117 protein-coding genes and 2 pseudogenes (1 of these 119 cut by a window edge) are annotated in these 111,649 nt (G+C 57.6%); 65 read left to right on the top strand and 54 right to left on the bottom strand.

All coding sequences use genetic code 11. From position 1 onward, the window contains the following. A protein-coding gene (locus BLR72_RS12310) for a LysM peptidoglycan-binding domain-containing protein (RefSeq protein ID WP_091948927.1) crosses the window boundary here: on the bottom strand, positions 1–14 show its 5' portion. 1,228 nt of this gene lie to the left of the window's left edge; the window shows 14 of its 1,242 coding nt (coding positions 1–14); the start codon lies at positions 12–14; its stop codon lies beyond the left edge, outside the window. A 177-nt stretch (positions 15–191) separates the two neighbouring features. Here BLR72_RS12310 and BLR72_RS12305 point away from each other — a divergent pair, with 177 nt between their 5' ends. Together BLR72_RS12305 and BLR72_RS12300 are read left to right on the top strand one after the other, a co-directional pair. Next, positions 192–797 (top strand): LOG family protein, encoded by a 606-nt coding sequence (locus BLR72_RS12305; protein ID WP_027229817.1) that lies wholly within the window; start codon positions 192–194, stop codon positions 795–797. Between the two features lie 21 nt (positions 798–818). Then, complete coding sequence (locus BLR72_RS12300) at positions 819–1,820, top strand: CorA family divalent cation transporter (protein ID WP_091948924.1); 1,002 nt, start codon at positions 819–821, stop codon at positions 1,818–1,820. Here the strand turns inward: BLR72_RS12300 and rarD are convergent. The 6 genes from rarD to BLR72_RS22275 all read right to left on the bottom strand — a co-directional run bounded on the left by rarD (position 1,817) and on the right by BLR72_RS22275 (position 7,488). After that, positions 1,817–2,704, bottom strand: a complete 888-nt coding sequence (rarD, locus tag BLR72_RS12295; protein ID WP_091921340.1) for an EamA family transporter RarD — start codon at positions 2,702–2,704, stop codon at positions 1,817–1,819. The two genes, BLR72_RS12300 and rarD, sit on opposite strands and share 4 nt — an antisense overlap. 185 nt (positions 2,705–2,889) lie before the next feature. Continuing rightward, positions 2,890–4,536: a citramalate synthase gene (cimA, locus tag BLR72_RS12290; protein ID WP_175492348.1), complete on the bottom strand. Its 1,647-nt coding sequence runs from the start codon at positions 4,534–4,536 to the stop codon at positions 2,890–2,892. Then, positions 4,500–5,003: a GFA family protein gene (locus BLR72_RS12285; RefSeq protein WP_091948919.1), complete on the bottom strand. Its 504-nt coding sequence runs from the start codon at positions 5,001–5,003 to the stop codon at positions 4,500–4,502. The genes cimA and BLR72_RS12285 overlap by 37 nt, the downstream gene beginning before the upstream one ends. Continuing rightward, complete coding sequence (locus tag BLR72_RS12280) at positions 4,993–5,376, bottom strand: endonuclease domain-containing protein (protein ID WP_027229822.1); 384 nt, start codon at positions 5,374–5,376, stop codon at positions 4,993–4,995. The genes BLR72_RS12285 and BLR72_RS12280 overlap by 11 nt, the downstream gene beginning before the upstream one ends. 292 nt (positions 5,377–5,668) lie before the next feature. Next, complete coding sequence (gene cysS / locus BLR72_RS12270; protein WP_091948917.1) at positions 5,669–7,117, bottom strand: cysteine--tRNA ligase; 1,449 nt, start codon at positions 7,115–7,117, stop codon at positions 5,669–5,671. A 71-nt stretch (positions 7,118–7,188) separates the two neighbouring features. After that, positions 7,189–7,488: a hypothetical protein gene (locus BLR72_RS22275; RefSeq protein WP_139202528.1), complete on the bottom strand. Its 300-nt coding sequence runs from the start codon at positions 7,486–7,488 to the stop codon at positions 7,189–7,191. Here BLR72_RS22275 and BLR72_RS22460 point away from each other — a divergent pair. Further along, positions 7,487–7,654, top strand: a complete 168-nt coding sequence (locus BLR72_RS22460) for a hypothetical protein (RefSeq protein ID WP_155810791.1) — start codon at positions 7,487–7,489, stop codon at positions 7,652–7,654. The genes BLR72_RS22275 and BLR72_RS22460 overlap by 2 nt on opposite strands. Here the strand turns inward: BLR72_RS22460 and BLR72_RS12265 are convergent. Further along, positions 7,631–8,245: a LysE/ArgO family amino acid transporter gene (locus BLR72_RS12265; RefSeq protein ID WP_091919092.1), complete on the bottom strand. Its 615-nt coding sequence runs from the start codon at positions 8,243–8,245 to the stop codon at positions 7,631–7,633. The genes BLR72_RS22460 and BLR72_RS12265 overlap by 24 nt on opposite strands. Before the next feature lie 32 nt (positions 8,246–8,277). Further along, positions 8,278–9,045 carry an SOS response-associated peptidase gene (locus BLR72_RS12260; RefSeq protein ID WP_091948914.1) on the bottom strand — a complete coding sequence of 256 codons (768 nt, stop codon included), beginning with the start codon at positions 9,043–9,045 and terminating at the stop codon, positions 8,278–8,280. Positions 9,046–9,143: 98 nt separating this feature from the next. Here BLR72_RS12260 and BLR72_RS12255 point away from each other — a divergent pair, with 98 nt between their 5' ends. The 7 genes from BLR72_RS12255 (at position 9,144) to BLR72_RS12225 (ending at position 13,964) form a co-directional block, all read left to right on the top strand. Next, positions 9,144–9,575 (top strand): NUDIX domain-containing protein, encoded by a 432-nt coding sequence (locus BLR72_RS12255; RefSeq protein ID WP_091948912.1) that lies wholly within the window; start codon positions 9,144–9,146, stop codon positions 9,573–9,575. Between the two features lie 98 nt (positions 9,576–9,673). Continuing rightward, positions 9,674–10,024, top strand: coding sequence for a TIGR02301 family protein (locus BLR72_RS12250; protein ID WP_228019501.1), 351 nt, complete (start codon positions 9,674–9,676; stop codon positions 10,022–10,024). A 102-nt stretch (positions 10,025–10,126) separates the two neighbouring features. After that, positions 10,127–10,384, top strand: coding sequence for a hypothetical protein (locus tag BLR72_RS12245; protein ID WP_027229828.1), 258 nt, complete (start codon positions 10,127–10,129; stop codon positions 10,382–10,384). Positions 10,385–10,401: 17 nt separating this feature from the next. Then, complete coding sequence (locus BLR72_RS12240; RefSeq protein ID WP_091948909.1) at positions 10,402–11,196, top strand: hypothetical protein; 795 nt, start codon at positions 10,402–10,404, stop codon at positions 11,194–11,196. Between the two features lie 60 nt (positions 11,197–11,256). After that, positions 11,257–12,312 (top strand): D-alanine--D-alanine ligase family protein, encoded by a 1,056-nt coding sequence (locus BLR72_RS12235; protein WP_091948907.1) that lies wholly within the window; start codon positions 11,257–11,259, stop codon positions 12,310–12,312. 316 nt (positions 12,313–12,628) lie between these two features. Then, positions 12,629–13,087 (top strand): carboxymuconolactone decarboxylase family protein, encoded by a 459-nt coding sequence (locus BLR72_RS12230; protein ID WP_091948905.1) that lies wholly within the window; start codon positions 12,629–12,631, stop codon positions 13,085–13,087. A 58-nt stretch (positions 13,088–13,145) separates the two neighbouring features. Next, positions 13,146–13,964, top strand: a complete 819-nt coding sequence (locus BLR72_RS12225; RefSeq protein WP_244506701.1) for a sigma-70 family RNA polymerase sigma factor — start codon at positions 13,146–13,148, stop codon at positions 13,962–13,964. Positions 13,965–14,128: 164 nt separating this feature from the next. On the opposite strand, the gene BLR72_RS12220 is transcribed toward BLR72_RS12225, so the two are convergent. After that, complete coding sequence (locus tag BLR72_RS12220; RefSeq protein ID WP_091948902.1) at positions 14,129–15,460, bottom strand: dihydroorotase; 1,332 nt, start codon at positions 15,458–15,460, stop codon at positions 14,129–14,131. A 76-nt stretch (positions 15,461–15,536) separates the two neighbouring features. Between BLR72_RS12220 and BLR72_RS12215 the strand changes: the two genes are divergently transcribed. The 7 genes and pseudogenes from BLR72_RS12215 (at position 15,537) to BLR72_RS12185 (ending at position 19,687) form a co-directional block, all read left to right on the top strand. Next, positions 15,537–16,388, top strand: a complete 852-nt coding sequence (locus tag BLR72_RS12215) for a CAF17-like 4Fe-4S cluster assembly/insertion protein YgfZ (protein ID WP_091948899.1) — start codon at positions 15,537–15,539, stop codon at positions 16,386–16,388. A gap of 13 nt (positions 16,389–16,401) precedes the next feature. Next, complete coding sequence (locus BLR72_RS12210) at positions 16,402–17,034, top strand: YfbR-like 5'-deoxynucleotidase (RefSeq protein ID WP_091948897.1); 633 nt, start codon at positions 16,402–16,404, stop codon at positions 17,032–17,034. 4 nt (positions 17,035–17,038) lie between these two features. Then, on the top strand, positions 17,039–17,560 hold the full coding sequence (locus BLR72_RS12205) for a tyrosine phosphatase family protein (protein ID WP_027229836.1): 522 nt from the start codon (positions 17,039–17,041) through the stop codon (positions 17,558–17,560). Continuing rightward, on the top strand, positions 17,557–18,516 hold the full coding sequence (locus BLR72_RS12200; RefSeq protein WP_091919103.1) for an NUDIX hydrolase: 960 nt from the start codon (positions 17,557–17,559) through the stop codon (positions 18,514–18,516). Before BLR72_RS12205 ends, BLR72_RS12200 begins: the two co-directional genes overlap by 4 nt. A 10-nt stretch (positions 18,517–18,526) precedes the next feature. Further along, on the top strand, positions 18,527–19,039 hold the full coding sequence (locus BLR72_RS12195) for a cupin domain-containing protein (protein ID WP_091948893.1): 513 nt from the start codon (positions 18,527–18,529) through the stop codon (positions 19,037–19,039). A gap of 63 nt (positions 19,040–19,102) precedes the next feature. Beyond that, positions 19,103–19,376 (top strand): annotated as a pseudogene (locus BLR72_RS12190) (type II toxin-antitoxin system RelE/ParE family toxin). A gap of 8 nt (positions 19,377–19,384) precedes the next feature. Then, positions 19,385–19,687, top strand: coding sequence for a HigA family addiction module antitoxin (locus BLR72_RS12185; protein ID WP_091948890.1), 303 nt, complete (start codon positions 19,385–19,387; stop codon positions 19,685–19,687). Here BLR72_RS12185 and panB read toward each other — a convergent pair whose 3' ends face one another. From panB to BLR72_RS12155, 6 genes are all read right to left on the bottom strand, one after another. Next, on the bottom strand, positions 19,688–20,503 hold the full coding sequence (gene panB / locus BLR72_RS12180; protein ID WP_091948887.1) for a 3-methyl-2-oxobutanoate hydroxymethyltransferase: 816 nt from the start codon (positions 20,501–20,503) through the stop codon (positions 19,688–19,690). A 20-nt stretch (positions 20,504–20,523) separates the two neighbouring features. Continuing rightward, a complete protein-coding gene (gene panC / locus BLR72_RS12175) occupies positions 20,524–21,369 on the bottom strand; it encodes a pantoate--beta-alanine ligase (RefSeq protein WP_091948885.1) in 846 nt (281 codons plus the stop codon). After that, a complete protein-coding gene (gene nadC, locus BLR72_RS12170; RefSeq protein ID WP_091948882.1) occupies positions 21,366–22,244 on the bottom strand; it encodes a carboxylating nicotinate-nucleotide diphosphorylase in 879 nt (292 codons plus the stop codon). Before nadC ends, panC begins: the two co-directional genes overlap by 4 nt. Then, a complete protein-coding gene (locus BLR72_RS12165) occupies positions 22,244–23,803 on the bottom strand; it encodes an L-aspartate oxidase (protein WP_091948879.1) in 1,560 nt (519 codons plus the stop codon). Before BLR72_RS12165 ends, nadC begins: the two co-directional genes overlap by 1 nt. A 15-nt stretch (positions 23,804–23,818) precedes the next feature. Beyond that, positions 23,819–24,892: a quinolinate synthase NadA gene (gene nadA / locus BLR72_RS12160; protein ID WP_091948877.1), complete on the bottom strand. Its 1,074-nt coding sequence runs from the start codon at positions 24,890–24,892 to the stop codon at positions 23,819–23,821. A gap of 162 nt (positions 24,893–25,054) precedes the next feature. Continuing rightward, complete coding sequence (locus tag BLR72_RS12155) at positions 25,055–25,267, bottom strand: hypothetical protein (protein ID WP_091948875.1); 213 nt, start codon at positions 25,265–25,267, stop codon at positions 25,055–25,057. Positions 25,268–25,409: 142 nt separating this feature from the next. On the opposite strand from BLR72_RS12155, the gene BLR72_RS12150 reads away from it, so the two are divergent. The 3 genes from BLR72_RS12150 (at position 25,410) to BLR72_RS12140 (ending at position 27,337) form a co-directional block, all read left to right on the top strand. Next, on the top strand, positions 25,410–26,648 hold the full coding sequence (locus BLR72_RS12150; RefSeq protein WP_091949570.1) for an MFS transporter: 1,239 nt from the start codon (positions 25,410–25,412) through the stop codon (positions 26,646–26,648). A 90-nt stretch (positions 26,649–26,738) separates the two neighbouring features. After that, the gene (locus BLR72_RS12145; RefSeq protein WP_091948872.1) at positions 26,739–26,921 is read left to right on the top strand and encodes a type II toxin-antitoxin system HicA family toxin; all 183 of its coding nucleotides are present in this window, start codon (positions 26,739–26,741) and stop codon (positions 26,919–26,921) included. A 23-nt stretch (positions 26,922–26,944) separates the two neighbouring features. Continuing rightward, positions 26,945–27,337: a type II toxin-antitoxin system HicB family antitoxin gene (locus BLR72_RS12140; RefSeq protein WP_091948869.1), complete on the top strand. Its 393-nt coding sequence runs from the start codon at positions 26,945–26,947 to the stop codon at positions 27,335–27,337. A 34-nt stretch (positions 27,338–27,371) separates the two neighbouring features. Here BLR72_RS12140 and BLR72_RS12135 read toward each other — a convergent pair whose 3' ends face one another. The 13 genes from BLR72_RS12135 to rpoZ all read right to left on the bottom strand — a co-directional run bounded on the left by BLR72_RS12135 (position 27,372) and on the right by rpoZ (position 38,030). Beyond that, a complete protein-coding gene (locus tag BLR72_RS12135; RefSeq protein WP_027229850.1) occupies positions 27,372–27,659 on the bottom strand; it encodes a PTS sugar transporter subunit IIB in 288 nt (95 codons plus the stop codon). 30 nt (positions 27,660–27,689) lie between these two features. Beyond that, positions 27,690–28,151 carry a PTS sugar transporter subunit IIA gene (locus BLR72_RS12130; protein ID WP_091948866.1) on the bottom strand — a complete coding sequence of 154 codons (462 nt, stop codon included), beginning with the start codon at positions 28,149–28,151 and terminating at the stop codon, positions 27,690–27,692. Between the two features lie 17 nt (positions 28,152–28,168). Continuing rightward, positions 28,169–29,572, bottom strand: a complete 1,404-nt coding sequence (locus tag BLR72_RS12125; protein ID WP_027229852.1) for a PTS galactitol transporter subunit IIC — start codon at positions 29,570–29,572, stop codon at positions 28,169–28,171. 233 nt (positions 29,573–29,805) lie between these two features. Beyond that, a complete protein-coding gene (locus tag BLR72_RS12120; protein ID WP_091919117.1) occupies positions 29,806–30,324 on the bottom strand; it encodes a PaaI family thioesterase in 519 nt (172 codons plus the stop codon). Continuing rightward, entirely contained in the window at positions 30,321–31,097 is a 777-nt protein-coding gene (recO, locus tag BLR72_RS12115; RefSeq protein WP_091948863.1) for a DNA repair protein RecO, read from the bottom strand. Before recO ends, BLR72_RS12120 begins: the two co-directional genes overlap by 4 nt. Before the next feature lie 18 nt (positions 31,098–31,115). Next, on the bottom strand, positions 31,116–32,036 hold the full coding sequence (gene era, locus BLR72_RS12110; RefSeq protein ID WP_091948861.1) for a GTPase Era: 921 nt from the start codon (positions 32,034–32,036) through the stop codon (positions 31,116–31,118). Further along, on the bottom strand, positions 32,033–32,746 hold the full coding sequence (rnc, locus tag BLR72_RS12105; protein ID WP_027229856.1) for a ribonuclease III: 714 nt from the start codon (positions 32,744–32,746) through the stop codon (positions 32,033–32,035). The genes era and rnc overlap by 4 nt, the downstream gene beginning before the upstream one ends. A 7-nt stretch (positions 32,747–32,753) precedes the next feature. Beyond that, a complete protein-coding gene (lepB, locus tag BLR72_RS12100) occupies positions 32,754–33,527 on the bottom strand; it encodes a signal peptidase I (protein WP_027229857.1) in 774 nt (257 codons plus the stop codon). A gap of 87 nt (positions 33,528–33,614) precedes the next feature. Then, positions 33,615–34,019 carry a holo-ACP synthase gene (acpS, locus tag BLR72_RS12095; RefSeq protein WP_091948858.1) on the bottom strand — a complete coding sequence of 135 codons (405 nt, stop codon included), beginning with the start codon at positions 34,017–34,019 and terminating at the stop codon, positions 33,615–33,617. Next, positions 34,016–34,579 carry a DUF2062 domain-containing protein gene (locus tag BLR72_RS12090; protein WP_027229859.1) on the bottom strand — a complete coding sequence of 188 codons (564 nt, stop codon included), beginning with the start codon at positions 34,577–34,579 and terminating at the stop codon, positions 34,016–34,018. The genes acpS and BLR72_RS12090 overlap by 4 nt, the downstream gene beginning before the upstream one ends. Before the next feature lie 71 nt (positions 34,580–34,650). Next, positions 34,651–35,229 (bottom strand): orotate phosphoribosyltransferase, encoded by a 579-nt coding sequence (pyrE, locus tag BLR72_RS12085; protein ID WP_091919124.1) that lies wholly within the window; start codon positions 35,227–35,229, stop codon positions 34,651–34,653. A gap of 21 nt (positions 35,230–35,250) precedes the next feature. Beyond that, positions 35,251–37,467, bottom strand: coding sequence for a RelA/SpoT family protein (locus tag BLR72_RS12080; protein ID WP_091948855.1), 2,217 nt, complete (start codon positions 37,465–37,467; stop codon positions 35,251–35,253). Between the two features lie 158 nt (positions 37,468–37,625). After that, positions 37,626–38,030 carry a DNA-directed RNA polymerase subunit omega gene (rpoZ, locus tag BLR72_RS12075; protein WP_027229862.1) on the bottom strand — a complete coding sequence of 135 codons (405 nt, stop codon included), beginning with the start codon at positions 38,028–38,030 and terminating at the stop codon, positions 37,626–37,628. 299 nt (positions 38,031–38,329) lie between these two features. Here rpoZ and BLR72_RS12070 point away from each other — a divergent pair, with 299 nt between their 5' ends. Together BLR72_RS12070 and BLR72_RS12065 are read left to right on the top strand one after the other, a co-directional pair. Continuing rightward, positions 38,330–38,902 (top strand): LabA-like NYN domain-containing protein, encoded by a 573-nt coding sequence (locus BLR72_RS12070; RefSeq protein WP_027229863.1) that lies wholly within the window; start codon positions 38,330–38,332, stop codon positions 38,900–38,902. Further along, positions 38,902–39,567 carry a uracil-DNA glycosylase gene (locus BLR72_RS12065; RefSeq protein WP_091949568.1) on the top strand — a complete coding sequence of 222 codons (666 nt, stop codon included), beginning with the start codon at positions 38,902–38,904 and terminating at the stop codon, positions 39,565–39,567. The genes BLR72_RS12070 and BLR72_RS12065 overlap by 1 nt, the downstream gene beginning before the upstream one ends. A gap of 13 nt (positions 39,568–39,580) precedes the next feature. On the opposite strand, the gene BLR72_RS12060 is transcribed toward BLR72_RS12065, so the two are convergent. Both BLR72_RS12060 and BLR72_RS12055 read right to left on the bottom strand, forming a co-directional pair. Next, positions 39,581–39,907 carry a DUF1330 domain-containing protein gene (locus BLR72_RS12060; RefSeq protein ID WP_027229865.1) on the bottom strand — a complete coding sequence of 109 codons (327 nt, stop codon included), beginning with the start codon at positions 39,905–39,907 and terminating at the stop codon, positions 39,581–39,583. A 57-nt stretch (positions 39,908–39,964) separates the two neighbouring features. Next, positions 39,965–40,732: an SDR family NAD(P)-dependent oxidoreductase gene (locus BLR72_RS12055; protein WP_091948852.1), complete on the bottom strand. Its 768-nt coding sequence runs from the start codon at positions 40,730–40,732 to the stop codon at positions 39,965–39,967. Between the two features lie 183 nt (positions 40,733–40,915). On the opposite strand from BLR72_RS12055, the gene purL reads away from it, so the two are divergent. After that, positions 40,916–43,147, top strand: a complete 2,232-nt coding sequence (gene purL, locus BLR72_RS12050) for a phosphoribosylformylglycinamidine synthase subunit PurL (protein ID WP_091948849.1) — start codon at positions 40,916–40,918, stop codon at positions 43,145–43,147. Positions 43,148–43,159: 12 nt separating this feature from the next. Next, the gene (locus BLR72_RS12045) at positions 43,160–43,393 is read left to right on the top strand and encodes a BolA/IbaG family iron-sulfur metabolism protein (protein ID WP_027229868.1); all 234 of its coding nucleotides are present in this window, start codon (positions 43,160–43,162) and stop codon (positions 43,391–43,393) included. Here BLR72_RS12045 and BLR72_RS12040 read toward each other — a convergent pair. Next, on the bottom strand, positions 43,390–44,100 hold the full coding sequence (locus tag BLR72_RS12040) for a phosphodiester glycosidase family protein (protein ID WP_175492347.1): 711 nt from the start codon (positions 44,098–44,100) through the stop codon (positions 43,390–43,392). The genes BLR72_RS12045 and BLR72_RS12040 overlap by 4 nt on opposite strands. Before the next feature lie 218 nt (positions 44,101–44,318). Here BLR72_RS12040 and grxD point away from each other — a divergent pair, with 218 nt between their 5' ends. Next, complete coding sequence (grxD, locus tag BLR72_RS12035) at positions 44,319–44,651, top strand: Grx4 family monothiol glutaredoxin (protein ID WP_027229870.1); 333 nt, start codon at positions 44,319–44,321, stop codon at positions 44,649–44,651. Positions 44,652–44,797: 146 nt separating this feature from the next. Continuing rightward, positions 44,798–46,003 (top strand): multidrug effflux MFS transporter, encoded by a 1,206-nt coding sequence (locus tag BLR72_RS12030; RefSeq protein ID WP_091919137.1) that lies wholly within the window; start codon positions 44,798–44,800, stop codon positions 46,001–46,003. A gap of 332 nt (positions 46,004–46,335) precedes the next feature. On the opposite strand, the gene smpB is transcribed toward BLR72_RS12030, so the two are convergent. Together smpB and dapA are read right to left on the bottom strand one after the other, a co-directional pair. After that, complete coding sequence (smpB, locus tag BLR72_RS12025) at positions 46,336–46,824, bottom strand: SsrA-binding protein SmpB (protein ID WP_027229872.1); 489 nt, start codon at positions 46,822–46,824, stop codon at positions 46,336–46,338. Between the two features lie 31 nt (positions 46,825–46,855). Further along, positions 46,856–47,737, bottom strand: coding sequence for a 4-hydroxy-tetrahydrodipicolinate synthase (dapA, locus tag BLR72_RS12020; RefSeq protein WP_091948843.1), 882 nt, complete (start codon positions 47,735–47,737; stop codon positions 46,856–46,858). Positions 47,738–48,016: 279 nt separating this feature from the next. Here dapA and BLR72_RS12015 point away from each other — a divergent pair, with 279 nt between their 5' ends. Continuing rightward, positions 48,017–50,125, top strand: a complete 2,109-nt coding sequence (locus BLR72_RS12015; protein WP_091948841.1) for a lytic transglycosylase domain-containing protein — start codon at positions 48,017–48,019, stop codon at positions 50,123–50,125. Further along, complete coding sequence (locus BLR72_RS12010) at positions 50,122–51,027, top strand: alpha/beta fold hydrolase (protein WP_244506688.1); 906 nt, start codon at positions 50,122–50,124, stop codon at positions 51,025–51,027. Before BLR72_RS12015 ends, BLR72_RS12010 begins: the two co-directional genes overlap by 4 nt. Before the next feature lie 5 nt (positions 51,028–51,032). Here BLR72_RS12010 and BLR72_RS12005 read toward each other — a convergent pair whose 3' ends face one another. From BLR72_RS12005 to BLR72_RS11995, 3 genes are all read right to left on the bottom strand, one after another. Then, a complete protein-coding gene (locus BLR72_RS12005; RefSeq protein WP_091948835.1) occupies positions 51,033–51,680 on the bottom strand; it encodes a hypothetical protein in 648 nt (215 codons plus the stop codon). 120 nt (positions 51,681–51,800) lie between these two features. Continuing rightward, entirely contained in the window at positions 51,801–52,466 is a 666-nt protein-coding gene (locus tag BLR72_RS12000; RefSeq protein ID WP_091948833.1) for a BON domain-containing protein, read from the bottom strand. 147 nt (positions 52,467–52,613) lie between these two features. Beyond that, the gene (locus BLR72_RS11995) at positions 52,614–53,732 is read right to left on the bottom strand and encodes a porin (protein WP_027229877.1); all 1,119 of its coding nucleotides are present in this window, start codon (positions 53,730–53,732) and stop codon (positions 52,614–52,616) included. On the opposite strand from BLR72_RS11995, the gene BLR72_RS11990 reads away from it, so the two are divergent. The 4 genes from BLR72_RS11990 (at position 53,725) to BLR72_RS11975 (ending at position 56,882) form a co-directional block, all read left to right on the top strand. Continuing rightward, positions 53,725–54,141: a hypothetical protein gene (locus tag BLR72_RS11990; protein ID WP_091919148.1), complete on the top strand. Its 417-nt coding sequence runs from the start codon at positions 53,725–53,727 to the stop codon at positions 54,139–54,141. The genes BLR72_RS11995 and BLR72_RS11990 overlap by 8 nt on opposite strands. Next, a complete protein-coding gene (locus BLR72_RS11985; protein ID WP_091948830.1) occupies positions 54,138–54,467 on the top strand; it encodes a DMT family transporter in 330 nt (109 codons plus the stop codon). The genes BLR72_RS11990 and BLR72_RS11985 overlap by 4 nt, the downstream gene beginning before the upstream one ends. Positions 54,468–54,514: 47 nt before the next feature. Continuing rightward, entirely contained in the window at positions 54,515–55,621 is a 1,107-nt protein-coding gene (locus BLR72_RS11980) for a porin (protein WP_091948827.1), read from the top strand. A gap of 337 nt (positions 55,622–55,958) precedes the next feature. Next, positions 55,959–56,882: a tyrosine-type recombinase/integrase gene (locus BLR72_RS11975; RefSeq protein WP_091949565.1), complete on the top strand. Its 924-nt coding sequence runs from the start codon at positions 55,959–55,961 to the stop codon at positions 56,880–56,882. Positions 56,883–57,120: 238 nt separating this feature from the next. On the opposite strand, the gene BLR72_RS11970 is transcribed toward BLR72_RS11975, so the two are convergent. After that, the gene (locus BLR72_RS11970; protein ID WP_091948824.1) at positions 57,121–58,299 is read right to left on the bottom strand and encodes a GAF domain-containing sensor histidine kinase; all 1,179 of its coding nucleotides are present in this window, start codon (positions 58,297–58,299) and stop codon (positions 57,121–57,123) included. Positions 58,300–58,519: 220 nt separating this feature from the next. On the opposite strand from BLR72_RS11970, the gene BLR72_RS22825 reads away from it, so the two are divergent. Further along, on the top strand, positions 58,520–58,642 hold the full coding sequence (locus tag BLR72_RS22825; RefSeq protein WP_280140128.1) for a hypothetical protein: 123 nt from the start codon (positions 58,520–58,522) through the stop codon (positions 58,640–58,642). Between the two features lie 660 nt (positions 58,643–59,302). After that, complete coding sequence (locus BLR72_RS11960) at positions 59,303–60,022, top strand: class I SAM-dependent methyltransferase (protein WP_091948819.1); 720 nt, start codon at positions 59,303–59,305, stop codon at positions 60,020–60,022. 153 nt (positions 60,023–60,175) lie between these two features. Here BLR72_RS11960 and BLR72_RS11955 read toward each other — a convergent pair whose 3' ends face one another. Further along, the gene (locus BLR72_RS11955; protein ID WP_091949562.1) at positions 60,176–61,711 is read right to left on the bottom strand and encodes a hypothetical protein; all 1,536 of its coding nucleotides are present in this window, start codon (positions 61,709–61,711) and stop codon (positions 60,176–60,178) included. 762 nt (positions 61,712–62,473) lie between these two features. On the opposite strand from BLR72_RS11955, the gene BLR72_RS11950 reads away from it, so the two are divergent. The 3 genes from BLR72_RS11950 to BLR72_RS11940 all read left to right on the top strand — a co-directional run bounded on the left by BLR72_RS11950 (position 62,474) and on the right by BLR72_RS11940 (position 66,906). Continuing rightward, a complete protein-coding gene (locus BLR72_RS11950; protein ID WP_091948817.1) occupies positions 62,474–63,703 on the top strand; it encodes a tyrosine-type recombinase/integrase in 1,230 nt (409 codons plus the stop codon). Between the two features lie 203 nt (positions 63,704–63,906). After that, a complete protein-coding gene (locus tag BLR72_RS11945; RefSeq protein WP_091948814.1) occupies positions 63,907–64,143 on the top strand; it encodes a helix-turn-helix domain-containing protein in 237 nt (78 codons plus the stop codon). A gap of 99 nt (positions 64,144–64,242) precedes the next feature. Continuing rightward, positions 64,243–66,906, top strand: coding sequence for a toprim domain-containing protein (locus BLR72_RS11940; protein ID WP_091948812.1), 2,664 nt, complete (start codon positions 64,243–64,245; stop codon positions 66,904–66,906). A 674-nt stretch (positions 66,907–67,580) separates the two neighbouring features. Here the strand turns inward: BLR72_RS11940 and BLR72_RS11935 are convergent. After that, entirely contained in the window at positions 67,581–68,231 is a 651-nt protein-coding gene (locus BLR72_RS11935; protein ID WP_091948810.1) for a BON domain-containing protein, read from the bottom strand. Positions 68,232–68,327: 96 nt separating this feature from the next. After that, the gene (locus BLR72_RS11930) at positions 68,328–69,164 is read right to left on the bottom strand and encodes a universal stress protein (protein ID WP_091948806.1); all 837 of its coding nucleotides are present in this window, start codon (positions 69,162–69,164) and stop codon (positions 68,328–68,330) included. Positions 69,165–69,367: 203 nt separating this feature from the next. On the opposite strand from BLR72_RS11930, the gene BLR72_RS11925 reads away from it, so the two are divergent. Beyond that, positions 69,368–70,933, top strand: a complete 1,566-nt coding sequence (locus BLR72_RS11925; RefSeq protein ID WP_091948803.1) for a bifunctional aminoglycoside phosphotransferase/ATP-binding protein — start codon at positions 69,368–69,370, stop codon at positions 70,931–70,933. A gap of 3 nt (positions 70,934–70,936) precedes the next feature. Continuing rightward, positions 70,937–71,344: a c-type cytochrome gene (locus tag BLR72_RS11920; protein ID WP_348271824.1), complete on the top strand. Its 408-nt coding sequence runs from the start codon at positions 70,937–70,939 to the stop codon at positions 71,342–71,344. Positions 71,345–71,385: 41 nt separating this feature from the next. Here the strand turns inward: BLR72_RS11920 and BLR72_RS22890 are convergent, their stop codons facing one another. From BLR72_RS22890 to BLR72_RS11900, 5 genes are all read right to left on the bottom strand, one after another. Beyond that, positions 71,386–71,982 (bottom strand): DUF4010 domain-containing protein, encoded by a 597-nt coding sequence (locus tag BLR72_RS22890; protein WP_348271823.1) that lies wholly within the window; start codon positions 71,980–71,982, stop codon positions 71,386–71,388. A gap of 43 nt (positions 71,983–72,025) precedes the next feature. Beyond that, entirely contained in the window at positions 72,026–72,628 is a 603-nt protein-coding gene (locus tag BLR72_RS22885; RefSeq protein ID WP_348271822.1) for an MgtC/SapB family protein, read from the bottom strand. 248 nt (positions 72,629–72,876) lie between these two features. Further along, positions 72,877–74,058, bottom strand: coding sequence for an acetate/propionate family kinase (locus BLR72_RS11910; RefSeq protein WP_091948801.1), 1,182 nt, complete (start codon positions 74,056–74,058; stop codon positions 72,877–72,879). After that, positions 74,055–76,472 (bottom strand): phosphoketolase family protein, encoded by a 2,418-nt coding sequence (locus tag BLR72_RS11905; protein WP_091948799.1) that lies wholly within the window; start codon positions 76,470–76,472, stop codon positions 74,055–74,057. Before BLR72_RS11905 ends, BLR72_RS11910 begins: the two co-directional genes overlap by 4 nt. A gap of 83 nt (positions 76,473–76,555) precedes the next feature. Further along, the gene (locus BLR72_RS11900) at positions 76,556–76,972 is read right to left on the bottom strand and encodes a phasin family protein (RefSeq protein WP_091948796.1); all 417 of its coding nucleotides are present in this window, start codon (positions 76,970–76,972) and stop codon (positions 76,556–76,558) included. 251 nt (positions 76,973–77,223) lie between these two features. Here BLR72_RS11900 and BLR72_RS11895 point away from each other — a divergent pair, with 251 nt between their 5' ends. The 3 genes from BLR72_RS11895 (at position 77,224) to BLR72_RS11885 (ending at position 78,418) form a co-directional block, all read left to right on the top strand. Next, positions 77,224–77,472: a hypothetical protein gene (locus BLR72_RS11895; RefSeq protein WP_091948793.1), complete on the top strand. Its 249-nt coding sequence runs from the start codon at positions 77,224–77,226 to the stop codon at positions 77,470–77,472. Between the two features lie 92 nt (positions 77,473–77,564). Further along, on the top strand, positions 77,565–77,975 hold the full coding sequence (locus BLR72_RS11890; RefSeq protein WP_091948790.1) for a YeeE/YedE family protein: 411 nt from the start codon (positions 77,565–77,567) through the stop codon (positions 77,973–77,975). Then, entirely contained in the window at positions 77,972–78,418 is a 447-nt protein-coding gene (locus BLR72_RS11885) for a YeeE/YedE family protein (RefSeq protein WP_091948787.1), read from the top strand. Before BLR72_RS11890 ends, BLR72_RS11885 begins: the two co-directional genes overlap by 4 nt. A gap of 56 nt (positions 78,419–78,474) precedes the next feature. Here BLR72_RS11885 and BLR72_RS11880 read toward each other — a convergent pair whose 3' ends face one another. Together BLR72_RS11880 and BLR72_RS11875 are read right to left on the bottom strand one after the other, a co-directional pair. Beyond that, positions 78,475–78,924 carry a pyridoxamine 5'-phosphate oxidase family protein gene (locus BLR72_RS11880; RefSeq protein WP_091948784.1) on the bottom strand — a complete coding sequence of 150 codons (450 nt, stop codon included), beginning with the start codon at positions 78,922–78,924 and terminating at the stop codon, positions 78,475–78,477. Between the two features lie 41 nt (positions 78,925–78,965). After that, a complete protein-coding gene (locus tag BLR72_RS11875) occupies positions 78,966–79,802 on the bottom strand; it encodes a universal stress protein (RefSeq protein WP_091948781.1) in 837 nt (278 codons plus the stop codon). Between the two features lie 195 nt (positions 79,803–79,997). Between BLR72_RS11875 and BLR72_RS11870 the strand changes: the two genes are divergently transcribed. Next, positions 79,998–80,555: a flavodoxin domain-containing protein gene (locus BLR72_RS11870; RefSeq protein WP_175492345.1), complete on the top strand. Its 558-nt coding sequence runs from the start codon at positions 79,998–80,000 to the stop codon at positions 80,553–80,555. A 256-nt stretch (positions 80,556–80,811) separates the two neighbouring features. On the opposite strand, the gene BLR72_RS11860 is transcribed toward BLR72_RS11870, so the two are convergent. Further along, on the bottom strand, positions 80,812–83,328 hold the full coding sequence (locus tag BLR72_RS11860) for a cation-translocating P-type ATPase (protein WP_091948773.1): 2,517 nt from the start codon (positions 83,326–83,328) through the stop codon (positions 80,812–80,814). A gap of 71 nt (positions 83,329–83,399) precedes the next feature. Beyond that, positions 83,400–84,320, bottom strand: a complete 921-nt coding sequence (locus tag BLR72_RS11855; RefSeq protein WP_244506687.1) for a universal stress protein — start codon at positions 84,318–84,320, stop codon at positions 83,400–83,402. A gap of 41 nt (positions 84,321–84,361) precedes the next feature. Between BLR72_RS11855 and BLR72_RS11850 the strand changes: the two genes are divergently transcribed. Both BLR72_RS11850 and BLR72_RS11845 read left to right on the top strand, forming a co-directional pair. Then, complete coding sequence (locus tag BLR72_RS11850) at positions 84,362–84,748, top strand: hypothetical protein (protein ID WP_091948767.1); 387 nt, start codon at positions 84,362–84,364, stop codon at positions 84,746–84,748. A 47-nt stretch (positions 84,749–84,795) separates the two neighbouring features. Next, positions 84,796–85,614, top strand: a complete 819-nt coding sequence (locus tag BLR72_RS11845) for a universal stress protein (protein ID WP_091948764.1) — start codon at positions 84,796–84,798, stop codon at positions 85,612–85,614. Positions 85,615–85,629: 15 nt separating this feature from the next. Here BLR72_RS11845 and BLR72_RS11840 read toward each other — a convergent pair whose 3' ends face one another. After that, on the bottom strand, positions 85,630–88,317 hold the full coding sequence (locus tag BLR72_RS11840) for a bifunctional acetate--CoA ligase family protein/GNAT family N-acetyltransferase (RefSeq protein ID WP_091948761.1): 2,688 nt from the start codon (positions 88,315–88,317) through the stop codon (positions 85,630–85,632). 191 nt (positions 88,318–88,508) lie between these two features. Here BLR72_RS11840 and mgtA point away from each other — a divergent pair, with 191 nt between their 5' ends. The 14 genes from mgtA to BLR72_RS11765 all read left to right on the top strand — a co-directional run bounded on the left by mgtA (position 88,509) and on the right by BLR72_RS11765 (position 103,306). Continuing rightward, a complete protein-coding gene (gene mgtA, locus BLR72_RS11835; protein WP_091948759.1) occupies positions 88,509–91,118 on the top strand; it encodes a magnesium-translocating P-type ATPase in 2,610 nt (869 codons plus the stop codon). A 217-nt stretch (positions 91,119–91,335) separates the two neighbouring features. Then, entirely contained in the window at positions 91,336–92,991 is a 1,656-nt protein-coding gene (ccoN, locus tag BLR72_RS11830) for a cytochrome-c oxidase, cbb3-type subunit I (protein WP_210183735.1), read from the top strand. 3 nt (positions 92,992–92,994) lie between these two features. Then, positions 92,995–93,726, top strand: a complete 732-nt coding sequence (ccoO, locus tag BLR72_RS11825; protein WP_091948753.1) for a cytochrome-c oxidase, cbb3-type subunit II — start codon at positions 92,995–92,997, stop codon at positions 93,724–93,726. Between the two features lies 1 nt (position 93,727). After that, positions 93,728–93,901, top strand: a complete 174-nt coding sequence (locus tag BLR72_RS11820) for a cbb3-type cytochrome c oxidase subunit 3 (protein WP_091948750.1) — start codon at positions 93,728–93,730, stop codon at positions 93,899–93,901. Further along, entirely contained in the window at positions 93,892–94,797 is a 906-nt protein-coding gene (ccoP, locus tag BLR72_RS11815; RefSeq protein ID WP_091948747.1) for a cytochrome-c oxidase, cbb3-type subunit III, read from the top strand. Before BLR72_RS11820 ends, ccoP begins: the two co-directional genes overlap by 10 nt. Continuing rightward, positions 94,794–94,982, top strand: coding sequence for a hypothetical protein (locus BLR72_RS11810; protein WP_091948745.1), 189 nt, complete (start codon positions 94,794–94,796; stop codon positions 94,980–94,982). Before ccoP ends, BLR72_RS11810 begins: the two co-directional genes overlap by 4 nt. Before the next feature lie 41 nt (positions 94,983–95,023). Further along, a complete protein-coding gene (locus tag BLR72_RS11805; protein ID WP_091948742.1) occupies positions 95,024–95,812 on the top strand; it encodes a DUF2189 domain-containing protein in 789 nt (262 codons plus the stop codon). Between the two features lie 4 nt (positions 95,813–95,816). After that, the gene (locus BLR72_RS11800; RefSeq protein ID WP_091948739.1) at positions 95,817–98,084 is read left to right on the top strand and encodes a cation-translocating P-type ATPase; all 2,268 of its coding nucleotides are present in this window, start codon (positions 95,817–95,819) and stop codon (positions 98,082–98,084) included. Next, positions 98,081–98,233, top strand: coding sequence for a cbb3-type cytochrome oxidase assembly protein CcoS (ccoS, locus tag BLR72_RS11795; RefSeq protein WP_091948736.1), 153 nt, complete (start codon positions 98,081–98,083; stop codon positions 98,231–98,233). The genes BLR72_RS11800 and ccoS overlap by 4 nt, the downstream gene beginning before the upstream one ends. 959 nt (positions 98,234–99,192) lie before the next feature. Further along, positions 99,193–100,710, top strand: a complete 1,518-nt coding sequence (locus tag BLR72_RS11785) for a PAS domain-containing sensor histidine kinase (protein ID WP_091948730.1) — start codon at positions 99,193–99,195, stop codon at positions 100,708–100,710. Continuing rightward, entirely contained in the window at positions 100,706–101,320 is a 615-nt protein-coding gene (gene fixJ, locus BLR72_RS11780; RefSeq protein WP_091949557.1) for a response regulator FixJ, read from the top strand. The genes BLR72_RS11785 and fixJ overlap by 5 nt, the downstream gene beginning before the upstream one ends. A gap of 120 nt (positions 101,321–101,440) precedes the next feature. Beyond that, complete coding sequence (locus tag BLR72_RS11775; protein ID WP_091948727.1) at positions 101,441–101,806, top strand: hypothetical protein; 366 nt, start codon at positions 101,441–101,443, stop codon at positions 101,804–101,806. An 81-nt stretch (positions 101,807–101,887) separates the two neighbouring features. Continuing rightward, entirely contained in the window at positions 101,888–102,538 is a 651-nt protein-coding gene (locus tag BLR72_RS11770; protein ID WP_091948724.1) for a helix-turn-helix domain-containing protein, read from the top strand. Positions 102,539–102,835: 297 nt separating this feature from the next. Continuing rightward, positions 102,836–103,306: a DUF1275 family protein gene (locus BLR72_RS11765; protein WP_091948721.1), complete on the top strand. Its 471-nt coding sequence runs from the start codon at positions 102,836–102,838 to the stop codon at positions 103,304–103,306. On the opposite strand, the gene BLR72_RS11760 is transcribed toward BLR72_RS11765, so the two are convergent. Then, positions 103,303–103,953 (bottom strand): BON domain-containing protein, encoded by a 651-nt coding sequence (locus BLR72_RS11760; protein WP_091948718.1) that lies wholly within the window; start codon positions 103,951–103,953, stop codon positions 103,303–103,305. The two genes, BLR72_RS11765 and BLR72_RS11760, sit on opposite strands and share 4 nt — an antisense overlap. A gap of 245 nt (positions 103,954–104,198) precedes the next feature. On the opposite strand from BLR72_RS11760, the gene BLR72_RS11755 reads away from it, so the two are divergent. Genes BLR72_RS11755 through BLR72_RS11740 form a run of 4 tightly spaced genes read left to right on the top strand, consistent with a single transcriptional unit; the run spans position 104,199 to position 107,083 of the window. Continuing rightward, positions 104,199–104,471, top strand: coding sequence for a PepSY domain-containing protein (locus tag BLR72_RS11755; protein ID WP_091948715.1), 273 nt, complete (start codon positions 104,199–104,201; stop codon positions 104,469–104,471). Positions 104,472–104,474: 3 nt separating this feature from the next. Beyond that, on the top strand, positions 104,475–105,038 hold the full coding sequence (locus tag BLR72_RS11750; protein ID WP_091948711.1) for a cytochrome b/b6 domain-containing protein: 564 nt from the start codon (positions 104,475–104,477) through the stop codon (positions 105,036–105,038). Positions 105,039–105,044: 6 nt separating this feature from the next. Then, on the top strand, positions 105,045–105,722 hold the full coding sequence (locus tag BLR72_RS11745) for a response regulator transcription factor (RefSeq protein ID WP_091948709.1): 678 nt from the start codon (positions 105,045–105,047) through the stop codon (positions 105,720–105,722). Positions 105,723–105,751: 29 nt separating this feature from the next. Further along, positions 105,752–107,083 carry a sensor histidine kinase gene (locus BLR72_RS11740; protein WP_244506685.1) on the top strand — a complete coding sequence of 444 codons (1,332 nt, stop codon included), beginning with the start codon at positions 105,752–105,754 and terminating at the stop codon, positions 107,081–107,083. 26 nt (positions 107,084–107,109) lie between these two features. Here the strand turns inward: BLR72_RS11740 and BLR72_RS11735 are convergent. Further along, positions 107,110–107,570, bottom strand: a pseudogene (locus BLR72_RS11735) (transposase); the annotation flags it as partial. Between the two features lie 98 nt (positions 107,571–107,668). On the opposite strand from BLR72_RS11735, the gene BLR72_RS11730 reads away from it, so the two are divergent. Next, positions 107,669–109,177 (top strand): acid phosphatase, encoded by a 1,509-nt coding sequence (locus BLR72_RS11730; protein WP_091948703.1) that lies wholly within the window; start codon positions 107,669–107,671, stop codon positions 109,175–109,177. Between the two features lie 24 nt (positions 109,178–109,201). Continuing rightward, positions 109,202–109,651, top strand: coding sequence for a hypothetical protein (locus BLR72_RS11725; protein ID WP_139202525.1), 450 nt, complete (start codon positions 109,202–109,204; stop codon positions 109,649–109,651). A 51-nt stretch (positions 109,652–109,702) separates the two neighbouring features. Here the strand turns inward: BLR72_RS11725 and BLR72_RS11720 are convergent, their stop codons facing one another. Continuing rightward, positions 109,703–111,313, bottom strand: coding sequence for an arylsulfatase (locus tag BLR72_RS11720; protein ID WP_091948697.1), 1,611 nt, complete (start codon positions 111,311–111,313; stop codon positions 109,703–109,705). Positions 111,314–111,649 lie beyond the last annotated feature (336 nt).

Here is a 111,649-nt window from a genome sequence, read left to right as displayed (position 1 = left end):
TTATTCTCGAACATCGTTCCCCATTCCTATTGTTCTCTTTTTGGTCTAGCGCCTTTTCGCCGTTGCTACAAGAAAACCCTTTAGATTCAGGACTAGTCTTTAGACTTATCAAGAACAAATCTGGGGTAGCAAACTTTTGTCGCATTACTACCGCCTTGACGTTTGGCGGTGCAGGAGGCACCACTCGTCGCATGAGCAAGATTCGATCCATATGTGTCTATTGCGGGTCCTCGCCGGGCCGCGATCCGATCTACAAGCAAAGCGGCCGGCTGCTCGGCAAGTCGATTGCCGCACACGGGCTTGAACTCGTCTATGGCGGCGGCACGAAAGGCATCATGGGCGCGGTTGCGGACGGCGTCATGTCCGCGGGCGGTCGGGTAACCGGCATCATCCCGAAGTTCCTGATGAACAAGGAAGCCACCGAACACGCGCTTGGCCAGCTTTCCGAGCTGATTGTCACGGAAGACATGCACGAGCGCAAACACAAGATGTTCGAGCGCTCCGACGCCTTCGTTACGCTGCCCGGGGGCATCGGCACGGTCGAGGAGATCGTCGAGATAATGACCTGGGCCCAACTCGGGCGGCATCGCAAGCCGATGGTCTTTGCCAATGTCAACGGCTTCTGGAATCCGATGCTTGCGCTCATCGACCACATGAAGGCCGAAGGGTTCGTGCATACGTCACATTTGGTCAATCCGCTTGTGGTAGAAAACCCGGATGAGATCGTGCCGGCGATCCTCAACGCCGCTGCGCGAGGCGACCGGGAAGGCGATGGGTCGATCATCGAACGGATGTAGCTACGGAAAAGGGATCGATAGGTGGACACGAAGGCCTTGGATCCCAACAGCAAACAACTTGCCAGCGATGACTTTGTCATAAGCCACGCATTCGGTGCGGATGGCGCGCTTATCCTGCATCCTGGCGCCTCCAATCCTGCCGTATGGACCTGGAAAAGCTATGCGCTGGCCGATGCAAGAGCACGACGCAGCCTCGAAACCGACGCCACCCTGCCCGAAGCGGTACGCGAGGTTCTGCTTGCCTCCGGCGACCAATGCCAGATCAATTTCGACGATGGCTGGCTATACGGCGAATTGCCCGATCTCCAGCATGAGCACTATGGCGATCCGCGCGAACTCGGCTATTTCCGCTTCGCCTTCAATGATGGGGTCTTCATCAGCGCGCGGCGCCATCCGCTGCAGTCGGTCGACGACATACGCCAGGCGATAGGTCGGGGCAAAATCCGGCTTCCCTCGCCGCTCACCCTGTTCAATGCTGTTTTCCGGCGTTTCCTTGAACTGCTCAAGGCGGAAATTGCCAAGCTTTCGGAAACGCTCGATTCGATCGAGGATCACATTGTCGGCGAGAACTGGCAGGGCGAACGGGAGCGCCTGGTGCCGGTGCGGCGGCAGATCGTGGTCTTCCACCGCTACCTGACAGCGGCGATCAGCCTGTTTCGACATATAGACCATGCCGACCGCAGGGCCCTGCCTGAGGAGTTGGACGATCTCATCGAGGCCCTGTCGCGGCGAGCCGAAACCCTGCATGCGGAGGGCGACCAGTTGCAGCAGCGCGCGCGGTTGCTGCAGGACGAACTGATGGCCAAGCTCACCGACCAGTCGAACCAGTTCCTGTACGTTTTGTCGGTGATGACCGCTGTTCTTTTGCCGAGCACGGTCATCAGCGGGCTTTTCGGGATGAATACCGGTGGGCTACCGCTTGCAGAAAGCGCGCACGGTTTTTGGATCATCGCTTTCATCGCGCTCGCGATTTCCGCGGCGGTTTATCTGATTGTGCGCAGGATCGGCGGGAACAGGTGTTAAGCCGCCTTCACCTTGCGGGCTTGCTGCAACATCGACCACGTATAGATGGCAAGCGCCGTCCAGATCAGCGCAAAGGCGAGGAACTGGATATGCGAGAAAGGCTCGCCGAAGACGAAGATGGCGCTGAGGAAGACGATCGTCGGTGCGATGTACTGCATCAGTCCGATCGTCGTATAGCGCAGCAGCTTGGCGCCGAATGCATAAAGGATGAGCGGCACCGCCGTTGCCGGACCGGCGAAGAGCAGAAGGCCGACGTCGTGGGCGCTGCCATTGAAGAAGTGGCTGGTGCCCTGCGAGACGGTCCAGGCGATGAAGGCGAGCGAAGGCACCGACAAAAGCAGGACTTCAAGCATAAAACCCTGCGTTGGGCCGATCGGCAACGTCTTGCGGAAGAAGCCGTAAAAGCCAAAGCTGAAGGCTAGCACCAGCGAGATCCAGGGCAAGCCGCCGGAATAGACCGTCAAAAGAAGCACCGCGCAGGCGGCGAGCCCGACTGCCACGGCCTGCGGCTTCGACAGGCGCTCGCCAAGGAAAATGCCGCCGAGCACGACATTCACAAGCGGGTTGATGTAGTAGCCGAGTGCGGTGTCGATGGCATGCCCGCTGCCGATCGCCCAAACATAGGTTCCCCAGTTGAGCGTGATGAGCGAGGCCGTCAGCATCGCCATGAAAAGCATTCGGGGCGTCGTCAGCGCGACCTTCAGATCGCCGAACAATCCGAGCCACCACAGCAGCAGGGCGGCGATGGGTACCGACCAGATGATGCGATGCGCCACCACTTCCAGCGCCGGCATATGGGCAACCGACTTCAGGTAGAACGGAAGGACGCCCCAGAGCAGATAGGCTGAGAGCGCAAAGATGAAACCCTTCTTCCCGTCGGACATGCCGCCTGGACCTTCGGTTGTGACAAGGCCAGCGGTCACGGCGCGATTGGAAGCTATCTGTTCAGTCATGATGCGCCGACTCCTAGTCCTCGCTTCCCGGCGCGTCCATTGAATTCGGCTGATCGATACATCAAGACAGTTGATGTTTTTTACGGCAATTCGAACAAATTATGAGCGAATTCCAGCTATTCCGCGGCGATCTTGCCAGCGAGATCGCGGTTTTTCATCAGCTTGTAGACTATGGAATCCATCAGCGCCTGAAACGAGGCGTCGATGATGTTGTCGGATACACCTACCGTCCACCAGCGCGCATTGCTCGAATCCGTCGACTCGATCAGAACGCGCGTGATCGCTTCCGTGCCGCCATTGAGGATACGAACCTTGAAATCGGCGAGCACCAGATCATCGATCTCATTCTGGTAACGGCCCATATCCTTGCGTAGCGCAAGATCGAGTGCATTGACCGGACCATGGCCCTCGGCGACGGACATGCGGGTCTCCCCGTCGATGTCGACCTTCACCACCGCTTCCGAGACCGTCTTTATATTGCCGTTGGCATCGAAGCGGCGTTCGACCATGCATCGAAACGAGTCGACCTTGAAGAATTCCGGGACCGTGCCGAGCGTGCGCCGGGCCAAGAGTTCGAAGCTCGCATCGGCGCCCTCATAGGCATAGCCTTCCGCCTCATGTTCCTTGACGAGGGCAATGAGCGTGTCGAGCCGAGGATCGGACTTTGCCACGCTGATGCCGCGGCGCTCCAACTCATTGATGAAGTTGGACTTGCCGCCCTGGTCGGAGACCATCACCTTGCGGCGGTTGCCGACGGTCTCCGGCGGGACATGTTCGTAAGTCGCCGGCTCCTTGATCAGGGCCGAAGCGTGGATGCCGGCCTTGGTCGCGAAAGCCGACGTCCCGACGAATGCGCCCTGCGGGTTGGGCGCACGGTTAAGCAATTCGTCGAAGCTGCGCGAGAGCCGCGACAGCCCCTGCAGCTTCTCCATGCTGATGCCGGTCTCGAAGCGGTCCGCCCAGGCAGGCTTCAGCATTAGCGTCGGGATGATCGTGACCAGATTGGCATTGCCGCAACGCTCGCCGATACCGTTGAGCGTGCCTTGCACGTGGCGCACGCCGGCATCGATCGCAGCCAGCGAGTTGGCGACCGCCTGCTCGGTGTCGTTATGGGCATGAATGCCGAGATGATCGCCGGGGATCGACTTCGCCACTTCGCGTACGATCGTCGCCACTTCCGCCGGCTGCGTACCGCCATTGGTATCGCACAGAACGACCCAGCGCGCGCCGGCCTCATAGGCGGTTTGCGCGCAAGCGAGCGCATAGGCCGGGTTGGCCTTGTAGCCGTCAAAGAAGTGCTCGCAATCGACAATGGCTTCCTTGCCGGCTTCTACAGCGGCCGTGACCGAGGCGGCAATGCTTTCAAGGTTTTCCTCATTGGTGCAGCCGAGCGCCACGCGCACGTGATAGTCCCAGCTCTTGCCGACGAAGCAGACCGTGTCGGCGGCGGAACGGATCAGCGCCGTGACGCCGGGATCGTTGGAGGTGGAGACCCCTGCCCGCTTGGTCATGCCGAAAGCCGCGAACTTGGCGCGCTTTGTTCGCGTCTCGCTGAAGAACGCCGTGTCGGTGGGATTGGCGCCGGGATAGCCGCCTTCGACGTAATCGAAGCCGAAATCATCGAGCAAGGCGGCGATGACCTTCTTGTCCTCGACCGAAAAATCGATGCCTGGCGTCTGCTGGCCGTCGCGCAAAGTGGTGTCGAAGAGGTAGATGCGTTCCTTGGTCACTTGCTCGTTTCCCCGTCCCCGGCCTGCGGCCATTGATCCGTGTCATGGTCGGGATGCTGATAGGATATCATTGTTTTAAGAAATTCAGCCGATTCAGGATCGCCATCCGACGTATAACCCGGCAGCGCGCCGAGATCGTCGACATAGGGCAACTTGCCCTCAAGACCCCATTGCAGAACAGGCGCAAGTTCCTCCGGATGATCGAAAGCACCGATCGCCAGCGCGAGGCCATCGGGCGCCTCATAGGTCAGCGGCGTGCCGCACTCGGCACAAAAACCGCGCTTGACGTGATTGGACGACTGGTAGCGCTTGGGTTCGCCGCGCGTCCACTGGAAATGGGCGCCGCGCACCGATGCAAGCGGCGCATAGAAATTGCCGAACGCCTTCTGGCACATGCGGCAATGGCAGATGGAGGTGTCGTCCACCTTGCCCTCGACGCGAAACCGAACCGCTCCGCACTGGCACCCGCCGGTGTATATGGGCTTGTTGTCAAGGCTCATGGGCGGGGCTCCCTGCGGAAACGGTGCTCACGATATGCTGACAGACGCCATCGATATCTTGAAGCACATCGTCATTCCAGAACCGCAAAACCGTCCACCCGTCGCGGTTCAGGCGTTCGGTCCTTGCGCCGTCATACTGCTGACTGTGATCTTCACCGTGTTGAGACCCGTCGAGTTCAACAACGATGCGAGCCGCAGCACAGGCGAAATCAACGATGTAACCGCCGATTGGAACCTGCCGCTTGAACGACAAGCCCATCAGTCGGTGAGCACGGAGGCAATTCCAAAGTTTCAATTCCGGCTCGGTTTGCGCCCGCCGCATGGACTTCGCATATTGGCGGATTTTCACCGGAATTGGCGTGTGGGATGGCATGGTTAGTCACCCCCCTCTGTCCTGCCGGACATCTCCCCCACAAGGGGGGAGACTGAATTGTCATCGAACGTGTCGCTCAAATGCAAACCCCGGAGATTGGCCTCAACCTCTGTAAAGGCTGGTCTCCCCCCTTGTGGGGGAGATGTCCGGCAGGACAGAGGGGGGTGCTCATCGAACGTGTCGCTCAAATGCAAACCCCGGAGATTGACCTCAACCTCTGTAAAGGCTGGTCTCCCCCCTTGTGGGGGAGATGTCCGGCAGGACAGAGGGGGGTGCGATCCACGCGCATCCATCACCGCCTCACCTCCCAGGTCGTAACCCGCTCGCCCGTTTCAGGATCCTTGCCGTCCTTGAGCTGTATGCCCTGGTCCAGCAGTTCGGCGCGGATGCGATCGGCCTCGGCGAAGCTCTTTGCAGCAAGCAGAGCGAGCCGGTCGGCGATCTTCGACTCGATTTCGTCCGCAAGCTCTGACGACACCGTCTCGGCCTGCAAGTCGAAGCCGAGAAGCGCGAACGCTGTCCGGTAGTCGCCAGGCTCGACCGCGCGCGAGCGCCGCGCCGAAGACAGCCAGTTGATCACGCTCGGCGTGGCGAGATCATCCGCAAGCAGGGCAATCACCTCGTCGGGGATCGCACCGGGTTCGGCATTGCCTACATATTCGCGCGCCTTGGCAAGAATGTTCTCCGCCTCCTCGAGCCGGCTGACGCTGAAATCGATCGGCTCGCGGTAGTTGGTCATCAGCATGGCGAGGCGCAGCACGTTGCCCGGCCACTTGCGCCCGCCGAACGTTTCGGTTGCGAGAAGCTCGTTGATCGTCACGAAGTTGCCGAGGCTCTTTGCCATCTTCTGGCCCTCGACCTGCAGGAAGCCGTTATGCATCCACACATTGGCCATGCGGTCGATGCCGAGCGCGCAGCACGACTGTGCGATCTCGTTCTCGTGGTGCGGGAAAACGAGGTCGATGCCGCCGGCATGGATGTCGAAAATGTTCTTCTGCGGATCGTCGCACTGCAGCCCGCCGCCAAACGGCTCGAGCAGTTTCGCCATGGACATGGCCGAGCATTCGATATGCCAGCCGGGACGGCCAAGGCCTTCGATCCCAGCCGGTGAGGGCCAGCCTGGCTCACCCTCCCTTGACGGTTTCCACAGGACGAAATCCATCTCGTCGCGCTTGTAGGAGGCGACATCGACGCGGGCACCGGCGAGCATATCGTCGGCGGAGCGGCGCGCAAGCATGCCGTAGCGCGGCCCCCTGGCGGCGTTCATCGCCGCCGGTGAGAACAGGACATGGCCATCGGCGACATAGGCGATGCCGCGCTCGACGAGACGGTCGATCATTGCCACCATTTCCGCGATGTATTCCGTCGCCCGCGGCTGGGCCGTTGGCTGCAGGTTGCCAAGCGCCGCCACATCAGCCTGGAACTGGCGGTTCGTCGTCTCCGTCACCTTGCGGATCGCCTCATTGAGCGGAAGCGCCGGAAAGTCACGGGCGGCACGCGCATTGATCTTGTCGTCGACGTCGGTGATATTGCGCACATAGGTAACGTGGTTTTCGCCGTAGACGTGGCGCAGCAAGCGAAACAAAACGTCGAAGACGATCACCGGTCGGGCGTTGCCGATGTGGGCATAGTCATAGACAGTGGGTCCGCAGACATACATGCGCACATTGTTCGGATCGATCGGCACGAACACTTCCTTCGTGCGGGTGAGCGTGTTGTAGAGGCTCAGTTGCTGCGGCATGGCGGTCTGCTCAAATCTCGGGTTTCAACATCAAACGCATATCATTCCACTGGTCTGGCGACCGGTGCGTTTCACATCTTTTGCTGAATTTTGAGACGAAAACGGCCGGGCCAGCGCAGTGCTAGCTGATAATGATCCGACAGGTAATAATGATGGTTACGGGCAACGTTTTCATGGCCGCATTTATGATCGACTGCGCGCCGATCGTCAAGCGTATCGCCGCGAAACGCGGGTGTTGCATTTTTGCCTGCTTCCTCGTGGTTAATCCATCTTAACCGAATAGCCCAAAATCCTCCCGGAAAGTGCCTTTTTTCCGGCTCATTTGACCGGGAATCCTGACTTATCCGAAAAAGGGGATAGGACCAGCCCATGAACACCATCCAGCAGACGGCAAAGCCGCGCGAAAGCGTCCGCGCCGAGAATCTCGTTGCCAAATATAATGCCATCGGCCCCGCCGCGATCCTTGCCGCGGTGCTGAGCACCGTGCGCAAGCGTCCGCAGCTGAAGCTTGCCTCAATTGTGCAGGAAACGGACTAACAGGCTCGTTGCAATGCCGGCCATGACAAGGCCGATCAGGATATCAAGGACGCGCCAGGCCGCAGGCTTGGCGAAGACCGGTTGCAGCAGCCTCGCCCCATAGCCGAGGCTGAAGAACCAGATGAACGAAGCGAGCGCCGCGCCGACGCCATAGGCCGCGCGGTTGACGCCCTCGAAGCGAGCCGAGAGCCCGCCCAATAGAACGACTGTATCGAGATAGACGTGCGGATTGAGGAATGTCAGCGCGAGCACGGTGCCGACGGCTGCCTTGAGCGAGCTTCCGCCAGAACCCGCCGCCCGCAAGCCTTCCGGATGAAACGCACGCCGAAAGGCGACCGATGCGTACCAGAAGAGAAACACCGCTCCGCCCAGCGTCACGAAGGAAATCAGTTTCGGAGACTGTGCGATCAGCGTGCCGAGGCCGGCAACGCCAGCCGCGATCAGCAAGGCGTCCGACAGCGCGCAAATGAAGCTCAGGATGAAGACATGTTCGCGCAGCAGGCCCTGCCGCAGGATATAGGCGTTTTGCGCGCCGATCGCGATTATGAGCGACGCGCCAAGGAGAAAACCGGAAAGAGCGGCTGAAAGCATATCGTCTGTGTCCTGAAGTTGGCGCGTGAGGCCTAGAAAAGTTTCATCTGTGCGTCGGATTGCGGCGGCTTTGAACGCTGCGGTTTCTTGCGTTCCTCGGGCGGTGTCTCTTCGACCCGCTCCTGGATTTCCGGTCCGGTGTTTTCGAACTTGTTGACCTTGTCGGAGACCGGTATCGCCTCGAAAAGGTCCTCGCGTGCCGGTTTCAGGAGGTCGGCGACATGGCGCGGCTCCTGCGACTTGCAATCGAGCCAGCGCGAGAAATCCTTCTGCTCGATGACGACGGGCATGCGGTCGTGGATGAAACGCAGGTTATCGCTCGCCTCCGTGGTGAGCACCGCGCCGGTATCCATCTCCGACCCCTCGGCATTCGCCCAGGGCTCGTAAAGTCCGGCAAAGGCGACAACGCCGCCATCGCGCGGGCGCACCCAATAGGCCTGCGCCTTCCGGTCGCCGTTGCGGCGCCACTCATAGAAGCCCGAGGCCGGGATCAGCGCGCGGCGATGGCGCATCGCCGCCTTGAACGATGCCTTGTCGATCGCAGTCTCGGCGCGGGCGTTGATCATCAGCGGATAATTTGCCGTGTCCTTGACCCATCCCGGAATGAACCCCCATCGTACAAGGAGCGCACGCCGGTTGGGCCGGTTGCTGCCGGGCGGCGGCGTTTCCCCGCTGACGACCATGAGGATCGGTTGGGTCGGCGCAATATTGTAGCGGGGCGGGAAATCCTCAAGCTCCATAAGATCGAACCAGGCTTCGATCTCTTCCGGTGTTCCGAGGAGGGAAAAACGTCCGCACATTTATAACGAGCCCTTAGTGACCGCGGCGATCTTCCCGATTTGCGGTTGCCCGTCAAGGCGACCTTGTCAAATGCGTTGATGCCGCTTACCCCTGAGATATGGATCAAATTCCCCTCTCCGCAACCGTCGATGGCGTTTCCGCGGTCTGTATCCGCGACAAGGCATTCCTGCTTGTCGAGCGCGGCCGCGAGCCCTCGAAAGGCTGGCTCGCCTTTCCCGGTGGAAGGCGCGAGGACGGCGAGACGCCGCAGGCAGCTGCAATGCGCGAGCTCTTCGAAGAGACCGGCATCATCGCGCAAGAGGTCACTTATCTGACCACTTATACCTTCGATTATTCGACACCTGAGTTTCCGTCGCCCAAGGCGTTCCGCCTCGCTGTATTCCTCGCGCATGACGCAACGGGAGACGCCGTCGCCGCCGACGATGCTGCGGCCGTGCATTGGCTGCGCGCCGACGAAATGGCCGCATTTGACGTGACCGAAAGCGTACTCGAGGTCGTGCACTTCCTGGCGCGTTCCTTCGAAAGTTGAGGGTATCGCCGATCAACGCCTTGAAGGCGCCTTGCTTTCGGGCAACATGTCGCGAAGGGCGAACAGGCTTGGGGAATTTCGTGCGGCGAGCAGCATTGATCACAGCGTTTCTTGCGACACTCGCCAGCGCTGTCCCGGCATATGCTGTCGATCCGCTCTACGAGGCCAAGCTGCTGCGCCTCGCCGAGGTAATGGGATCGATCCATTCGCTGCGCAATCTGTGTGGCGAGAAGAGCAGCCAGTGGCGCGATCGCATGGATACGCTGCTTCTGGCGGAAAACCCCGACCCGGCACGGCGGGCGCGTCTCATCGCCAGCTTCAACCGCGGCTACCGCACGTTCAACGAGACTTACTCTACCTGCACCAGCCAGGCGATTGCGGCGATTGACCGCTACCAGGCCGAAGGAATGAGGCTTTCATCCGAGATCGTATCGGGCTATGGAAATTAACTGTGCTTTAACTGTTGAAGCCAATGGGCCGCATTTTAAACAAAACATATGATAGAGTTTAGCGGTAGTTTAAGAATTGGCTTCGGCCAAGGACGGTATGACATGAACATGACATCGACGGACCTCGATAGGTTGGTTGCAGAAGAAAAAAAACTGGTTGCGATCGAATATCAGAATGAAGTCTGGGCAGATGGCACGCTCGAGGGTATCGAACCTGAAATTATGGCCGAGGCAGCATTCGCAACCGCGCTGATCGAACTGATCCGCGACAATGGCGAAGCCTCCGCTCTTGCGTTGCTTGAAGTGTTGCGTGAACGTATTTCTGCAGGTGAATTTTCAACGAATCGCGTTCTCCAGTAACGCCCGGGTGATCCAGCATGCTTGAGAAGCACTTTTCCGCGCCCGCGATTGCCCGCGCAATTGTCATCGTGGCCGCGTCCTGTGCGTTCAGCCTTCCTGCTGCGGCCGCCAGCGGCAAACCCGTCCAGCTTGCCTTGAGCGAACTGAAGAAGGAAGAGCTTCCTAAGCCTGCAGAGCCTGCCAAGCCCGACGCAACGCAGAAGCCGGCAGGCGAGACGCCGCCCGCTGCGACCGACCAACCGGCGGCCCCGAGCGACGGGGATGCGGACACACCCGCCGCCAATGACGGCGCCGTCGTCCCCGACAGCAGCATCGCCATGCCGAATGCCAAGGAAGGCGCGGCGGCCGCGCAGGTCGAATACGATCTCAGCAAGCTGCCGTTTCCGGTGCGCAAGATGCACGAACTCATCCTGACGGCGGCCAAGTCCGGCAATATCGAGGCGCTGCGTCCTTTGATCGGCTCCGGCGACGACGTCACCATGCTCTCGCTCACCGAGATCGAGGGCGATCCCCTTGCCTATCTGAAGTCGTTGGCGGGCGATCCTGAAGGCATGGAAATTCTTGCAATCCTCGTCGATGTGCTTGAATCCGGTTACGTCCACCTCGATGCCGGCACGCCGGACGAGCTTTATGTCTGGCCCTACTTTTTCGCCTATCCGCTCGACAAGCTCGACGCCAAGCAGAAGGTCGAACTCTTTCAGATCGTCACCGCGGGCGATTATGACGAGATGAAGCAATTCGGCACTTATGTCTTCTACCGCCTTGGCATCACGCCGAAGGGACGCTGGCGCTTCTTCGTCACTGGTGACTGAGCCGGCGCGCCAGGCGCTCCACTTGAATCCCCATCGCCGATCTTTCGGGAGAACTCCACCATGTCCAGAACGCGCGTCGCAATTCTCTTTGGTGGCAGATCTTCCGAACACGATGTCTCCGTCATGTCCGCGAGAAATGTCTTCGAGGCGATTGACCCGGAGGTTTACGAAACAGTTCTCGTTGCGGTGACCCGGCAGGGCGAGTGGCTGCTCGTCGACGGCGGCTTTCCGCAATCCGTACCGGGCGATGGTACGAAAATTACTTTGCTTCCGGGTGGCCGGGGCCGCGCGCTTGCTCTTCCCATATCCGGCCCGGCCTATGAGATCACGCCTATAGACGTGCTGCTGCCGGTTCTTCACGGACCCTTTGGCGAAGACGGCTCCGTGCAGGGCCTGGCGGAAGTCGCCAACATTCCCTATGTCGGAAGCGGTATTTTTGGATCCGCCGCTGCCATGGACAAATATCAGGCGAAGTGCCTGCTGGCCCATGACGGCCTGCCCGTTGCATCTGGCATCATGGTAAAGCGCTCCTCGGACATTGATCTCGACGCCTTTTCCCAAACGCTTTCGTGGCCCGTCTTCGTCAAGCCGGCCCGGCAGGGTTCATCGGTCGGCGTCAGCAAGGCGAGGACAGCCGAGGAGCTGCATGTGGCGGTTGGATCGGCATTGCAATTCGACGACCATGTCCTCATCGAAGAGTTCATTGAAGGCCGGGAGATCGAACTCGGCGTGCTCGAAGCGGCAGATGGCACCTTGATTGTTTCGGTGCCGGGCGAAATTGCTCCGTCCAACACGCACGACTTCTATACCTACGAAGCAAAATACCTCGATGCGGATGGAGCGGACCTTACCGTGCCTGCCCGCATCAGCCCCGACGAGGCCCAGGCTCTACAGGATATGGCAGAACAAGCTTTTCGTGCGCTTGGATGCGAGGGCATGGCGCGCGTTGATTTCTTCCTTCGCGCCGATGGCAGCGCCGTGATCAACGAAGTCAATACGATACCGGGATTTACCAATATCAGCATGTATCCCAAGGTACTTGGCGCGACCGGAATACCCTATCCGGAACTGATCCACCGGTTGATCCAGCACGGATTGAAGCGCGCCGTACGCTGATTCTCGGGCGCTTGACGGCCACCTCGGTCCTCCACCTTATACATCTCGCCGGTTGCAACAATGACAATGACCTGATCGCCAGCGTCGGCGCGCTACGTTGACGTTATCGTAGGCGGGCGATGCCCCTCCGACCATTGAGCCGACGCGCCCTACAGCAGCAGATTGAGGTTAGTCCGACCCAATGCGGGGCGTCAAGAATGGATCTCCGCTCAACAAACGCAGCCTGTCCCAAAAATAATCTTGGAGCGATGTCACATTAGAAAATGCTGTCTCGTCTTGTTTTCAGGCAACGCAATGCCGCACAAGGAGACCAATGATGAAACCGAGACTGAACCCCTACAACCACGACGCAATAAAGCCCATGATCGAGATGGAGAAGAGCGCCGTTTCCAGCGGGCTCGAGATGAGCCTTATCGAACTCGTCAAGATGCGTGCCTCGCAGGTCAATGGCTGCGCCTTCTGCCTCGACATGCATTCGAAGGATGCGCGCAAGCGCGGCGAGACCGAACAGCGCCTCTATCTGCTCGACGCCTGGCGCGAGTCGCCGCTTTATAGCGAGCGCGAACGCGCCGCCCTCGCCTGGACTGAAGCATTGACGCTGATTGCCAAGACGCACGCACCGGATAATGTCTATGAGGAATTGAAGACGCAGTTCAGCGAAGAGGAGATCGTCAAACTGAGCATGCTCATTGTTACCATCAACGGTTGGAACCGGCTCGCCATCGGATTCCGGTCGGTGCATCCGGTGTCGAAAGATAGTGCCGCAGCAGCCTGAAGCCACGTCAAGTATATTCAATCGCCTCAGACCGCGACTGATCCGCATTGCCTATCGCATGCTCGGATCGGTCGCGGAGGCGGAGGATATTGTCCAGGAAGGTTTCATTCGCTGGCACCAGGCCGATCGCTCGGAGGTAAGGAGCGAGGAAGCCTTCCTGGTTCGCATCGTCACGAGGCTTTGCCTCGACCACCTCAAATCTGCACGTGTTAGACGGGAGACCTATGTGGGAAGCTGGCTGCCTGAACCGATATTTGATCCGAGCGAAGAGGAGACGGATGCCGATATAACGCTGACGCTGATGATGGCGCTGGAGCGGCTGTCGCCGCTGGAACGGGCGGCGTTCCTGCTGCACGATGTTTTCGGCCAGGATTTCAATGAGGTGGCGCAGGCGATAGGCCGCGATCCGGCAAGCTGCCGCCAGCTGGCGAGCCGGGCCCGCACCCATGTTCAGCAAGCAAAGCCGCGCTTTCCCGTTTCCGACGAACAGGGCAAGAATATCGCCCAAGCCTTCTACAATGCATCGCGCAGCGGCGACATGCAGGCACTGCAGGCGCTTCTCGCCGATGACGTCGTCATGTATGCCGATGGCGGCGGCAACCGCACATCCACGATCAATCCAATCTATTCGCGGGCAAAGGTCGGACGCTTCTTCGACGGCATCGGGCGGACCGCCGGCTATCGGTTCTCGCCGCTATTGTATGAGGGCCTGATCGACGGCCTTCCCGGCTTTGTGACCACGGAATTCGACGGACTGCCGCAAACCACGGCGCTCGAAATCGAGGACGGGAAGATCAAGGCGATCTATATTGTCCGCAATCCGGAGAAACTGCGCCACCTGCAGTTTGCGCAGGCAATTCCGGGCGGGAGTGCTTGAAGGCTGGAGGTGGTGCGTTTTGCGCCAACCCTTACCGCCGTCGTCCGCGGGGCACTTGTTCCGGGACCCACGAGGACCCACCTGCACAGTGGTACAGAATAGATCCTCGGGTTGGGCCCGAGGATGACGGAGAAGAATGGAGCCTCAGCACAATGCAACGCTCGTTACCGAGGCAGCGCCTCACCGAAAAGCACAGGTTCACCTGTGGATGGCGTGACGATCTCGCCCTCCCACATCACCCTTTGGCCGCGAACGACTGTTCCGACCGGCCAGCCGGTGACGATCTTGCCGTCATAGGGCGTCCAGCCCGCCTTGGAGCCGACGTTCGCATTGGTGATCGTCTCGCGCCGCTTCATGTCGACGATCGTCAGATCCGCGTCATATCCGACGGCGATGCGGCCTTTGCGCGCCATGCCGAACAGCCGGTTCGGACCGTGCGAGGTCAAGTCAACGAAGCGCTCGATCGACATGCGCCCCTCGTTCACATGGTCGAGCATGATAGGTACGAGTGTCTGAACGCCCGTCATGCCCGACGGGGACGCCGGATAGGGTTTCGACTTTTCCTCAAGCGTATGCGGCGCATGGTCGGAGCCGAGAACGTCGACGATACCCTGCGTGATGCCTGACCAAACGCCATCGCGGTGCCGGGTATCGCGGACCGGCGGATTCATCTGCAGCAGCGTGCCGAGCGTCGCATACTGGCTCGCCTCGAGCGTCAAATGATGCGGCGTCGCCTCGCAGCTTGCCACATCCTTGTGATCCTTGAGGAATTCGATTTCCTCGGCCGTCGATATATGCAGGACATGGATGCGCGCCCGGGTTTCCCTGGCGATGCGCACCAGCCGTTCGGTGCATTTGAGCGCTGCGATTTCGTCACGCCAAACGGGATGGGACGCGGGATCGCCGGCAATGCGCATGCCCTCGCGTTCCCGCAGCCGAAACTCGTCCTCCGAATGGAAGGCGGCGCGGCGGCGCGTGTTCCTGAGGATCGACCGGACGCCTTCGTCATCCTCGACCAGAAGGTCGCCGGTGGACGAGCCCATGAAAACCTTGATGCCCGCAGCGCCGGGAAGACGCTCCAGTTCGGCCACCTGATCGGCATTGTCGCGCGTGCCCCCCACCCAGAAGGCGAAGTCGCAATGCATGCGGTGTCGGCCGCGCCTGATCTTGTCTTCAAGCGTTTCGGCCGATGTCGTCAGGGGCTTGGTGTTCGGCATTTCGAAGACGGCCGTGACGCCGCCAAGGACAGCGGAGCGCGAACCGCTTTCCAGATCCTCCTTGTGCTCAAGGCCTGGTTCGCGGAAGTGCACCTGGCTGTCGACGACGCCGGGCAGGATGTGCAGCCCGGTCGCATCGACGAGCTCGCCTGCCGAGGCGTGGCCGAGATTACCGATCGCGGCGATACGGCCATTGCTGACGCCGATATCCCGCAGGCCGACCCCATCCTGATTGACGACAAAACCGCTGCGGTAAATCGTGTCGAACATCTGCACCATTTGCTTTCCCATCCAGCCTTGCGAACCTGCCTAGAGCGAATTAGGTAACAGGGACGATAAAGGCAAGGACAATGCTATGCCATCGGCAAGTTTAAGTGGACGCGCGCTCCTCGACGTCAAGGGCGACGACGCCGAAGATTTTCTCCAGAACATTATCACGACCGATCTCGATACGCTCGGCAAAGGTGAATTGAAGCCGGGCGCCCTGCTGACGCCGCAGGGAAAAATCCTGTTTGAATTCCTTGTTTCGCGCAACGGGGCCGGGCTGCGCCTTGATCTCAATGCTTCATCTATAGACGATCTCGTGAAGCGCCTCACACTCTACCGGCTTCGCGCCAAGGTTCAATTTGCCATGGATATAGAGTCGCTTGTCACGGTTTCCTGGAATGACGATTCAAGTGCCTCTGAAACTGATTCAATCCTGACCGACCGCCGGTTTCCCGAAAGGCTGAGCGTCAGGCGCCGGTACGGCGAACCTGCCGATGCTGGCTCGGACGTTGACGCCTGGAATGCGCTCCGCATCGCATACGGCGTTGCCGAAGCACCGGACGACTATGCGCTCGGCGAAGCATTTCCCCATGACGTCAACTTCGACCAGACTGGAGGCGTTTCGTTCAAGAAGGGCTGTTTCGTCGGCCAGGAGGTCGTATCAAGGATGCAGCACCGCGGCACGGCGCGCCGGCGGATATTGATTGCAGCGGCCACCGCTGACCTGCCGGCGCAGGGAACACCCCTAACTGCGGGCGGCCGCGAGATTGGTACCCTCGGCACAGTCGTTGCGAAAGACGGTCTCGCCCTTGTCCGCATCGACCGGGTCAAGGATGCGATGGATAGCGGCATGCCCATTATGGCAGGAGATGTCGCGGTTCACCTTGCCATTCCCCCCGAACACCGCTTTACATTTCCGGTGACGACGCAGGAAGCGTGATCGGGAATTGTTGATGCCGGCGAAGCCGCAGACGGACAAGCGAACGGAACTCAGGGCCTGGCAGCGCATGCTGTCCGGCCGCAGGCTCGACCTGCTCGATCCATCGCCGCTCGACATCGAGATCGTCGACATCGCCCAAGGGCTCGCCCGTGTTGCACGCTGGAACGGGCAGACGGTCGGCGATCACGCCTTTTCCGTTGCGCAACATTCGCTGCTCGTCGAAGAGATTTTCGGCAGGATCGTACCGGAGGCGACAACCGAACAGCGGCTGATCGCGCTGCTGCACGATGCGCCCGAATATGTGATCGGTGACATGATTTCGCCGTTCAAGGCGGTGGTCGGCGGCGATTACAAGAGCGTGGAATTGCGCCTGCAGCACGCCATTCATGTCCGCTTCGCGCTTGCTCCGGTCATCCACCAGAACCTGCGCCTGTTGATCAAGCGCGCCGATGCGGTGGCCGCCTATTTCGAAGCGACCCGACTTGCCGGATTCGCCGAAAAGGAAGCCGTGCAATTCTTCGGCCGCCCGCGCGGTATCAGCCCGCATGGCATCGATGTAACGGCGCTGCCGACACAGGATGTTCAAGACGCTTTTTTACAACGTTTTGCCGAACTTGACGGGCGACGTTCACAAGACCAAGGTTAGCTCCATGCCGCACATCGTCGTTTCTCCCCTATCCCGCATCGCCGAATCCGCAATCCGCTTCGGCGCTCGCGACATGATCACGCTCATCAACACCGGCACGCCGGTAATGCGGCCTGCCGAAATCGCCGAGGCACGGCACCTTTTCCTGGGCTTCAACGACATCATCGAGCCCGCCGAAGGCATGACCTTGCCGGCGGTAGACCATATCCACCAGCTTCTGATCTTCGGTCGGCGCTGGGACCGGCAGGCGCCGCTGCTCATCCATTGCTATGCCGGCATATCGCGCTCGACCGCGGCCGCCTATATCACGGCGCTCGCCCTCAATCCGGAGCTTGACGAAGCGGACCTGGCGCAGGCACTGCGCCGCAACGCGCCATCGGCCACGCCCAACAGCCGCCTCATAGCCCTTGCCGACGACATGCTCGGGCGAAGAGGCCGCATGGTCGATGCGGTCAAGGCGATCGGGCGAGGCGAAGAGGCGTTCGAGGGTACGCCGTTCATCCTGCCCCTGAGCATTTCCGTATGACGGGTACACCCAACGCGGTCGAGATCAATTTGAGCGCAGCCATTGCGGCTGTGGCCAACAACGACCCGTTGATCCTTACCACAGCTTCCAGTGACGACATCGAACGCGATGAGCTGCCATTCGGTCCGTTCAATCCGCTGGAGCACCGCACCTTTGAAGCGGGCCTGCGCGAATGGGTCGCCGAGCAGACCCCCTTACGGCTTGGTTATGTCGAACAACTCTATACGTTCGGTGATCGTGGCCGGCACAAGACTGCTGAAGATCGCGATCTTCACATCGTTTCGGTAGGCTACCTTGCCCTCACCCGCATCACCGATGACAATAAGGAGTCCCTGCGCAAATCAGGCGCGCGCTGGCGCAGCTGGTATTCGTTTCTTCCCTGGGAGGATTGGCGCGGCGGCAAGCCAGCATTGATCGACGAGACGGTTCGTCCTGCCCTGCGCAGCTGGGCGGAAAGTGGCGGTGTTCCTGCGCGTCTCAGCCGCTTGCGGCTCGCGTTCGGGGAGGATGGCATCGCTTGGGACGAAGAGCGCGTGCTTGAGCGGTACGAATTGCTGTATGAGGCTGGCCTTATCGAGGAAGCCGTGCGCGACGGGCGGACCAACGATACGGCTCTGTCGCGCCAGCTCGGCGTTTCGATGAGCTTCGATCACCGGCGCATCCTTGCTACCGCGATTGCCCGGCTGCGCGCCAAGCTGAAGTACCGGCCCGTCGTCTTTGAGCTCATGCCGTCCACCTTCACATTGACCGCCCTGCAGGAGACGGTGGAGGCGATTTCCGGCCGCCACCTGCACAAGCAGAACTTTCGTCGCCTGGTTGAGACCACGGAACTGGTGGAGCCCACTGGCGCCGAGCAATCGCAACCGCGCGGGCGGCCCGCAGCTCTCTATCGCTTCCGGCATAATGTGCTCGAAGAGCGCAGCGTCGCGGGCCTCAGGGTCGGCGGGCGGACCTAGGGAGGAACCCATGAGCACGAAACCTGTATCGATCAATGCCGACGGCATTTCCGAGCCCTTTGCGGCAGAAGACGTTCCGTGGGAGGAATGGTCGGAAGGCAGCCGCTACGGAACGCGCTTCCGCTACCTTTCCGGTCATGGCGGCGCAACCCATGTGGGCGTGGCGCTCGAAGAGCTGGCGCCCGGAATGGAGTCGAGCCTCAACCACTATCATATGCTCGAAGAAGAGCAGGCGTTCGTGCTTGCGGGCGAGATGACACTGCGGCTTGGCGATAAGACCTATCGCATGAAGAGCGGCGACCATATCTGCTTTCCAGCCGGCCAGAAGGCAGGACATTCCTTCTTCAACCACAGCGATGCGCCCTGCCGCTTCATCATCATCGGCGAGAAGAACCCGAACGACGTGATCTTTTACCCCGAGACGGGACGCGTCGGCGTGCGCCTCATGGGTGAAGGCTATGACCGCGCGGCCAAAATGGACTATTGGGAGGGAGCCGATACGCAGGGAAAGCCACAGAAATAGATTGGATTTCCGACTATCGTCGAATTGACTGGCCTTGTGGAATGTAAGCAGATCGCTTACACGATCAGGACGTTTAAGAGCAAGGCGTTGGCGACCCTGTGGCGAACGGGCAAGTCAACGATAGAACCCCGGATGCACAAGCGCATTCTTGTGCGACTCGATACTCTGGATAAAGCAGTGATGGCAGAGGAACTGAATTTACCAAGGCTACAACTTCCACGCATTGCGCAGGTTTAATCCCAAGCGCTACACCATTCATGTGAATGGACCGTGGTGCATCACCTTTGAATTTAAGGATGGCGATGCGCAAGCAGTCGATTTCGAGCAATATCACTAGGAAAGACCATGCATAAAGCCATCCGCGACCCCAACAGATGTCCGTCCCATCCGGGTGCCGCACTGAATGATATCATTCCTGCGACCGGCAAGAACAAGACGGAGATCGCAAAGCTTCTTGGGATTTCGCGGCAGCACCTCTATGACATTATCGGTGAGCGTAAGCCAGTATCCCCCGAGGTCGCCGCACGACTTGGCAAGGGCTTCGGCAATGGCGCAGAGATTTGGCTGCGCATGCAGGCAAGTTACGATGCCTGGCACGCTGAGCGCGACGTCGACGTCAGCAACATTCCGATCATCCGCGCCGCTTAGCTACTTCAACGGGTACACGTTCTCGTCGCCGGGGAATGTCCGCGAGCGAACATCGTCCGCATAGGATTTGACTGCCGCGTCGATGGCATTTCCGACCGCCCCATAGACCTTCACGAAACGTGGCGGCTTCGGATTATATCCGAGCATGTCCTCAAGGACGAGGATCTGGCCGTCGCACTCCCGTGACCCGCCGATGCCGATGGTGGGAATGCTGCTTTCGCGCGAAATTTCCGCCGCAAGCGGTTCAACGATGCCTTCGAGCACAACCGCGAATGCTCCCGCCGAGGCGACGGCTTGTGCATCCGCCTTGATGAGGGGCCATAGCGCCGTGTCCCGGCCTTGCGTCTTGAAACCGCCAAGCGTGTTGATCGATTGCGGGGTCAGGCCGACATGCGCCATGACCGGGATGCCGCGCTCGGTGAGAAAACGGATCGTATCGGCCATGCGCACGCCGCCCTCGAGCTTGACCGCACCGCAGCCGGTCTCCGCCATGATCCGCGCGGCATTGCGAAATGCGACTGCCGGACTTTCCTCGTAGGAGCCAAATGGCATGTCGACAACGACGAGCCCGTGCTTCGACCCGCGGACCACTGCGCGGCCGTGGGCAATCATCAGATCGAGCGGAACGCCAAGCGTCGAATCCATGGCGTAGAGCACCATGCCGAGACTATCGCCGACGAGGAGAATGTCGGCATGATTGTCGACGATCCGCGCGGTGTTGGCGTGATAGGCCGTCAGCGCGACAATCGGCTCGCCGCCCTTACGACCGAGAATCTCAGGTGCAGTGATCCGGCGCGTTACGATTTCCTGGCTCATAGGGTCTCCTCCCTGCTACGTCAGCCGATGACACGCTGGTCGATCAGGCGGACCTTGCCGAAGCGCACGATGAGCAGAATGACCACGGGCTGCCGGAACTTGCCTGAAACGGGATCGAGCGTCTTGGCGTCGCGGATATCGACGGACTCGATCGTACCGCGTTTTTCCGCTTCAAGGATGCCGCGCACCGCATTGCGGATAGCGGGAACCGAGCGCTGGCCCTGCGCAACCATTTCCTCCGCCTTGGCCAGCGACCTTGACAGAATGACCGCTGCCTTGCGATCCGTTGCCGTAAGCATGGCATTGCGCGACGAGCAAGCCAATCCATCCGCTTCGCGAACCGTCGGGACACCTATAATATCGATCGGCATGTTCAGATCATCCACCATGCGGCGAATGATCGTCAGCTGCTGGTAGTCCTTCTCGCCGAAGAACGCCTTGTCCGGCTGGACAATATTGAAGAGCTTGGTGACGACGGTAGTCACACCGCGGAAATGGCCGGGGCGAATCTTGCCGATGAGGATGCGCGAAAGCACCAGATTGTCGACGATCGTGTGCGCGCCAGGCCGATAGATTTCCGCGACTTCCGGCGTAAAGACATAATCGACATCTTCGGCCTTCAGCTTGGCAAGGTCGCCGTCCATATCGCGCGGGTAAGTCGACAGGTCTTCGTTGGGGCCGAATTGCGTCGGGTTGACGAATATGGAAACGACCGTGACGTCGGTCGCACTCTTGGCACGTTGGACCAATTCCATATGACCGATATGCAGATAGCCCATGGTCGGGACGAGGCCGATCGCCTTGCCCTTCTGGCGTTCAGCCTTGAGCGTCGCGCGCAGCTCCGCAACCGTAGCGATGACTTTCATGCGATTTCAATGTCCAGTCCGATATCGAGCGTTGGCGCAGCCATAGTGATTTTTGATGTCGAAATATAGTCCACGCCTGTTTGCGCAACAGCTTTAATTGTATCGAAGCTTATCCCGCCGGACGCTTCGAGGACCGCGCGGCCCGAATTGATTCCAACCGCCTTTTCAAGGAGTTCCGGGCCCATATTATCAAGCAGAATCACATCGGCCCCGGCTGCCAGCGCCTCTTCGAACTGCTCCAGACCATCGACTTCGACCTCGATTTTCACAAGGTGACCGGCATAGGCGCGGGCGGCCTTTATCGCCCTCGTCACCCCGCCGGCAACGGCGACGTGATTGTCCTTGATGAGAATTGCGTCGTCGAGCCCGAACCGGTGATTGGCGCCGCCGCCGCACTTCACGGCGTATTTGGCAAAGGCGCGCATGCCGGGGATGGTCTTGCGCGTATCGCAGACGCGCGCCCCCGTGTCCTTGATGAGATCGACGAATTTGGCGGTATAGGTCGCGATTCCGCTGAGGTGCATCAGGTAGTTGAGGGCGACGCGCTCGGACGAAAGAATGGCGCGTGCATTGCCCGAGACCCGCGCAATGTCCTGGCCGGGCGAAATGGTCTCGCCATCTTTCGCGAACGCCTCGAATTCGAGCCGCGGGTCTATCAGCGCGAACGCCATCCGTGCAAAGCCCATGCCGCACAGGGTGCCAGCCTCGCGGCTTGAGAGCACGGCGGTCGCAGTGGCTTCCTCGGAAAGTGTGGCGTTGGTCGTTATATCACCGGCACGCCCGAGGTCCTCGCGCAAGGCGCCGCGTACGGCCTCCTCGATCAGGAGCTGCGGGAGCGAAGGCGGAAACGCAGTACCAGGGGGCCGGCGCGCCATCACGCGACCTCACGCATGTCTTCGACTGAGCCGTCGGCATCTGCCAAGGTCAGGAAGGTGCGGTGCTGCCACTCCGGACGCGCCTCGGGGAAATCCGTGCGGAAGTGGCCGCCACGGCTCTCCTCGCGGCGCAAGGCGCTGACCGCGACCAGTTTGGCCGTTGCAAGCACATTGCGGAATGCCGCGTCGCGATTGGCGGTCTCAAGTTCGAGGATTGTTTTCAGACCTTCCAGCATGTCCGTCCGGTTGCGAATGACGCCGAAGCTCGCACTCATCGTTTTGCGCAAACGCGTCATTGCCGGCGTATCCGCCTCTGCGATCAGGTCATCGCGATCGACCGATCCCTTCGACCAGTCGCCGGCGAAAGCCTCGCCTTCATTGCCGATCCTCGCAGCGATTCTCGCTGAAAATACAACAGCTTCGAGCAAGGAGTTGGATGCAAGGCGGTTTGCGCCATGGGCGCCGGTGGACGTGCACTCGCCGCAGGCCCACAGGCCGTCGATCGAGGTGCGGCCATCAGCATCAGTCAGGATGCCACCCATGAAATAATGCGCGGCGGGCACAACCGGGATGGGCTGGACGACCGGGTCGATCCCGGCATCGCGGCAGTATTTGTAGACGGTCGGAAACTCTTCGGCGAATGAGGCGCCGACAGCCTCGGTGCAATCGAGCCAGGCACCCCGCCCGCTCATAACTTCGGCATAGATGCCGCGCGCGACCACGTCGCGCGGCGCAAGCTCGGCATCGGCATCGATCTTCAGCATGAAGCGTTCGCCGGCGTCGTTGATCAATGTCGCACCGTGGCCCCGGAGGGCCTCCGTCGCGAGCGGCGCCGGGTCCTTGTCGACGTTGATCGCCGTCGGGTGAAACTGGACGAATTCCATATCCGCCATCATCGCACCGGCGCGAGCGGCCATGCCTATGCCCTCGCCCCGTGCCTCGGGCGGATTGGTCGTGACCGCATAAAGATGACCGATGCCGCCGGTCGCAATGACCACGTTGGAAGACGCGAGCCGCACCTGGGGTCCGCGACCGGCCTCGCTGCGGGCGATCACGCCTTTTACCGAACCGTGCGCGGTAACGATGTCCTCGACAACGTAACCTTCCATCACCCGGATCGAAGTCGTCGTTTCAACCGTCTTGACCAGCGCCTGCATGATAGCGCGGCCGGCCATGTCGCCGCGCACGCGGACGATGCGGCTTTCCGAATGGGCCGCCTCACGCGATACCTGGAGCCGGCCTTCGAGGTCGCGGTCGAAAGGAACGCCATAGCCCAGAAGATCGTGCACCCGCGCCGCGGCCTCGCTTGCCATCAGCAGGGCGATGGTCTCGTCAACGATGCCATCGCCTGCGGCGACAGTATCGGAAACATGCTTCTCAATGGTGTCACCTTCCGAGACAGCGGCTGCGATACCGGCCTGCGCCCACGCGGACGAGGCTCCGCGCCCGATAGGAGCGGCGGCGAGCACCGTGACAGGCCGTGGAGCAAGTTTCAGGGCGCAGAACAGCCCTGCAAGACCACCACCGATGATAATTACGTGTTCCATTTGATTGGACATCGGGCCAGCCTCCGATTAGTGCCTGAGGTTCACCATGCGCTCGACCGCAAGCCGCGCGCGCTCGGCGACGAGCGGATCCACGTGAATTTCGTCGCGCATATAGACGAGGCTTTCCAATATCTTGGGCAGCGTGATGCGTTTCATGTGCGGGCAAAGATTGCACGGCTTGATGAATTTCACGCCGGGAACTTCGGACTCGATGTTCGATGCCATCGAGCATTCGGTGACAAGCAACACCTTGGCAGGACGATTGTCCTTCACATAACCGATCATTCCGCTGGTCGAACCGGTAAAGTCGGCGACGGCAACGACCTCCGGCGGGCATTCCGGATGGGCGATGATCTGGATGTCCGGATCAGCGGCCTTATAGGCCAGCAATTCCTCGGCCGTGAAACGCTCGTGCACTTCGCAGTGACCTTTCCAGGTCAAGATCTTCACCTTGGTTTGCGCGGCAACGTTCTGGGCGAGAAACTCGTCGGGAATGCACAAGACGCGGTCGACGCCGAAGCTCTCCACCACCTCAACCGCATTGGCCGAGGTGCAGCAGATATCGCTCTCGGCCTTCACTTCGGCCGAGGTGTTGACGTAGGTGACGATCGGAACGCCAGGATAGGTCTCGCGCAGCAGGCGCACGTCGGCGCCGGTAATCGATTCGGCAAGGGAGCAGCCGGCCTTCATATCCGGGATCAACACAGTCTTTTGCGGATTGAGCAGCTTCGAGGTCTCGGCCATGAAATGCACGCCGCATTGGACGATGATCTCCGCATCGACCTTGGTCGCTTCCTTGGCAAGCTGGAGCGAGTCGCCGACGATATCGGCAACGCAGTGGAATATTTCCGGCGTCTGGTAGTTGTGCGCTAGAATGACGGCATTGCGCTGCTTCTTCAGCCGGTTGATCGCAGCCACATAGGGCGCGTAGACCGGCCATTCGAGCCGTGGAATGTGGTGCGAGACGCGCTGGTAGAGGTGTTCAGTCTCGGCCGCGACCTCGGGCGTATATGACAGATCGGGCATATCGACGATGCCGAAGCGGTCCGCTGCGGTCCTCACCGTGGAACGCTCTGCCGAAATGCGGGCGGGGTTGGTCATATTCCATTTCCTCCTGAACACGCCTCCCATTTATACTCAAATTGAGCATATTTATGGGCAAAAGAAAAACGGCAAGGCCGTGGGCAGTTACATAGGAGATTATTTTGCTGGCTTCAAGCGGTGTTCGAAAGAAAAGGCACTCTCTTTCCGTCGAAGCAATCATCAGCGATGGCGGTAGTTATCGTTGTAGTAGCGATACTGCTGATCGCGTTTGAACGGACTGTCCCCGCCGAGGCGCGGCGTGCAGTCGGTAAAAATCCTCGCGTTAAAATCAGTCGGACGATCGCAGAACACCAGCGGGCTGACATCACCCGAACTTGCGCATCCGGCGAGAAAAAGCAGGCTTATCGACAAAAGCGCTAGCGAAGGTTGCATATGCCAAATCTCTCATTTTGCTTAATTTTACCGAGGCAGGGACGCCCAACCCATCAAACTCATTTAAGCAACAATCAACTCAATTCAATTGATTGCATGGAAGAAAGCGCTAATGCTCAGCGCTCTCAAAGGAGCGCATACCATGTCCGAAGCCCAAGCATCGACCGCCAAGCAGCAGGGCGTGCCCTGGCTCATCATCATTGCCGGCTGCCTGATCGCCCTCCTTACCTTCGGCCCGCGTTCGGCAATGGGCTTCTTCCAGTTGCCGCTTCTTTCCGAAAAAGGCTGGGACCGCACAACCTTCGGCATGGCGATGGCGCTGCAGAACCTGTTCTGGGGCGCCGGCCAACCGATCTTTGGCGCAATCGCCGACAAATTCGGAACGTGGCGTGTCCTGCTTCTTTCAGCGCTTCTTTATTGCAGCGGTCTTCTCGTCATGGCCTGGGCGACGTCACCCGGCCTCCTTTATCTCGGCGGCGGTGTGCTGGTCGGGCTTGGCGTCGCGGCCGGTTCCTTCGGCATCATCCTTTCGGCCTTTGCCCGCAATGTCACGCCGGCCAACCGTACGCTGGTATTCGGCATCGGGACTGCGGCGGGTTCGGCAGGCATGTTTGTCTTCGCGCCGATCAGCCAGGGGCTGATCGAGAGCTTTGGCTGGTCTGACGCGCTCGTCTATCTCGGCCTTGCCATGCTGATCATCCCGGTCCTTGCCATTCCGCTGCGGGGCAATTCCTCGAGCGGCAGGGTCAGCGAAAGCCATTACAAGCAATCGATCGGCGAAGCATTGCGCGAGGCATTCGGGCACAAGAGTTATATCCTCCTGACGACCGGCTTCTTTGTCTGCGGATTTCAGGTCGCGTTCATCACCGCGCATTTCCCGGCCTATATCGGCGATATCGGCATCGATGCGAAATACGCCGTCCTTGCCCTCGCCCTGATCGGTTTCTTCAACATCATCGGCTCGCTCGCATCCGGCATCATCAGCCAGCGCTATTCGAAGCCGAAGTTCCTTTCCTTCCTCTACCTCGGTCGTTCGGCGCTCGTCACGGCCTTCCTGCTCCTGCCGCAGACCGGCACGTCGGTGATCATCTTCTCGATCCTGATGGGCCTCATGTGGCTTTCGACAGTGGCTCCGACGAATTCGCTCGTCGCAATCATGTTCGGAACAAAGCACCTTGGAATGCTCGGCGGCATCGTGTTCCTGTCACACCAGATCGGCTCATTCCTCGGCGTATGGCTCGGCGGCTACCTCTACGATCATTTCGGCAGCTATAATCCCGTCTGGTGGCTCGGCGTGGCGCTCGGCATTTTTGCGGCCATCGTGCACTGGCCGATCGAGGAAACGCCCGCCGTTCGCCCGGCGCTGCAGCCGGCGGAGTAACTGTTCTGGTAGTGCGCATTTCGATGCGCACCAAACTTGACGAACTTGCGCAATAATGCGTATATAGATGCGCATTGTTGGGGTTTGCGTGTGGAACGCGATAGCAAAAAGATCATCAAACGTCTCAAGGACGAAGGGTTTGAACTCGTCTCGGTTCGCGGCTCCCACCACAAATTTCGCAAAGGCGAAATTACCCTCATCATCCCGCATCCCAAAAAGGACCTGCCGCTTGGAACGGCACGTTCCATCGCAAAGGACGCAGGATGGATTTGATGACAAGACAAGGAGCAATATCCATGCGCCACTATTTTGCCCTCGTCCAACACGACGACGATAGTGCATACGGCATCCAGTTTCCGGATATAGCCGGCGTCTACTCGGCCTCGGACGATGTTGACAATATCGTGCCAAACGCAGTCGACGCGCTGCGACTTTACGCGGAAGACATGGAGCTTCCCGCTCCTTCAGGTCACGCCGAAATCATGGCGAGGGAAAGCATTCGCGAGGAACTTGCGAATGGCGCTTTTCTCATCTCTGTGCCGCTCATCGACAACGATACCGGCGTGGTGCGGGCCAATGTCACTTTCGAACGCGGCTTGCTGCGCGCGATCGATGAAACAGCAAGGGCGCGCGGATTGACGCGCGCCGCCTTTTTGGCAAGTGCCGCGCGGCAAGCGATAGAAGCCTGATGCCGCGCTATTTCGTTTGAAAAACCTTTTCCGCTCAGTCGCGCAGAGCGGCTTCGATCTTGTCGAGGGCATCGGCCTTGCCGATCCCGGTCAGGAACGCCAGCGTCGTGATGACCGGCTTGCCGAGGTCCTTCGGCAACTGGGTGGTCGATACGACGAGATCGACGTCGTCGATCTGTCCGGCCACTTCCGTCGCCTTGCATTGGCGGGTGTTGATGCGGATGCCGCGATCCTTGAGCGCCTCTTCGACCGCATGTGCGACGACGGTCGAGGTGGCAATGCCGGTTCCGCAGGCAAATAGCACTGTCTTTTGCTTGGCCATCTGTTCTTTTTCCTCCTTGAAATATCAAACCTAGCCGAGAAGTCCCAGCACGTCTTCCGCGGATTTTGCGGCGATGAGCGCAGCGATGATTTCCGGCGACTGGATTGTTCCGGCTATCTCCTGCAGCATTTCCACCTGCTTGTCTTTGTCGTTGAGCGCCATGACGAAAACGACGCTGACCGGAAGCTTCTCGTCGGGGTCCTCCATGTTCGAGAACAGCACCGGCTCGGCAAGCGTTGCAAGCGCAAGGCCGGGCTTGATGACATGGTGCGGATCGGTATGGGGCACCGCAACATTGTTTGCGCCGCCGAGCGGCAGTCCCGTCGGCAGCGCGGCTTCGCGCGCCACGACGGCATCGGCGTAACTCGGCTTCACATATCCGAGCCCTTCGAGGCGGGCCGCGAGAATGCGGATTACCTCTTCGTCGTTCGATGCATTGACCCCGAGGACGATTGCCCCGGGATCAAGCGTGTTCAACAAGGCCTCAGCCATTCATTCACTCCACTCGTTCAGGCGTTCTGGTCCACAGCGTCGTCGGCACCAGCGGCGCGTTCCCATGCGGCCGTGTTGCGGCGATAGGCCCAGAATGCGGCGGCGATGATGGCCGCAAGCACGACGAGACCAATGACGCCGAGGTTCTGGATCAACGCGATGACGACATAGGGTATCCACAGGAAGCCGTCGACCACGCTGGTAATCTGCACCGCATTGGCCGGCATCTGGAAGCCCGACGATTGGGCAGCGGCCGTGAATAGCGGTGCAAGCGCGTTCGCAACATAGAAGCCAACAGCAAGCGTTATCGTGCCGACGATGACCATGCGGAACACATTGCCCTTGAGGAGCGGCGCCGTCATGGCAACGATGAACGGAATGACCGCAAGGTCGGCGAAGAGAATGACGCGGTTGCCCGGCAAGATCACCGACAGGATGATCGCGATCGGCACCAGGATAAGTGACGACGAGATTGCCGCCGGATGACCGATGAGGATCGCCGAGTCGAGGCCGACGAGAAGTTCGCGGTCGCCGGTGCGCTTGCGCACGAACTCCTGTGCGGCGTCGGAAACCGGCAGCAGGCCTTCCATCAGAATCTTGACCATGCGCGGCAGAAGCAGCATCACGGCGGCGAGCGTCATGCCTGTCTGCAGGATCTTCGTCAGCGCCGTGCCGAAATCGCCGGCATTGTAATAGGCGATGGCGCCGAGGACGAGACCGATGATTAGGCCGAGAATGACCGGCTCGCCGAACACGCCGAAACGGCGCTCGAAGGTCTCGGTATTGAGTTCGATGCGGTTGATGCCCGGAATACGATCGATGATCCAGTTGATAACGATCGCGATCGGCAGGATCTGCGCCGAGGCGAGATGCGGCACCGAAATGCCCGGAATGCCGTAGAACTGCTGTACTGCCCGCGCCGACCAATCAGCAAAGAGCAGGCAAAGCGCAACCATGAGCGCGGCAACGACGAGGCCATAGGCAAGGCTGTCGGTCGCCGCAACGGCCAGCGAGCCGATGAAGGCAAAGTGCCAGAAATTCCACACGTCGACGTTGAGCGTACGGGTCAGGCGCGTCACCAGAAGAATGATGTTGATGACGATGGCGATCGGGATCACCCAAAGGCCGACAGAGGAGCCGAAAGCGATCGCCGCGGCTGACGGCCAACCGACATCGACGATATCGCGCTGAATGCCCGTATTGGTAACGATGGCCTTCGCGACATCGCCAATCGACGTCAGCATCAGGCCAAGAACGAGATTGATGCCGATGAAGGCGACGCCGATGGTGACAGCGGCGCGAAACGCCCTCCCCGGCTTCGCGCCGAGCACCAGCGCAATGATAAAGATTACGATCGGCAAGAGGACCGTCGGTCCCATTGCGTCGACAGCGGCCTTGAGGCCCGCCAAGAAACTATCCATGTTTTCCTCCCCGGCAGTCGCGCGGACTGCGTTCACCCAACAGAACTTTTGTATTCTGCCCAATATCAATGTTTATCAATGCAAAATTTCAGCCGTCAACGTGCGACAAACACTCAAGTCGCGACAGAAGCGAAAAACAAAGGGTTTTCAACAAAATTTATGGAAAGTGTGACTTACTTGCCGCGCATTTGCGGCATCGGCACAATCGGACTGCCTGTTTTGAACATGGGGCTCTACTTGCTGCGCACGAAACTCTCGAGCGGAAAAATCGCGCAAGTTTCGGTGCCGTGCGCGAGCAGCTTGCCGTTCTTGTCCCTGAGGAACGCCTCGGATGTTGCAAGCGTGCGGCCACGATGAATGAGCCTCCCCTCGCAAAGAACGAGGCCCATATCGGCGGTCAACGGCCGCACGAGGTTCACCTTGAATTCTGCAGTCGTATAGGCTTCGCCCGGCTTGAGAGTGGTCATGATGCAGCAGGCAAGAGCCGAGTCCATCAGCGTCGCAACCCAGCCGCCATGGATTCCGCCCAGCGGATTGCGATGCTCGGGCCGCGGCAAGCCCTTGAAGACGACGCGGTCCTGTTCAACTTCATGCAAGGTAAAGGACAGCGTCTGGGCCATGGGCGGCGCGGGATAGTCGCCGCGCAACATCGCCTGCAGGATGTCGAGGCCGCCGCGTGTGGCGAGGTCGGCGAGCGGAAGCAGGCCGACACCGCCTGGGAACTCGACCGGAGACACGTCGTCATAGCTCATGGAAGGATCGACCTTTCCTGCACCGGCGCTGTGGCCCCGGTTGCATTTGACAATGAACGCCCGAGCGCAGCGAGAAAACCGTCGCGGGCTTCCGGCGATCGCTGCGCCCGCGGCTCCCAGATATGGCGGTTGAAAAAGTAGCCGGTCAAGCGAAAGGCGCTGATGACTTCGCTCAGCGACGCGGCGCGCACCGTGGGGCTCGACATGAAGGGCGGCATTTCGAGAAGCTTTTCAGCCCACGGTGCGCCGGCATCGCGCGACACCGCCCGTCCCGATTTCGGCGAGACATAGGCAAGGTTCTCGTGGCCACCCGTAGCGGCGCAGGACTTCAAGTCGAGGCCGAAGCCAAGTTCTTCGAGCATCGTCAGTTCGAAGCGGAGGAGAAGCTCACCGGCGATCAGCGAATTGTCGCAATGCTCGACAATGACATTGAGAATTTCAAAGAGGTTCTGATGCGGATCCCGCTCGGGCAGAAGGCGCAAATGGGCAGCTGCAAGCTGGAGGCCATAGAGCGCGACCGGCTGTTCGATCAGCCGCGCTGCCGCGAATGCCACCGGCTCGACCTGCATCATGCCGAGGTGCTCGTCCATGCGCGCGCGCCAGATCACGTCGACGCGGTTGCCTGCCTGAAGCATCGGCTGCATGCGCCGGGAACGACCGCCGCGCACCAGGCCGAGGTGCCGGCCATGGTCACACGTCATCAGTTCGAGGATGGCGCTGGTTTCGCCATGCCGCCTCGTCCCGAGGATTATCCCTTCATCATGCCATTCCATCTGAAGATGGTCGCGCTATCAGTGCGGGAATTCAAGGCCCATTTCGCGGTAGCGCTCGGGGTCGTTCCCCCAATTGTCGCGCACCTTGACGAAGAGGAAGAGATGAACCTTCTGCTCGAGGATCTCCATCAACTCCTTGCGCGCCGCTTGGCCGATCGACTTGATCGCCTCGCCCTTGTGGCCGAGAACGATCTTCTTCTGGCTGTCGCGCTCGACATAGATCACCTGGCTGATACGGACGGAGCCGTCCGGCTTCTCCTCCCAGCTTTCGGTTTCGATGGTCGAGGAATAGGGAAGTTCGTTGTGAAGGCGCAGGTAGAGCTTTTCGCGGGTGATTTCAGCAGCGAGCATGCGCATCGGCATGTCGGAGATCTGGTCTTCCGGATAATACCAGGGTCCCTCGGGGAGATTGTCGGCGAGATACTGCACGAGGTCCTTACAGCCATAGCCTTTCAGCGCCGAGATCATGAAGGTCTTGTCGAACTTTACCTTGTCATTGGCCGCCTGTGCGAGTTCGAGCAGCTTCGGCGGTTCGATCCTGTCGACCTTGTTGAGAGCCAGGATGACCTTGCGCTTCTTTTCGTGGAGGCTGTCGAGGATCGCCTCGGCCTCTTCATTGATGCCAAGTTCGGCGTCGATGAGAACGAGGATCAAATCCGCGTCCTTGGCGCCGCCCCAGGCGGTCGTGACCATGGCGCGGTCGAGCCGCCGCTTCGGCTTGAAGATGCCGGGCGTATCGACGAGCACCATCTGAGTCGGCCCGTGAATGACGATGCCGCGCACAAGCGCCCGCGTCGTCTGCACCTTGTGGGTGACGATCGATACCTTGCTGCCGACCAGCTGGTTGACCAGCGTCGATTTACCGGCATTCGGCGCGCCGATAAGCGCTACGAATCCTGAACGCGTCGGTACGCCGGTTTCCTGTTGTTGTTCGGTCATTTCTCTTCTTCTTCCTGCGTCTTCTGACGGACACCTTCGCGATAGAGTAGTTCCACGGCAGCGTTCTGCTCGGCGATACGTTTCGAGCGGCCGGTGCCCGTGGCGGACGCAAAGCCCTTTACGTCAACCTTAACGGTGAACAGGGGGTCATGATCGGGCCCTGTCCGGTCAACGACGCTGTAAATCGGCTGCGCGCCATCCTGCTGATGCGCCCATTCTTGCAATTCAGTCTTCGGGTCGCGCTGGGCCGAATTGATTTCACGCGAGCGCGCGTTCCAGTAGCGTTCGATGAAAGGTTGCGCTGCTTCAAGACCGCCGTCCAGATAAATTGTGGCAATCAGCGATTCGACGACGTCAGCGCGCAGGCTCTTCAAGCGCTTGTCTGCCAGTCCCTTCACGTCCGAGCCCGTCCGAATGAACTCGTGGAGACCGATCTCATCGGCGACGGCCGCGCAGGTATCGGCATTGACGAGCGAGTTCAGGCGCAGCGAAAGCTCACCCTCGCTCGCCGTCGGATAGGCGCGAAACAGAAGCTCGGCGATGACCAGCCCGAGCACGCGATCACCGAGGAATTCGAGACGCTCATAATCGGAACCGGCCGAGGGTCGAGCGCTTGCATGGGTCAGCGCACGCTCAAGCCGGCCGAGATCGCGAAAAGTGTGCCTCGTTTTTTCTTCCAGTCTGCGAACGGCGTCGGCGGACAGGTTCATCGGCTCATCAATTGGTTTTCACGGTGTTTGGCGCGCTGTTTACGCTGTGCAACAGGCGATCGAAGCGGAGTTCCGACGGCCAGCGCCAGATTTCGAGCGGGCTCGCCTTCCCGGCAATCGAGAAGAAAATGATATTGGCGCGGCCGATGAAGTTTTCGAGCGGCACGTAGCCAACATCGAAGCGGCTATCGCTCGAATTGTCGCGGTTGTCGCCCATCATGAAGTAGTGACCGGCGGGGACGACGAATTCGCGCGTGTCATCACCGATGCCGTTCGGCGTCAGGTCGAGCGTGTCATAGGTGATGCCATTTGGCAGGGTCTCGCGGTAGACGTCGACCGGGCGATTGACCTCGGTGACGTCCGGATTGTCGATCTGGCCGACCTTCTCGCGCGGAACGGCAACATCATTGATATAGAGCACGCCCTGGCGCACCTGAATCCTGTCGCCAGGAAGGCCGATTACGCGTTTGATGAAATCGAGCGAGGTATCGTTCGGCTTGCGGAAGACAGCGATATCGCCGCGCTTCGGCTCGCCGCTCCAGATGCGGCCGGAAAACAGGTCCGGAGCAAACGGAATCGAATATTTGGAATAGCCGTAGGAGAATTTCGAAACGAAGAGATAGTCGCCTTCAAGCAGCGTCGGGCGCATCGAGCCGGACGGAATGTTGAACGGTTGGAACAGCAACGTCCGGATGACAAGTGCGAGCAGCAACGCCTGCACGATGACGCTGATCGTCTCGCCAAGACCACCAGATTTCTTCACAACAGCTTTGTCACTCACGCTCGTCGTATCTCCGTAAACTCAATGTGACCCCTCTTAGCCGCTCGAAGCGCACGGGGCAATGCAGCCAATGGCTTTTGAATAAGGCTATTCTTCGATTTTCAACGCTTCAATAATCACGAATGCTTGTGCAAGCGGAAAGTCGTCGGTGATCGTGAGATGAACGCGCGCGGTGTGGCCTTTTGGAACGATCGCCTCAAGCCGTTTGGCGGCGCCATTGGTCAGATGCATCGTTGGCGCGCCGCTCGGCAGGTTGACGACGCCCATGTCGCGCCAGAACACGCCTTGCGCCAGGCCCGTACCGAGGGCCTTGGCGCAGGCTTCCTTCGCCGCAAACCGCTTCGCATAGGATGCGGCGCGCTGTTTACGCCGTTCAGATTTTGCCCGCTCGATCGGCGTGAAAACCCGGGATATAAAACGCTCCCCATGGCGCTCCAGCGTTTTTTCAACGCGGGTAATATCGATCAGATCGCTGCCGATGCCGATGATCATGTTGGCTCAGGAACCCGGTGATGGTGCCGATGGAGGTGCCTGCGGCGATGCTGAAAGCCGGCGACGGCCCAGCGCACGGGAAAATAGACGATTACGGCCGCAAGGAGCCCGAGCGGTACCGCGCCGATCAGCATCGGCTCGATCACCGGACCCCACAGTACCGAAATATCGAGATGCCTCAGCATATGGCCGAGATGTTGTGGCATGGGCTCGCCTTGCAGCGAACCGGTCATGACGAACCGGCCTACCTCCAGCGTCGCCGCCCAGATGAAGGGCAGGACCAGCGGATTTCCGAGCGTCGTTCCGATGACGGCTGCAGCAACATTGCCGCCGATCAGCCAGGCAATGGCGAGTGCGACCGCAATGTGCACGCCGAGAATGGGGATGAAAGCGGCGAAGATGCCGCAAGCAAAGCCGGACGCGATCGCGTGCGGGGTCGCCCGAAGCCGAAGCACCCGCTTGCCGAAATAGCGCAGCGACCGCCCGACCGAACGACGCGGCCATAGCGCCAGGCGCAGCCGCTCGCGAAAATCAGGTTTGTTGCGCCTCTTGAAAAGCATTCTGGTTCAATATCCTCGATATGCCGCGCCGCCGGCAATAAGCCGCGTCGTCGCCTCTGCCAAATAAGGGATCAGATGTTGCGACTACCCGGTTTAACGGGCGGAATTGCGGCAAGTTCCGGCGGAAGTTTATCCGCGGGATAGGCTGGCACTTCATACTCGGCCAAAGCAACCAGCGGCACGCCGACATCGCTCTTGCCGGCGGAACGGTCGATAATGCAGGCGGCCGCCAACACGTCTGCACCGAGCTCCTTCAGGCACGTCACCGTCTCGCGGATCGAAAGCCCTGTCGTTACAATGTCCTCCACGATAACCACCCGCGCGCCTTTGGCTATGTCGAACCGGCGCAGCTTGAATATGCCGTTTTCGCGCTCGACCCAGATCGCCGGAACACCGAGATGGCGGGAGGTTTCGTAGGCCGGGATGATACCACCGATGGCCGGCCCGACCACATAGTCAATTTGGCCAAGCCCTGCCGCCTTGATCTTCTCGGCGAGGGCACTACAGACGCGCTCGGTCTTGTCCGCATGCATGAAAACCCGCGCCTTCTGCAGGAAGATCGGACTACGCAAGCCCGACGTCAAAATGAAATGACCTTCGAGTATCGCGCCCGCATCACGGAATACATCCAGAACTTCGCTCGTGTTCATCTTTCCCTCAATCAATTCTGGCTAGCCATTGACGCGCTGCGCATCGCTGACACATTTGCTCTCTTTAAGTTTCGACAATATCCGGTTCAAATGCTTGAGGTTCCACACTTCGAGATCGACGATCATCTGGGTAAAGTCGGGCGCGGTGCGAACCATCGAGAGATTGTGAATATTGGTTTCGTTCTCGGCGATGATCTGCGCGATCTCGGCGAGCGAGCCGGGTGCATTGATGGCCGATATGCTGATACGGGCCGGAAAACGGTCGCGGCTGTTATCGTCGATGTCCCAACGGACGTCTATCCAGCGTTCCGGCTGATCGTCATAGGCCATCAGCGCCGAAGACTGGATCGGGTAGATGGTCATGCCCGCGCCAGGCTGCAGGATGCCGACGATCCGGTCGCCCGGCACTGCACCTTCCGGCGAGAAGTGTACCGGCATGTCCGGGCTCGCGCCGCGGATCGGCAATGCATTGGGACCGCCAGGTGTCATGCCCTCGGCTTCCGCGCCTTCCGGCATTTTGAAGATCATACCGGACGTATTGCGGAAATTGACCCAGCCCTCCTCGCGTTCGGCAGCGGGTTTCGGTTTGGAGTCCTGATATTCGGGATAGACCGCCTTCATCACATCGGACGACGGCAGTTCGCCGCGGCCGACGGCGGCAAGCACATCGTCGAGTTCCTTGCGCGCGAGGCGTTGCAGCCCCTTCTTCAGTTCGTCGCGCGAATAGACCTTCCCTGCCCGCTCGAAGGCGCGCTCAAGGATCTGCGTGCCGAGGCCGGAATATTGTTTACGGACGGCGATCCGCGTGGCGCGGCGGATGGCTGCCCGCGCCTTGCCGGTAACGACGATCGATTCCCAGGCGGCCGGCGGCGTCTGCGCCTTGGAGCGTATGATCTCCACTTCGTCGCCATTGTGGAGTTCGGTCATGAGCGGCATGATGCGACCGTTCACCTTCGCCCCGACGCAACTGTCACCGATATTGGTGTGGACCGCATAGGCAAAGTCGATGGGGGTCGCGCCGCGCGGCAAGGCAATCAGCCGGCCCTTCGGCGTGAAGCAGAAGACCTGATCCTGGAAAAGCTCGAGCTTGGTGTGTTCGAGAAATTCTTCAGGATTGTCACCCTCGGCAAGCGCCTCGATGGTCTGGCGCAGCCAGGCATAGGCGTTTGTCTCGGTCGAAATCACATGCGGGTTCTGGGCGCTGCCGCGATCCTTGTAGATCGAGTGCGCGGCAACGCCGTATTCGGCGATGTCGTTCATCTCGCGGGTGCGTATCTGCAGTTCGACACGCTGGCGCGATGGCCCGACGATGGTGGTATGGATCGAGCGGTAGTCGTTCTGCTTCGGGGTCGAGATGTAATCCTTGAAGCGGCCAGGCACCATCGACCAGGTGGTGTGGATAATGCCAAGCGCGTTGTAGCAATCGGCGACGGTATCGACGACGACGCGAAAGCCGAAGATATCCGACAGTTGCTCGAATGACAGGCCCTTGCTTTCCATCTTGCGAAACACAGACCACGCCTTCTTCTGGCGGCTTTTGACGCTGGCCTTGATGCCATGCTTGGCAAAGAGGTTGGAGAGGTCGGTCTCGATCTGTTTCAACGTCGCGCGGTTCTTCTCCATAAGTTCCGCGAGCCGGTTGGTGACGGCGTTGAAGGCCTCGGGATTGATGTAGCGGAAGGCGAGCTGCTCCAGCTCCTCGCGCATATCCTGCATGCCCATGCGACCGGCGAGCGGCGCATAGATATCCATCGTCTCCTCGGAAATGCGCAGCCGCTTGTCTTCGGGCACGTGATGCAGCGTGCGCATATTGTGCAGGCGATCGGCGAGCTTGACGAGGAGGACGCGCACGTCGTCGGAGATCGCAAGGAGAAGCTTGCGCAGGTTCTCCGCCTGCACCGCCTTTTTCGAGACAAGATCGAGTTTCTTGAGCTTGGTCAGTCCTTCAACGAGCTTGCCTATATCCGGACCGAACAGCGTGTCGATCTCCTGGCGGGTCGCGGACGTATCTTCGATCGTGTCGTGCAACAGGGCGATGGCGATTGTCGCCTCGTCGAGATGCATGTCGGTGAGAATTGCCGCGACTTCCAGGGGATGCGAAAAATAGGGGTCGCCCGACGCGCGCTTCTGGTGGCCGTGCTTCTGCATGGCGTAGACATAAGCCTTGTTCAGAAGCGCTTCATTGACGTCAGGCTTGTAACGCTGGACACGCTCGACAAGCTCATACTGACGCATCATGGACGAAGACCTCACACACAGAATTGGCCGAACACGAAATTGTTATGGCGACTATATGGTGATTGCACCACGGGAGCCGCAAAAATAATGCGCCGCAGAAAGCTGCGACGCATCAAAAGCCTTGCCGGCCGCTGCCGCGCCGGAGCGCGACATTTGACTTAGTAGTCGTCGCTCTTTTCCGGGGCCACGAGACCCTCGATTCCGGCAAGCAGTTCCTCTTCCGACATGGAGTCGAAGGATACATTGTCTTCGGCTTCGCTGTCGGCATCGACATCGGCTGCCACATTGTCGCCGGCAGTCACCTGCGGTACGGCAACAGCTTCGGGCTCGTCCACTTCGACATGCTTCTGCAGGGAATGGATCAGATCTTCCTTCAGATCGCCCGGCGAAAGGGTCTCATCGGCGATTTCACGCAGGGCTACCACGGGATTCTTATCATTGTCGCGATCGATCGTGATCGCTGCGCCCTGGGAAATCAGGCGCGCGCGGTGACTGGCGAGGAGAACGAGTTCGAACCGGTTCTCAACCTTGTCAACGCAATCTTCAACAGTGACACGGGCCATAAACTGCCCCTTTCATTTTTCTCTGAATTAGCGGATTGCTCCGCACATAACGCGGATGAACGCAAAAAACAAGCAAAAGCCACCGATGCATATTGACGCTTTCGCGCAATTTACAGCTTCGCGGTGCGGGCCAGTCACCGCATATCGGCGGAAACCTCGACAAAATATCAACGAACCTATTGGCTTTTGCCTCGACCCGACGTACTAAATATCCTACTTTCGTATTAAGTTCAGATCGGGCTCTATTATAAGCAAGCTGATTTGAAGTTAAGCTTAGATTTTTGAAATGGAACGTTATTATGTTTGATCCACGAGAAAAGATCGTCTTGTTCATTGACGGTGCAAATCTCTACGCGGCTTCCAAGGTACTCGGCTTCGATATAGATTATCGCAAGCTGCTCGCTGCTTTCCACAAGCGCGGCTACCTGCTTCGTGCGTATTACTACACTGCACTGGTTGAGGATCAGGAGTATTCTTCGATCCGTCCGCTGATCGATTGGCTCGACTACAATGGATATAAGGTTGTAACGAAGCCGGCGAAGGAATTCACCGACTCTGCGGGCCGCCGCAAGATCAAGGGCAACATGGACATCGAACTTGCCGTCGATGCCATGCAACTGACGGACACAGTAGACCATTTCGTCATCTTCTCCGGCGATGGCGACTTCCGCTCGCTCGTCGAAGCGCTGCAGCGCAAGGGCCGCAAGGTCAGCGTCGTATCGACGCTCTCGACGCAGCCGCCGATGATCTCCGACGAACTGCGCCGCCAGGCCGATCACTTCATCGACCTCGTGTCGCTGCGTGCAGAAATCGGTCGCGAGCCTTCCGAACGGACACCACGCCGCGTCGAAGAAGAACAGGTCGATTATTGATCGCAGAATTGACGGGTCCGGAGCCTTCTCCGGACTGCCCTATTTGCACGCGTCTGCATGATTTCATCGCCGCTTGGCGGGACAAGGAACCGGGGTGGCACAACGCGCCCGTTCCGACGTTCCTGCCGGCCGGTGGTGCTCAATCCGTTCGTCTGCTTATCATCGGCCTGGCGCCTGGCCTGCGCGGCGCCAATCGTACGGGCCGGCCCTTCACGGGCGATTACGCCGGTGACCTTCTTTATGGTACGCTAAGCGAGTTCGGTTTTTCCCGCGGCACCTTTGCGGCGCGGCCGGATGATGGAGTGCAACTGATCGATACGGCCATCACCAATGCGGTGCGATGCGTTCCGCCGGAGAACAAGCCCGTCGGCGGCGAGATCAGCAATTGCCGCCGCTTCCTGACACCGACCATCGAACAATTTGCCGGTCTGCGCGCCATAGTGACGCTCGGCACCATCGCGCACCAATCGACAATTCGTGCCCTTAAGCAGCCGGTATCCGCCCATCCATTCAGCCATGGCGGCAGAGCCCAGATTGGCAATGTCCAAATTTTCTCGAGCTATCACTGCTCGCGCTACAACACCAACACCGGCCGCCTGACCGAAGCCATGTTCAAGAGCGTGTTCGCCGAGGTGCGAAAACACCTCGACGCCATCGCTGCCTAGCCTGATTCGAGAATCATCCCTTCGGCAGATAGGGGATGCTCCCGGCAAGATCCGTATCGTCGATGATGCGGAAGCGGCTCTCGCTGCCTGACTGCCGCGCACTCGCATAAGGCGCATATTCCGGATCGCTGGCGAAGGCTTCGGCCGCTTCGGTCGAAGGAAACTCGATGATCGCAATCAACGTCGTGTCGAGCGGCTTTCCCTCCAGCAATGTAATATTGCCGCTGCGCGACAAATACTTGCCGCCGTGCTTGTGCGCTATGTCATGCACCGCCGCCGCGTATTTCGGTATCCATTTATCGTCCGTCACCTTCACGTCAGCAATCAGGTAAGCCGTCATCGTCCGTCTCCCTAGAGTCGGCTGTTTAGGTGCCCACAGCAAGCTTAGCACAGTCGACTAGATCGCTGTAAATCCATTGTCGACGAAGAGATGCGTACCGGTGATGAAGGAGGATTCGTCGCTGGCAAGAAACAGCGCCGCGCGCGCCACCTCCTCCGGCTCGCCGATCCGGCCCTGCGCCGCCTGCATGGCCGCGTCCGATACATCGACGCCGCGCTTTTGCAATTCATCCACCTCGCGCAAGCCGTGCGGGGTGCGGATGAAGCCGGGGCAAACCGCATTGCAGCGGATGTTGCGGTCGCGAAACTCGACGGCGATCGCGCGAGCGAACATGTGGCACGCGCCCTTGGTCGTATCGTAGAGCACTTCCATCGGCGTTGCGGCAACCGCCGAGATCGACGAGGTGCAGACGATCGAGCCGCCGCGGGCCTCGAGCATGTGAGGGATTACCGCCCTCGTCATCAGATACATCGAACGCACGTTGACCGCATGCAGCCAATCCCATTCCTCGAGCGTCGTTTCAAGGAACGGCTTGATGACGATCGTGCCGGCGTGATTGAACAATACGGTAATCGGGCCGAAGCGCTCGAACGTCGCTTCAACGGCCCTGTTCACCTCAGCCTCATCCGAGACATCGGCAACGAAGTAGGCGGCCTCGCCGCCCGCCGCACTGATCTCGGCAACGGTTGCAGCAGCTGCCGCCTCGTTGCGGTCGACGATGGCCACTTTTGCGCCCTCGGCGGCGAAGAGCTTCGACGCCGCTCCGCCCATTCCCGTGGCGCCGCCGGATATGATCGCCACCTTGTCCTGAAGCCTGCACGTCATGCCTGTCTCCCCATGAAATGATCCGACATGACGTTACGCGCGGCCCATCTCCCGAACAAGTGCAGGTCGTCTCGGGCATGCCGGGGCCTTGTCGATTTGGGCTATTTTCCTGTCGCGCGACCGCACTACATAGGTTAAAGAGTGGCCGAAAGCCGCCCCCTCGCCAAGGATGCTCCAGAACCCATGACAAATCCCGATACCCGCCCGATTACACCGGAACTCGTTGCTTCGCACGGGCTGAAGCCGGATGAATACCAGCGTATTCTCGATCTGATCGGACGCGAGCCGACATTTACGGAGCTCGGCATCTTTTCCGCCATGTGGAACGAGCACTGCTCGTACAAGTCTTCCAAGAAGTGGCTGCGCACCCTGCCGACCACCGGACCGCAGGTCATCCAGGGTCCTGGCGAAAACGCTGGCGTGGTCGATATCGGCGACGGCGAATGCGTCGTCTTCAAGATGGAAAGCCACAATCACCCCTCCTATATCGAGCCCTACCAGGGCGCTGCGACCGGCGTCGGCGGCATATTGCGCGACGTGTTCACCATGGGCGCCCGCCCGATCGCGGCGATGAATGCGCTGCGCTTCGGCGACCCGGCCCATCCGAAGACCCGCCACCTCGTTTCCGGCGTCGTCGAGGGTGTCGGCGGCTACGGCAATTCGTTCGGCGTTCCGACCGTCGGCGGCGAGGTCAATTTCGACGCGCGCTATAATGGCAATATTCTCGTCAACGCCTTTGCGGCCGGCCTCGCCAGGACCGACGCGATTTTCTATTCGAAGGCCGAGGGCGTCGGCCTGCCCGTCGTCTATCTCGGCGCCAAGACGGGCCGCGACGGCGTCGGCGGCGCGACCATGGCCTCGGCGGAATTCGATGAATCTATCGACGAAAAGCGCCCGACCGTTCAGGTGGGCGATCCATTTACGGAAAAGTGCCTTCTCGAAGCATCGCTTGAACTCATGGCCTCCGGCGCTGTGATCGCCATCCAGGATATGGGCGCTGCCGGTCTGACGTGCTCGGCTGTTGAAATGGGCGCCAAGGGCGATCTCGGCATCGAGCTCAATCTCGACAGCGTTCCCGTGCGCGAAGAGCGCATGTCCGCCTATGAGATGATGCTCTCCGAAAGCCAGGAGCGCATGCTCATGGTGCTGCGCCCGGAAAAGGAAGAGGAAGCCGAAGCGATCTTCCGCAAATGGGGCCTCGACTTTGCAATAGTCGGTTACACAACGGACGATCTGCGCTTCCGTGTCCTGCATGGCGGACATGAAGTCGCCAACCTTCCGATCAAGGACCTCGGCGACCAGGCGCCGGAATATGACCGCCCGTGGATGGAACCCGGCAAGCATGCACCGCTGCCAGCCGCCAATGTGCCGGAAGTCGCAGACTATGGCGCAGCGCTGCTGCAGTTGGTCGGCTCGCCCGATCTTTCGTCGCGGCGCTGGGTCTACGAGCAATATGATACGCTGATTCAGGGCAATTCCCTGCAGGTTCCCGGCGGCGATGCCGGCGTCGTTCGTGTCGACGGCAACAGAACCAAGGCGCTCGCTTTTTCTTCCGACGTGACGCCCCGCTATGTGGAGGCCGATCCTTACGAGGGCGGCAAGCAGGCGGTGGCCGAATGCTGGCGCAATCTCACCGCTGTCGGTGCCGAACCTTTGGCCGCTACCGACAACCTCAATTTCGGCAATCCGGAGCGGCCGGAGATCATGGGCCAGTTGGTCAAGGCGATCGGTGGCATCGGCGAGGCCTGCCGGGCCCTCTCCTTCCCGATCGTTTCGGGCAATGTCTCGCTCTATAATGAAACCAACGGCCAGGGGATCCTGCCGACGCCGACCATCGCCGGTGTCGGGCTCATTCCAGATTGGACGAAGACCACCAAGGTCGGCGGCATGAAGGACGGCGACGTGCTGATCCTGCTGGGCGTCGACGGCACGCATCTCGGACAATCGATTTACCTGCGTGATCTGCACGGCCGCGCCGACGGTCCGGCGCCAGCAGTCGATCTCGGCGTCGAAAAGCGCAACGGTAATTTTGTCCGCTCGGCGATCCGCAACGGCCAGTTAACCGCTTGCCACGATCTGTCGGACGGCGGTCTCGCCATTGCATTGGCCGAAATGTGCATGGCCTCCGGCAAGGGTGCGACGGTCGAGATCGGCGATGGCGCGCCGCATGCATTGCTGTTCGGCGAAGATCAGTCCCGTTACGTCGTTGCAGTGGCCCCGGATGCGGCAAACATGATCACGCTCAACGCCGAGGGTTCCGGTCTCCCGTTCCGCAAGCTTGGGACAGTTGGCGGCAACGCATTGACGATCGGCGGTCTGCTCTCCATATCTGTGTCAGACCTGACACAAGCACACGAATCGTGGTTCCCTGACTATATGAGCGGTCACGTGGACGATAAGAATCAGGCCGCTTGAGGAGAGAACAGCATGGCAATGGATGCACGCGACATCGAGAAAATGATTCGAGACGCCATTCCGGATGCAAAAGTGACGATCCGCGATCTCGCGGGTGACGGCGATCACTATGCTGCCGAGGTTGTCGCGGAAAGTTTTCGCGGCAAGTCGCGCGTGCAGCAGCACCAGATGGTTTACGACGCATTGAAGGGCAATATGGGGGGCGTACTGCACGCCCTCGCCCTGCAGACGAGCGCCCCGGACTAAGACTTTTCGTACACTGCCAGTATCGGTCCCACCGGATCGGTTCCTCCAAGCAACACCTTCCGGTCGTTTGACAGGGCAGAAATCATCCCGTCGAAGAACAGAGCGTTGGCGCAGCCAAGCTCATCCCTGAAAAGGCGCGCGAAGCGGCCGAGACTGACCGGTTCCGTGGAAATAGCCAGTACGATCGTATTCGGATCGCGGACACCGACGCCATTGCGGACATAGCGCGACGTGCCGTTGGGTTCGAAGCGCGGGTGCACCTTCCCGTCGATGACGAGCATGGGCCCTGATTGCGTGGCAATGCGAACATCAGGGGCTGCTTTCCCGTAGGCTTCGGTCGAAACAACGCCGGCCGTGCCATCTTTTGCGACGAAGAACACGCCGTTGGGTTTCATGTAGAAATTGCCTGGAGCCTCTCCAGTGTTGAGAGGCGCAATCGCTTTCCCCTCCTCGACGTAAAGGCCAACCGGCCTCATGTCGGGCTCGTACATCCCGGCATTCATTGAGAGAACGAGCTTCGCCGCGGCCGGTTGTCCCGCCATGAATGATGCGAGCGAGCCATAGGGCTTGCCATCCGCACCATCGAGGCCAAGCTGGACCTCGTAGGAGCGCAGATCAACTTCGCAGACGATGTTGCCGCTGCCCTCGAAGTCGACAGTGCGGCAAGGGGCCGGCAGGTCCTTGCGGTCAAAAGGAAGCGAAACCATAGTACCTCCTGACGCTCCGGTCGCCGGCCGCAATTGCCCAAGTTGGGCAAATAATCCCGCCGCGATTGCGGCAAGAAGCACGCCGGCAGCGATGATGATACGATATGACACCCTCACCAGCCTTGTTTTGACTAAATTGAAGCGCTATCTGTAAACAACGAAAACAATTGAACCATGAAATGACGATTCGTCACATCTTGGGGTGAAAGGTTGCCGAAATGAGCGGTATCAATGAATTCATCGACAGTGAGGTCAAGAGCAACGACGTCGTTCTCTTCATGAAGGGCACGCCCGGCTTTCCGCAATGCGGCTTTTCCGGCCAGGTCGTGCAGATTCTCGACTATATCGGCGTCGACTATAAGGGTGTGAACGTTCTTTCATCCAACGAACTGCGCCAAGGCATCAAGGACTATTCCAACTGGCCGACCATTCCGCAGCTTTATGTGAAGGGTGAATTTGTCGGCGGTTGCGACATCATCCGCGAAATGTTCCAGGCAGGCGAGTTGCAAAACCTCCTCAGCGAAAAGGGCGTCGCCACCAAGGCCGCCTGATTACGCAATAGTTCCAATCGGTTCCGGGATTGCCCGGTACCTTGTTTCGAAAGGCGTCGGCCGCTCCGACGCCTTTGTCTTTGTTGATATTTGCAGGTTTGATCATGGACAGTTCGACGACCACTTCCGCCGCCCGCCTGAGGGGAATGGGGAAAGCGGAATTCATCGCGATGATGGCGATGCTGATGGCGATCAATGCGCTTGCCATAGACATCATGCTTCCCGGCCTGCAGCAGATCGGCGCGAGCCTCGGCGTTGCCAGCGAAAACCATCGGCAATATGTCATCTCGGCCTATCTGATGGGTTTTGCCGTTTCGCAATTGTTCTATGGCCCGATCTCCGACCGCTTCGGCCGCCGCGTTCCGATGTTCGTCGGCCTCGTCGTCTATATCGGCTCGGCGCTCGCCTGCGTATTCGTGCCGACTTTCACGTCGCTTCTATTGTTCCGTTTGCTGCAGGGCATTGGTTCGGCAGCAACGCGCGTCATTACCATTTCGATCGTGCGCGACGTTTATGGCGGCCGCAGCATGGCGGAGGTCATGTCGCTCATCATGATGGTGTTCATGATCGTCCCGGTCATCGCGCCGGGAACCGGCCAGACAGTCATGCTGTTCGGCAACTGGCACCTCATCTTCATCTTCATGGCTGCGATCGCGAGCGCCGTTCTGGTCTGGGTCTACCTGCGCCTGCCGGAAACGCTCGATCCGGCCGATGTTCGCCCCTTTACCCTGAAGTCGGTGTTGCAAGGCTTCAGGATCGTGCTCACCAATCGCGTCGCGCTTTGCTACACGCTGGCAAATTCATTCATCTTCGGCGCGCTGTTCGGCTTCATCAATTCGGCCCAGCAGATCTATGTCGGCATCTATGATCTTGGCGTGTGGTTCCCGGTCGCGTTTTCAGCGGTCGCCGTGACCATGGCCGTTTCGTCGTTCCTGAATTCGCGCCTTGTCGGCCGGTTCGGCATGCGGCGCCTGTCCCATGGCGCTCTCCTCTCGTTCCTTGCCGTCAATGGATTCTGGCTGCTGTTGACGATCCTTGGGCCAAATCCGACGCCGTTCCCGATTTACCTGCTGCTATTCGCACTGGCGATGTTCCAGTTCGGCTGGATCGGCTCGAATTTCAACGCGCTGGCGATGGAACCGCTCGGGCACGTGGCGGGTACAGCCTCGTCGGTCCTCGGCTTCATGAGTACGGCCGGCGGCGGCGTTGTCGGAGCAGTGATCGGCCAGGCCTTTAACGGCACGACGCTGCCGCTTGTCGCCGGCTTCTTCGTCCTGTCGCTGATCGGATTGGTGTTTGTGCTTATCGCCGAACGCGGACGGCTATTCCAGCCGCACAACAGGCCGGTTTAGATTTGGCGCGCCGCACGTTAATGGGTCTAGGGATCAGTTGCCCCGGACTTCATTGCGGTGCCCGTAAGGAAGTTGGATCCTCGGGACGAGCCCGAGGATGACGGCCGCGGGGGACGGAGGATGTCTCCACCCACCTGCGCCGGGCGGAGACTTGCCCGTCGTGAGGCTTCGCCCGACGCTCCAACGTCTCCGTTACCCCGGCAAACGGCACAACCCTCTCCGTCGCTGTAGCCCGCCGCCGATGCCTCTCAGGACTTCGATCGCTGCACGCACCCCGCCGTCATCCTCGGGCCCTTGTCCCGAGGATCCATCTTCGACCGCTCATGCAGGTATCAGCCGCGATCGCGCAGGAGCCGGGACTTCTCGCGGTTCCAGTCGCGCTGTTTCTCGGTCTCGCGCTTGTCGTGCAGTTTCTTGCCGCGCGCGACGGCGATCTCGAGCTTCGCCCGGCCGCGGTCATTGAAATAGAGCTTCAGGGGAACGACCGTCATGCCCTCGCGGTCGACAGACTGCGCCAGCCGCGACATTTCCCGCTTGTTTATCAGCAGCTTGCGGTGACGGCGCGGCTCATGGTTGAAGCGGTTGGCCTCGAGATACTCCGGAATATAGCTGTTGATCAGCCAGAACTCGCCGTTCTCGAAGCTGGCATAGCTTTCGGCAATGTTCGACTGGTTACGGCGCAGCGACTTGACCTCCGTACCCGCAAGCACGAGGCCAGCCTCGAGCGTGTCGAGAATCTCGAAGTTGAAGCGCGCTTTACGGTTCTCGGCAATGATCTTGCGAGCCGTCGTGGGTTTTGACGCAGATTTCGGCTTGTTCATGCAGGCTATATAGTGCGTTTCAACTGATTTGTCAGTTGATCAAACCGGCATGCTGCATGGCCCTGTCGATCCGCTCGGCGGTTGCAGCCTCGACGGCGACGAGCGGCGAGCGCAATGCGTTCTTGATCTTGCCGAGCTTGGCGAGCGCATATTTCGGGCCGGACGGATTTGGCTCTAGGAACAGAGCCTTGTGCAGCGGCAGGAGCCGGTCCTGCAATTCGACTGCCTTGCCGTAGTCGCCGGCAAGTGTCGCCGCCTGGAATTCGGCACAGAGGCGCGGCGCGACATTGGACGTCACCGAGATGCAGCCGACGCCACCATGCGCGTTGAAGCCGAGCGCGGTCGCATCCTCGCCGGAAAGCTGGATGAATTCCTTGCCGCAGGTCAGGCGTTGCTCGGAAACGCGCTCGATCTTGCCGGTCGCATCCTTCACACCCTTGATGTTCTTGAAGTCGTGTGCGAGCTGACCCATCGTCTCCGGCGTCATGTCGATGATCGAGCGGCCCGGAATGTTATAGATGATGATCGGCAGCGTTACAGCCTCGGCAATCGCCTTGTAATGTGCGTAAAGCCCGCGCTGGTTCGGCTTGTTGTAATAGGGCGTCACCACAAGAATGGCGTCTGCCCCCGCCTTCTGCGAAAACTCTGCGAGTTCAATGGCTTCGCGGGTGTTGTTGGAGCCGGCGCCGGCGATCACCGGCACCTTGCCCGCGGCTTCCTCGATGCAGACCTCGACCACGCGCTTATGTTCGCTGTGCGACAGCGTCGGCGATTCACCGGTCGTGCCAACCGGGACGAGGCCATTGGTGCCCTCGGCGATCTGCCAGGAAACGAAGCTGCGAAAGGCTTTCTCGTCGAACGAACCATCCTCGAGGAAGGGCGTTACGAGAGCGGTGATTGAGCCTTTCAGCATTGCGAAACTCCGGGATGGCAGTTGGTCGCCCCCGTCCACGCGGGGGCTAAAGGTGGCGCACCATAATCGCGCAGATCGTCTTGAGCAAGTTCATTTGCCTGATGAAACACATCAAGTTGATGCATATCTCCGCTAGCATGAGTTGCAATAGGTTTAATGCAACGGGCTCGGATAACCCTTTGTTAAGAGTGCTTTCATACGTCCGCCACTATTATCGTCTTCATTGTCTCCACGGATCCGGGGGACCCTCTGATCCGCTCCAAAAAAACTGGTAGTTGTATGCTGAGAACTTCTGTTTTGCGTCACGTTCTTCTCGCGTCCACGCTTGCGTTGGTGGCGACGGCTTCCCATGCCCAAACACCCGTACCTTCGGCAGGCGTCCCGGTTCCCGGATTGAAGCCGTTCGCGTCGACGCAAACGCGCGTGAGCCCGACAACGCAGGTACTGGCCCGGCCCGATCCGGTCACCACCGCCGGCATCACCCAACCAGCGAAGCCCTCAGCGATTGCCGGCAGTCTCAAGAGCGGGCTTGACGCGCTCTCCGCCGGCGACGCCCAGCGTGCGCTCGGCATTCGCAACGGCCTGCCCGTTGACGCGCTCGACCGCCATATCCTCACCTGGGCGATCGGTCTTTCCAACGCACCTGGAATCCCGAGTTCGGAGATCGCCCATGCCGCGCAGGAACTGCCCGGCTGGCCCGGCATGGCGACCTTCCGCAACAATTCGGAGCGGGCGCTCTATAAGGAAAATCCCGCGCCTTCGATCGTCATCAACGCCTTTGGCAATACTGCACCGCAGACGACAGAGGGCGTCGTTATCCTCGCCCGCGCCTATGTGGCGAGCGGCAATGCTCCGCGCGCGCGGCAAATCCTCGGCGCGTTCTGGCGGACCAAGAAGCTCGAGGACACGCAGGAGACAATGATCCTCAAGGAGTTTTCGCAGGTCATTTCCCGCGACGACCATCTGACGCGCATGCTGACGATGCTTTACGAGGGCAAGGTAAAGTCGGCCGGGCGTGTCGCCAAGCTGGCCAACGCAGAATCCTTGTTCCAGGCATTCGCAGCCGTCCTGCAAAAATCACCGGATGCGGGCCAGAAGCTTGCCGCCGTTCATGGCGCATGGGCGTCAAATGCGGCCTATATCTTCGCCAAGGCGCAATATCTGCGCCGCCAGGAAAAATTCCGTGAGGCAGCCGATGTAATGGCGACCGCGCCGCGCGATGCCGCAGCGCTGGTAGACCCCGATGCCTGGTGGACGGAACGGCGCGTTCTTTCACGCGAGCTTCTCGATCAGGGCGACGTCAAGCGCGCCTATCGCGTGGCGGCAATGCACAGCGCCGAAACACCTTCGGTTGCCGCCGAAGCGGAGTTCCACGCCGGCTGGTACGCATTGCGCGGCCTCAACGATCCCAACACGGCACAGCGCCATTTCACGCGCATCGCCGAGATTTCCTCGCGTCCGATGTCTGCATCGCGCGCCTATTACTGGCTGGGCCGTGCCGCGGAAGCGGGCGCAGCAGGCAGCGCACGCGATTATTACGCACGCGCATCGCGCTACGGCACAACATTTTACGGGCAGCTTGCAGCAGCAAAGCTGGGGCAATCCGGGCTGCAACTCCCCTATCCCAAGCCGTCTGATGCAGAACGTTCACGATTTGCCCAGCGCGAAGCCGTGCGAGCTATACAGAGGCTAGAGGACACCGGCTATGATTCCCGGGCGGCAATTCTTTATTCCAGCCTGGCACAGGAGCTCGACAGCCCCGGCGAATTGGCTCTCCTCGCCGTGATGGCCGAACGCAAGGGCAACCATTACGTGGCGCTGCGCGTCGGCAAGACCGCGGCGCAACGCGGCATCGACGTCGGTGCACTGTCGCATCCGGTCGGCGCCATCCCGGGCAATGCCAATATTTCGGGTTCCGGTGCCGCCCTCGCCTATGCAATCGCCCGCCAGGAAAGCGAGTTCAACCCGACTGCAGTATCGAGCGCGGGCGCGCGCGGCCTGCTGCAATTGCTGCCGGGCACCGCAAAGGGCGTCGCCCAGCGCGCCGGCATGACATACTCCAAGGACCGTTTGACCGGGGATGCTGCCTATAATGCAACGCTCGGCGCCAAATTCCTGGGCGAGCAGATCGCCAAGTTCGATGGTTCGTACGTGCTTACCTTTGCCGGCTACAATGCCGGCCCGAGCCGCGCCAGCGAGTGGGTGGCGCGGTATGGCGATCCGCGTGGCAAGCCGGTGGATGAAGTCGTCGACTGGATCGAGCGCATTCCCTATACCGAAACTCGCAATTACGTGCAGCGGGTCATGGAGAACTATGAAGTCTACAAGGCGCGGTTGACGGGCAAGGCGCAGATAGAGAGCGATCTCACGGCCGGACGGCGGGGTTGAATTTGGTCGAGGCCTATCGCGAGATCAGCTACGATGCACCCGATGGACTGAAGCTCCATGGCCGGGTTTATGGATTGGAGTGCGCCGGGGCGGTGCCGCTCGTGTGCCTTGCCGGCCTCACCCGCAACAGCCGCGACTTTCACGAAGTCGCAGCACTTCTGTCGCAGCATCCCGACACGCCGCGCCAGGTCATAACATTCGACTATCGCGGTCGCGGACTGTCCGCATATGATCGCGACTGGTCCCACTACAATATTGGCGTCGAAGCCAATGACGTTATTGCAGGTCTTGGTTCGCTCGGCATTGACCGTGCAATCTTTCTCGGAACCTCGCGTGGAGGATTGATCACCCACATTCTGGCATCGGTAGCGCCGACGTTGCTGGCCGGTGTCATTCTCAATGATATCGGGCCAGAAATTGCCCCTGAAGGCTTGCGCCAGATCACTCAATATCTGCGCAAGTCGCGCAATCCACGCACCTGGCCGGAAGCGATCGAGCGCCAGCGCAGTCTGCACGGAACAGCCTTTCCGGCGCTGACCGAAGCGGACTGGAGGCGCTTCGCGCGCGCGATCTATCGCAGGCAGCGCGGAACCATTCGCCCGGACTACGATCTCAACCTCCTGAAAACCATGGCGAATATTGATTTCGACAAGAAGCTGCCCGACCTTTGGCAGCAGTTCGACCTTTTTGAGAAGCTGGCGCTCCTGGTTATTCGCGGCGAAAACAGCAGCCTGCTGACACCTGAAACAGTGCTGGAAATGTCGCGCCGGCATCCCGCGATGCAGGTCATCAATGTTGCGGGTCAAGGCCATGCGCCTTTGCTCGAAACCGGACGTTTGCCTGAACTGATCGCGGCCTTTGCCGCAGGAATCGACCTTCGCGAAACCGCCGCCCTTGCCTGAAAAGTCTATGAGGGCTTGGTCGTTCCAGCCTTGCGCCGCGCTGTTGGTTTCGGCTTCGCCAGTTGATCTGCCGCAGGCATCTTTACCCTTGCCGCAGCCTGTCTGATCCACCCTTCCCTCTGCACGCGGCCGGGAAATCCTATTTCCTCGCCCACCCACGCGGCCTCCTCAATCGACCAGCCAGCAATCTGGTCGAAATGAAACAGCCCCATATCGAAAAGCCGCGATTGTATGGCCGTGCCAATGCCGTCGATATCGGTGAGTTTGTCGGGTTTTCCGCGCCGCGCCGCCTTGAGCATAACGGGCCGGTGGCTGTCGTCCTGCCGCGGATTGGACCTGCGTTCGACAGCCGTCTTCGCAGCCACCCGCTTTGCGGCTGTCTTGCGCGCCGGCTTGCCGCTCGCGGGGACTTCCGCCGGCGGCACGGGTTCCGCTGGCGGTATCATTGCGGCAGCCTCCCGGGCCGACTGCCTCACATCGTCATTCGCGGGAAGAATGGGGCTTGCTGCCAGGCGCGCATCGGCAGCGCGTGTGGATACTTCAGAAGCCGATTCGCGTTTCGGTGACATCCGCTTGAAAAAATTGCCTAAAATCGCGCCGATGACAAAAGCCGCAGCAATGAGAAACAATGACTGGAGAAGAAATACACCCATTGTCTATCCCCTGGATCGCATCATTGGCCCCGGTCGTATGTAGACCAACCGACATAGAACCCGACAAGAGCAGCAATCAACAGGAAGAGCCAGAGCTGACCGATCATGAACCACATGTTTCTAACCTCCGCTGGTATTGACCGCGGCCTCCAGCTTGATCTCGCCCGGCTTGCCACTACCGGGAATGGGAGCGCGCAAGGCGGCGTTGATTGCATCGTAATCGGCGGCATTGGCCGCGGTGCCGCTGATACTATAGGTCTTGCCCGAGATTTCCACCTCTCCGTTGGTCAGTTTCGCCGCCTGACTCAATGCGAAGTCGACAAGATCGAGAAAACCTTCCGGCGCGCCGCGCGCAACGGCCAATTCGTCGAGGATTTCAATGCCCGGCATGGCGTTTTCGGCGGACGCGAGAATTCGCGCGCGCGAATCGCCGAAGGGGACGTTCCCTGACAGCAATATGCCGTCGTCGGATTTGGTGATGACGAAGGAAAACGGTTCGGCCAGGGGCAAAAGCGTCGCCTGATTATCTATGGTTCTTACGCCGGGCGTGCTTGCGGCGATCCCAAGAGCGGCATCAAGAGCCTCTTCGGACGGCGCCACACCCTTCAAGGTTAAATCGCGGCCGTCAATATCGGCGCTCGCCCAGGAATTATCAGCGCTCAGCGCAGCATTGGCCGCATCCGTGAGTTGCTGGTCGATTGGATCAGTGAGGAACCAGCCGGCAAGAACCGTCAGAAGTGCGACGGTGATGACACCGGGCCAGAACCAGCTCCTGATGGTACGCATATTCCTAAGGCTTTCTCTCAGTCTCGATGGGCTGGAGCTATGTCTTGCCCCATGTTCATGGCCATTTCAACACGACGACCGGCCCATGAACAAAGAAAACCCGGCAGCTCGCGCCGCCGGGTCTTTATCAACCAATCCAGTAAAGGATTAGAAGTTACGCTGGAAGCGGATGATACCGCCGAATGCGTCGTCGTTACCGTTGTCGAACTCAGCAACGTCCTTACGAACGCCGTCGAACTTGGTGTAGTTGATTTCCGGCGTGATCGTGAAGCCAGGAACCAGTTCGTAGGCTACGTTAAGAGCGAAAGCGTAGGTGCCTTCTTCTTCGTATGCGCCCTGGCCGTTAAGAGTTGCCTTGTCGGAGAGCTTAGCCGAGAAGCCTGCCCAAGCAGCCCAATCGCCTTCCCAGGTGCCGAACCAGTTCTGGTTGCCGCCGGTTACAACGCCAGTCGTCGTGTCGAAGTCCGGTGCGCTGTAGTCAGACTGATAACCGCCCATTGCGAAGAGCGAGATGGTGTCGGTGACTTTGAGGTCCAAACGCAGCTTTACAGCAACGTCTTCGACAACCGAGTCATAACCAACAACACCGGAGATGCCGCCCCAGCCCTGCTCCCACTTCGCACCAGCAAGAACGTGCGGCATGTAGTCGTCGATGACGTAGTCAAAGCCGAAGTTGCCGAAGTCGTTCTGGCCCTGTTCAGCAGCGATGATGGCCGAGAAGCCGTTGCCGCCTGCGAAGGTGTAGCTAACCTGGTTGGTCGTGCCCGACTGGTAGTTGATCACATCGTCGTTGATGATGTTGCCAGCATAACCGGTCCACGAACCGAAGATTTCGTCGGCGACACCGATGCGGAAACCACCGAGTTCGATGAATGCCTGCGGAAGCGAAGCACCGTTGTCACTGCCGTTGGTGAACTGGAAACGGGTCTGAGCGTAGGAACGCAGAGTGCCGAGTTCAGTTTCCGAACGTGCGTCGAAACGGACTTCAGCGCGGGTGCGCTTGTACCAGGTTTCGTTGTCGTTGGCGCCAACGTTCGAACCATTGTACGGATCGTCGCCACCAGCAGCGTCGTAACGCAGATAACCGCTGATCTTCAAGCAGGTCTCGGTCCCCGGAATGTAGAAGAAGCCTGCGCCGTAAGCGTCGCAAACGCGAACGTATTCGACGGGCTCTGGTTCGGCAACAACGACTGCATCAGCAGCACGCGCGCCGGTTACTGCGACGAGGGCCGCAGCGGAGCCGAGTAGAAGGCTCTTAATGTTCATTTCTGACCTCCAGTCAAAGTTAAAAATGGGTCTGGGCATTCCAATTTGGCTGAAGGACAACCTGTCCCCATCCCCTAAGTCCAAGAAGAAATGCGATGAACGCCCTTCCTCCCGACTGACCATACTCGCCAGCGCTGGCGTTTCAACCATGAAAGTCTCGCCGGAAGGGTTCCAAAGCGTCTATGCAAGATCGCTGTTGCACAAATGCCACGAAATCGCCGCGCACCCTCCAATATCTTTACCACTCCTTAATAGAGGTAACTGGTTTTTTAATGAAATCTTGCCCTTGAATGCCGGTATTGGGACGTTACCTGGCTTGAGAATCGCCCATGAACCGGTGGTTTTCTTGGCGTTCCTCGATTCGAATCGGCAATCCGCCCGCTCCTTCCGCAATGGTGATTTGACATGACATATCTCTACCTCGTTGTTGCCATAGTCTGTGAAGTGGTCGCCACATCCGCACTGAAACAGGCGGACGGATTTACGCGGCTGTGGCCCTCGCTCGTGTGCGTCGTCGGCTACAGCCTCGCCTTTTACCTGCTGTCGATTCCGATCAAGACGATTCCGGTTGGCATTGTTTATGCGATCTGGTCCGGCGCGGGCATCGTTCTCATCGCAGCTGTCGGTTGGTTCTGGTACCGCCAGGCCCTCGATATGCCTGCAATCATTGGTCTTTTCCTCATCATTGCCGGCGTTCTCATCGTCAATCTGTTTTCGAATACAGTCGGCCACTAACGACCGTTTTCCACGGATCTCCAGCGAATCTTGACTGGAGGTCAGAAATGAACATCAAGAGCCTTCTTCTCGGCTCCGCTGCGGCTCTCGTCGCAGTAACCGGCGCACGTGCTGCCGATGCAATCGTCGTCGCCGAACCAGAGCCCGTCGAATACGTTCGCGTTTGCGACGCTTACGGCGCAGGCTTCTTCTACATTCCGGGAACCGAAACCTGCCTGAAGATCAGCGGTTATGTCCGTTACGACGCCAAGGGCGGCGATGATCCATATACCGGTACAGAGCGTGGCACCTGGGAAAAGAAGGCGCGCGCCGACCTTCGCTTCGACGCCCGTAGCGAAACCGAACTCGGTACTTTGAAGTCATTCGTCGAAACCCGCTTCAACTTCAAGAACGGCGCCGATGCACAGACGGTTGACTTGAACCAGGCGTATATCGAACTTGGCGGTTTCCGGGTTGGTGCGGTCGATTCCCAGTTCACGTCATGGACCGGCTATCTCGGCGACATCATCTCGGACGACGTCATTGCCGAAGGTCCGTATGTCACCAATCAGATGAGCTACACGTTCGCTGGCGGCAACGGCTTCTCGGCTATGGTTGGCCTTGAACAGGGCGGCGGCGGCTACGTCTCGGAAGACTTTGACACTGGTAAAGTTACAACCAGCTCATACGTTATCGACGATTATGTTCCGCATATCGTTGCAGGCGTGAAGTTTGCCCAGGGCTGGGGTGCCATCTCTGCCGTTGGCGGCTACGATTCAATTGTTGAAGAGTTCGCTGGGAAAGTCCGCCTGGACGTCAAAGTCAACGACACGATCGCTGCCTGGGTGATGGGTGGCTATCAGTCCGGCTGGGGCGATTCTCATTATGATGACGATGGAAACATCGTAGGGGAGCGTAACTACTACGGTACGTGGAATGGCGACTATGCCGTTTGGGGTGGTGTAGCAGTGAAGGCAACCGACAAGGCGACCATCAACGCTCAGGTTGGCTACGAAGACGAGGGTCGCATCGCTGCTGCCCTGAACGTCGGCTACGAACTCGTGCCGGGCTTCAAGATTACGCCAGAAGTCAACTACACACACTTTGACGATAGCTACTTCGTTGAGAAAGAGGACGCGGTACAGGGCATTATCCGCTTCCAGCGCAATTTCTAATCGTCTGACCTGACTACTTCCGACGCCGGTTTTTTCGGCGTCGGATTTTTCCAATTGAACCAGCAATTCTAAGCAACAGCAATTTTCAGCGTTCGCATTCTTCGGCGCACAGCAATTTTCAGAGAAAGGATTTCTGATCGGTCGCGGACCGAGGAGACGTGGAAATGCTCGAACTGCAGCCCGTTGGGTTGAGAACTGATAAAGCCTGTCGCTTTATCATACGGAAGTCTATTAGCCTAAATGGGCAGACGTTCCGGGATTGCGTTTTTCGGATTGGCGGCTACAACTTGCCGCATATTTTTCCGATGCTTCTAAATTGTTTCAGAGCGCAATCATTATGCTAGTCGCCCCCTTGGACACGCAGCAGGACGCCCGTTTTTCGGTCCAGTTCGAATATGATCTGCACTACTCCTCAAGCGCTCACCAGACGCGACGACTGGTTAGGGATCACACGCTCGCGGAATTGACCGCGCAATATATCGGCATTCTCTGGGATGAAGGATCGCATAAGGTCAATGTCCGATCATTTCTCGGCGAGATCGCCGAGATTGTGGGCGGCGAGCGATTCAGCGTATTCAGCCAGGAAATGCTCGATTTCGTCATTGGAACCTTGCGCGAACGCGGAAACAGCAATGCCACCATCAATCGCAAGATGGCGGCCTTGAGCAAATTGCTGCGGAAAGCGTGCAAGATGGGCGATATCTACAATCTGCCGGAGTTTCGCCGCCAGAAAGAGCGGCAAGGACGGATTCGGTTCCTCGAATTCGAAGAAGAACAGCGCCTGTTTTCGGCAATTCGGGCACGTTGCGAAGACAGTTACCGCCTCAGCGTGTTTCTGGTCGATACCGGGTGCCGTCTCGGCGAGGCGATCGGCCTTTCATGGAACGATCTGCAGGATAGCCGCTCGACTTTCTGGCTGACAAAATCCGGGCGCAGCCGGACCGTTCCCCTCACCTCCCGCGCTCGCGAAGCGACGCTGATCGCGCGCGGGCGCCTGAAGGGTCCGTTCTCCATGCACAGCCAGGTGCGATTTCGGGCAATCTGGAATGAGGCAAAAGCCGAGGTCGGACTCGGTCGCGACGATCAGGTCGTCCCGCACATATTGCGCCATACCTGCGCTTCGAGGCTGGTTCGCGGCGGCATCGACATCCGGCGCGTGCAGATGTGGCTTGGACATCAGACCCTGCAGATGACCATGCGCTACGCCCACCTCGCCACCAATGATCTTGATTCCTGCGTTGCTGTGTTGGAGCACCATTGAGCCTCTGCCGTATTGGAGCACCATTGAGCGGAATCAGGCGCCGCTGACCGGTTGAGCAAAACCGTGACGCGGCGCCAGCAAACTTCACTCAAGCCCGGATACCGGCGTATTTCGAATGAGGCGCGGGCGCACGGAGCCCCTCGGCGTCGCTGCTTTGCGACGCCCCCCCGGAAGCGGGAGGGCAAGGCGTCCTCACCTTAACCCTGCCCTGTTACTTAGCATCGCCTCGCTGCCGGCCCTACGCTTCGAGCGGCATGCGGAACGTGAAGCGCGTTTTCCCGTCGTTCGAATCGACCTCGATGACGCCGCCATGCAGCTTGGCGATTTCGGACGCGATGTAGAGTCCGAGGCCAAGCCCCTGCTGGCCGGTCTTGGCGCCATGGCGGAAGAAGGGCAGAAACAGCTGGTCGACCGATTCCGCAGGTATAGGCTCGCCGCGATTGGTAACCGACAGTTCAAATGCGTCATCGGTGGTTCGGGCATCCACGAGAATCGCCCCGTCTTCGGAACCGTGGGCCAAGGCGTTACCAAGAAGATTTGACAGAAGCTGGCCGACACGCAGCGGGTCGGAGCGGATCGGATCATCGAATTCGAAGCTGGTCTCGATGACGCGATCGGGGCGGACCGACCCGAGTTCATCGACGACCTGGGTCAGCGTGGGCTTCAATTCGGCATCGCGCTTGATCTCGACCATGACGCCGCTGCCGAGTCGTGCCCGCGCCAGGTCCATAACGTTATCGATGAGGCCAGACATGCGCACAACGCTGCCGCGGATCAACTTGACGATGGCTTCCGCCTTTTCGTCGAGTGGCGTACGCAGAAGCAGGCGCGTGCCCGAATCGATCGAGGCAACAGGATTGCGCAGGTCGTGACCGAGCACGGCGACAAATTGTTCGCGAAATTCCGAGATCGTCCGTTCGTCGACCAGGGCAGCCTCGGTTTTGGCAAGGCGGTCATTGGCGTCGAGATGAAAAGCAATCAAATCGGCGAAGAGCTTGAACATGCCGACCACTTGCGGATTCTTCAAACGCGCCGGCGCGGGATCGATGGCGCAAAGCGTGCCGAAAAAAGTGCCGTCCGGCAGTGTTATCGGCATCGAGATGTAGCTTTGAAAGCCATAAATCTGCGGCGTGTGGTGGGTCGAATAAACCAAATCCTGCGACACTTCGTCAATAACGACGGCTTGGCCACTGCCGCGAATTTCATCGCAGATCGTGGTCTTGACCTCAAGTTCGCCCCCGGGCTTCAAGCCAAACGCAATATTGTCGAGCACCTGACAGGCGATCCAGCGATCTTCGGTCACCCGTGCGACAGCCGCGAATCCCATGCCTGTCGTCCGGCAGACGACATCGAGTATGGTTGGAACTGCATCGATGCGAGCAATGGCATCAATATCAGCTTGAAAATCGTGTGGCATGAAGTTTCCCGAATCTGAGGTGCAAGCCAATATAGGGGTTTTGACGGATTGCACCATGCACGGGAACATTCTGCGCCGGCACCGCGTTAATTATAAGGCGGGAGGGACTAGTCGACCGTCATTCCTCAACGATCGAGCGGCTTCAGATTAATGCATTAACTTGACATCCAGGCTTCACATTGCACTGATAGGGACGGCTGAAATGGGAGAAAGGCCGGAAATGTTCGAAGACGAAGAAGACGAAATCTATTCGCACTACACCACCCCGATGTGGCGTCATCTTCTCATTTTCGCGTTTGCGGTTTCAGTCGCGGTCGTTATTTCGCAGATGCTCCCGGGTTGAACGAGAACCTTTATCCCCTCCTCCTTCGCCGCTTCCGACTATTTTCCGACGAGGAGACCGGCGCTGGATGCTGTTTCCGGGCTTAGTAAGATTCTCGCGGAGCGGCGGCATCGCCGCCAGTCCCTTAACGTTTCCAGACACTCAACGATCTTGTCGTCCCCAACGCGCATGATGTTACGCTGCGAATTCGGCTTCTTGTCCAGTAGTCTGGCTGTCGAAAGGGATAATCTGCTCGACCCGGAACGATCGAAGCTGAGACACGTTAAATGGGTTATGAAAGCCTATGACGAATATAACGAGAAACGACCAGCTCCCAAGTTCCGAACATCCTTGATGTACGGGGCGTTGTTTTTCGTCGGCGTAGCCTTGGCTGTCGGGCTTACCTACCTTTTGTGAATAACCTCGCAAGCCAATCAAGCAAATAAGCATCAAGTATTAGTACGGGCTCAAAGTCGCGCTCCCTCGATCTCCAGCCCGGCTGTGCTTCACTCCGGTACATCGGTGCCCATCGGGAAAGCGTGGGTACTCCTCACCCTCCAGCGGTCGCAAACCAGTTGGGTGTAATGCATTTAGATGAAACGAAAAGGCCGTGTATCAATACATGGAGTTACCTCCTTGTATTACATTGCGCCACCATAGAGAGCTTGCAATCCTTCGTTTATGGAACAGAGCGACGAACTACAACGCACGTTTTGGAATAAGTGGAACTCCGAAAATCGTCAGCACGATGTAGGAGAAATTTCCCGTCGGCAATCCCAGGTTATCGAGGAATGGCTTGTCGAGTTGGGACGACGCGATCTCAACATCCTCGAAGTTGGCTGCGGTAACGGCTGGTTCTGCCCAACGCTGGCAAAGTTTGGCAATGTCACCGGAACGGACATTTCCGACGAGGTTTTATCGGCATCACGAACGCGCTGGCCCCAAATAAAGTTCGTGGCCGGCGACTTCGCCAAACTCGATTTTGCACCCATGTCTTTCGACGTGCTGGTCAGCCTGGAAGTGCTATCTCACGTTGCTGACCAGAACAAATTCTTCGCGCGTCTCTCGGAACTGCTCAAGCCCGGCGGGCACCTCTTCCTTGCGACGCAAAATCGTCCCGTTCTGCAAAATTACTGCAGGGTGCCGACCCAGCAACCCGGCCAGCTCAGGAAGTGGGTGGACCGCACGGAATTGGCTTCGCTGGCAAGCAAGCATTTTGAAATAGAATCATTGTTCTCGATTACGCCAATCGCTCACAAACACTTCAGAAGACTGCTGACATCCAACAAAGTAAATCGGCTTACCGCACCATTGCTTGGTCATGGGCTCCGTGACTTCATGGAGAAAAGAGATTGGGGATGGACGCTAATGCTCAAGGCAAAAAAGAGGGATGGTCACTGAACTTGCGAAAGCTCTATAAATGACAATCCAACGCACCATCCTTTCTCGCAACACATAAACTGACAATTCGGAATCGCGGCACACCAGTCCGTGGAGATCGTGATATTACGACCGGCCCTGTTCGGTTGTACCGTCCCGTTGTCTTATCCAAAACTAAGGTGCATCGATCATCCTCTTGATGGCAAATGCGCCGCCAATCAGAAGATCACCATCCTCGAGGATCGTCGTGATGCCGCCCAGCGCATTCCACTTTCGGCTGTCGTCGGGAAAGAGCCACGTCTGCTTCGTCTCGCTAGTCGTCCAGTCCAGCCCGACATAGGCATAATTCCCGCTGATTTTGGTCGCGCAGTAGATGAGGTTGGTGGCCGCCGAGACGACGGGCACCATAATATCGGTGTTGTCGACCTCCATATTGACCCACGCTTTTTCGAACTTCTTCTCTTTCGGGTCCCAGGTGAATTTCTGAACGCCAAGCGGGGCTTTGCGCGTAACCCCGGCGGTGAACTGGTTGGGTGGCCCGGGCTCCGGAAACGGTTCCGGGTAGCTGCCATTGATGACGGCAACCCCGTAACCCAGCACGTTGGGGGAAGGTTCGATTGTAAGGCTGGATATGTCGATCTTGATCTGGTCGGCAATTCGTCGGGACAGAGTGCCGGGTTTCTGCTGAAAGCCATCCGGGATCGCGTCGCGCCAGAACGCGACCAGATTGGTCCCGGCCTCCGCGGCATCGGCAATAACGATGAGTTTGTCGGGATCGTCACCAAACCCCATCAGCGTCGGCGTCGTGCCCGACCCGCGCGAGATTGCGCCAAGCGCCATGGCTTTTTTGGGGTCCATCGACTCGTAAGGCGACTCCCATGCACCGTCTGCGGTGTCGGTTGATAGCTTCTCACCTGTCCAGGCGAGACGCAGCATGCGCTTGCTGGTGACGACATAGACCCCGCCCTTGTCATCGATGCAGATGGAGTTGTCGACTGCTTCGTCACCAAATCCTACATAGGACTTCACATTGAGATCGCGATCGAGGATCAGCGCTGCGCCGGGGGCAGCCGCAGCAAGATAGCCATCATAGGTCATGGCCAGCCCTATGATCCGCGACACGGATTTGGCGATGTCGGCCGGCAAATCCTCCACCAGATTTTTGGAGGCTACGATGCGGACGTCTGCCTCGGGATCATTGTCATCGAATGACTTGAGCACTTTGGTCCCGCCAAAAACGCAGTAGTGATAGCCATCCTTGTCAAAGAGGTTGTAGACCCCGTTGATGCCAGTCTGAATGTTGAGGCCCATGGAGCCCATTGTAGCAAGCGCGGCGACAATCTGGCTTTCGTCGCGAGCGCGAGACGCTGCATCAAGCTTGTCGAGGACAGCGCGGATGCTTTCGTTGGATGCCAATTTCGCATCCGCCTCGAAGCCGGGATACGGCACGAAATTGCCGGCCTCCATCATCTTCCCCGTCAGGCGAAGCTTCTGAACGCCCACCGCTCCACTGGCAAAAGCGATCGTCTGATCGCCCACCTTCTTGAGCGTGGGGTTGGAGGTAATGACCGTCGGGACGGTCTTGACCTCTTCGGTCTTAAGCTTGCGACCATGCACGGGACCGGCGAACAGCACCGAATCCGTCGCGCCGGGATTGAAATGCGAGGTCGGATAGACGCTCTCGGCAAGCCAGGGATTGCGCGGCGGCATAGTCGGCAAGTCCTGAGCGCTGGCTGCATGCAGAACAGGTCGCAAGCATGTCGAGCACGCCAGTAAAGAACCAAGACCAATCAGAACGTCGCGGCGGATGCTCATAGCATGCCTCTTCCATCTTGATAGTGAGCGTGTGGGCGTTTCAAAACAGGTTACATAGCTGTAACGCCGAAGTTTCGTTCCCTCAACCATGTCGCTGAGTGGCGCGTGTTATCCGTCCGCCACTGCTCAGACAGTGGGAAGATCATCGGGACACAAATGTTCCCTACGTGGATCGCTTTTATAATCAGGCGTCTCGAAATCCCTCCCTACGTTCGAGGCTGGAATTTATCCCGAGCCGCGCTCCTAGAGTTTTAACTTCACTGAAGACCCAGCGTGTTCGTTTTTTCGATTTCGAGCACGACCGATACGCTGAGCATTTTCGAATTGGCAGATATGTAAGTGACGGCGGGGGGATTTTTTGAGATTGCAGGCGCAGTTCACGGTATGTTCCGTGAATACGCGTACAGGCCATTTCACAAGCCACAGCCACCGCTGGAAGCCAGTAAAATTATCTAACAGTTTCAAAACAATGGCGGAGAAGAAGTCCGCCCAAATTTCATATACTGCTCTCAACGCGCCTCGCTTTTTCGTCAAAATTTTGCGAATTTTCAATGAGTTAATCTTTCTGCCTTCGGTTTCTCTCAAATTTCATTCGTATCAATCAATGACATATGGTAGGGCAGAAGCTAGGGCAGATACAGTTCGGCGGAGACTTTTATGGCGCGCGCAATTCACAAGTTGTCAGCACGTGGTTCGGAGGCGTTGACTGCCGTAGGCAGGCATTCGGACGGCGGCGGGCTATATCTCAGCATTTCCGCTAACGGCGGCCGTCGATGGGTCTTTTATTACAAATGGCAGGGTAAACAGCGCGAAATGGGCCTCGGTTCCGCGCGCGAAATTACTTTGAAACGCGCACGCGATCTCGCCGCCGACGCCCGGAAATCGATTTCCCAGGGGATCGACCCGCTAGCAAAAAAAGCTGCAGACGCGAAGGCAGTCGAGCTAGAGGCTAAAGCAAAACCCGTCCCATCATTTGGAGAAGCTGCCGACCGGCTAATCGAAAGTATCGAAGGCGAATTTCGGAATAAGAAACATCGCGATCAATGGAAGATGACGCTTGGCGATACTTATTGTGCATCCATCCGTCACACGCCGACGAACGAACTCACGACTGAAGACATATTGGGCGTGCTTTCCCCGATCTGGCGCCCCAAGCAGGAAACCGCCAGTCGTATTCGCGGTCGCATTGAACGTGTATGGGATGCGGCAAAAGCGCGTGATCCCGATAAATCGCGTTGGACGGTGAACCCTGCGCTCTGGCGCGGAAATCTTGAGCATGTCCTCGGGAAGCGAACCAAATTGCAGCGGGGCCACCATGCTGCGATGCCATGGCGCGAAGTTCCCGCATTTTTCCAAAAGGCGCGCGGATTTGAAAGTTCGTCGCAGCTTGCGCTTGCCTTCCTCATTTCTTGTGCGAGCCGCTCTGGGGAGATCATTGGTGCGATCTGGTCAGAATTTGATTTGGCGAAAAAGATTTGGACCATTCCGGCGGGGCGCATGAAGGCGGGGCGCGAGCATTCGGTCCCGCTTTCAGATACTGCACTTAGCATCCTTGCAGAAATGGCTAAGATTGCACCAGGGGATGCCGATCGACACTCAGCGTTTGTCTTTCCCGGAGCCAAGAAGGGGCGACCGCTTTCCACAATGGCGTTGACGATGAGAATGCGCGCTTTGAACGCGGGACATTTTACTGCACACGGCTTTCGTTCGTCTTTTCGAGACTGGTGTGGTGATGCCACCCATTTCCCTCGCGAGCTTGCCGAACATGCCTTGGCGCACATTATTGGGAATGCTGCGGAGCAAGCCTATCGACGGTCGGACGCACTCGAAAAACGTCGCGAGATGATGAACGCTTGGGCGCAGTTCTTGACCACTGAACCCCACTGACAAACTTTTTTCAACAAGAGGCGCGCATAAGCAGAGCGCCTGCCATGCCGCAGCAACATTTGGCGACAATTGGCAATATTTAGTAATTTCAGCGGTTTAATCCGGTTTATAATTTTTTTAAACTTGCGGAATTGTGCTGTTGCCAAACGTAAAAAGGGTTTGCATTTAGTTGTCGCGATTATTTTTCCCACGGAGATTGCGACATGCAAACGACAGACCAATTTACCAAACTTTTCTACTCGGTAGCCGAAATTGCCATGATCACTGGATCAACCACGGCAATGATTTACAAAATGCGCGAGCGCGGAGAACTGGTGTTCCGAAAGTTCGGCGGCAAGACCGTGATTTTGAAATCCGACTTTGACGCCTATATCGCCAACCTTCAGGTGTGCCCGGCTGAACCGCAAGTGTGCAATCGCCGTGGCAGTCGCGCAGCGTGAATCCGCTCGCACCATTCGAAATCAGGGCAACACCAAAAATATAAAAACCTCCCAAAACCGGCAAGTCAGGGGAGGTTTTATATTAGAAATGCGTGACTTATGGATAGTTTTCCAAGCGACAAAAGTCAAGGTCGTGGGCTAAAATCACCCGACGATATCGTAAACAGCTTTCTCGACGCGATGCGGGCCGCGGGCGTCAATATGGATACCGGAAGTAATAAGGGCGGCCATCCGATCGCCGACGGTAAAGTGCACCGCGCCGATGCCATCGGGCAACGCAACAAGCGGCATATCTGGTATGTACTTCACGCCGACCATCCGGCGTCGGGTGCCTTCGGCGACCTTAAACTAGGCGTTCAAGACACCTGGACGGTTACGAAGGTTCTGAAACAGCTTTCGAAGGAGGAGCGGAAAGTTATCGCGGACCGCATCGAGCGGAACAAGCGGGAACGGGAAGCGGAACAGAAGGCATTGAATGCGGAAGCCGCCGAGGTGTCGGCACGGCTTTACACGGCGGCGAAGAAGCCGGTTCCCGATCACCCCTATATCGCCAAAAAGGGTTTGCCGATCTTCCCCGGCCTCAAACAGTTGTTCGAAGACTTCAAATACAAGGTCGATGGCGAACCAAAAACGGCGCGTGCCGGTAACCTCGTCGTCCCAATTTTTAAGCCGACGGCCGAAAAGCCCGTTCTTGTCGGGGCCCAACTTATCCAGCCCGACGGCGTCAAACGCTTCGTAAAAGGAACCGCGAAAGATGGAAACTATCATTCTATTGGACGCTCCAACGGCGGCAACGTTTTCATCGGCGAGGGCTACGCGACATGCGCCCGCGTCCATGAGGCAACCGGCGATCTCTGCTATGTCGCCTTCGATGCTGGTAACCTAAAATCGGTAGCGATCAATATCAGAAAGAAATTTCCTGATAAGCAACTGATCCTTATTGCCGATAACGATCGGTTCACGACGAAGCCCGTGGATAATCCCGGCCTAACGTTTGCGACGGCCGCCGCCGAGGCCGTCAACGCTATTGTCGCGGTCCCGACGTTCCCCGATAAAGAGGTTGACGCCACTGACTTTGATGACCTCTACCGGATCTCAGGTATCGAAGCGGTGCGGAAGACTATTGCCGACGCCATCGACCCGCCAGTTGTCGATGAGATCAACGCGCCGCCGATTGAAGAATTGCCATTCTCGGATCCCGGTGACGGGCACTATAGCTTCGGACCGCCAGTAGCGGAAAAACCACTGATCCGAGTGGTTAAAGGTAAAATCCATGAAGCCGTGGATGCCGCCATTGAGGTGCTGGCTAGTCCTGCCGTTGAGATCTATGCGCGCGGAAGCTCATTGGTCCGAGTCATCGAATATCTGCCCCCAACGGAAACGTTGGCGTCTCTCAGCAGGTCTGATAGTGACGTTCAGCGGTCTGACGGCGCGACAATTATCCAGCCCGTTGATGCTGATGTATTGATTGATCGGCTTGGTCGTTTCGCGAATTTCACGAAATGGGATGGGCGAACACAAGACGACGTGGCAATAGATTGCCCCCGTGATGTCGCCCAGATGATTATTTCTAGACGCGGCGAGGGATGGGGAGCGATCCCGCACCTTCGGGCTGTAATTCAATGTCCCTGCCTGCGTCCCGACGGGACCGTACTTCTCGACCACGGATATGATAAAGCGAGCGGACTCCTACTGAAATCATCTCGTGCATGGCTTCCCGTCCCTGAAATGCCTACCAAACAGGACGCTCGGAACGCCGTGGAAAAGCTCTCCGAGCCAATAGCCGACTTTCCATTTGTCGCAAACAGTGATCGCTCAGCGGCGCTAGGGCTACTTATAACAGCGGTAATTCGCGCTGCGTTGCCCACGGCTCCAATGTCTGCGGTTCGCGCCCCGTCGGCGGGATCCGGGAAAAGCCTTCTCGTAGATATCGCCGCCGTCCTGGCGACGGGTAAAGCAGCGTCGGTTGTCACGCCAACCCATGACGAAGCAGAACTAGAGAAGCGGATCGGTGCCGCCGCAATCGCGGGTGACGCTATACTGAACATCGACAATCTGACCAGCACGCTTCGAAGCGACCAGTTGTGCCAGATGTTGACACAGCCGTCAGTTCAAGTCCGCGTTTTGGGGAAAAGTGAAAACCTAAAGATCGAATCCACCGCGCTAATTTGCGCTACCGGTAACGGGCTTAGTCTCTATGGCGATTTGAACCGACGAACGGTTATCATCAATCTCGACGCGAACTGCGACCGACCAGACGAACGGGCTTTCGACTTCGACCCGGTGGAAGTCGCGAAACGTGACCGAGCCGAGCTTGTCGCCGCTGCTTTGACAATCGTGCGCGCCTATATCGTTGCTGGCAGGCCCGACACTCCGTCGCCTATGGGCAGTTTCAAGGTTTGGTCTGATCTCGTACGTGGCGCGCTTATTTGGCTTGGTATGGGTGACCCTCGCGGAAACACCGACCAGATGCGCAATGAAGACCCCGAGATTGTGGCGCTTCGCGAAGTGATGGATGCATTGCCCCGCGAGCCATTCACGGTGAAGCAAATTCGCCTCAAGTTTGGGGAGGATCCCGTCCTCCGATCCGCCTTGAGTCCGTACGCCGACAGGGGCGGCGGCTTCAACTCTACGAAATTTACCGGCTTCTTGCGCCGATTTAAGGACCGATGGATCGGTGGAAGAGCAATCGTCCTTATCAAAACGGACGATTCCAACGGCGGAACCTGGGCAATCGAAGCTATCAAACAGGCCTCAAATTAGGGGGATAGGGGTTCTAGGGGATAGTTTTCTTAGTCGTGTGGAAACTGTCAGAATGGGCTTTCAAGAATGCGCCACATGACATTTTCCATGGAGCGGCTGAAATTCCCCTAGAGCCCCCTGTCCCCCTATCGCCAAAAATTCGGGTAACCAAAGGCACCGAACAGGTTTCACCCGTCATGTCAGTTGTTGAAAAAAAAAGGGCAATAGCTGGCCACTTTATGCGGACCTCGGGTCTCCAATTTAAGCGAGGTGGAAAAATTCTTGCTGCAAGCAGAAACAACCTACGCTAAGGCCCAAGCGAAGGCACGGGACGACCAGGACAAACAGGAACGCAAAGCACGTGCCGCTGAGATCGCAGCTGCACTGGCAACAGTAGACCCGTAGGCAAGAAAGCCAGTGAGCGGTATCGTCCGGACATTAGCGAGAAGCGAAAGGTCCGGGCGGATCGGTAATGCTCGCGGGATTGCTTGGCATAGCCACTGTTCTTGCCAATGCGATTTGGCAGCTTCCTGAATATTAGGGCCGACAGCGCTGCCGCTTAGCTCCGACCGTACACCGTTCGGTAGTTGGTTTCCGTCTGATACGATAACCTAGCGTGTATTTGATCGTGGCGGATCCCAGTTATGGAAAACCATTACTAGTGATCATGCTGAAGCATATATTCCAACAAATTATCATACAACGACGATGCGGTCGTCCACCATTTTGACTCCCGGGGCAGACCAGGCGGCCCGCTCGACGGCCTTGCGTTCCGACCATGCCCTCACACTTCCCTCGAGTTTCACCTTCCCAAAGTCGTCAACATCAACAACGATGCTTTTCGCTTCAACCTCCGCCGCCCTTTTCAGCGCATCCTCGATCCGCTTCTTGACATCGTGGGGTGTTGCCCGTGGTTGAACTTCGATGTGGTTGTATACGTCGATTACACCATTTAGACCGCGAACGGCTTCTGCGGCGGCAATCTTCTGATAATTCCACTCCACCTTGCCCGTAAGCGTAACCCACCCATTTTCGACTTTGACTAAAACGGTTCCTTCGGGAATAACTGTGTTCCATTGAATAAGGCTCAGCGCTCTCTTGGCGATTTCATCGTCCGCCGTCCGATGTTGTCCACGCGGGCGAACCTCGATTTCCTGGGCGATTCCGCGAACTCCTTTCACCCTGCAAACCACGTCGGCGATCTTGTGCTTCTCGACATACGTATCGACATGTCCGGAAAGTGTGATCACTCCATTTTCGGCGGTCACACCGATGTGGGTACCGTCGATGCTGGGTTCGAACTCAAGTTCGTCAATGACGTTTTGCCTCAAAGTGAAATCGCTCATGGTTGATGTCCTTCCCTTTTTTGAGGAGTCGCAAAGGCGACTCCTGTCAACGATCAGGTGTTCATGTGCGGCGCCTCGAAATCGATGAGGATCATATCAACGCGCCATGAGAACGGGAAATTTCGGAGCATCGATCATGGATTTTGTCACGCCGCCGAACACGCGTTCACGCAGACGGGAGTGGCCATACCCGCCCATCACAATGAGATCGGCTGCGATGTCGACGGCGTGCTGATTGAGAACATCCGCGACCTGATTGCCACCGCTCGGCAACCTGTCCACGATTACGTTCACCCCGTGGTGCGCCAAATAAGTACCAACATCGGCTCCGGGTTCCGGTCCGTTCATGATCGAGCTGGTGTCCGGATCGACGAGCGTGACGTGAACGTCCTCGGCCTTGATGAGCATATCCAGCGCCTCCCGGGCCGCGCGGGCAGATTCCACGCCCGAATCCCACGCCAGGAGCACATGCTTCGGTGTTAGCGTCAGCGTCGTTCCGGGAGGCGCAATTAGAATGGGCCTTCCGGACTCGAACAACGCGCCTTCCAAAACCTTGGATTTGAGCTCTTCGGACTTCAGGACCTCGGGGCCGATAAAAATCAGATCAGTATAACGGGCATGGCGACCGATCTCACCGGCTGCCCAGACAAACTCGGCATATTCACTGCTGATCGAGGCGGAAATCCCGGCTTCATTCACGAGCGTCTTCATCTTGGCCGTTCTTTTCTCCAGCTGCTGAATGTCTTGTTGTCGCTCTTCGAGCCAGGCATCCGAGATTGTGGATGCGTAGTCACCGATGGGAGGTGGCGAAGCGAGTGAGATGACAAGTACAGAAAGGTGCGCATTGTTTTCTGCACACAGATCAATGGCTGATTTGAGATCATTGTCACCCACCTTCATTCCGACAACGCACATGATCGTTTTGAAGGACATCAGCTTTCTCCTGGATGCTGCTCTGCGCGAGAGCGAAGTTTCGGGACATTTCAATGGATAGACTATCCAATTTACACACGAATGCCTTGATCCAGATCAACTCACGCTAGTGTCGGCGTGATAGGGTTGCGCACAATTCTGGACATTGAATGCGTTAGCTTGATGCGCTCGTGCACAAGTGCAATTGCTGGAAAGCCAACAAAATGTGCCATGATCAAAGCGAGACAATTGAGTTTTTGCGACGTGCCGAAAGTTACGGCGTGGACGGCACGGTCGAGGTGATGGAAACGCACATATCTCTTGTCTTCCTCGTCGCGGACAGAGCATTCAAACTTAAGCGTGCCGTCAAATTTCCCTACGCCGATTTCTCCACGCCGGCATTGCGGCTCACCTATTGTCTGAAAGAGGTCGAGCTTAACAGCAAGACAGCACCCGAACTCTATCTCGGCGTTAGTCGAATTACCCGTGGTGCTAATGGAAAGCTGTGTTTTGATGCCACGAATGAAACGATCGATGCTGTCGTTGAAATGCAGCGGTTCTCTCAAGAACATCTGTTCGACAAAATGGCTGAAGCGGGTCAGCTTACGCCGACGCTGATGGACACGACCGCTCGAGAGATCGCGAAATTCCATCAGGCGATTGATCCTGTCCACGCCAACAGCGGTTCGTCCAATATCGAGGCCGTGCTTGACATCAACGAGCGTGGTTTTGCAACCAGTCACGTGTTTTCCCAGCCCGAAGTCGAGGCATTCAGCGATGCGTTCCGGACAGCACTGGACGCGCATCGCAGACAGCTGGACCGCCGTGAAACTGCGGGGATGATCCGGCGCTGCCACGGCGATCTTCATCTGCGCAATATCTATCTTACCGAGAATGGACCTAGGCTTTTCGATTGCATCGAATTCAACGACCAGCTTGCGACTGTCGACGTGCTCTATGACCTGGCATTCCTGTTGATGGACCTTTGGCATCGCGACCTGCGCGACAACGCCAATCTGGTCATGAACCGATATCTGTACTTAACAGGTGACGCCGAGGGCATTGCAGTTCTTCCTTTTTTCATGGCGTTGCGTGCCGCTGTTCGCGCCCACGTCACCGCGAGCCAGGTGGAATTGGACGCAAATAAGTCCACCAGCCTCCGTCAAGAGGCACTGGCGTATTTCAACCTCGCGGTTCATTTGCTTGGGCCGCCGTCACCCATCCTGATCGCCATCGGCGGATTGAGCGGATCGGGCAAATCTACGATCGCAGAGGCGCTGGCCGCACATGTCGGATGCGCACCGGGCGCGCGAATTTTTGAAACCGACCGCATCCGCAAGGCTAAGTTCGGTGTTAGAGCAACTGAAAAACTTCCAACTGAGGCTTATCGACCGGAAATTTCTCACGTCGTTTACAATACCCTATGCGATAAGGCAGCAGCCGCACTGACTTGCCGGGGGTCTGTCATTGTCGATGCTGTTTTTGACAGGCCCCGCAGTCGCGTTTTGATCGAACGCGTCGGGAAGGCCCTTGGAGTCCCGTTCGTGGGGATCTGGCTCAATGCGGATCATTCGACACTGGCGTCACGAATAGAGACGCGAAGCAACAGCGCGTCAGATGCAACTGTTGAAGTGCTGGACATGCAGGAGGCCAGGGATATCGGTACTGTCCGTTGGCGGCACATTGACGCTGGCCAATCGGTTGATACCATTGTCCAGCTGGTCCTCGATGAGATTGCGACCGCATGTAATCATGTTTCTTTGCCTGCACGAACATGCGTGGGGTGTTAGGCCATGCCGACGATCAAACGGCTGCTCCTTACTCGGCATGGTGGGAGGCGGATTTGGCCAAAATTTCCCCGAAATAGCAATTGTACTGTACGGATCATCTCCTTCGTTGTTTTCCTGGTGTTGGGCTTAATGCCAGCAAGCGCGACAAACGAACGGTCCTCAGTGGGAAGCGGCAAGTCCTTCGTGGAGAAAAACTGTTCCGGCTGTCATGCAGTCGGACGGAGTGGCAAAAGCAGGCATCCCGACGCTCCCGTATTCCGTACCCTTTCAAAGCGCTATCCGCTGATAAATCTTGAGGAGTCATTGGCCGAAGGTATATCCACTGGCCATCCTGATATGCCGGAATTTCAGGTTAGGCCGAACGAAGTCTCAAGGATCATTAGATACCTCGATACGATCCAGGAAAAATGAACCAGAGGCGAACCCAAAGGCGTTCATGACTACCCGGGTCGTCAATAATAGATCAATAACGATGCCGCGCTGAGGCCAAGTGCCAGCAAGGTGATCCCTATCAGAGGAAATGCATATTTCAGACCACCAGTAACTGCCGCCAGGATCACACGCGCACCGCCGTTGGTGGCCAGCGCAATCAAAATAGCATTGCGAATTGCCACTTGATTGTTCGGATCTATACTTAGTCGCAGCACGCTCAAAACCGCAATGTCCACATCTGCAATACCTGCCAGGGCCGACGTTAACAGAATGCTCCCAATACCGAAGCGCTGCACGAGCGCTGCGCTCAGAGTCGAGATCAGCGCGAAAACTGCCGCAAAAATCAAAAGTGATACAAGGTCAAAGGGATTTCGAGGTTGATGCTCTGAGACAGTAGGTTGCGCGCGAAACGATAAGACCCCACCACTTATACCAAAAACGATGGCAGCCACGAACAATGGTACAAGGATCATGGTGATGAGTTCAGGCTTGATCACTATTGTCAGCAGGCCAACGCGAACGATCGAAATCATACCAGCAAAACTCGCACCGCCCGCCAGCAGGGAAACGGGTTCTCCGGCTCCAACCCGCCGTCCGAGGGCAGCGGTGACCGCCATTGATGAGACAACCGCGCCAAGCAAACTCGCCAGAATAATCCCTTTAGGACCAAAGATCCCGGACCGCGATGTAGCCGGCGTAGGAAATCGCCCCGCTCAGCACGGTCAAGAGCCATATCTCGAATGGGTTGAACCCTCCCCACGGATCGATGGGATGGTTAGGGAGCAGCGGTAGTCCAATTGCAGTCATGGCTGCAAGCGTCAGCGTTGACCTGACCTCGTTCCCCGACAATCGCTTAAGTAGTCCATGCAGGACTTCCCGGCTTGCCAGGATACATGCAATGGCTGCTCCTCCAGCAGCTGCTGCCCGAAAATCGCCGGCGACCGCCAGTCCTCCCAATGCGAAAACAGACATCGCCGCGACGGTACTGGTCACCGAAAAAATCTTATCCCTCTCGGTTTCCCGATAAGCGAACAAAGCAAAGGTTGCAGAAAAGACGATGAGGCCTACGAAATAGATCGAAGCTGCATCAAAGCTGCGAGCCAACGCGGCCAATAAACCTCCGAGCAGACCTGCAATGCCAAACGTTCGAATTCCAGCGGTTCGGCTGCCGCCCGGAGCGTCCCTCTCCCGCCAGCCCCTTTCGAGGCCAACCAGTATTCCGATCGCAAGTGCCAAACCCAATCGAAGGATGAGTTCATCCATCGCTCGCCCCTGCTGCATAAACACGGATAAACAATTGAGCCGTTTGGGTGCAAGCGCCCATCCTGCAAACACTACCACGACGACGCCAGAGATAATGGCACTTCATATTGCCACCGGCAAATCGAAGCACCCCAGGCGAAGATTCCGCCGGGCGTCGGCCATTCCGCGCGATGCCAAGGGTGGTCTCTGCCATCACAGAGCTACCGCAATTCGAAATGATAAAGAAGCAGCGAGCCTAAACTCTCTCATCAGATCGCGCGGGACTTCGCTTGGTTAAATTGCTCCGCCACGGCTCTCTCCTCATCCGTTGGGATGATGAGAACGTCAACTTCGGATTGGGAACTGCTAATATTTTCGTCACCGCGCCAATTTCGATCCGTATCGATCTTAACGCCCAGCCATTGCACGGCCGCTCCGATTTTCTCGCGGATAAACGGAGAGTGCTCTCCAATGCCGGCACAGAACACCAGGGTATCCAGTCCTTGCAAGGTGGAAGCCATGGCTCCGAGCTCGCGAGCGGCACGATACACGAACAGGTCTACGGCCTCCTGTGCGGATGCATCGCCAGACTCGATAAGTGCCTGCATGTCTCCAGAAATACCCGAAACACCGAGCATGCCTGACTCGCTTTCGAGCAAGCGCGAGACGTGTTCAATCTTCATTCCACGATCTTGAATCAGATGGATGATGATGCCGGGATCGATGGAACCGCAGCGTGTGCTCATCACCAGGCCATCGAGGGGCGAAAAGCCCATCGTCGTCGCCACACTGACTCCTTCATTCATGGCGCAGAGACTGGCCCCACTGCCAAGATGTGCCACGATGGCCCGGCCACCGGCCTTCTTGCCGAATCTGGATTTCAGCTGCGATGCGATGTAGGCGTAGGAAATTCCGTGAAACCCATATGACATGATCCCCGACCGAGTCAGCGCAAGGGGCAGACCATAAAGTTTCGCCAGATGCGGCCGGCTATGATGGAAGGCCGTGTCGAAGCAACCAAACTGCGTTGCGGACGGCAATGCGGCGCGCGCGGCGTCGATGATTTCGATGTTGCGGGGCTGGTGCATCGGTGCAAAGGGAACAAGGGCCCGCAGTTGCTTCATCGTCGACTCATCAAGCAAGGCAGGTCCCTTGAATTGTTGGCCTCCGTGGACGATGCGGTGTCCAACGCCAGTCACGCCACGAAGGAGAGCTCGCTCGGCAAGGTCCGCCATGACCAGCTCCATCGCAGCTTTGATATTTATTGCATCCCTGTTCAAAGCGGTCTTGACTGTACGGCCACCCTCGCCTTCCCAGACTGCCATCCGCGGCCTCGTGTCTAACGAGGAAATGTTGCCGCGCAAGAGTGGTTGCAACGCGTCCAATTGTTCGAAGACCGCGAACTTCAGGCTGGAAGATCCCGCATTCAGAACGAGGATCGTGTCGGTCATTTATGCATTTGCCCTTTGTCGCGATCAGCCGATGCGTCCCATTTCCAGTTCAAGATTTCCGGCATGTCCTGACCATACGTTCGAATATATTCAGTGTGCTCAAGCAACTTGGCTTGCATTCGCTGCCTGAGTGGAGTTGTCGCTGGATCAGTACCCGGAATCCTGTCGAGCACACTAATAACGAGGCTGAACCTGTCGAGACCATTAAGCACAGTCATATCGAAGGGAGTGGTCGTCGTGCCCTCTTCGTTGTAACCGCGGACGTGAAAGTTATCGTGATTAGCCCTGCGGTAGGTCAGGCGGTGAATCGTCCATGGATAGCCGTGATAGGAGAAGATGACAGGCCTGTCCTTTGTGAACATTGCATCGAATTCCTCGTCGGCGAGCCCATGCGGATGACGTTCCTTTGGCTGCAGCGCCATGAGGTCGACAACATTGACCACCCGGACGCGAAGGTCCGGCATGAACTCCCGCAAGATGCTGACGGCCGCAAGCGTTTCGAGCGTCGGCACGTCACCCGCGCACGCCATCACCACGTCAGGCTCAAGCCCGCCCTCGTTCGAAGCCCAATGCCATCTCCCCAGGCCTGCCTTGCAGTGGACGCGAGCCTCCTTCAGCGACAGCCACTGCCACATAGGCGGTTTCCCCGCGACGATGATGTTGATCCTGTCCCACGTGCGTAACACGTGATCGGTTATGCAAAGCAGGGTGTTGGCGTCGGGCGGAAGATAAACCCGCACAACATCGGCTTTCTTGTTGAGCGCGACGTCGATGAAACCCGGATCCTGATGACTGAAGCCGTTGTGCTCCTGGTGCCAGACATGGCTGGTGAGCAGGTAGTTGAGAGAAGAAATGGGGCTACGCCAGGGAATATCCCGGGCCGCGTCCAACCATTTCGCATGCTGGTTGAACATGGAGTCGACGATGTGGATAAACGCCTCGTAACACGAAAAGAATCCGTGCCTGCCGGTAAGAAGATACCCCTCGAGCCACCCCTGACAGGTGTGCTCGGACAGAATTTCCATCACCCTTCCGTTTGGACCAAGGTTGGCGTCCTCCCGCAATACCGTAGCCATCCAGGTGCGGTCTGTAACTTCGAACACGTTCTGAAGGCGGTTCGACGCGGTTTCGTCGGGCCCCACAATCCGGAAGTTTCTTGATGTGACGTTCGCCTGCATCACGTCACGCAAGAATGCGCCCATCACTTTGGTGCCCTCCGCCTTCACAGCGCCTGGCTCCGACAAGGACACCGCATGGGTTTCGAGATCCGGCATTTCGAGCGACTTAAGCAGCACGCCGCCGTTGGCATGTGGGTTGCAACCCATGCGCCGGCGGCCTTCAGGGGTGGCTTCGACGATCGCCGCGATGGGAGATCCTCTAGCGTCGAAGAGTTCTTCTGGCCGATAGCTCAGCAACCATTCCTCAAGAAGTTTCAGATGTTCCGGGTTATCGGCAAGCCCGGAAAGCGGAACCTGATGCGAACGCCAGAATCCCTCGGTCTTCAAACCGTCGACCTCCTTCGGACCCGTCCACCCCTTCGGGCTGCGCAGAATAATCATCGGCCAAACCGGGCGGCTTGCGTGTGCATCGTAGTCCTGGCGTGAGGTGGCCTGGATAGATCGGATTCTCTCCATCGCCTCGTCCAGTGCAGCCGCCATCAGTTCATGCATCTGCGCCGGGTCTTCTCCCTCCACGAAAAGCGGATGGTAGCCATAACCGACGAAGATGGAGTGCAGCTCTTCGTGCGGAATTCGCGCCAGTATCGTTGGATTGGCGATCTTGTATCCGTTGAGATGCAGAATGGGCAGAACGGCGCCGTCGCGCTGCGGGTTCAAGAACTTGTTGGAATGCCAGGCCGCGGCGAGCGGTCCGGTCTCGGCCTCCCCATCACCTACGACACACGCGACGATGAGATCGGGGTTGTCGAAAGCGGCGCCGAAGGCATGAGACAATGAATACCCTAGCTCGCCGCCCTCGTTGATGGACCCAGGAACGTCGGGGGCGGCGTGGCTCGGGATTCCCCCGGGAAATGAAAACTGCCGGAAAAGCTTGTGCATGCCTTTTTCGTTGCGGGTAACGTCCGGGTAGCGGGAGGTGTAGCTGCCTTCAAGATAAGCGTTTGCAACCATTGCGGGGCCACCGTGTCCCGGCCCGCATATGTAAATTATGTTCGCGTCCTGCTGCCGGATGATCCGGTTCAGGTGAGCGTAGACGAAGCTCAAGCCCGGGGAGGTTCCCCAATGGCCAAGCAGCCGTGGCTTCACATGCTCAAGCTTCAGCGGCTTTCTAAGCAGCGGATTGTCAAGAAGGTAGATCTGCCCAACCGTCAGATAGTTGGCCGCCCGCCAGTACAAATCGATCTGTTCCATTTCGCGGCGGGACAGCTGCTTCGGAACTACGACATTGTCGGACATTTCGACCTCCTGTGCGATGCGAAGGGTTCATTCAACAGTCCTGATTGGAGGTGCGGTGTCCCCAAAGGCTGATTGCACACGGCTCAAGGTCCGATCGTCCGAGCGGCCACATCCTCGAAAATCCTGTCGACTTCGCCGTTCGCAAATTTGGCCGAATCGGAAACAATCCGGGACCCCGTGGACATTAGTTTGCGCGTTTCGGCTGCGTATTCGGAGACAGCGTCGCGGCAAAATTCACCGTACACCCCAAATGTGTTCTGATATTTCTCGGAAGTGATCAGATCGTCGATCAACTTCAAGTCCTGCTCGCAACGACGTTTGACGAACGCAAGAGATTCGATCTGTACGCGGATCAAGGCTTTGAAAGCGTGAGCCTGCAAATGTACGGCTGCCACCGCGAATGCCCGGTTGGTGTGGGCAAAGGGAACCGAGTTGAAGACGGATGCGGATGACTGGGATTGATACGACATATCTGATCCTTCGATCGAGCCTGAAGCCAAATGCGATCAGGTTTCCAAGGGTCTCATGCTATCACCGGGCTTTCATTGACATAGGTCAAACTTGACGCACCACGCACAGATCGAACCGTGACGGCTACATCAGGCCAGCCCATTACGGACTTAGTTCGGACTATGAGCTGCGGCTTCATTGATCGAAATCAAAGTGCAAACTCGCCGACCGCGCTAGCCTATCACGAAGATTTTCTGCTTGCTGCGTCAACACGAGAAGCCGCGAAAGCGAAGCCTCCGGGATGAAAGGCCTTGTGATGATCGCGAGACCACGCCGCGCATTGAACGACCCCAAGCGTGCCGAAGATTGCGAACTGGCAATTCAATTGCGTCTGATGGAACTGCTCAGTGACGCTTTCGACGCAGGATGGGGAAAACTGGAAGTGCTTGCCGCGATGAACAGAATTGCTGACCAGGCGGCTCTGAAGCTTGATGCCAGAGTTCAGGTCGACGTCGCGAGCTACTTGAAAAAGTTCATTAGGAAGAGTTGATAGTGTTCGCGCGGGTGCCGCCAAACCGTCGCCATGCATAGCAACGCGGCACTACCGGAACCCAGGGCCTCCGCCAAGGATCGAGAATCGAAATGGACATTTATTGGCATGCCTTGATCGGTGGTTTGTTGATCGGGTTGTCCGCGACAATGTTCCTCCTGTTCAACGGCCGTGTTGCCGGCATCAGCGGAATTGTCGGGCGGTTGGCGCTCGGCTTCAACACAGGTCTAAACGCGGCCTTTGTCGTGGGACTGATGGTGGGCCCTGTCCTGTTCCATGGTTTGTTCGGCCGCTGGCCCGTCGTGACGATCACGTCATCGTGGCCGCTGATCATTTGCGCGGGATTTCTGGTTGGGTTCGGGACACGGATGGGATCGGGCTGCACCAGCGGCCACGGTGTTTTGGGCCTAGCCCGATTTTCACGCCGCTCGATCGCGGCGGTTGTCACTTTCCTGGCAACGGGCATTGTTGCGGTAACGATCCTGAGGATTGCCGGGCTATGAAACATTCATACCCACAACTAGCTGTAGCCTTGGTCTCGGGATCGGTCTTCGGCTTTGGACTGTCCTTGTCCGGAATGCTGAATCCGCAACGTGTGCAAGGTTTTCTTGATGTTTTTGGCGCATGGGACCCAAGCCTCGCTTTCGTCCTTGGGGGTGCGGTCGCCGTGACGGCACTCGGAGTCCAGATTAAGCGGATATCCAGCCACCCCGTCTTCGAACCGAGTTACCATATACCGACGAAGACGAGGATCGATGCGCCGCTCATCCTTGGGTCGGCCATCTTCGGGGTTGGTTGGGGACTTGGAGGATTATGCCCGGGTCCAGCCGTGGCGTTGTTATCTGTAGGATTGGCGAAACCAACGGTCTTCGTCGTCTGCATGCTTGTCGGCATGCAGGTCCACGACCGTTTTATGACATCGCAGGCAGGCACAAAAGCCAATTGACCTTCAACGGTTTCAATTGATAGGGACGCCGCCATTTGGCTGTCTTGATAATGCGGCTATGATTTAACAGCCTTGTGACCTGTCTTTTCAGTAATCAGGATACGGAAATAGACCGGCTGCAGCCCCCGCACATGATCTCTGATTACCGTTTTCACATAGGCCGGTTCCCACCATTCTGCTCTTTTGCTAAGCAGCGCATGAGCTTGATTCCGGGCATCAATGGTGTCGGGGTCACTACCCAATTCTTCGTAGTGCCCCATAATGATCACGCTCTGCCAATCGTTCGTTGCCGAGACCTTGTCAAATTCGACGCAAACCTTTGGATTGCTCCGCATCCATTCAACCTTGCGCCCGAATGTCGTGAACGCGTAAAGCGCGCCAAAATGATGGGCAAAATTCAGCGGAACGATGTAGGGCTGGCCATCATGCACACAGGCGAGCCGTCCAATAAAGGCATTCTCAACAACGTGCATGATCTCAAATTCATTCATCTCAGTAATATGCATCGTGATTTCCTCCTAAGTTGCGCGCTGTTGAGGTTCCTTCCTCAGCGTGACATCAGGATGGGCAGATTTGGATCGTCAATCATGGATCGGGTCACACCGCCAAAGATCCACTCGCGTGTGCGCGAATGACCGTAACCGCCCATAACGATGAGCTCGGCAGAGATGTCCGTTGCATGTTGCTTGAGAACATCTGCGATTGACTTGCCGCCGCTCGGAAGACGGTCCACATCAACCTTGATTGAGTGATGTGCGAGATAGGCGGCGATGTCAGCACCCGGTTCGGGACCATTGGCGATCGAACTGGTGTCGGGATCGACCATAGTCACGTGGACCTCTTCAGCCGAAGCCATGACGTCGAGGGCCTCCCTGGCTGCCCGCGTGCATTCCACGCCGGAGTCCCATGCCAGAAGCACACATTTGGGACGCAGAGTGGGCTTGCTGCCGTGCGGAATAATGAGAATCGGTCTGCCCGATTCAAACAGAGCGCCGTCAACGACAGTTGTTTTCAGCAAGTCATTGCGGAGCAGGCCGGAGCCAATAATCGTTACATCCGCGTATCGCGCGTGTCTGCCGACCACGTGGCTGACCCTGGCAGCTTCCGGATACTCGTCGATCACAGTTGCTGAAATATTGGCGTTCTTCACCAGTGTTTCCACTGCGTCGACCCTTTTGCGGAGGGACCCAAGATCCTCGTGACGCTCCTTCACCCAGACATCTGCGGTACCGATCGGATAGTCACCAAGTGGTGGAAGCGATGCTATTGCAATTACCAGAACGGACAGCTGCGCATCAATCTCCGAGCACAGGTCGATTGCGGTTTTCAGATCATCGTCGTTCTGCCTGACATCAACAACACTCAACAGGGTTTTGAAGTTCATGTTACTTCTCCAGGGATATGGTCGAAAAGTTGCTGACGGACAAGTAACCCCAAAACCATGGTCCCGCATTGCGCTGGATCAAATGCGCTAAGGACGTTCAGCATTGATGCGCATCAATGCGGGAGGCTCGCATATCACTGAGGCTTGCCATACCCGGAAAATAAATTTCGGATGATTAATGCAGGAGGCCACGCCATGAATTTCTTGGTGCTTTATTCCACGATTGAGGGCCAGACGAGAAAGATCGCCGAAGCGGTTGCCAGCCATCTGGAGACGCTAGGCCACATGGTCATGCTGACCGACGCAAACCAGGTCGGATTTGCCGATCCGGGCACAAGCGACGGCGCGATCCTGTGCGCGCCTGTTCATATAGGTCGTTATCCGTCGCCATTTGTCCATTATGTCCACGACTGGAATACGGTTCTCAACGCCATGCCGTCAGCCTTCATTTCCGTATCGCTCTCCATTGCAAGTGCCGATGAGGAGGAAAAGACGGAGGCGAGGAATTATCCAGTCAGGCTTTCAGATGAGACAGGGTGGAAGCCCCGGTTTGTCCTACACTGTGCCGGAGCACTCAAGTATACGGAGTATGACTTTTTCAAGCGCTGGATGCTCAAGCGCATCGCATCGGCCGAGGCGGCACCGATTGACACAAAACACGATTACGAGCTGACTAATTGGACCGAGGTCAAGCGCTTTGTCGATGACTTCTCGCAAGCTCTCATCAAAGAACGCGATTTGGCGGGCGAGTAACAGCGGTGTTTGGCTGGCTCGTTCCGCGTGCTGTTGATCATCGCCGGGGTCATCACCGGATGGTTCGTGGCACGCGATGCTGTAAACTTCGGAGTCCTGCAGATGTTTGTGATGCTGGCCCTGATCACCGTCTTGATGGGAGCATTGGCGCTTTGGCCAACAGTGGTGTCGTGGTTTAGAGGCAACCGGTAAATTTTCAGAACAAAAAGCCTTTTTCACTCCATCGGCCGCAATGCTGCAGCATCCAGTCTTGCGCCTAGCCCATGATTCGTCGGACCGCGGGCAGAAGCTTCAACAAGTCGAACAGCAGCACCCCACTCACTCCGGCACCTGCAGCGAGCGCAGCTTGTCCAATCTCGAGCCTGGTGAATCCGAATAGTTCGGCCAGGTTGGGTTGGACAATGCAAATCGAAACAACCGACACTGCGATCGTCGCGGCGATCCAGAATGTCATTCGACCGCGTATAACCATGTGCATAAGCACGGCCTCGCGGCTGCTGTTTACCAGGGCGAGCGACAAGTTCCCCGCCGTTATGGCAATGAAGGCCGCAGTTCGCGCCGCTTCGACCGATGCGTCCTGCAACAACACTCCCTGGTAGAGCGCAAGGCAAACAATGAGCAGCACACTCCCCTGGACAAGGCCGAAGATAATCTGAGGAATGCCTGCAAGCACATCTTCGACCGACCGCGGCGGCCGTATCATAATATCTCGCTCAGCTGGTGTGCGTTCGAATACAATCGAGCACATCGGGTCGATGATCATCTCGATCACCACCACGTGCGCCGGAAAGAAAAGCGGTGGCATACCGGCAATCAGCGGTACTAGTGCCAACCCAGCGATCGGGACATGGATCGCGGAAATGTAAATCATCACTTTGCGCAAATTGTCGAAGATGCGCCGGCCCATCTTGACTGCGCTGACTATGCTCCCGAAATCTTCGTCGAGGAGGACTATTCCCGCCGCTTCGCGGGCGACATCGGTGCCACGCCTTCCCATGGCAATGCCGATATGCGCTGCCTTGAGGGCCGGCGCATCATTGACGCCGTCGCCTGTCATGGCGACGATCTCCCCCTGGCGTTTGAGCGCTTCAACAATCCGCAGCTTTTGTTCGGGCATGATGCGGGCAAAGACATTTGCGCGAGAAACCAGCCGCTGCATTTCAGGATCGTCGGCACGTTCGAGTTCATCGCCAGTGACCGCGCCGTCGTTGGTGTCAATCCCTGCAGCAGAAGCGATCGACAATGCCGTCGCTGGATAATCACCCGTGATCATTTTGACAGAGATTCCCGCGCGGAACGCTTCCCTCACTGCGGCAGGCACAGTTGTCCGCAAAGGATCCTCGAAGCCGACCAGCCCGGTAAATGTGAAGTCGAAATCGTGCTGTGATTCAGGCAATTCACTCCGCATGGTCGTCCCGATGCCAACGCCAAGGACACGCAAGCCTTTTTCGGCCATGGCCTGAACATGTTTCATGATGCTCGCTGCCTTTTCATCAGTGAGATGGCAGAGATCAATGATGGCCTCCGGTGCGCCCTTGCAGGCAACCGCAAAATGCCCGGCGTCATCCTTCCATGCGATGGACATTGCCAGCAGTTCAGGCTTGAGGCCATACTCGCGAACCATCGGCCAATTGATCGTTTGATACTCTCCGGCCCGCGACGCCAGTCCTATCACCGCCTGATCCATCGGATCGATAGACGCATGCCGTGTCGCGAGCCAAGCTGCATCCAAGATCGGACGGAAGGCTTGCGGTATCTCACGCAAGTCAGTTTCGACTTCGAGTTGGTCGGTCAATGTGTCGAGCAATCGGACGCGCATGCGGTTTTCGGTGAGTGTCCCGGTCTTGTCCACGCAAAGAACGGTGGCGGCTCCGAGTGTTTCGATGACGGCGGGCCGGCGGGCCAAAACCTTAATCCGGGCAAGCCGCCATGCACCGATGGCCAGGAAAATGGTCAAGACGACCGGAAATTCTTCCGGCAACATCCCCATGGCAAGAGCGATGCCGGAGAGGACGCCCTGCAGCCAGTCTTCTCGGTAGACACCGTAGAAGATGACCAAAGCGGAGCATACGATCGCAGCCAGACCGCCGAAAAGCCGGACGATCCGGTTCACTGATGTCTGGAGTCGGGTTCGTTCGACGACGATCGACGCTAACGAGACGCCGATGCGTCCCGCACGGGTTCGTGGTCCGGTGTCAGACACAGTCGCCACCCCATGACCCTTGACGACAAGGGTTCCGGAATAGACGAATGGTTGATCGTCGCCTCCAGGCACGGCAGCCAACTGACCGTCGTCGCCTGCGCGCTTGCGGACGGGAACACTCTCTCCCGTCAGTAGCGATTCATCGACAACCAACCCGGCGTTGCTGACCAAAGTTCCGTCCGCCGGAACACGTTCACCTTCATCGAGAACCATGAGGTCTCCCGGAACGACCTCACGCGCCGAAATGGTACACTCCTTGCCGTCACGAACGACACGCGCAGAGGGCGCACCCAGCTTCCGCAGGGCGGCAAGCGCATTCTCGCTTCGCTGATACTGATAGAATACAAGCCCGATAGTCAGGATAGCAAAGCCAGCGAGCAGGAGACCTTCGGCAAAATCGCCAATCAAAAGATAAAGTGTTGCCGCCACAACGAGGAGCAACAACATCGGTTCGCTCAGAATTTCTCTCGCGATCGTGAAAACCGACCTACTGGCGTATTCCAGCATAGTGTTGGGGCCATATTTTTCTAGTTGACGCTTGGCCTCGACACTGGTCAGCCCAGCATGCATTGGGCTCGAAGATATCGCTGAGCGGGGTTGCGGCATGTTCATCTCGTCACCTGGTAATTGGTAAGAAACGGTCAGCGCATCATAAAAATGGGGATTGGCGATGTTTCGATCATGGTCCTGGTTACGCCCCCAAAAAGCCGCTCACGCAGGCGCGAGTGTCCGTATGCGCCCATGACGATCATGCCGGCAGAGATTTCGCTGGCATGCTGTCTCAAAAGGTCCGCCACCGTCCTGCCGCATGTGCGCAACCGGTCAACTTTTACCTTGATGCCATGTCTGGCCAAATAGGCGGTAATGTTGGCCCGTGGGCTATCGAACACATCATCTGAATCGTCATCGACGATCGCGACATGGACATCGACGGCCGCCGCCATGACATCGATGGCTTCACGCGCTGCCCGCACCGCCTCGATCCGCCCGTCCCAGGCAAGCATGACCTTGTGCGGATGCAGGGTGGCCCGTGCGCCCGTCGGCACCACCAAAGTCGGCCGTCCGGAATGGAACAGAGCGCCGCTTAGTGCAGGTGTTTTCAGTGCAGGCTGATGCAGTAAATCCGGGCCGATAATGGTCAGGTCCGAAAAGCGTGCCCTTTGTCCGATGATTTCGTCCGCCCAATCCTTTTCACAATAGTAACTGTCGACGTCGGCCTTGAGGCCTGCAGTTTGGACAAGCGATATGATTTGCTTTTCCCGCTTCTTCATCGCGGCAATATCTGCCTCGCGCTCCAGCAACCACGCTGCGGACACCACGACCCCATAACCGCCCATCGGCGTAGGGACAAGCGATACAATCTGGACGCTCAAATGTGCGTCCAGTTCCCGGCAAAGGTGGATGGCATTTAAAATGTCGCGGTCACACTGATCTATCCCGATCACGCTAAAGACGCTCCTGCACGACATGGCAGCTATCCTTGTTTGAGGAACCATATGTCCAAGTCTTAAGCCTAGGCCGGCGTATTGCAGGCCTCCTTGCGCTGGATCAAAGCGCGCCAAAAATTTCTTCGATAGATTTCACACCAACAAGGAGATTTACGATGGTCAAAGTGACAGAACTGACTTCCAAATTCCGCCATGTGCGGCTGGTGCTCGCACGTGAGAAAGGTCACCCCGAGGGGGATAACCACGAGGGTTATGACTTACTGGTGCCTCTCGACGAGAATGGAAAGCTTGACCCCGCGGAATGGAAAGAAAACCAGAGCCTGTGCCGTGTCCGCCGCTTTCGCCCCAAGGGCGAGGACTTGATTGGCAGGCTGCGAAGGAAGCCCGGCGGTCAATGGTATTTCGATTACCCGCAAGGCATGTCCGACGACGAGCTTGCCTTTCATCTGAGTGACGAACGTTTTGTCCAAGGCGAATATATCGCCATCAGCAACGGCGAAGCCATGCGTCCCTACCGGATCACCCTGGTGGAAAAGCCATAGGTCATCCGGCGCGACAAGAGGAGCCATAAGTTTGAAAGGTGACAGCGATGTCCTACAGAACAATACTAGTCAATTTCAATATAGACGGCCCGGTTGCGGCGCTCATGGACTACGCGATTAATCTTGCTGCTCGATTCAACTCGCACCTGATCGGCTTTGCTGCTGCGACCCCGACCACTCCGATAGCATGGCCCGAAGGTATGGTAACCGACGGCGACATGGCTCACGAGCGCGAAGAAATCGAACTGCGTATGAAAAATTTGCGCCGGGAGTTTGAGAGCCATGCAGGAACCAACGTCTCACGCGAATGGCGTGATGGTGTCGCCAATCCAACCCGGCTCATTGTTGAAATGTCGAGGGTGGCTGACCTGATCATCACTGGGTGCGAAGACGACCTGACCCTCGGCCACCCCGAGCGCTTCATCAATTTGGGAAAATTGGTACTGCAGGCTGGGCGGCCCGTCCTAGTGACCGCAAAGGGAGCAAAGCACATTCTTACCAATACCGCCCTGATTGCATGGAAGGACACGCGCGAGGCGCGGCGCGCTGTCGTTGATGCCCTTCCGTTGCTGTGCCAGGCGAACGAAGTGGTGGTCGTGACCGTCGACAGTGCCGCTGACATGCTGACACGCGAAAGCATTGACGACGTTAGCGCATTCCTTCGCCGGCATGGCGTGACGGCACAAAGCGAGATTATCAAGGACGCGCATGAGAGCGAAAGCCTTCTTCGTTTCGCCAAGCAATTGGGCGCTGAGCTGGTCGTCTCAGGCGCCTACGGCCACAGCAGAATACGGGAATTGGTCTTTGGCGGCGTCACCCGTTCCGTTCTCGCAGAAGACGGTTTCAGTCGTTTCTTGTCGAGCTGAACGTCGGCCGTGTCATCAGGCGGGCTGCAAATTGAGCGTTGCCAGGATGAGACTTTGATCTGACGGATGGTGTGCGAGGGAAAATCCGAATTCTCGGCACAATGTTAGCATCTTTTTATTCTCGTTGAGGATGAGCCCTTCAATCCGTTTCACCCCGTCCGCTCTGGCGAAATCGATCAATTGACCGAGCAATTCCCAACCAAGGCCCTGCCCTTGCAAGTCCGTTCTGACAAAGACTGCATATTCCGCGATTTCGTGATCCGGATCGGTGGAAAGCCGCGCTATCCCGGCCAGTTCCCCGCTATGTTTGTTCAAAGCCACGAAAGCCATGTCGCGGTCATAGTCAAGCTGCGAGAGCCGGCGCAGGGCGTCATCGGAAAACGTCTGGCGGATAGACAGAAAGCGCAGGCGGAGATCATGCGGCGACACCTTCGACAGGAAAGGCGGATACAAACTCACATCGTCCGGTCGGATTGGCCTCAAGTGGTACGTTGTTCCCTCAAGCGTCACGTCTCTCGCCCAATTCGACGGATAAGGCCGGATGGCGAGGCCGGGATTGGGACCGGATCGCTTCAACCCATCGGGATCAATTTCCATACGGGCATCAAGTGCAACGACACCGTCAGCGTCGGCAAGAAGCGGATTGATGTCCATCGAAATAAGGCATGGAAAGTCGACGATCATTTGCGACACGTCACAGAGAGCGTTGATTATGCTCGCCCTGTCGGCGGCGGGGCGGTCGCGAAATCCAGCCAACAGACGGCCGATACGTGTTCTGTCGATCAGATCGCCTGCCAAAACGTCATCGAGCGGTGGTAGGCTGACGGCTGTATCATCAACAAGTTCCACCCCCGTGCCGCCGGCTCCGAATAAGATGACCGGGCCGAAAGCAGGATCGTGGCTCATACCCAGGATCAATTCCTGCGCGTGTTTGCGCATGACCATCGCCTGTACTGCAAAACCGTCCCCGTCTGCATCGGGCCTTAGGGCCTTGACGCGCGCGCCGATTGCGACCGCCGCCTCACGCGCCGCTCTCGGCGTTGTAATGTCCAGCACAACGCCGCCGACATCTGATTTGTGGGTGAGCGACTTGGAAAGCAACTTCACCACAACTTTGCCGCCTGCTGACAGCAATTCGCCGGCGGCGTGCTCCGCCTCATCAACTGTCCGCGCCACAAGGGTCCGGGGAACTGGAATTCCGTACGCTGCAATTGCCGCCTTAGCTTCCGGTTCAGTCAGCATGCGGCGGCCTTCGGCCGCTGCTCGTTGAAAGAGACGGTAAACGGCCTCCCGATCAAAACGCTTATCGTCGGGCCGACTGTCGGGAACACGCATAAGCGCGTGTTGTGCGTGTGACCAGTCGGAAAGATAGGATATCGCATTGGCGGCTGCCGCCGGCGTTTCGTAGCTTGCGATCCCGGCGTCGACGAGCACACGGCGACCTTCCCGGGCCACGCGCTCACCGAGCCAGCAGGCAAAAACGGGTTTGCCGGCAATCATTCCGGAACTTGCTAACGAAGCAACAGCGGTGGCGGCTGAAATCGGCGACGCCAGTCCCGTCGGACAATTGAGCACCAGGATACCATCGGTCCCGGGATCGGCGGCAACAACTTCCACCGCAGCCCTGAACCGTTCCGGCGGCGCGTCCCCGACGATGTCCACCGGATTGGCATGTGACCAATTGTGCGGCAGACAATGATCAAGACGCTCCAGGGTGGTCGCAGAAAGCTCTGCCAGCTCGCCCTTGTTGTCCATGAGCTGATCGACCGCAAGAACGCCGGCACCGCCGCCATTGGTGACGATACCCACCCGCACCCGGTCCAGCACCGCAAACTTTGAAAGGGTTTCCGTCGCATCGAACAATTCCGCCAGACCGCCAACGCTCAATACTCCGGCCCGGCGCAACGCCGCGTCGACCACCCGGTCGGCACCCGATAAGGCACCTGTGTGCGTTGCGGCAGCCTTTGCGGCCTCGCTATGACGTCCCGGCTTGATTGCAATGATGGGTTTGAGGCGGGCAGCAGCCCGGGCGGCGGACATGAATTTGCGTGGATGCGGAATCGATTCCAGGTACATAACGATCGCCTTTGTGCCGGCATCTCCCGCCAGCAAGTCGAGGCAATCTGCGACGTCAACATCCGCCATGTCTCCAAGCGAAACGATTTGAGAAAAGCCGATCTGATTGTCGGCAGCCCAATCGATAAGCGACGTTGCAATCGCACCCGACTGCGATAGCAGCGCAATCTTGCCGGGCTGCGCATTCATGTGAGCGAAACTGGCATTTAGTTTAACTGGCGGCAGCAGCAGACCAACTGTGTTGGGTCCGATTATGCGTAAAAGGTAGGGCTTCGCAGCATCGAGCATTTCCAGCCTCAGTCCGTTCGCCTCGTTGAGGCCGGCAGTAATGACGACGGCCGCGCGGGTCCCTTTATCCCCCAGATCGCGGATAAGGCCGGGAACCGACTGTGGCGGCGTGACGATCACTGCCAAATCCGGGACGCCCGGAATGTCTTCCACTTTAGTATAACAGGTCCGGCCATCGACGATTTGGTGCTTTGGATTGACTCGCCAGATCTCACCTTCGAATCCTCCGCTCACAATGTTGCGCATGACGATGCGACCAACCGATCCCGCTCTGTCCGACGCACCGATCAGCGCGACGGATTTTGGGCGAAAGGCGTGTTCCAGGTTTCGAATGGACATGTTCATGTTCCTTACGGCTTGCGTAGGATCATGCACACTAAAGCATTATCATCTTTGATCGGCATCAAAGAACGTTGGTCCTTGGGCAAACTTGATACGGATCAATGCCGCCGTCCGCGGGAAGACTATCGGTAAGAGCTCCGACGATGGGAACGGAATTCCCTCTTTGAACGTGAAAGCTGTGCACCCGAATGCTATTCCGATCGGCACGAGAATCTACAATCATCAAGGATACGCCCCTCGGCGATGCATATTGGTCTCGCCCTGCAGGCCAGTTGATGAGTGAACTCGCAACGACATTAGAGGGACTTTCCTCAATAGAAGCAAGGAAAAGGCGAGCCGCGGTCGGGCCCAATTCTTTCACCGAAGCCTCTGGAACGACCGCAATTGCCACACTGGCGCGTCAGTTTCGCAGCCCTCTCGTGCTTATCCTTGTCTTTGCCGCCGGCGCGTCGGCCGTCGTTGGTGAAGGGCATGAGGCAATCATTATCACCGCCATCGTCCTGGCGAGTTGCCTGCTGAGCTTTACGCAGGAATATGGTGCCTCGAAAGCAGTGGAGGCCCTAAGAAAGGTAATCGCTCGCAAGGCCGCAGTCATGCGCGACGGGGCAGAAATCAGTGTCTCAGCGAGCGACATCGTACCGGGAGATGTCGTCCATCTTTCGGCCGGAAGCCTTATTCCGGCAGACAGCATCATTCTAGAAGCGCGCGACTTTAACGTCAGCGAGTCGGCGCTCACCGGCGAAACTTTTCCGGTAGTGAAATCGCCGGGCATATCAGACGTGGGAGCAGGCCTTGCGGCCCGCAGCAACAGCGTCTTTACGGGAACGTCGGTTCGCAGCGGGACTGCGACCGTTCTCGTCGTCAAGACGGGAAGTCGAACCGAGTTCGCGAGCATCGCCGCTGTCATTGAGCGGCGAATTCCGGAAACCGAATTCGCAAGAGGCATCCGTTGCTTCGGTTATCTCATGACTGAGATCATGCTGGCGATCGTCATCCTGGTCCTTTTTGCGAACCTCCTTTTGCATCGCCCGCTGATCGATTCCCTGCTCTTCTCGCTGGCGCTGGCTGTCGGCCTGACACCCGAACTTCTGCCGGCAATCATAAGCGTCACATTGGCGCGAGGCGCACGTGCGATGGCCAAGGCCGGCGTGGTGGTCCGGAGGCTCGATGCAATCGAGAACCTCGGAAGCATGGATCTGCTTTGCACTGACAAGACGGGTACTCTCACGGAAGGCGTCATACATCTTGACGGGTGTCTCGATGTGGAGGGAAAAACATCGCAGCAGGTCGCAGTCTGGGCCCGGCTGAATGCAACGCTCCAGACAGGACTAAAAAACCCTCTCGATGAGTCTATCGTCAACGCCGAAGACGCAACGGACTGTCTCACGCATTATGCCAAGGTCGACGAGATCCCTTACGACTTCATACGAAAGCGGTTGTCCGTTATGGTCCGGGAGTTGGACACCAGCGAGAATTTGATCATCTGCAAAGGTGCCGTCCAAAATGTCTTGGAGGTTTGCACATCTGTTCTGGCTAGAAAGGGTTGCCGACCGATCGACACCAGCATTCGTGCAGACATTGAGGCGAGATTCAAGACGTGGAGCGGTCAAGGCTATCGCGTACTTGGCCTCGCAATCCGCCGGCTCGGTTCGGATCGGGCGTTCACGCGTCAAGACGAGAAAGATCTTTGTTTTGCGGGCTTTCTGCTTTTCCTCGATCCGCCGAAGCAGGGCATGGCCGCAACGCTTGCTTCGCTGACCCGAAGAGGCATTTCCATTAAGGTCATCACCGGAGACAACCGCTACGTGGCTGCGCATCTCGCCAAGTCGATCGGTCTTGCCAGGAAGAACGTCATCACAGGTCAGCAACTGGCGCGGATGACCAAGAATGCCCTTTTTGCAGTCGCCTCACAAACAGACCTCTTCGTCGAAATCGACCCCAATCAGAAAGAGCGGATTGTCGAGGCCCTGCAAAGCCGGGGCCACGTCGTCGGATATCTCGGCGATGGGATCAACGATGCACCTGCCCTGCACGCTGCCGACGTCGGCATTTCCGTCAACAGTGCAGTCGATGTTGCACGCGAGGCGGCCGACATCATTCTGCTTGAACGCGATCTTGGTGTACTGGGACGTGGCGTCGATGATGGCAGGAAGACCTTCGCCAACACGATGAAATACATTTCGATTACAACCAGCGCCAATTTCGGCAACATGGTGAGCATGGCGCTAGCCTCCCTGTTTTTACCTTTTTTGCCCTTGCTTGCGAAACAGATACTTCTGAACAATTTCCTATCGGACGTGCCTTCGCTGGCGATCTCGACCGACAATGTCGATGAGGATCAGACTAGGATGCCAAGACATTGGGACATCGCCTTTGTCCGGCGCTTCATGCTGACCTTTGGCCTCGTCAGCAGCTTTTTTGATTTCTTGACATTCGGCTTTCTAATTTTTGTTGCCCACGCGACAGCGCAGACGTTCCAGACTGCCTGGTTCATCGAGTCCCTTATCACCGAGCTCGCGATCGTTCTCGTCGTTCGCACCAGAAAGGCCTTTTGGCAAAGTCGGCCCAGCGCTCTCCTCGTCTGGCTGACGGCGGGCACTTTCTTGATAGCTGTCGCGACACCTATATTGCCGTACGCGGCTTGGTTCAACTTTGTGCCGTTGCCGCTGCCGATAATGGCGGGCCTTCTTGCCATCACCACGCTGTATCTGATTGCTTCCGAAGCCACCAAGCATTGGTTCTTCTCTGGCACACACGTTTCTTCCACGCGAGACGCGGCAAGAGCACACATCAGTTGAGCACAGGCCGGAGCAGGCTATCGCACCATTTCCTTCGCATAATCCCCCAGGGGCCGACAACAATTAGTCCGGGCATATTTGACATGGATCAAAGAAGAGATGTGGCGGCACGCTAGGTTGCTCGCAACGGATTCTACATTGGACGCACGCGGATTGGACTGATCACAGCCAAGCCAATCAATGCGCCGGCTTTCATTATCGCGGGGCAATCGAAGTGATTTCACAATTGACTGGGAATGAGCGTGCTCTTGCAGCGTTTACGTTCCTCATCCTTCTTTGTATTGGCGTGGCGATGGCCGCTGCCGGGCGCGATGATCTTATCGGGACGCACGGCTGGGTGATCGCAGTCAGCGCAATAGCAGGTGCCGTGGCGCTACTGCGCGCCTATGACGCCCCTGAGCCGTCCCCGGCGCGCCTGTTTGAGTATTATGACGAACCCAGCAAGGTCGGCATCATCCTGACGTTGGTCTGGGGGGTGATCGGTATGCTTGTCGGCGTATGGATTGCGGCCCTTCTGGCCTGGCCGGAACTGACTATTGACGCCGCTTGGGCAAGCTTCGGCCGTCTGCGCCCGGTCCATACCAGTGGCGTGATTTTCGGTTTCGGCGGCAACGCCCTCATCGCCACGTCATTTCATGTTCTTCAAAGGACAACCCGCGCGCGCCTGCCGGATCAGTTCAGTCCATGGTTCGTGCTATTGGGCTATAACCTTTTCTGCGTGCTGGCCGCGAGCGGCTATCTCATGGGCATCACCCAGTCGAAGGAATATGCCGAGCCGGAATGGTATGCCGACATCTGGCTGGTCGTGGTCTGGGTCGTTTATTTCTCGATCTACATTCGCACGCTTCTGCGCCGCAAGGAACCGCATATCTACGTGGCCAATTGGTACTACATGGCCTTCATCCTGGTCGTCGCCCTCCTGCACATCATCAACAATCTGGCCGTTCCCATCTCCTTCGGACACGCCAAAAGCTATTCGTTGTTCTCCGGCGTGCAGGATGCCATGACGCAGTGGTGGTACGGCCACAACGCCGTGGCCTTTTTCCTGACGGCGGGTTTCCTTGGGATGATGTACTACTACCTCCCTAAGCGGGCGGGCCGTCCGATCTATTCTTACAGAACTTCGATCATCAGCTTCTGGGGCATCACCTTCATGTATATGTGGGCGGGTTCGCACCACCTCCACTACACGGCCCTCCCCCACTGGGTTCAAAGCCTTGGAATGGCGTTCTCGGTGGTCCTGCTCGTTCCGTCCTGGGCCTCTGCCGGAAATGCGCTGCTGACGCTCAACGGAGCCTGGCACAAGGTGCGTGACGATGCGGTCCTTCGTTTCATGATGCTGGCAGCAATCTTCTACGGCCTGGCGACATTCGAAGGCTCCTTTATGGCAATTCGCGCCGTCAATTCCCTCTCCCACTACACCGATTGGACCATCGGCCACGTTCATGCCGGCGCGCTTGGTTGGGTCGCCATGATCACCTACGGCTCGCTTTATGCGCTCACGCCTTGGCTTTGGAAGCGCCCCGCACTGTATTCGGCGAAGCTAGTTGAATGGCACTTTTGGCTCGCCCTGTCCGGAACGGTTGTCTATGTCTTCGCGATGTGGAATTCCGGCGTGATCCAAGGTCTCATGTGGCGGACCTACAACGACACCGGCACCTTAAGCTATTCTTTTGTCGACTCGCTTGTCGCCATGCACCCCTACTACATCGCGCGCGCATTCGGTGGTCTGCTGTTCCTCGCTGGCGCGGTGATCGCTCTCTACAACATCGTCATGACAATCCGATCGCCTGTACCTGTCGCATCGGAATCTGCCTCGGACATTCCCTTGGGCCTTGAGCCTGCCGCACCAATCGCCCAAGCCGGAGAATAGAAAATGTTCAATTTTCATTATCGGCTTGAACGCAGTGCGATCGGATTTGTCCTCGCCATAATTGTCGTCGCCAGCATCGGCGGCTTCATCGAAATCGCTCCGCTGTTCACGATCGACGAGACCGTCGAAAAAGCGCCGGACATGCGGGTCTACACGCCACTCGAGATTGCCGGCCGCAACATCTACATCCGGGAAGGTTGTTATGCCTGCCATTCCCAGATGATCCGCACGTTGCGCGACGAGGTGGAGAGATATGGTCCGTATTCACTGGCGGTAGAGTCGAAATATGATCATCCCATGCTGTGGGGCTCGAAGCGAACGGGGCCAGATCTCGCCCGCGTCGGGGGAAAATATTCAAACGATTGGATGACTGCACACCTTAACAACCCGCGTGACGTGGTTCCGGAGTCCAACATGCCTGCCTATCGCTGGCTGCTACGCAACCAGTTGGAGACGGGTGACCTTGGCGAACACCTCTCTGCATTGCGGGCGGTGGGCTTGCCCTACACCGATGAGATGATCGCCAACGCGCCGAACGATGCCATCGGCCAAGCCAATCCAGACACAGATTTGGCCGCGGCAGTGACGGAGCGATATGGCGAGAAGACGGATGTAAGCCTGTTTGACGGCAATCGGGGCTCCGTCACCGAAATGGATGCGCTGGTGGCCTACCTTCAGATGCTCGGACACCTGACAGACGCCGCCCATACCACGCCGCAAAACGAGGTGGAATGAAATGACCATCGATCATGAAATGCTGACGGGTTTTTCCAAATCATTTGGACTGTTCTACCTGATCGCCATGTCGATCGGTGTGCTGGTCTACACCTACTGGCCGTCGAACAAGAGGCCTTTTGAACATGCCGCGAAAGCGGTGATATCCGACGAAGAGGATAAGCCATGTCTGTAGGCGAACGTGATCCATTCACTGGCCATCAAACGACCGGGCATGAATGGAACGGCATCAAGGAACTAAACACGCCAGTTCCGAGACCTGTGTACTTTTTCCTCATCACCATGGGCGTCTTCGCGCTGGGCTGGACCCTTCTGATGCCGAGTTGGCCGTATGGGACCGGGTATTTCAAAGGCTTGCTCGGCGTTGACCAGAAGCAGGCGGTCGCCAAATCGATCGAAGAGGCCACTTCCGAACGCGCGAACTGGATGACCCGGATCGAGAAGGAAGATCTCGCACAGATCCAGTCCGACGCCGACCTAATGCGTACTGTCCGCGAGGCCGGGCGCACGCTGTTCGGCGACAACTGTGCGGCCTGCCATGGGGCGAACGCAATGGGCAATAAGGGCTTCCCCAACATCGCAGAGTCACCAATGTTATGGGGCGACGATCCCCAAACAGTGTTGCAGACTGTGACAGTCGGCATCAATGGTGCCCATCCCAACACACGGGTTTCCCAAATGCTTGCCTTTGGCCGCGATGGGATGTTGACGCAGGAACAGGTTTCGCTGCTGGCAGGCTTTGTGACGTCGCTTTCCGACCCCGCTATGGTCACCGACAAAAACAATGAAGATATTGCGAAGGGACAAGACCTCTTCGCCACCAATTGTATCGCCTGCCACGGCAAAGACGCCAAAGGCTTGGTCGAGAGCGGTGCTCCCAACCTTACCGACCACTATTGGATCTATGGAGGAAGCCGCGGCGACATCTACCAAACCATCTTTTCCGGTCGCCAGGGCCACATGCCGAGCTGGGGTGCACGTCTCACGCCTGCGCAGATCAAGATCATCACGCTTTATCTTCTCGATTTAAGGAAAAACCGAGCCGAGACGACGGCGGGAGGTGCGTCATGAGCATCATCATCGCACGGCCAAAGCGCTGGATATTTCTCGTAATTGCTTTGGGATTGAGTGTGGTCATCCTGGCGAACATTCACCTCGTCTACGTTGCGTTTCAGTCGCGCCCTGACTGCGTCGACCACCTGAAGGTCAAAGGTCGGCAAGACGGCACGTACCGCGCGGCGGATTCAGCATGTTGAGTAAAGTCCGCACAGCCAAGCGACACAGGGAGAGCCTTCCAATGAATATTCCCGTAACCGTTCCGCCTCTTCCAAAGGCCGTCGACCGCAACAGGCATCTTTCACCGAGCGAAGCGTTCGCCTGGTTTGCGCAAGGCTGGCATGATCTGTGGACGGTCCCGTTCCCCAGCCTTGTCTATGGCGCTGGCGTCGCAATCATTTCGCTTGCAATCGCCGCCGGAATTCTCTTTTACAGGCTGGACTTTGCGCTCTTTCCCGCACTAGCGGGCTTCCTGGTGGTTGGCCCAGCACTTGCCACGGGCCTTTACGTCAAAAGCCGACGTCTGTCCAAGGGGTCGCCCGTCACGCTGGCCTCGATGCTTGTTCCTGAGCGCGGCACCAGCCAGCACGTCCTGTTCGTCGGAGCCGTCCTGTTGGGACTGATGCTGCTGTGGATGCGCGCCGCCGTGCTCCTTTACGCGCTGTTCTTTGGCTGGCGAGCCTTTCCCGGCATTGACCATATCGTCCCCATGCTGTTCGGCACGCCGATAGGTGTGGCGATGCTGGCGGTCGGCGTGGTAATCGGCGGCATTTTCGCCGCGTTCGCCTTTGCCATCAGCGTCTTCTCCATCCCCATGGTGCTGGACAAGAAATTCGACGCGTTTACTGCCATGGGAACGAGCATGTCGATCGTCTGGAACAATTTGCCAGTCATGCTGCTGTGGGGCGCAACTGTGCTGAGCCTCACCATGATCGCCTTGGTTTCAGGAATGATCGGCTTCGTCATTATTTTCCCATTGCTCGGTCATGCGACTTGGCATGCATACGTAACGATGCGTGACCCGGATTAGCGATATGACCTGCTGTACGCCCGCAACCACAATTGTATCGGCCGATGCCTTTCGCCCTTCAACCCCATCGGCCGAAGAATTCAGACTGGCAAGCCGGAGCATTGGCGACGGCATCCTGCAGACGGAAATCTCTGTCCCTTCGATCCACTGCGGCGGCTGCATCAATAAGATCGAGCGGGGACTGGCAAAGCTTGACGGCGTGCAGAACGTGCGGGTCAATCTGTCGAACAAACGTTTGGTGCTGCGCTGGCTGGACCATGAGACGCCTCCCGATGCGATTGGCGAGCTTAAGCGGCTCGGCTATGATGGGCATGTTTTCGATCCCACTGCCACGCCTGACGGCGAGCTTCCAAGGATGCTCAGGGCGCTGGCGGTTGCTGCATTTGCCTCCATGAACATCATGTCCTTGTCAGTCTCCGTCTGGGCTGGCGCAGAAGGTTCCACGCGAAACATCCTTCATTGGATTTGTGCCAGCATAGCCCTGCCCGCGCTCATCTATTCCGGACGGGTGTTCTTTCAATCCGCCTGGCGCGCGCTCCGGCACGGACAAACCAATATGGAAGTGCCGATTTCCATCGGCATCTCCGCAGCCTTCGCCCTCAGCGTCTACGACACCTATCACGGATACGAACACGCCTATTTTGACGCCGCAACGTCTTTGGTGTTTTTCCTATTGATCGGGCGTACGCTGGATTACGTCATGCGCGAGCGGACGCGCACGGCTGTGAAGGGGCTCGCACAACTGTCGCCTCGGGGTGCGCTGACGATCGGAGCCGACGGTGAATATGAATATCTCCCGTTGAAAGAGATTCGGCCGGGCACGCGTCTGTTGATCGCCGCCGGCGAGCGCGTTCCTGCCGATTGCGAAGTTGAGCGCGGTATCTCCGAGATAGACTTCTCTCTCGTCACTGGCGAAAGCGCGCCACGCCAAGTTGAATCGGGTGCAGCCCTGCACGCCGGAACATTGAATATCACCGGATCGCTGGTAGTTGTTGCCACAGCTGTTGCCGAAGATTCATTTCTCGCCGAAATGATAGGGCTGATGGAAGCCGCCGAATCCGGCAAGTCTGTTTATCAGCGTATTGCCGACCGTGCCTCCCGTCTTTACGCGCCGGCGGTCCACTTGACGTCGCTCCTCAGCTTCGTGAGCTGGATGATTTTTCAAGGGGATGTGCATCAGGCCGCGACAGTCGCCATTGCTGTTTTGATCATTACCTGCCCCTGCGCGCTCGGTCTTGCTGTGCCGATGGTCCAGGTGATGGCCGCACGCCGGCTTTTCGAAAGCAGGGTCATGGTGAAGGACGGGTCGGCAATGGAACGCCTCAATGAAATCGACACTGTCGTTTTCGACAAGACGGGCACGCTGACGCTGGGGCAGATGCGCGTCACGAACATCGGCGAGATTGACGGTTGGGCGCTCTCCGCAGCTGCGGAGCTTGCTTCCCACTCGCGCCATCCGAGCGCACAGGCGCTTCACGCGGCCGCGCCACACGTAAAGAGCCATCCCAGATTTCACTTTGACCAAGTACAGGAATTTCCCGGCCTCGGGCTGGAAGGCATTTCTCAAGGCAAGGTCTATCGGCTCGGGCGAGCGGCATGCGGGCGCAACGAAGATGGCGGGCAAATTCCGGCCGAGACGGTGTTTTCTTGCGATGGGCGAAAGCTCGCATCGTTCGTTTTCACTGACAGAATCCGGCCAGGCGCGCATTCCCTCGTCGAGAAATTACGTCACGCCGGAATTGTTATGGAGATAATATCCGGGGACAGCGAACCCGCGGTGCGTGAAATTGCTGATCAGCTGGGCATTTCGAATTACACGGCGGGCATCCTGCCGAGCGGGAAGCTTGAACGCATACAAATGCTGGCAAAGCAGGGCCGGAAGGTCCTGATGGTCGGTGACGGCTTAAATGATGCGCCCGCTCTCATGGCAGCGCATATATCTATGGCCCCCGCAACCGCCGCCGACGTTGGTCGCAACAATGCCGACTTTGTTTTTCTTCAAGACAGCCTTGAAACCGTGTTTGTTGCTTATCGCATCGCACGGGATGCAGCCAAATTGATCAGGCAGAACTTCGTTATCGCCATCGGCTACAACGTCGTGGCGCTGCCTGTCGCAATTCTCGGTCACGCAACTCCCTTTGTCGCGGCGATTGCCATGTCCCTGTCGTCCATAGTGGTTGTGGCCAACGCCTTGAGGCTTAAAGGTGAGCCGATGCAGGGAAAGACAAAGCCTTTGGGCTTCAAGTTGCGGTCGAGGGGAGTGGCAAAATGAGCGACTTCTTTTACTTGATTCCCATATCGCTGGTGCTTGGTATGGTTGGACTGATTCTATTTCTCTGGTCCCTAAAAAATGGGCAGTACGAGGACTTGGACGGGGCATCCGAGCGTATCTTATATGACGACGACATGCCTTCCCAGTAGCGACGAGAAACCACGGTAGTGCATTGTGGCGTGAAGTCTGTTTGGGCCGCCGGCAAAGGTGCTTCCCCAATGCAATTCTAAACTTGCATCAATCCGCATTTGGCTGCGTGCTAAAGAGTCCACGGCGAGCTAATTCGGAAATCCGCCTAAGTTGCTAGTAGTTTACAGCCGCCAACCCACTCAAATGACTGGTGCCGGGGGATCGGGCAGTGGCCCTAACTGACCCTTCGATGTGTCAGTGGATCTAGTTTGAATTTGATCCAACGCAGTGTGATGAATTTCACCATCGCTAATGTGATCGCAATAAGCTGCACTCGTAGGAGAATCCAAAAAGAGTAGACTCCGCTGGCAAGATTGCTGTTTGGCAATCGTTGGTTTTGTGGCTGATTGTCTCCCCTTTTGTCCCTGGTTAGGACTTGCAGTACAAGCAGCAAACTAAACTAGATCTCATGGAATTTCATATTAAGCGGTACCGCAGTGTTTACGGTCAGCGTCCACACGGCAATTAATGATCGCTTGTGGCAAAAGTGAGCTCAGATCACCATCAGAGTCTGGCTCGTAGGTCTCCGTGGGTTCTCGCATTCGCAGGAATTTTCACGGCCCGTGTCAACGCTTGGACAGCCGGCATCGCCATTGCGGAATTGGCTCTTTCGGTGATTTCCAATGACACGAGGCGTTTGTTACAACGCGACGTCTGCTCGATATCCGCGGTAGACTCAAATTCTGCCAAGAAACGCTGCTTCTTACGCTAAGCGCTTTCCGCAACTCGCCTGGCGCTGCCTTTTCTCGCCAGGCTGAGGCCAACAGCATAGCGCGTGGTTTACACACTAAGTCATTCTGGATAGACGGCCCTTGCCTCGCTCACGGGTACTATTTGTGATTGAAACCTTTGAATTTATATTGCTGTGTGTTGGTCGACAATCTTGAAAACGAACTACATCTGGAACCGCGACACAGCCATGCCCGCACGTGACATACCCGGCGTCCGGGGAAGGTTCCTCCAAGCCGCTCTCTCCTCCCGGTTTGAGGGGAGGAAAGGTTATGTCCTCGCGGCCGCAGCAGTCTTGGCTGCATTGTTACTCCGATTGGCAATGCAGGACCTTCTTCAGGACCGCGCGGTTTTCATTCTGTTCATTCCGTCGATCCTCGTCGCCTCTATCGCCGGGGGGATCGGGCCTGGCATAGCCGCGGTCTTTCTTTCTTTGCTATCCGGGTTCTATCTAGGCGGTGCCCAGTTTGACCAGACGCAAAACGTGGTTGCGTTTAGCATTTTGATTGTCGTCGGCCTAGTAATTGCATGGATGGGCGGGCTGCTTCACCATGCGAGACAAGTAACTGATAACATAGTCAGCGACCTCGACGCACGCGAAGCGCACCTCCGGTCGATTCTGGACACAGTACTCGATGCAACGGTCGTCATCGAAAAGGATGGAACAATCAGGTCATTCAACGCGGCAGCCGTTCGGCAGTTCGGCTACACCGAGGCCGAGGTCGTCGGCCGGAATGTCCGGATCTTGATGCCAGAGCCTTACCAACGGGAGCACGACGGTTACATAAGTAGGTATTTGAAAACGGGCGAAAAGCGCATCATCGGCATCGATCGCGTCGTCGTGGGCAAACGCAAGGATGGTTCGACGTTTCCGATGAAACTTGCAGTCGGAGAGATAAAGACCGGAGATAAAGTCTTCTTCACCGGATTCATTCGGGATTTGACCGAGCGCGAAGAATCCGCAGCTCGGCTGCATGAAATTCAGGGCGAGCTGGCACGGCTGGCGCGACTTAACGAACTGGGGGAAATGGCTTCGACGCTGGCCCATGAACTCAACCAGCCGCTGTCTGCCATAGCAAACTATGCCCAAGGATGCACACGACTGCTGCGCGACATGGATGATGCCCTCGCGTTGAAAATGCGCGAGGCTTTGGAAGAGACATCGAGGCAAGCCCTGCGTGCGGGCCAAATTATCAGGCATCTAAGGGAATTTGTAACACGCGGCGAGACCGACAAGATGCAACAAGACATACGCAAGCTGGTCGAGGAAGCTGGCGCTCTGGCGCTCGTGGGGTCGCGTGAACGCGGTATCAGGTCCGTGTTCGAGTTTGGTCCGGACGCCAAGTTCGTCATGGTCGACGGCGTGCAAATCCAACAGGTCTTGATCAACCTGATGCGCAATGCGATGGAAGCGATGCAGGACAGTGACAAACGTGACCTGCTTGTGCAAACGAATTTGGACGAGAACGGGTGGGTCGTGGTCGAGGTTGCTGATACTGGAGCCGGCATACCTGACGATATCGCCGCGCAGCTGTTCAAGCCCTTTATGACCACAAAGCCCGACGGCATGGGAGTTGGTCTTTCGATCTCCAAGCGAATTGTCGAGGCACATGGTGGCGGGATAACAGCAAGGAAGAATGAGAGCGGGGGTACCACATTCCGCTTCACGCTTCCGGCAATTGAGGATAGGCACCCAAATGGCGATTGACGACTACACTGTCCACGTTGTGGACGATGAAGAGGCCGTCAGAAAGTCTCTCGCGTTCGTGCTGACGATGTCCGGCTTCACCGTCCGCGTGCACGAGTCAGCAACGGGATTTCTTGCTACCGCACCAACAATCCGCAATGGCTGCCTGGTTACAGATTTGCGCATGCCAGACATGAACGGCGTGGAATTGTTGCGCAACTTGAAATTTGCCGACCTTCGTATTCCCTCTATCGTTATAACGGGGCATGGAGACGTGCCGATGGCCGTGGAGGCCATGAAGGCCGGGGCCTTGGACTTCATAGAAAAGCCGTTTGAAGACGAAGTCTTGATTGAAGCGGTAAAACGGGCGGCAGCACAACTAACTGAAACGGCGGATGAATCGGATGATGCTTCGACCATCCGGACCCGGCTGGAGGAGTTGACCGACCGCGAACGGCAAGTCCTCTCAGGAGTGGTGGCAGGACTCCCCAACAAAACCATCGCCTATGATCTGAATATCAGTCCACGCACGGTTGAGGTTCATCGTGCAAACGTAATGGCAAAGATGAACGCGAGGAGCTTGCCGGAGCTTGTACGAATGGCGCTCAGTGTGAAGCTCGACATCGATTAACTAAGAATACGGTCGGCGCCGATTTGACCTAACGCAATGCACATCCTCCAAAACACGATCAGGTATTTGGGCCATCTTCGCCGGCCACCGCCGTTCGGTAATGTTTAGAGGGAATGCAAATTGTCCAGTTCGATCCAGGTACTTGTTGTTGTTCCGGACTATGGATTGCGACGGTCGCTTGAATTTGCGCTCGAGGTCGAAGGCTTTGCGGTTCTCTCGTTCGACAACGTGAACTCTGCCCTCGTCTCGCCGAGTACCGCCCAGGGCAGTTGCGTCGTAGTGGACGAGGAAGCACTTTTGAACGACCCATTGGCGATGGCGGCGGTCCGACGATTCCAGAAGGCCGTATTGCTGCTCGTGGACCGCTCTCGACCCATGCCTGATATGCTCGGCGTAAGGGTGCTTCGAAAACCCATCCTAGGCAATGCGTTAATAACGGCCATTAGAATGACCGATATAGCTGGCGGTGCAGATCAATCTGCGTAGAAACCCGTAGGTACATAAACGAATTTCGCAGCATGATGATATCAGCGAGTGTTGTCCCATCATATTGAATGGGAGATCGACATGCTAGCCTACACCACAATTCCTGCTCAGCTCAGATCAGATGGCATCGATCGTCCAATCGTTCCATTACCGTTCGGTTCCGTCCATCTGCAACAAATTTCGTTCTTTGCTCCGGGCTCCGAGATTTACGCCCAGGGGGAAAAGGCGGGAAACATCTATCAGGTTGAGTTTGGTGCTGTCCGTGTCTATCGGTTACTCGCCGACGGTCGCAGGCAGATCAGCGCATTTTATTTATCCGGCGAAGTCTTCGGTCTCGAAGCCGATACAAACCACCATTTCTTTGCAGAAGCGATAACGGGTACAAGCCTCCGGTTGTTTCCGCGCTCGAAGTTCGGCGACATCTCCCAAGAACTGTTCTCGTTGACATTGCGCAGTCTTACGCGTGCACAAGAGCATTTGCTCGTTCTCGGCCGTCAGACGGCCGCCGAGCGCGTGGCTGCTTTCCTCCTCGATCTGGCCGAACGTCAAGGTGGATTGGAACAGGTAGAGCTTCCTATGTCACGCATGGACATAGGCGATTATCTTGGTCTCACTATCGAAACTATTTCCCGGGTATTTTCAAAGTTGAAGGACAAGGGAATTATCGCTCTTCCAACCCTGCGAAGCGCCGAGATTACAAAGTGGAACGCCCTTCGGGCAATGATTGAATAGACCAGCGTAGTCGATTGATTATGCTTGCGACGGTACCATGAGAAACTATCTGGCAGTCTGACGGGATGGGTAAGAAGCGCCCCTGCCGACCGCCACTCGGCCTATATTCTGACGTTTATCGCGGGTGCGGCGAATGCCGGAGGTTTTCTGGCAGTAAAACAGTACACCTCGCACATGTCGGTCATCGTGTCGTCGATGGCCGACAGCTTTGCTTTGGGGGGTGTCAAATTTGCACTTGCCGGATAGGTCGCATTTGTCTCGTTTGTCGCAGGCGCGCCGTTCGGCTATACTCGCCAATTGGGGCGGCAACAGTCGCTGCAAAGCAAATACGCCCTTTCCGATCTTGATCGAGGCCGTTCTTCTGCTTTGCTTTGGTTTTATGGGCAGCAACCTCTCGCAGACCGATGGCTGTTTGTCCCTGCGACCGTGGTGCTCCTACGCTTCATCATGGGCTTGCAAAACGCCGAAATCACCAAGCTCTCCAACGCTTGCATTCGGACGACCCACGTTACGGGGATTACCACAGATATGGGAATTGAACTGGGGAAGCTTTTCTATTGGAATATGGCGCACTACGACGTTGCCAAACCCTTGGTACGCGCGGACCGAGCGAAACTAAAGGTGCATTTATCGCTGGTGTTGCTGTCTTTGCCGGGGGCATCGTTGGCGCAATGGGATTCAGATTTGCGGGCCTTGGTGCGCGATCTTTCTAGCGCTCGTCCTTCTTCTTCCCTGAGTCGTCCCGGTCGCAGAGCCTCAAATGGTTAGGCGACGGTGAGCAAATTCTCAACCGCGTGCACGCCGGATGCCGACCATGCTGCCCGCGCCGCGACGCTACGCTCCGCCCAAACCTTCACATGCCCTTCGAGAACTACCCTGCCAGAATCATCGACTGCCACTCGAATATCGGATGGTTCAATCCGGGCACTTCTCTTCAACGCATCCTCAATCCGCTTCTTCACGTCGAATGACGACACATGAGGTCTGACTTGAATATTGTTGGCAACGTCGAAAACACCTGCCAGCCCTCGAACCGCTTCCGTCGCAGCAATTTTTTGATAGTTCCATTCGACTGTGCCAGTGAGTACCACCCATCCATCATCGACTTGAACCTGAACGGCCCCATCAGGGATAGCGGCGCTCCAACTGAGAATATTCAAAGCACGCTTGGCGATCTCCTCGTCAGCCATACGATGACTACCCACTGGGCGTACTTCCATATCCTGCGCAATCCCGCGAACTCCCTTGACGCGACACACGACATCGGCCGCGGTGTTCTTTTCCATGTAAGTGGGCACATGACCCGTCAGCGTGACGACTCCACTTTCGACCGAGATACCGATGTTTGCAGCGTTAAGGCTTGGTTCGAATTCAAGTTCGTCGAGGATGTTCTGGCGCAAAACCATGTCGTTCATCGTAGTGATCCTTTGAGCAAACGGCCAATGCCGAGGCTCCATTCTCACTTCGCGTGACGGCAGGGGCATTGATCAAGGTCAAAGCGTAACGGCCCCGTTACCATTAACGATCCTCGTAGTCGAGATCAGCTATTTGGGACTGTCGGCGGTCGGAAATTATTATCTCGACAGCTAACGGACAGCTTGTTCGAACTAAGAACGTTTCACCGTGCCGCTCCCGGACGCGGGGAAAAAGGAAACGACCTATGAAAACTCAGACTGTCGCCGCACTCTCAATCCTTCTGCTAACTCCAGCCGTTGCCTTGGCAAGCCCTGCATGCACCAAGGAGCCAAAGACCAAGTGGATGTCCGAGACGGCCATTCAGAAAAAGATCGCCGATCTCGGCTACAAAGTGAAGACCTTCGAAACGACGGGAAGCTGCTATGAGATTTATGGTTGGAATAAGGAAGGCAAGAAAGCCGAGGTCTATTTCAATCCGATGACCGGCGAAATTGTCAAATCCGAAATCGACGGATGACGCATGTTGTACCACTTCTCGGTTGACGTGGAGGGTGCACGCCCCTCCACAGGAGCCACGATCAAGGTATGGGATCCTGTTGTTCGGCTCTTCCACTGGATTGTTGTGTGCGGTGTCATCCTCAATCTTTGGATTCTTGAGGAGGGGAAGTATTGGCATCGGGTGACGGGATACGTCATTGCGGCGGTGTTGACTGTCCGTCTTGTTTGGGGCGTTGTAGGAACACGCTACGCGCGTTTTTCGGAGTTTTTCCCGACCCCGAACAAGATTGTGGGGCATCTGGGTGAATTAAAGCAGGGCCGCCCCAACCGTCACATCGGCCATTCCCCGCTGGGAGCCGTCATGATGCTTGCGCTCATGGGGTTGCTTGCCTTTAGCTGTTCGACTGGCTGGCTGATGGGAACAGATATTTTTTGGGGAAACAAGCTCATCAAATCCTTGCATGCGCTCTCGGGCAACATGATTATGGTTCTGGCGTTGTTGCACGCAGTATCCGCTATCGTTGAAAGCTGGCGGCTGAGGGAAAATCTGGTTTGGTCGATGGTCACGGGCAAAAAGCGACGGTGAGGCACTATGCGGGTCCTGCTGATAGAAGATAGCGTGCGCCTGTGCCAGCTGATCAGCGAGATTCTGCGAGATGCGAATTGGCAGGTGGATGCATTTGCAACCGGTGAAGACGCACGCCATGCCATGTCGGGAGCCGAGTATGATATTGTACTGCTCGATCTCGGATTGCCCGATGAAGACGGCCTCGAAACGCTCGGATCCTTGCGAAGGTTGGGACACCAAATCCCTGTTTTAATACTGACAGCGAGAAGTACGATCGATGAGCGGATCGTCGGTCTCGACGCCGGTGCCGACGATTATCTCGCCAAACCTTTCAACAATGGAGAACTTCTAGCCCGGATGAGAGCCTTGCTGCGTCGCCCTCCCCAGTCGATGATGCCGGAGCTCGCATTCGGGAAGCTGACACTCAACCTCGCAACGTCATTGGTCAATTGCGGCAGCGAACCAATATCCCTTGCCCCGCGGGAATGCGCAGTGCTCGAACATTTGATGCGCAATGCGGGTCGTGTCCTTCCCAAACGAAAACTGGAAAGCGCATTTTCTGAATTCGGAGACGAGCGCACGTCGAACGCAGTGGAACTGGCGATATCCAGATTGAGGAAAAAGCTGGAATACTTCGACACAGCACTCGTCGTCGAAACAATCAGAGGCGTAGGATATATGTTGCGTGAAAGCAATCCTTGATGCGACGATCCCAACCTCTTGGGCAGATTGTGGCCCGACGTATCGTCCTTTTTGCAATCCTGGCAATGCTCGCGCAGTTGCTGATCGTCCTTGCCGATTACTATTGGAACGACGAGGAACTTGGCAGGCTGCTCGTTGAACAAGAGGTATCTGAACTTGCTAAAGGTATCGGAACGGGTGGTACGTCGCCAACGTTTGATCTCCCGCCAGAACTGTCTGATCGTTATGGCAGCCAGACAACCGGATATTTTGCCCGAATTCGCGACGGATCGGGACGGATCCTGTTTTCAAACTGCACGGACCAATGTGCTGAACATTTTCTTCCAGTCGATTTGAAAACTCCAGATTTTTGGCTTCGAATTATCGAGCCCGGCAAACCGCTCACGCTTGCCGGCGGCGAAACAGTCGAAATCACGCAAAAGCCCTTTGTCGTAGAAATCGCGACCATCGGCGATCCTGTCACCCGAGTGAATGCTGTCCTGTCGAAGGAAGTGATCGATCATATGATTGTGCCTATGGGCATTCTCGTCATCTTCGTACTTGGCGCGACACTGTTGTCGATAACCACGGCGCTGCGTCCGGTGCGGGGGGCTGCAAGAGAAGCGGCAGCCATCGACGCCGCCGACCCTCAATCACGACTCGACACCGTAGGGATGCCGCTTGAGGTGGCGCAACTGGCTGCGGCAGTAAATGAAGCATTTGACCGCGTCCGCCATCTCATGCAAGCCCAAAAGCTGCTGACTTCCGCCATAGCACATGAAGTCCGAACCCCCTTGGCGGTCATCAAGCTGGAACTCGAGCAAATAGTTCATCCGCGCGCGCGAAAGGCCGAAAAAGACCTCGACGAACTGGTGCAATTTGTGCAGCAGTTATCAGCATTGGGAAATCTGGACGGAGTAGACCGCAAGCAATTTCTGTCGACAAACATCAACAAGCTCACAGAAGAGCTGGTCGAAAGTCTTGCTCCTTGGGTATATCAGACGCGTCATTCAATTGCTTTCGAACAGCGCGGTCAACTGATCGTACCTGCCGTTGGAAGCTTGATACGGGACGCGTTGCGGAATTTGATCGAGAATGCCGTCAAACATACCGAGGCGGGCACATCGATCACAGTTAGAGTCGACGAAAACGGCACCGTTGGCGTTTATGATAATGGCGGTCCTCCACGGTGGCCTGAGACCCCCGTCAAGCGTGATGATGGAAACGTGCGTGGCATTGGACTGGAAATCATCAACCGGATTGCAACGATACATGGTTCCGCATTCCGGTTCGAGCAGACGCGCAACGGCAGGAACGCAGTCATCTCCTTTCCAATACCCAGCCGAAGGTCAGCCAACGGTGATGTCAGGTTAAGTCTTTGAAGACAAAGCTTGGTGGATGCCGGACTTCAGGCGGCAACACCGGTGACGGATTTCCAGTGTGCAAGTGCCGCTTATGCGATGGAGGTGGATTGCAAGGGCGGTGCGTCTTGTCCGAGGCGGCACGAAGAGATTACGGATCGCGGAGAAAGCTGAGAGGAACGGTTCAAGGCTTCCCGATGATCGAAATGTTTGCATCACCCGCTCCCGTTTTCGCAGCGGCAGATGCGAATTCTCCGCTCGATGTTTAATCCCGTGGGGGACGGTGCTCGAGGGTTGGCATGATCTGGCGTTTTGCGGCGGCGTAAGATCGCAGCTTGTCGGGGATGATCCGCTTTGGCGGCTACGCCCTGCTTTTCAGCAAACGAACAAGCAAGCGTTTGGCAGCCTTGGTATTGCGGCGGTTCTGAACGATCTGGTCGAGCACGTAGCCATCTTGATCGACGGCACGCCAGAGTCAGTGTTTCTTGCCGGAGATGGTGATGACGACACCAGGTACGGCAATCCGGCTCTCGATAGAAAGATCCGACAAGGTACTCGAAATTGCCGTCGTCTTGCTGTCGCTTCCAGCCCCAAGAGGACGGGTCAATGAAACTGGCATTTCTCCGGGTGGCAAGCGCGATAACCATGGCCGCGATTGTCGCAACGATTCCCTTCGTGAGCAGCGGGATATCGAAGGAGGCCAGTTCATACGGCGGGACCGAACTCGGGACCGTTCCTGAATTTCATCCAGAGCTCGGCATGGGTTGGCTGCGGGGATATCTTGATCCGAAGGCTCTTCCCAACAGCCTTGTGTTGATCCCCCGGCCGCCGGAACCCAGTTCTGCAGCGCAGCGCCAAGACGACGACATCGCCCAGAGGACGTTCGCTTTGCGCGGTACGCCAAGGTTCACCTTGGCAGAAGGAGATTTCGATCTGAAGTTTTCGAGCCTGATGAGCGACTTCTCCTGCGCATCGAACACGCAAATCGCGGAAGAGAACGCTCCGTATCTCTCAACCCTGCTGCGGCGATCGGTCAGCGACATCGGGCTGTCGACCTACACCGCCAAGAACTACTATCATCGCAAGAGGCCGTTTCAACAGAACCATGAACCCATCGGCCTGCCGACGTATCAGGCCGACTTGGAAAAGGACCCCTCTTATCCGTCTGGTCACACCGCGATCGGTTGGGGCGTAGCACTCATCCTTTCGGAAATAATGCCCGATCGTGCGGACGAACTTCTGGCGCGGGGCCGCGCTTTCGGCGAGAGCCGGATGGTCGTCAACCATCATTGGTACAGCGACGTGGTCTGGGGGCGCTTCATGGGGGCGGCCACCGTAGCCCGCCTACACGCAGACCCGGTGTTTCGGGCAGACATGGAGGCCGCAAGGGCGGAGGTCGCCTCGATACGAACGAAGGGACTGGCCCCAACGCATGACTGCAAGGCCGAAAGTTCGGCGCTTGCTCTCGGCTTCCAGGCAAGTGAAACAACGGCAATCGACATCTTGCTGGAACCAGACGCGGTGATGCTTCAACACGCTAAGGCCAATAACGCACGCCTGCTCAGTGTTTTCCCGAAGGGCTTTCCGCTCGATGTGACACACACCCCCCACATCACGCTCATTCAGCGCTTCGTACGGACGTCCGATCTCGACAAAGTGTATGCCGCGACCAACTCAGTGCTGGCGAAATCCAACCTGAGCGAAATGAAGCTCGAGGCGATCAAATACTACTACATTCCAAGCGGCGACACGGGCGTTGCTGGCATCGTGATTAAGCAAACCCCTGCATTGATCAAGCTGCAGGCAGACCTGATCGAAGCCGTCACGCCATTCACGATGGACAACGGGGATTCATCGGCGTTCTTCACCACCCCCGATGACCCGTTGATCGATCCGCTCCTGATCGAATACGTTGCCGGGTTCGTTCCAAAGGCCTCGGGAGAGCGCTTCAACCCACACGTTTCAACAGGAGCAGCTCCGCAACAGTATCTTGATCAAATGGTCGCCGAACCATTCGAGTCGTTTGCGTTCTCGCCTGCCGGAGCAGCGGTCTATCAATTGGGGCAGTTCGGAACCGCGGCAGTCAAGCTCAAGCAAATCGATTCTGCGAAATAGTACGTGGGCGACACGGAGGCCAACATGAATCCAGCCTACATTCCGGCATTCTCGGCCCTGGCAGGAGCGATGATCGGTGGACTGACATCTCTGTCGACATCCTGGTTCACGCAGCACACGCAGTTTCGCAACGCGATACGGCATGAAGAAAGGGAGAAGCTTGAAACACTGTATCGCGACTTTATCGACGAAACTGCGGTTCAGTTTGCAGATGCACTCGTCCACCAGATTGAAGGCGAAGATGTCAGCAAAGTTGTTCGGCTCTACGCCCTGGTTGGACATATGCGCGTGGTTTCGACCCGTGCCGTGATCGATGCCGCTGTGCGGATCGAAAGCCTCATTCTTGATACCTACCTGGAGCCCAACCGCACGGTCATCGAGCTGCGCGACTATGCTCGACATGGTACGATGAAGAATCTCCTGACAGAATTCAGCGAAGCCTGCAGGGATGATCTGGCCGCGCGAATTCGATAGCGCAACCCTGCCCGTCAGACCGGACGCGAAGACCCGGTCGGACGCACATTGTTAGTTGTTGCCCTTTCCGGCTGAGGTCATCGCGTCCATTACGCGATCCAGGCTGAAGCTGCCAGGCTTCTGGCGCGGCGGGAACTCCTGGAAGCTCGAAATCCATTGGGCGACATAGGCCGCAGCGGGGGACAAAGCAAACATCCGCTCTGCGGCCCACTGTGGGTGACCGGTCGATTCATCGGACGCCCGCTCGAAGGGGTCCATGCGCAAATTGGTGAGCATCGGCCAGCGAAGCTCCTCGAATGGAGTTTCCCAGACCTTGATACCGACGGAGTTCTGCCTGAGGAACGAAATTTTCCAGTCGTCATAGCGCAGCGCTGCGACACTGCCTCCATCTGTCCAGTATAGGAACTCGTGACGTGGCCAGTCCTTCTCATTATCTTTCAGTGAAGGTAACAGGTTATAGCCGTCGAGGTGGACCTTATAGGTCATGTCGCCGATCTTCCGGCCGTTGAGTAAGTCCTCTTTGACGGTTGAATCGCCTGCGGCCGCGAGCAGCGTCGGGATCATATCCTCATGCGCACCGACCTTGTTGACCGTGGTTCCGGGCTTGATGACACCCGGCCAGCGGATGAAGGTCGGAACGCGGAAACCACCCTCCCATTGCGTGTTCTTCTCGCCGCGGAACATGGTCGTACCGCCGTCGGGCCAGTTGAAGAACTCCGCACCATTATCGCTCGAATACATGACAATCGTGTTGTCCTCGACGCCAAGTTTCTTCAGTTCCGCCAACAGCTCGCCAACCTGGCCATCGTGTTCGACCATGCCGTCGGCGTAGGTGCCAAGCCCGGTCTTGCCCTGGCTCTCCTTCTTGAGGTGGGTGAATACGTGCATGCGGGACGAGTTCCACCAGACGAAGAATGGCTTCTTGTCAGTATTCACCGCCTTGTCCATGAATTTGATAGCACCGGCGGTGACTTCCTCGTCGACGGTCTCCATCCGCAGTCTGCTAAGCGGGCCGGTGTCCTCGCACTTCTGCTTTCCAACCCTGCCGAAGCGAGGATCGACGGTCGGGTCGTCCGTGTCGGTCGCGAAGCAATGCAGTACGCCGCGCGGACCAAACTGGGCTTTGAAGGTCGGGTTCTTGGGATAGTCGACGTTCTCCGGTTCCTCTTCCGCGTTGAGGTGATAGAGATTGCCGAACCACTCATCAAAACCGTGAACCGTCGGCAACATGTCATTGCGGTCCCCGACATGATTCTTTCCGAACTGTCCGGTCGCGTAACCAATCGGCTTCAGCAGCTCGGCGATTGTGGGATCTTCCTTCATCAAACCCTCGGGTGCGCCTGGCAAACCGACCTTTGTCAGGCCCGTGCGGATCGGCGACTGTCCGGTCAAGAAGGCCGCGCGACCAGCGGTGCAGCTTTGCTGACCATACCAGTCGGTGAAAATCGCGCCCTGCTGTCCAATGCTGTCGATGTTGGGCGTCCGGTAACCCATTATGCCTTGGTTGTTGGCGCTGATGTTGAACTGCCCGATATCGTCGCCCCAGATGATCAAAATATTGGGTTTAGCGTCCTGCGCCCAAGCATGGGTGGTCGTGAAAGCGCAACCGACAAGGAGCGCGGCACTAAGCGCGCGTAAACCGGCGAGAGTTTTAAATTTCATGAGTTCCTCCTCCTCCGCCAACATTTGGCCGCGAAATAGTACACTAAAAAAACAAAATACATCTTGGATTTTGCAGAATGTCTGAGTGCTATAATTAAAGGTAAATTGCGAGAAATATCAATGGGAAGAACATTTTTATGGTTGAATTGACGCATAACTTCCCGTCTAGGCAAATATAATCCGCCTTAAAATTCAACAATTACAGCAGGGAAAGTAAAATTTATTGAGCATTTCCGCGAAAAAAGAAGGGCACGCCGGAGCTTTCTTTTAGACTTCAGGGAATTCGGCGATGCACCGGCACGACATTTAATGGCAGAAATGACGTGAGACGAAGCG

Origin of the sequence: Phyllobacterium sp. YR620 (genome assembly GCF_900104165.1) — a bacterium.
GTDB classification, from domain to species: domain Bacteria; phylum Pseudomonadota; class Alphaproteobacteria; order Rhizobiales; family Rhizobiaceae; genus Phyllobacterium; species Phyllobacterium pellucidum.
This window is presented reverse-complemented; position numbering and strand designations above follow the sequence as displayed.

What these genes read in the sequence shown, in the direction of transcription:
- BLR72_RS12305 (WP_027229817.1), top strand. Translation starts at nt 192, where the DNA reads ATGAGCAAGATTCGATCCATATGTGTCTATTGCGGGTCCTCGCCGGGC.
- rarD (WP_091921340.1), bottom strand. Translation starts at nt 2,704, where the DNA reads ATGTCCGACGGGAAGAAGGGTTTCATCTTTGCGCTCTCAGCCTATCTG.
- cimA (WP_175492348.1), bottom strand. Translation starts at nt 4,536, where the DNA reads ATGGCCGCAGGCCGGGGACGGGGAAACGAGCAAGTGACCAAGGAACGC.
- BLR72_RS12285 (WP_091948919.1), bottom strand. Translation starts at nt 5,003, where the DNA reads ATGAGCCTTGACAACAAGCCCATATACACCGGCGGGTGCCAGTGCGGA.
- BLR72_RS12280 (WP_027229822.1), bottom strand. Translation starts at nt 5,376, where the DNA reads ATGCCATCCCACACGCCAATTCCGGTGAAAATCCGCCAATATGCGAAG.
- cysS (WP_091948917.1), bottom strand. Translation starts at nt 7,117, where the DNA reads ATGCCGCAGCAACTGAGCCTCTACAACACGCTCACCCGCACGAAGGAA.
- BLR72_RS22460 (WP_155810791.1), top strand. Translation starts at nt 7,487, where the DNA reads ATGAACACCATCCAGCAGACGGCAAAGCCGCGCGAAAGCGTCCGCGCC.
- BLR72_RS22275 (WP_139202528.1), bottom strand. Translation starts at nt 7,488, where the DNA reads ATGGGCTGGTCCTATCCCCTTTTTCGGATAAGTCAGGATTCCCGGTCA.
- BLR72_RS12265 (WP_091919092.1), bottom strand. Translation starts at nt 8,245, where the DNA reads ATGCTTTCAGCCGCTCTTTCCGGTTTTCTCCTTGGCGCGTCGCTCATA.
- BLR72_RS12260 (WP_091948914.1), bottom strand. Translation starts at nt 9,045, where the DNA reads ATGTGCGGACGTTTTTCCCTCCTCGGAACACCGGAAGAGATCGAAGCC.
- BLR72_RS12255 (WP_091948912.1), top strand. Translation starts at nt 9,144, where the DNA reads ATGGATCAAATTCCCCTCTCCGCAACCGTCGATGGCGTTTCCGCGGTC.
- BLR72_RS12245 (WP_027229828.1), top strand. Translation starts at nt 10,127, where the DNA reads ATGAACATGACATCGACGGACCTCGATAGGTTGGTTGCAGAAGAAAAA.
- BLR72_RS12240 (WP_091948909.1), top strand. Translation starts at nt 10,402, where the DNA reads ATGCTTGAGAAGCACTTTTCCGCGCCCGCGATTGCCCGCGCAATTGTC.
- BLR72_RS12235 (WP_091948907.1), top strand. Translation starts at nt 11,257, where the DNA reads ATGTCCAGAACGCGCGTCGCAATTCTCTTTGGTGGCAGATCTTCCGAA.
- BLR72_RS12230 (WP_091948905.1), top strand. Translation starts at nt 12,629, where the DNA reads ATGAAACCGAGACTGAACCCCTACAACCACGACGCAATAAAGCCCATG.
- BLR72_RS12225 (WP_244506701.1), top strand. Translation starts at nt 13,146, where the DNA reads ATGCTCGGATCGGTCGCGGAGGCGGAGGATATTGTCCAGGAAGGTTTC.
- BLR72_RS12220 (WP_091948902.1), bottom strand. Translation starts at nt 15,460, where the DNA reads ATGGTGCAGATGTTCGACACGATTTACCGCAGCGGTTTTGTCGTCAAT.
- BLR72_RS12215 (WP_091948899.1), top strand. Translation starts at nt 15,537, where the DNA reads ATGCCATCGGCAAGTTTAAGTGGACGCGCGCTCCTCGACGTCAAGGGC.
- BLR72_RS12210 (WP_091948897.1), top strand. Translation starts at nt 16,402, where the DNA reads ATGCCGGCGAAGCCGCAGACGGACAAGCGAACGGAACTCAGGGCCTGG.
- BLR72_RS12205 (WP_027229836.1), top strand. Translation starts at nt 17,039, where the DNA reads ATGCCGCACATCGTCGTTTCTCCCCTATCCCGCATCGCCGAATCCGCA.
- BLR72_RS12200 (WP_091919103.1), top strand. Translation starts at nt 17,557, where the DNA reads ATGACGGGTACACCCAACGCGGTCGAGATCAATTTGAGCGCAGCCATT.
- BLR72_RS12195 (WP_091948893.1), top strand. Translation starts at nt 18,527, where the DNA reads ATGAGCACGAAACCTGTATCGATCAATGCCGACGGCATTTCCGAGCCC.
- BLR72_RS12185 (WP_091948890.1), top strand. Translation starts at nt 19,385, where the DNA reads ATGCATAAAGCCATCCGCGACCCCAACAGATGTCCGTCCCATCCGGGT.
- panB (WP_091948887.1), bottom strand. Translation starts at nt 20,503, where the DNA reads ATGAGCCAGGAAATCGTAACGCGCCGGATCACTGCACCTGAGATTCTC.
- panC (WP_091948885.1), bottom strand. Translation starts at nt 21,369, where the DNA reads ATGAAAGTCATCGCTACGGTTGCGGAGCTGCGCGCGACGCTCAAGGCT.
- nadC (WP_091948882.1), bottom strand. Translation starts at nt 22,244, where the DNA reads ATGGCGCGCCGGCCCCCTGGTACTGCGTTTCCGCCTTCGCTCCCGCAG.
- BLR72_RS12165 (WP_091948879.1), bottom strand. Translation starts at nt 23,803, where the DNA reads ATGTCCAATCAAATGGAACACGTAATTATCATCGGTGGTGGTCTTGCA.
- nadA (WP_091948877.1), bottom strand. Translation starts at nt 24,892, where the DNA reads ATGACCAACCCCGCCCGCATTTCGGCAGAGCGTTCCACGGTGAGGACC.
- BLR72_RS12155 (WP_091948875.1), bottom strand. Translation starts at nt 25,267, where the DNA reads ATGCAACCTTCGCTAGCGCTTTTGTCGATAAGCCTGCTTTTTCTCGCC.
- BLR72_RS12150 (WP_091949570.1), top strand. Translation starts at nt 25,410, where the DNA reads ATGTCCGAAGCCCAAGCATCGACCGCCAAGCAGCAGGGCGTGCCCTGG.
- BLR72_RS12140 (WP_091948869.1), top strand. Translation starts at nt 26,945, where the DNA reads ATGCGCCACTATTTTGCCCTCGTCCAACACGACGACGATAGTGCATAC.
- BLR72_RS12135 (WP_027229850.1), bottom strand. Translation starts at nt 27,659, where the DNA reads ATGGCCAAGCAAAAGACAGTGCTATTTGCCTGCGGAACCGGCATTGCC.
- BLR72_RS12130 (WP_091948866.1), bottom strand. Translation starts at nt 28,151, where the DNA reads ATGGCTGAGGCCTTGTTGAACACGCTTGATCCCGGGGCAATCGTCCTC.
- BLR72_RS12125 (WP_027229852.1), bottom strand. Translation starts at nt 29,572, where the DNA reads ATGGATAGTTTCTTGGCGGGCCTCAAGGCCGCTGTCGACGCAATGGGA.
- BLR72_RS12120 (WP_091919117.1), bottom strand. Translation starts at nt 30,324, where the DNA reads ATGAGCTATGACGACGTGTCTCCGGTCGAGTTCCCAGGCGGTGTCGGC.
- recO (WP_091948863.1), bottom strand. Translation starts at nt 31,097, where the DNA reads ATGGAATGGCATGATGAAGGGATAATCCTCGGGACGAGGCGGCATGGC.
- era (WP_091948861.1), bottom strand. Translation starts at nt 32,036, where the DNA reads ATGACCGAACAACAACAGGAAACCGGCGTACCGACGCGTTCAGGATTC.
- rnc (WP_027229856.1), bottom strand. Translation starts at nt 32,746, where the DNA reads ATGAACCTGTCCGCCGACGCCGTTCGCAGACTGGAAGAAAAAACGAGG.
- acpS (WP_091948858.1), bottom strand. Translation starts at nt 34,019, where the DNA reads ATGATCATCGGCATCGGCAGCGATCTGATCGATATTACCCGCGTTGAA.
- BLR72_RS12090 (WP_027229859.1), bottom strand. Translation starts at nt 34,579, where the DNA reads ATGCTTTTCAAGAGGCGCAACAAACCTGATTTTCGCGAGCGGCTGCGC.
- pyrE (WP_091919124.1), bottom strand. Translation starts at nt 35,229, where the DNA reads ATGAACACGAGCGAAGTTCTGGATGTATTCCGTGATGCGGGCGCGATA.
- BLR72_RS12080 (WP_091948855.1), bottom strand. Translation starts at nt 37,467, where the DNA reads ATGATGCGTCAGTATGAGCTTGTCGAGCGTGTCCAGCGTTACAAGCCT.
- rpoZ (WP_027229862.1), bottom strand. Translation starts at nt 38,030, where the DNA reads ATGGCCCGTGTCACTGTTGAAGATTGCGTTGACAAGGTTGAGAACCGG.
- BLR72_RS12070 (WP_027229863.1), top strand. Translation starts at nt 38,330, where the DNA reads ATGTTTGATCCACGAGAAAAGATCGTCTTGTTCATTGACGGTGCAAAT.
- BLR72_RS12060 (WP_027229865.1), bottom strand. Translation starts at nt 39,907, where the DNA reads ATGACGGCTTACCTGATTGCTGACGTGAAGGTGACGGACGATAAATGG.
- BLR72_RS12055 (WP_091948852.1), bottom strand. Translation starts at nt 40,732, where the DNA reads ATGACGTGCAGGCTTCAGGACAAGGTGGCGATCATATCCGGCGGCGCC.
- purL (WP_091948849.1), top strand. Translation starts at nt 40,916, where the DNA reads ATGACAAATCCCGATACCCGCCCGATTACACCGGAACTCGTTGCTTCG.
- BLR72_RS12045 (WP_027229868.1), top strand. Translation starts at nt 43,160, where the DNA reads ATGGCAATGGATGCACGCGACATCGAGAAAATGATTCGAGACGCCATT.
- BLR72_RS12040 (WP_175492347.1), bottom strand. Translation starts at nt 44,100, where the DNA reads ATGGTTTCGCTTCCTTTTGACCGCAAGGACCTGCCGGCCCCTTGCCGC.
- grxD (WP_027229870.1), top strand. Translation starts at nt 44,319, where the DNA reads ATGAGCGGTATCAATGAATTCATCGACAGTGAGGTCAAGAGCAACGAC.
- BLR72_RS12030 (WP_091919137.1), top strand. Translation starts at nt 44,798, where the DNA reads ATGGGGAAAGCGGAATTCATCGCGATGATGGCGATGCTGATGGCGATC.
- smpB (WP_027229872.1), bottom strand. Translation starts at nt 46,824, where the DNA reads ATGAACAAGCCGAAATCTGCGTCAAAACCCACGACGGCTCGCAAGATC.
- dapA (WP_091948843.1), bottom strand. Translation starts at nt 47,737, where the DNA reads ATGCTGAAAGGCTCAATCACCGCTCTCGTAACGCCCTTCCTCGAGGAT.
- BLR72_RS12015 (WP_091948841.1), top strand. Translation starts at nt 48,017, where the DNA reads ATGCTGAGAACTTCTGTTTTGCGTCACGTTCTTCTCGCGTCCACGCTT.
- BLR72_RS12005 (WP_091948835.1), bottom strand. Translation starts at nt 51,680, where the DNA reads ATGGGTGTATTTCTTCTCCAGTCATTGTTTCTCATTGCTGCGGCTTTT.
- BLR72_RS12000 (WP_091948833.1), bottom strand. Translation starts at nt 52,466, where the DNA reads ATGCGTACCATCAGGAGCTGGTTCTGGCCCGGTGTCATCACCGTCGCA.
- BLR72_RS11990 (WP_091919148.1), top strand. Translation starts at nt 53,725, where the DNA reads ATGTTCATTTCTGACCTCCAGTCAAAGTTAAAAATGGGTCTGGGCATT.
- BLR72_RS11995 (WP_027229877.1), bottom strand. Translation starts at nt 53,732, where the DNA reads ATGAACATTAAGAGCCTTCTACTCGGCTCCGCTGCGGCCCTCGTCGCA.
- BLR72_RS11985 (WP_091948830.1), top strand. Translation starts at nt 54,138, where the DNA reads ATGACATATCTCTACCTCGTTGTTGCCATAGTCTGTGAAGTGGTCGCC.
- BLR72_RS11980 (WP_091948827.1), top strand. Translation starts at nt 54,515, where the DNA reads ATGAACATCAAGAGCCTTCTTCTCGGCTCCGCTGCGGCTCTCGTCGCA.
- BLR72_RS11975 (WP_091949565.1), top strand. Translation starts at nt 55,959, where the DNA reads ATGCTAGTCGCCCCCTTGGACACGCAGCAGGACGCCCGTTTTTCGGTC.
- BLR72_RS11970 (WP_091948824.1), bottom strand. Translation starts at nt 58,299, where the DNA reads ATGCCACACGATTTTCAAGCTGATATTGATGCCATTGCTCGCATCGAT.
- BLR72_RS22825 (WP_280140128.1), top strand. Translation starts at nt 58,520, where the DNA reads ATGTTCGAAGACGAAGAAGACGAAATCTATTCGCACTACACCACCCCG.
- BLR72_RS11960 (WP_091948819.1), top strand. Translation starts at nt 59,303, where the DNA reads ATGGAACAGAGCGACGAACTACAACGCACGTTTTGGAATAAGTGGAAC.
- BLR72_RS11955 (WP_091949562.1), bottom strand. Translation starts at nt 61,711, where the DNA reads ATGCCGCCGCGCAATCCCTGGCTTGCCGAGAGCGTCTATCCGACCTCG.
- BLR72_RS11950 (WP_091948817.1), top strand. Translation starts at nt 62,474, where the DNA reads ATGGCGCGCGCAATTCACAAGTTGTCAGCACGTGGTTCGGAGGCGTTG.
- BLR72_RS11945 (WP_091948814.1), top strand. Translation starts at nt 63,907, where the DNA reads ATGCAAACGACAGACCAATTTACCAAACTTTTCTACTCGGTAGCCGAA.
- BLR72_RS11940 (WP_091948812.1), top strand. Translation starts at nt 64,243, where the DNA reads ATGGATAGTTTTCCAAGCGACAAAAGTCAAGGTCGTGGGCTAAAATCA.
- BLR72_RS11935 (WP_091948810.1), bottom strand. Translation starts at nt 68,231, where the DNA reads ATGAGCGATTTCACTTTGAGGCAAAACGTCATTGACGAACTTGAGTTC.
- BLR72_RS11930 (WP_091948806.1), bottom strand. Translation starts at nt 69,164, where the DNA reads ATGTCCTTCAAAACGATCATGTGCGTTGTCGGAATGAAGGTGGGTGAC.
- BLR72_RS11925 (WP_091948803.1), top strand. Translation starts at nt 69,368, where the DNA reads ATGTGCCATGATCAAAGCGAGACAATTGAGTTTTTGCGACGTGCCGAA.
- BLR72_RS11920 (WP_348271824.1), top strand. Translation starts at nt 70,937, where the DNA reads ATGCCGACGATCAAACGGCTGCTCCTTACTCGGCATGGTGGGAGGCGG.
- BLR72_RS22890 (WP_348271823.1), bottom strand. Translation starts at nt 71,982, where the DNA reads ATGGCGGTCACCGCTGCCCTCGGACGGCGGGTTGGAGCCGGAGAACCC.
- BLR72_RS22885 (WP_348271822.1), bottom strand. Translation starts at nt 72,628, where the DNA reads ATGGATGAACTCATCCTTCGATTGGGTTTGGCACTTGCGATCGGAATA.
- BLR72_RS11910 (WP_091948801.1), bottom strand. Translation starts at nt 74,058, where the DNA reads ATGACCGACACGATCCTCGTTCTGAATGCGGGATCTTCCAGCCTGAAG.
- BLR72_RS11905 (WP_091948799.1), bottom strand. Translation starts at nt 76,472, where the DNA reads ATGTCCGACAATGTCGTAGTTCCGAAGCAGCTGTCCCGCCGCGAAATG.
- BLR72_RS11895 (WP_091948793.1), top strand. Translation starts at nt 77,224, where the DNA reads ATGAAAGGCCTTGTGATGATCGCGAGACCACGCCGCGCATTGAACGAC.
- BLR72_RS11890 (WP_091948790.1), top strand. Translation starts at nt 77,565, where the DNA reads ATGGACATTTATTGGCATGCCTTGATCGGTGGTTTGTTGATCGGGTTG.
- BLR72_RS11885 (WP_091948787.1), top strand. Translation starts at nt 77,972, where the DNA reads ATGAAACATTCATACCCACAACTAGCTGTAGCCTTGGTCTCGGGATCG.
- BLR72_RS11880 (WP_091948784.1), bottom strand. Translation starts at nt 78,924, where the DNA reads ATGCATATTACTGAGATGAATGAATTTGAGATCATGCACGTTGTTGAG.
- BLR72_RS11875 (WP_091948781.1), bottom strand. Translation starts at nt 79,802, where the DNA reads ATGAACTTCAAAACCCTGTTGAGTGTTGTTGATGTCAGGCAGAACGAC.
- BLR72_RS11870 (WP_175492345.1), top strand. Translation starts at nt 79,998, where the DNA reads ATGAATTTCTTGGTGCTTTATTCCACGATTGAGGGCCAGACGAGAAAG.
- BLR72_RS11860 (WP_091948773.1), bottom strand. Translation starts at nt 83,328, where the DNA reads ATGCATGCTGGGCTGACCAGTGTCGAGGCCAAGCGTCAACTAGAAAAA.
- BLR72_RS11850 (WP_091948767.1), top strand. Translation starts at nt 84,362, where the DNA reads ATGGTCAAAGTGACAGAACTGACTTCCAAATTCCGCCATGTGCGGCTG.
- BLR72_RS11845 (WP_091948764.1), top strand. Translation starts at nt 84,796, where the DNA reads ATGTCCTACAGAACAATACTAGTCAATTTCAATATAGACGGCCCGGTT.
- BLR72_RS11840 (WP_091948761.1), bottom strand. Translation starts at nt 88,317, where the DNA reads ATGTCCATTCGAAACCTGGAACACGCCTTTCGCCCAAAATCCGTCGCG.
- mgtA (WP_091948759.1), top strand. Translation starts at nt 88,509, where the DNA reads ATGCTATTCCGATCGGCACGAGAATCTACAATCATCAAGGATACGCCC.
- ccoO (WP_091948753.1), top strand. Translation starts at nt 92,995, where the DNA reads ATGTTCAATTTTCATTATCGGCTTGAACGCAGTGCGATCGGATTTGTC.
- BLR72_RS11820 (WP_091948750.1), top strand. Translation starts at nt 93,728, where the DNA reads ATGACCATCGATCATGAAATGCTGACGGGTTTTTCCAAATCATTTGGA.
- ccoP (WP_091948747.1), top strand. Translation starts at nt 93,892, where the DNA reads ATGTCTGTAGGCGAACGTGATCCATTCACTGGCCATCAAACGACCGGG.
- BLR72_RS11810 (WP_091948745.1), top strand. Translation starts at nt 94,794, where the DNA reads ATGAGCATCATCATCGCACGGCCAAAGCGCTGGATATTTCTCGTAATT.
- BLR72_RS11805 (WP_091948742.1), top strand. Translation starts at nt 95,024, where the DNA reads ATGAATATTCCCGTAACCGTTCCGCCTCTTCCAAAGGCCGTCGACCGC.
- BLR72_RS11800 (WP_091948739.1), top strand. Translation starts at nt 95,817, where the DNA reads ATGACCTGCTGTACGCCCGCAACCACAATTGTATCGGCCGATGCCTTT.
- ccoS (WP_091948736.1), top strand. Translation starts at nt 98,081, where the DNA reads ATGAGCGACTTCTTTTACTTGATTCCCATATCGCTGGTGCTTGGTATG.
- BLR72_RS11785 (WP_091948730.1), top strand. Translation starts at nt 99,193, where the DNA reads ATGCCCGCACGTGACATACCCGGCGTCCGGGGAAGGTTCCTCCAAGCC.
- BLR72_RS11770 (WP_091948724.1), top strand. Translation starts at nt 101,888, where the DNA reads ATGCTAGCCTACACCACAATTCCTGCTCAGCTCAGATCAGATGGCATC.
- BLR72_RS11760 (WP_091948718.1), bottom strand. Translation starts at nt 103,953, where the DNA reads ATGAACGACATGGTTTTGCGCCAGAACATCCTCGACGAACTTGAATTC.
- BLR72_RS11755 (WP_091948715.1), top strand. Translation starts at nt 104,199, where the DNA reads ATGAAAACTCAGACTGTCGCCGCACTCTCAATCCTTCTGCTAACTCCA.
- BLR72_RS11750 (WP_091948711.1), top strand. Translation starts at nt 104,475, where the DNA reads ATGTTGTACCACTTCTCGGTTGACGTGGAGGGTGCACGCCCCTCCACA.
- BLR72_RS11745 (WP_091948709.1), top strand. Translation starts at nt 105,045, where the DNA reads ATGCGGGTCCTGCTGATAGAAGATAGCGTGCGCCTGTGCCAGCTGATC.
- BLR72_RS11730 (WP_091948703.1), top strand. Translation starts at nt 107,669, where the DNA reads ATGAAACTGGCATTTCTCCGGGTGGCAAGCGCGATAACCATGGCCGCG.
- BLR72_RS11725 (WP_139202525.1), top strand. Translation starts at nt 109,202, where the DNA reads ATGAATCCAGCCTACATTCCGGCATTCTCGGCCCTGGCAGGAGCGATG.
- BLR72_RS11720 (WP_091948697.1), bottom strand. Translation starts at nt 111,313, where the DNA reads ATGAAATTTAAAACTCTCGCCGGTTTACGCGCGCTTAGTGCCGCGCTC.